80 protein-coding genes, 3 pseudogenes and 1 other annotated feature are annotated in these 102,303 nt (G+C 42.5%); of the genes and pseudogenes, 40 read left to right on the plus strand and 43 right to left on the minus strand.

The features are described 5' to 3' along the window. From V7L12_RS00880 to V7L12_RS00895, 4 genes and pseudogenes are all read left to right on the plus strand, one after another. Positions 1 to 1,046 (plus strand): annotated as a pseudogene (locus V7L12_RS00880) (hypothetical protein); the annotation flags it as partial. Between the two features lie 38 nt (positions 1,047 to 1,084). After that, entirely contained in the window at positions 1,085 to 1,663 is a 579-nt protein-coding gene (locus V7L12_RS00885; protein WP_335081245.1) for a CIS tube protein, read from the plus strand. A 71-nt stretch (positions 1,664 to 1,734) separates the two neighbouring features. Continuing rightward, positions 1,735 to 3,543 (plus strand): VgrG-related protein, encoded by a 1,809-nt coding sequence (locus tag V7L12_RS00890; protein WP_335081247.1) that lies wholly within the window; start codon positions 1,735 to 1,737, stop codon positions 3,541 to 3,543. A gap of 300 nt (positions 3,544 to 3,843) precedes the next feature. Continuing rightward, positions 3,844 to 4,341 (plus strand): PAAR domain-containing protein, encoded by a 498-nt coding sequence (locus tag V7L12_RS00895; RefSeq protein ID WP_335081249.1) that lies wholly within the window; start codon positions 3,844 to 3,846, stop codon positions 4,339 to 4,341. Between the two features lie 518 nt (positions 4,342 to 4,859). Here V7L12_RS00895 and V7L12_RS00900 read toward each other — a convergent pair. Next, positions 4,860 to 5,000 carry a hypothetical protein gene (locus tag V7L12_RS00900; protein WP_335081251.1) on the minus strand — a complete coding sequence of 47 codons (141 nt, stop codon included), beginning with the start codon at positions 4,998 to 5,000 and terminating at the stop codon, positions 4,860 to 4,862. Positions 5,001 to 5,024: 24 nt separating this feature from the next. On the opposite strand from V7L12_RS00900, the gene V7L12_RS00905 reads away from it, so the two are divergent. From V7L12_RS00905 to V7L12_RS00920, 4 genes are all read left to right on the plus strand, one after another. Further along, complete coding sequence (locus tag V7L12_RS00905; protein WP_335081395.1) at positions 5,025 to 5,438, plus strand: GPW/gp25 family protein; 414 nt, start codon at positions 5,025 to 5,027, stop codon at positions 5,436 to 5,438. Further along, entirely contained in the window at positions 5,435 to 7,630 is a 2,196-nt protein-coding gene (locus V7L12_RS00910) for a putative baseplate assembly protein (RefSeq protein WP_335081254.1), read from the plus strand. Before V7L12_RS00905 ends, V7L12_RS00910 begins: the two co-directional genes overlap by 4 nt. Before the next feature lie 182 nt (positions 7,631 to 7,812). Beyond that, positions 7,813 to 8,847, plus strand: a complete 1,035-nt coding sequence (locus V7L12_RS00915) for a phage tail protein (protein WP_335081256.1) — start codon at positions 7,813 to 7,815, stop codon at positions 8,845 to 8,847. 73 nt (positions 8,848 to 8,920) lie between these two features. Then, the gene (locus tag V7L12_RS00920) at positions 8,921 to 10,120 is read left to right on the plus strand and encodes a DUF4159 domain-containing protein (RefSeq protein WP_335081258.1); all 1,200 of its coding nucleotides are present in this window, start codon (positions 8,921 to 8,923) and stop codon (positions 10,118 to 10,120) included. A gap of 145 nt (positions 10,121 to 10,265) precedes the next feature. On the opposite strand, the gene V7L12_RS00925 is transcribed toward V7L12_RS00920, so the two are convergent. Beyond that, positions 10,266 to 10,451, minus strand: a complete 186-nt coding sequence (locus V7L12_RS00925) for a hypothetical protein (RefSeq protein WP_335081260.1) — start codon at positions 10,449 to 10,451, stop codon at positions 10,266 to 10,268. Between the two features lie 322 nt (positions 10,452 to 10,773). Next, positions 10,774 to 10,917 (minus strand): annotated as a pseudogene (locus tag V7L12_RS33060) (IS982 family transposase); the annotation flags it as partial. Positions 10,918 to 11,379: 462 nt separating this feature from the next. On the opposite strand from V7L12_RS33060, the gene V7L12_RS00930 reads away from it, so the two are divergent. After that, positions 11,380 to 14,583, plus strand: a complete 3,204-nt coding sequence (locus tag V7L12_RS00930; protein ID WP_335081262.1) for a GAF domain-containing sensor histidine kinase — start codon at positions 11,380 to 11,382, stop codon at positions 14,581 to 14,583. Between the two features lie 228 nt (positions 14,584 to 14,811). Here V7L12_RS00930 and V7L12_RS00935 read toward each other — a convergent pair whose 3' ends face one another. Further along, entirely contained in the window at positions 14,812 to 15,471 is a 660-nt protein-coding gene (locus tag V7L12_RS00935; protein ID WP_335081264.1) for a DsbA family protein, read from the minus strand. A 164-nt stretch (positions 15,472 to 15,635) separates the two neighbouring features. Here V7L12_RS00935 and ffh point away from each other — a divergent pair, with 164 nt between their 5' ends. From ffh to V7L12_RS00960, 5 genes are all read left to right on the plus strand, one after another. Further along, complete coding sequence (gene ffh, locus V7L12_RS00940) at positions 15,636 to 17,099, plus strand: signal recognition particle protein (protein ID WP_335081266.1); 1,464 nt, start codon at positions 15,636 to 15,638, stop codon at positions 17,097 to 17,099. Between the two features lie 194 nt (positions 17,100 to 17,293). Beyond that, the gene (gene rpsP, locus V7L12_RS00945; protein ID WP_012409382.1) at positions 17,294 to 17,554 is read left to right on the plus strand and encodes a 30S ribosomal protein S16; all 261 of its coding nucleotides are present in this window, start codon (positions 17,294 to 17,296) and stop codon (positions 17,552 to 17,554) included. Continuing rightward, complete coding sequence (locus V7L12_RS00950; protein WP_335081269.1) at positions 17,517 to 17,951, plus strand: KH domain-containing protein; 435 nt, start codon at positions 17,517 to 17,519, stop codon at positions 17,949 to 17,951. Before rpsP ends, V7L12_RS00950 begins: the two co-directional genes overlap by 38 nt. A 408-nt stretch (positions 17,952 to 18,359) precedes the next feature. Then, a complete protein-coding gene (locus tag V7L12_RS00955; protein WP_334824000.1) occupies positions 18,360 to 19,313 on the plus strand; it encodes a PhoH family protein in 954 nt (317 codons plus the stop codon). Between the two features lie 49 nt (positions 19,314 to 19,362). Beyond that, entirely contained in the window at positions 19,363 to 19,767 is a 405-nt protein-coding gene (locus tag V7L12_RS00960) for a ChuX/HutX family heme-like substrate-binding protein (RefSeq protein WP_335081271.1), read from the plus strand. Positions 19,768 to 19,772: 5 nt separating this feature from the next. Here V7L12_RS00960 and V7L12_RS00965 read toward each other — a convergent pair whose 3' ends face one another. Beyond that, on the minus strand, positions 19,773 to 20,111 hold the full coding sequence (locus V7L12_RS00965) for a carbon dioxide-concentrating mechanism protein CcmK (protein ID WP_335081273.1): 339 nt from the start codon (positions 20,109 to 20,111) through the stop codon (positions 19,773 to 19,775). A 116-nt stretch (positions 20,112 to 20,227) separates the two neighbouring features. On the opposite strand from V7L12_RS00965, the gene V7L12_RS00970 reads away from it, so the two are divergent. Beyond that, positions 20,228 to 21,028 carry a DUF6816 family protein gene (locus V7L12_RS00970; RefSeq protein WP_335081275.1) on the plus strand — a complete coding sequence of 267 codons (801 nt, stop codon included), beginning with the start codon at positions 20,228 to 20,230 and terminating at the stop codon, positions 21,026 to 21,028. 87 nt (positions 21,029 to 21,115) lie between these two features. Then, positions 21,116 to 22,936, plus strand: a complete 1,821-nt coding sequence (locus tag V7L12_RS00975; protein WP_335081277.1) for an ABC transporter ATP-binding protein — start codon at positions 21,116 to 21,118, stop codon at positions 22,934 to 22,936. A gap of 308 nt (positions 22,937 to 23,244) precedes the next feature. Here the strand turns inward: V7L12_RS00975 and V7L12_RS00980 are convergent, their stop codons facing one another. Then, the gene (locus tag V7L12_RS00980; protein WP_335081280.1) at positions 23,245 to 24,201 is read right to left on the minus strand and encodes a hypothetical protein; all 957 of its coding nucleotides are present in this window, start codon (positions 24,199 to 24,201) and stop codon (positions 23,245 to 23,247) included. A 503-nt stretch (positions 24,202 to 24,704) separates the two neighbouring features. Between V7L12_RS00980 and V7L12_RS00985 the strand changes: the two genes are divergently transcribed. After that, entirely contained in the window at positions 24,705 to 26,807 is a 2,103-nt protein-coding gene (locus tag V7L12_RS00985; protein ID WP_335081282.1) for a M3 family metallopeptidase, read from the plus strand. 111 nt (positions 26,808 to 26,918) lie between these two features. On the opposite strand, the gene V7L12_RS00990 is transcribed toward V7L12_RS00985, so the two are convergent. The 6 genes from V7L12_RS00990 to V7L12_RS01015 form a co-directional block, all read right to left on the minus strand. Continuing rightward, positions 26,919 to 27,722, minus strand: coding sequence for a DUF928 domain-containing protein (locus tag V7L12_RS00990; protein ID WP_335081285.1), 804 nt, complete (start codon positions 27,720 to 27,722; stop codon positions 26,919 to 26,921). A gap of 49 nt (positions 27,723 to 27,771) precedes the next feature. Then, positions 27,772 to 30,138, minus strand: coding sequence for a CHASE2 domain-containing protein (locus V7L12_RS00995; RefSeq protein ID WP_335081286.1), 2,367 nt, complete (start codon positions 30,136 to 30,138; stop codon positions 27,772 to 27,774). Between the two features lie 187 nt (positions 30,139 to 30,325). After that, complete coding sequence (locus V7L12_RS01000) at positions 30,326 to 31,294, minus strand: DUF1822 family protein (RefSeq protein ID WP_335081288.1); 969 nt, start codon at positions 31,292 to 31,294, stop codon at positions 30,326 to 30,328. A gap of 293 nt (positions 31,295 to 31,587) precedes the next feature. Continuing rightward, entirely contained in the window at positions 31,588 to 34,311 is a 2,724-nt protein-coding gene (locus tag V7L12_RS01005) for a CHAT domain-containing protein (protein ID WP_442947860.1), read from the minus strand. Between the two features lie 343 nt (positions 34,312 to 34,654). Continuing rightward, positions 34,655 to 35,305 (minus strand): sigma-70 family RNA polymerase sigma factor, encoded by a 651-nt coding sequence (locus V7L12_RS01010; protein WP_335081292.1) that lies wholly within the window; start codon positions 35,303 to 35,305, stop codon positions 34,655 to 34,657. Between the two features lie 160 nt (positions 35,306 to 35,465). Next, positions 35,466 to 35,894 (minus strand): DUF4363 domain-containing protein, encoded by a 429-nt coding sequence (locus V7L12_RS01015; protein ID WP_335081294.1) that lies wholly within the window; start codon positions 35,892 to 35,894, stop codon positions 35,466 to 35,468. Between the two features lie 271 nt (positions 35,895 to 36,165). Here V7L12_RS01015 and V7L12_RS01020 point away from each other — a divergent pair, with 271 nt between their 5' ends. Further along, positions 36,166 to 36,450, plus strand: coding sequence for a peptidase (locus tag V7L12_RS01020; protein WP_335081296.1), 285 nt, complete (start codon positions 36,166 to 36,168; stop codon positions 36,448 to 36,450). A 247-nt stretch (positions 36,451 to 36,697) separates the two neighbouring features. Here the strand turns inward: V7L12_RS01020 and V7L12_RS01025 are convergent, their stop codons facing one another. From V7L12_RS01025 to V7L12_RS01035, 3 genes are all read right to left on the minus strand, one after another. Then, positions 36,698 to 38,074: a DUF2330 domain-containing protein gene (locus V7L12_RS01025; protein WP_335081298.1), complete on the minus strand. Its 1,377-nt coding sequence runs from the start codon at positions 38,072 to 38,074 to the stop codon at positions 36,698 to 36,700. Next, positions 37,968 to 38,993, minus strand: coding sequence for an RnfABCDGE type electron transport complex subunit D (locus V7L12_RS01030; protein ID WP_335081300.1), 1,026 nt, complete (start codon positions 38,991 to 38,993; stop codon positions 37,968 to 37,970). The genes V7L12_RS01025 and V7L12_RS01030 overlap by 107 nt, the downstream gene beginning before the upstream one ends. A 231-nt stretch (positions 38,994 to 39,224) precedes the next feature. After that, on the minus strand, positions 39,225 to 40,595 hold the full coding sequence (locus V7L12_RS01035) for a calcium-binding protein (RefSeq protein WP_335081303.1): 1,371 nt from the start codon (positions 40,593 to 40,595) through the stop codon (positions 39,225 to 39,227). A gap of 380 nt (positions 40,596 to 40,975) precedes the next feature. Between V7L12_RS01035 and V7L12_RS01040 the strand changes: the two genes are divergently transcribed. Then, entirely contained in the window at positions 40,976 to 41,656 is a 681-nt protein-coding gene (locus V7L12_RS01040; RefSeq protein ID WP_335081304.1) for a polysaccharide deacetylase family protein, read from the plus strand. 268 nt (positions 41,657 to 41,924) lie between these two features. Here V7L12_RS01040 and V7L12_RS01045 read toward each other — a convergent pair whose 3' ends face one another. The 7 genes from V7L12_RS01045 to V7L12_RS01075 form a co-directional block, all read right to left on the minus strand. Beyond that, the gene (locus tag V7L12_RS01045) at positions 41,925 to 42,389 is read right to left on the minus strand and encodes a hypothetical protein (RefSeq protein ID WP_335081306.1); all 465 of its coding nucleotides are present in this window, start codon (positions 42,387 to 42,389) and stop codon (positions 41,925 to 41,927) included. A 241-nt stretch (positions 42,390 to 42,630) separates the two neighbouring features. Continuing rightward, a complete protein-coding gene (locus V7L12_RS01050) occupies positions 42,631 to 43,248 on the minus strand; it encodes a flavin reductase family protein (RefSeq protein ID WP_335081308.1) in 618 nt (205 codons plus the stop codon). 28 nt (positions 43,249 to 43,276) lie between these two features. Continuing rightward, a complete protein-coding gene (locus tag V7L12_RS01055; protein ID WP_335081310.1) occupies positions 43,277 to 44,071 on the minus strand; it encodes a phosphate ABC transporter ATP-binding protein in 795 nt (264 codons plus the stop codon). Continuing rightward, positions 44,068 to 44,922: a phosphate ABC transporter permease PstA gene (gene pstA, locus V7L12_RS01060; RefSeq protein WP_335081312.1), complete on the minus strand. Its 855-nt coding sequence runs from the start codon at positions 44,920 to 44,922 to the stop codon at positions 44,068 to 44,070. The genes V7L12_RS01055 and pstA overlap by 4 nt, the downstream gene beginning before the upstream one ends. Then, positions 44,915 to 45,793: a phosphate ABC transporter permease subunit PstC gene (pstC, locus tag V7L12_RS01065; protein ID WP_335081314.1), complete on the minus strand. Its 879-nt coding sequence runs from the start codon at positions 45,791 to 45,793 to the stop codon at positions 44,915 to 44,917. Before pstC ends, pstA begins: the two co-directional genes overlap by 8 nt. Beyond that, a complete protein-coding gene (locus tag V7L12_RS01070; RefSeq protein ID WP_335081316.1) occupies positions 45,750 to 46,598 on the minus strand; it encodes a phosphate ABC transporter substrate-binding protein in 849 nt (282 codons plus the stop codon). Before V7L12_RS01070 ends, pstC begins: the two co-directional genes overlap by 44 nt. Before the next feature lie 28 nt (positions 46,599 to 46,626). After that, positions 46,627 to 46,926 carry an ArsR/SmtB family transcription factor gene (locus V7L12_RS01075; RefSeq protein ID WP_335081318.1) on the minus strand — a complete coding sequence of 100 codons (300 nt, stop codon included), beginning with the start codon at positions 46,924 to 46,926 and terminating at the stop codon, positions 46,627 to 46,629. Between the two features lie 1,461 nt (positions 46,927 to 48,387). Between V7L12_RS01075 and V7L12_RS01080 the strand changes: the two genes are divergently transcribed. Further along, a complete protein-coding gene (locus tag V7L12_RS01080; RefSeq protein ID WP_335081320.1) occupies positions 48,388 to 49,545 on the plus strand; it encodes an XdhC family protein in 1,158 nt (385 codons plus the stop codon). A 5-nt stretch (positions 49,546 to 49,550) separates the two neighbouring features. Further along, positions 49,551 to 50,186, plus strand: coding sequence for a nucleotidyltransferase family protein (locus V7L12_RS01085; protein ID WP_335081323.1), 636 nt, complete (start codon positions 49,551 to 49,553; stop codon positions 50,184 to 50,186). A 228-nt stretch (positions 50,187 to 50,414) separates the two neighbouring features. Here V7L12_RS01085 and V7L12_RS01090 read toward each other — a convergent pair whose 3' ends face one another. From V7L12_RS01090 to V7L12_RS01125, 8 genes are all read right to left on the minus strand, one after another. After that, positions 50,415 to 50,825, minus strand: coding sequence for a peptidoglycan-binding domain-containing protein (locus V7L12_RS01090; RefSeq protein ID WP_335081325.1), 411 nt, complete (start codon positions 50,823 to 50,825; stop codon positions 50,415 to 50,417). Positions 50,826 to 51,167: 342 nt separating this feature from the next. After that, positions 51,168 to 52,535, minus strand: a complete 1,368-nt coding sequence (locus V7L12_RS01095; RefSeq protein WP_335081327.1) for an NAD(P)/FAD-dependent oxidoreductase — start codon at positions 52,533 to 52,535, stop codon at positions 51,168 to 51,170. Between the two features lie 138 nt (positions 52,536 to 52,673). After that, positions 52,674 to 52,919, minus strand: a complete 246-nt coding sequence (locus V7L12_RS01100; protein WP_335081329.1) for a hypothetical protein — start codon at positions 52,917 to 52,919, stop codon at positions 52,674 to 52,676. A gap of 38 nt (positions 52,920 to 52,957) precedes the next feature. Beyond that, complete coding sequence (locus V7L12_RS01105) at positions 52,958 to 53,623, minus strand: cytochrome c oxidase subunit 3 (protein WP_335081331.1); 666 nt, start codon at positions 53,621 to 53,623, stop codon at positions 52,958 to 52,960. 119 nt (positions 53,624 to 53,742) lie between these two features. Next, the gene (gene ctaD / locus V7L12_RS01110) at positions 53,743 to 55,407 is read right to left on the minus strand and encodes a cytochrome c oxidase subunit I (RefSeq protein ID WP_335081333.1); all 1,665 of its coding nucleotides are present in this window, start codon (positions 55,405 to 55,407) and stop codon (positions 53,743 to 53,745) included. Then, complete coding sequence (locus V7L12_RS01115) at positions 55,397 to 56,320, minus strand: cytochrome c oxidase subunit II (protein ID WP_335081335.1); 924 nt, start codon at positions 56,318 to 56,320, stop codon at positions 55,397 to 55,399. Before V7L12_RS01115 ends, ctaD begins: the two co-directional genes overlap by 11 nt. Positions 56,321 to 56,352: 32 nt before the next feature. After that, on the minus strand, positions 56,353 to 56,958 hold the full coding sequence (locus tag V7L12_RS01120) for a DUF2231 domain-containing protein (protein WP_334922728.1): 606 nt from the start codon (positions 56,956 to 56,958) through the stop codon (positions 56,353 to 56,355). After that, a complete protein-coding gene (locus V7L12_RS01125; RefSeq protein ID WP_335081338.1) occupies positions 56,955 to 57,449 on the minus strand; it encodes a DUF2231 domain-containing protein in 495 nt (164 codons plus the stop codon). The genes V7L12_RS01120 and V7L12_RS01125 overlap by 4 nt, the downstream gene beginning before the upstream one ends. A 786-nt stretch (positions 57,450 to 58,235) precedes the next feature. Between V7L12_RS01125 and V7L12_RS01130 the strand changes: the two genes are divergently transcribed. The 3 genes from V7L12_RS01130 (at position 58,236) to V7L12_RS01140 (ending at position 62,620) form a co-directional block, all read left to right on the plus strand. Further along, complete coding sequence (locus tag V7L12_RS01130) at positions 58,236 to 59,048, plus strand: SDR family oxidoreductase (RefSeq protein ID WP_334816676.1); 813 nt, start codon at positions 58,236 to 58,238, stop codon at positions 59,046 to 59,048. Between the two features lie 166 nt (positions 59,049 to 59,214). Further along, on the plus strand, positions 59,215 to 60,153 hold the full coding sequence (locus tag V7L12_RS01135; RefSeq protein WP_335081340.1) for a cation diffusion facilitator family transporter: 939 nt from the start codon (positions 59,215 to 59,217) through the stop codon (positions 60,151 to 60,153). A 70-nt stretch (positions 60,154 to 60,223) separates the two neighbouring features. Beyond that, on the plus strand, positions 60,224 to 62,620 hold the full coding sequence (locus tag V7L12_RS01140) for a glycoside hydrolase family 15 protein (RefSeq protein ID WP_335081343.1): 2,397 nt from the start codon (positions 60,224 to 60,226) through the stop codon (positions 62,618 to 62,620). A gap of 1,130 nt (positions 62,621 to 63,750) precedes the next feature. Here V7L12_RS01140 and V7L12_RS01145 read toward each other — a convergent pair. The 4 genes from V7L12_RS01145 to V7L12_RS01160 all read right to left on the minus strand — a co-directional run bounded on the left by V7L12_RS01145 (position 63,751) and on the right by V7L12_RS01160 (position 68,469). Beyond that, a complete protein-coding gene (locus V7L12_RS01145) occupies positions 63,751 to 64,959 on the minus strand; it encodes a 4-hydroxy-3-methylbut-2-enyl diphosphate reductase (RefSeq protein WP_335081345.1) in 1,209 nt (402 codons plus the stop codon). A 95-nt stretch (positions 64,960 to 65,054) separates the two neighbouring features. Further along, positions 65,055 to 65,912, minus strand: a complete 858-nt coding sequence (locus V7L12_RS01150; protein ID WP_335081347.1) for an SGNH/GDSL hydrolase family protein — start codon at positions 65,910 to 65,912, stop codon at positions 65,055 to 65,057. A 146-nt stretch (positions 65,913 to 66,058) separates the two neighbouring features. Further along, entirely contained in the window at positions 66,059 to 67,453 is a 1,395-nt protein-coding gene (locus V7L12_RS01155; protein WP_442947862.1) for an ammonium transporter, read from the minus strand. A gap of 692 nt (positions 67,454 to 68,145) precedes the next feature. Beyond that, on the minus strand, positions 68,146 to 68,469 hold the full coding sequence (locus tag V7L12_RS01160) for a YnfA family protein (protein ID WP_335081351.1): 324 nt from the start codon (positions 68,467 to 68,469) through the stop codon (positions 68,146 to 68,148). A 248-nt stretch (positions 68,470 to 68,717) separates the two neighbouring features. Here V7L12_RS01160 and V7L12_RS01165 point away from each other — a divergent pair, with 248 nt between their 5' ends. From V7L12_RS01165 to V7L12_RS01185, 5 genes are all read left to right on the plus strand, one after another. Next, complete coding sequence (locus V7L12_RS01165) at positions 68,718 to 73,406, plus strand: GAF domain-containing protein (RefSeq protein WP_335081353.1); 4,689 nt, start codon at positions 68,718 to 68,720, stop codon at positions 73,404 to 73,406. Positions 73,407 to 74,114: 708 nt separating this feature from the next. Then, entirely contained in the window at positions 74,115 to 74,315 is a 201-nt protein-coding gene (locus V7L12_RS01170) for a hypothetical protein (protein ID WP_335081355.1), read from the plus strand. 466 nt (positions 74,316 to 74,781) lie between these two features. Further along, positions 74,782 to 74,919, plus strand: a complete 138-nt coding sequence (locus tag V7L12_RS01175; RefSeq protein ID WP_335081357.1) for a hypothetical protein — start codon at positions 74,782 to 74,784, stop codon at positions 74,917 to 74,919. A 229-nt stretch (positions 74,920 to 75,148) separates the two neighbouring features. Continuing rightward, entirely contained in the window at positions 75,149 to 76,582 is a 1,434-nt protein-coding gene (locus V7L12_RS01180) for a vWA domain-containing protein (protein WP_335081359.1), read from the plus strand. A gap of 104 nt (positions 76,583 to 76,686) precedes the next feature. After that, positions 76,687 to 77,805, plus strand: coding sequence for a hypothetical protein (locus V7L12_RS01185; protein ID WP_335081362.1), 1,119 nt, complete (start codon positions 76,687 to 76,689; stop codon positions 77,803 to 77,805). Between the two features lie 445 nt (positions 77,806 to 78,250). Here V7L12_RS01185 and V7L12_RS01190 read toward each other — a convergent pair whose 3' ends face one another. Beyond that, positions 78,251 to 79,327, minus strand: a complete 1,077-nt coding sequence (locus V7L12_RS01190) for an alpha/beta hydrolase family protein (protein WP_335081364.1) — start codon at positions 79,325 to 79,327, stop codon at positions 78,251 to 78,253. A gap of 547 nt (positions 79,328 to 79,874) precedes the next feature. Further along, positions 79,875 to 79,930 (plus strand) — a sequence feature (23S ribosomal RNA rRNA prediction is too short). A gap of 136 nt (positions 79,931 to 80,066) precedes the next feature. On the opposite strand from V7L12_RS01190, the gene V7L12_RS01195 reads away from it, so the two are divergent. Genes V7L12_RS01195 through V7L12_RS01205 form a run of 3 tightly spaced genes read left to right on the plus strand, consistent with a single transcriptional unit; the run spans position 80,067 to position 81,803 of the window. After that, positions 80,067 to 80,900: a hypothetical protein gene (locus V7L12_RS01195; RefSeq protein WP_335081366.1), complete on the plus strand. Its 834-nt coding sequence runs from the start codon at positions 80,067 to 80,069 to the stop codon at positions 80,898 to 80,900. A gap of 5 nt (positions 80,901 to 80,905) precedes the next feature. Beyond that, positions 80,906 to 81,544 (plus strand): HesA/MoeB/ThiF family protein, encoded by a 639-nt coding sequence (locus V7L12_RS01200; protein WP_335081397.1) that lies wholly within the window; start codon positions 80,906 to 80,908, stop codon positions 81,542 to 81,544. Positions 81,545 to 81,599: 55 nt separating this feature from the next. Beyond that, on the plus strand, positions 81,600 to 81,803 hold the full coding sequence (locus tag V7L12_RS01205; RefSeq protein WP_335081368.1) for a hypothetical protein: 204 nt from the start codon (positions 81,600 to 81,602) through the stop codon (positions 81,801 to 81,803). Positions 81,804 to 82,026: 223 nt separating this feature from the next. Here V7L12_RS01205 and V7L12_RS01210 read toward each other — a convergent pair whose 3' ends face one another. Then, positions 82,027 to 83,529, minus strand: coding sequence for an acyl--CoA ligase (locus V7L12_RS01210; RefSeq protein ID WP_335081370.1), 1,503 nt, complete (start codon positions 83,527 to 83,529; stop codon positions 82,027 to 82,029). A 344-nt stretch (positions 83,530 to 83,873) separates the two neighbouring features. Here V7L12_RS01210 and V7L12_RS01215 point away from each other — a divergent pair, with 344 nt between their 5' ends. The 3 genes from V7L12_RS01215 to V7L12_RS01225 all read left to right on the plus strand — a co-directional run bounded on the left by V7L12_RS01215 (position 83,874) and on the right by V7L12_RS01225 (position 87,898). Continuing rightward, complete coding sequence (locus V7L12_RS01215; RefSeq protein WP_335081372.1) at positions 83,874 to 84,941, plus strand: glycosyltransferase family 4 protein; 1,068 nt, start codon at positions 83,874 to 83,876, stop codon at positions 84,939 to 84,941. A gap of 217 nt (positions 84,942 to 85,158) precedes the next feature. After that, positions 85,159 to 85,929 (plus strand): WecB/TagA/CpsF family glycosyltransferase, encoded by a 771-nt coding sequence (locus V7L12_RS01220; protein ID WP_335081374.1) that lies wholly within the window; start codon positions 85,159 to 85,161, stop codon positions 85,927 to 85,929. Between the two features lie 124 nt (positions 85,930 to 86,053). Beyond that, a complete protein-coding gene (locus tag V7L12_RS01225; protein ID WP_335081376.1) occupies positions 86,054 to 87,898 on the plus strand; it encodes a tetratricopeptide repeat protein in 1,845 nt (614 codons plus the stop codon). 458 nt (positions 87,899 to 88,356) lie between these two features. Here the strand turns inward: V7L12_RS01225 and V7L12_RS01230 are convergent, their stop codons facing one another. Then, positions 88,357 to 88,623: a hypothetical protein gene (locus V7L12_RS01230; protein ID WP_335081378.1), complete on the minus strand. Its 267-nt coding sequence runs from the start codon at positions 88,621 to 88,623 to the stop codon at positions 88,357 to 88,359. Between V7L12_RS01230 and V7L12_RS33065 the strand changes: the two genes are divergently transcribed. From V7L12_RS33065 to V7L12_RS01240, 3 genes are all read left to right on the plus strand, one after another. After that, entirely contained in the window at positions 88,521 to 88,910 is a 390-nt protein-coding gene (locus V7L12_RS33065; RefSeq protein WP_442947863.1) for a putative molybdenum carrier protein, read from the plus strand. The two genes, V7L12_RS01230 and V7L12_RS33065, sit on opposite strands and share 103 nt — an antisense overlap. 447 nt (positions 88,911 to 89,357) lie before the next feature. Next, complete coding sequence (locus V7L12_RS01235) at positions 89,358 to 90,137, plus strand: class II aldolase/adducin family protein (protein ID WP_335081380.1); 780 nt, start codon at positions 89,358 to 89,360, stop codon at positions 90,135 to 90,137. 156 nt (positions 90,138 to 90,293) lie between these two features. After that, the gene (locus V7L12_RS01240; protein WP_335081382.1) at positions 90,294 to 91,400 is read left to right on the plus strand and encodes an LLM class flavin-dependent oxidoreductase; all 1,107 of its coding nucleotides are present in this window, start codon (positions 90,294 to 90,296) and stop codon (positions 91,398 to 91,400) included. 12 nt (positions 91,401 to 91,412) lie between these two features. On the opposite strand, the gene V7L12_RS01245 is transcribed toward V7L12_RS01240, so the two are convergent. From V7L12_RS01245 to tftA, 4 genes are all read right to left on the minus strand, one after another. Continuing rightward, positions 91,413 to 92,684, minus strand: a complete 1,272-nt coding sequence (locus tag V7L12_RS01245; protein WP_335081384.1) for an MFS transporter — start codon at positions 92,682 to 92,684, stop codon at positions 91,413 to 91,415. A gap of 135 nt (positions 92,685 to 92,819) precedes the next feature. Beyond that, positions 92,820 to 93,896, minus strand: coding sequence for an aliphatic sulfonate ABC transporter substrate-binding protein (locus V7L12_RS01250; protein ID WP_335081387.1), 1,077 nt, complete (start codon positions 93,894 to 93,896; stop codon positions 92,820 to 92,822). A gap of 212 nt (positions 93,897 to 94,108) precedes the next feature. Beyond that, positions 94,109 to 94,990 (minus strand): TauD/TfdA dioxygenase family protein, encoded by an 882-nt coding sequence (locus tag V7L12_RS01255; RefSeq protein ID WP_335081389.1) that lies wholly within the window; start codon positions 94,988 to 94,990, stop codon positions 94,109 to 94,111. A gap of 603 nt (positions 94,991 to 95,593) precedes the next feature. After that, positions 95,594 to 96,946: a hormogonium tapered terminus morphoprotein TftA gene (gene tftA, locus V7L12_RS01260; RefSeq protein ID WP_335081391.1), complete on the minus strand. Its 1,353-nt coding sequence runs from the start codon at positions 96,944 to 96,946 to the stop codon at positions 95,594 to 95,596. A 237-nt stretch (positions 96,947 to 97,183) separates the two neighbouring features. On the opposite strand from tftA, the gene dnaG reads away from it, so the two are divergent. After that, a complete protein-coding gene (gene dnaG / locus V7L12_RS01265; protein ID WP_335081399.1) occupies positions 97,184 to 99,196 on the plus strand; it encodes a DNA primase in 2,013 nt (670 codons plus the stop codon). Between the two features lie 81 nt (positions 99,197 to 99,277). After that, positions 99,278 to 100,513 carry a DUF4336 domain-containing protein gene (locus tag V7L12_RS01270; protein ID WP_442947861.1) on the plus strand — a complete coding sequence of 412 codons (1,236 nt, stop codon included), beginning with the start codon at positions 99,278 to 99,280 and terminating at the stop codon, positions 100,511 to 100,513. Between the two features lie 148 nt (positions 100,514 to 100,661). Here V7L12_RS01270 and V7L12_RS01275 read toward each other — a convergent pair whose 3' ends face one another. Further along, positions 100,662 to 101,636 carry an MvdD family ATP-grasp ribosomal peptide maturase gene (locus V7L12_RS01275; protein ID WP_335081393.1) on the minus strand — a complete coding sequence of 325 codons (975 nt, stop codon included), beginning with the start codon at positions 101,634 to 101,636 and terminating at the stop codon, positions 100,662 to 100,664. Positions 101,637 to 101,715: 79 nt separating this feature from the next. Further along, positions 101,716 to 102,303, minus strand: a pseudogene (locus V7L12_RS01280) (hypothetical protein); the annotation flags it as partial.

The following is a 102,303-nucleotide window of genomic DNA, read 5'->3' on the forward strand; positions in this document are numbered from 1 at the left end:
CACCACTTCCGACAACATCGCCTGAGATTGGTGAAACTGCGATCGCACCACTTCCGACAACATCGCCTGAGATTGGTGAAACTGCGATCGCACCACTTCCGACAACATCGCCTGAGATTGGTGAAACTGCGATCGCACCAAAAGTTAGCAGCCCATCGCCTGAGATTGGTGAAACTGCGAGTATTTTCAGGAAAACTATTGACAATGAACAAACAGTAGAATCAGAATTTCCCTTTGCGGTAACAAATCCTGAAATATCAACCTTTGTTGATACCCCAGATAATCCAACCTCCCCACAAGACGAGGTAAGCACACCACCTGAAGTTGAGCAAAATAGTTTACAGACACCCAATTTTAAGGAATCAGAAGAAAAAACTTCTCCAGAGACTCCGACTAAAGTCGATTCTTTTCCAGACACTTCATTACAACTAAAAAGCGCTGAGACTCACTCACCTCAGATATCTAATTCTTTAATTCCTTCTTCCTTGGGGTTGGATATTGGAAAACAGAAACTTTCAATCCTCAATTCTCCACAGCTTAATCCTCTTCAAAACGAGACAAGTGATGTAGGTGAACCTTCACCTCAATACTCATCGCCTCCCCTGATTTTCCGAAAAGCAAATCCTAATACTACTACTAATACACCTTCCCAATCGTCAAACACACCTTCTCAATGGTCAAGTGTGGAAGATTTACTAAATGGAAATAATGATGAATTCACTAGCTTTAATTTTAATGGTGTAGAATCTAACAGCCAAAATTATGAATTTTCTCATGTTTCCGAATCGCCACAAATTTTTGCTAAACACCTTCCTGCACCTAGAGGCTTTGCTGACGATAGAAAGGTCACTCCACCCGACATATCTAGAGATATAGAACCAGTAACTCAGAAGATAGAAAACACTTATTCGTCTTCTAAAGGAGATGCTAAAGATGATACGGCTGATCTTGAAGCTCTAGCCCGTGAAATTTATAGCAGATTACGGCAACGGATAGAAATTGAGCGAGAGCGTCATGGCGGTCACTCAGGTCGATTACCTTGGTAAATTCCCATTCAATAATTAATTTTTGGAGAAATACTCAGATGCCAAGTCCAGCAATTATTGTTATTCAAAAGCTTCAACCGCAACTTGAAAAAGCCAAACTTATAGCTTATAACGGTGAAGCGCCAGATATTGAATTGATGTTTAATCCCACAGACATTAGTTTTGCTCGGACTGTTAGGTGGGAAAGTAAACAAGGTAATAGAGGAACTACTCTACTTCCGAAAGTGAATTTTTCTGGCGTTGAGCCTTACAAGTTCACACTGAAACAGTTACTATATGATACTTATGAAACCAAAGAGTCGGTGATGAAAAAGTATATAGATGACATAAAAAAAGGTGTAGAAACTATCAAGGGAAAAGCTGCTCAGCGCCCACCTATTTATATATTGACATGGGGAACAGAGTATTTTTATTGTGTAATCACGAGTCTAACTTACACTTTAAATATGTTTCTTAGTGATGGGACACCAGTAAGGGCACTGGTAGATATAGCCTTACAAGAAGTAGATGAAAAAAACCTTCCGGGAGGACGTAAATCTGCATCTACAGGCCCAGCTCGTCAGCCAAATCAAAAGGTGGGAAAAACTGATCAACCTAAAGCAAGCAAACCAAAGTGATAAATACTAATTTATCACTACTTTGTCATTAAAGGCCGCTCTGAACATTTCATAGTTATACAATAATAGTTATGCCTCCAAAAAGCCCTGCTAAAAAAAGCCTTTATTTAAGTGAACCTAAAATCCAGATAGACGGAAAACCCGCTTCTCCTGAATTGATGAAGGATGTCTTGCAAATGACAATAGAAGAAAGTCTTCATTTGCCAGCGATGTTTACGCTAGTAATACATAATAGCTATAGTCCTACATCTGACCAACCACAAAACAAGCCTTGGCGACATGAGCAGTTGTTTAAGATTGGGAAAAAAGTGAGGTTGGGTTATACTTCGAGTACTACTCTAGATAAGAATTTTGAAGATGTGGAAGACAAATTCCTGATTGAAGGCGAAATTACAGGGATGGAAGTTCACTTCAATGAAAAATCTGAAGCTGATATAATTGTTCGCGGCTATGATATTTCTCATCGTCTTCACAGAGGTCGTTATAATCGTTCTTTTACGAATCAAAGGGATAGCGACATAGTAAAAAAAATAGCTAGAGAAGTAGGGATAAAACTTGGCAATATAGACCCAAGTGGCGAAGTCCATGAGTATGTCTTTCAAGAAAACCAAACTAATATGGAGTTTTTACGGGAAAGGGCTGCCCGCATTGGTTTTGAACTATTTATTACAGATGGGAAAATAAATTTTTGCAAACCAAAAGCTCAGGGAGCTTTACCACTAAAATGGCTAGTTGATATTAATAAATTTAGTATTCGCGTCACTAGTGCTGAACAGGTGAGTTCTGTGGAAGTACGTGCCTGGGACTATACCAAGAAAAAATTGATTACCCAAACAGCTAAGAAAGAGAAACAACTAACTCAAACAGGTAATCAGCTAGGAAGTAGTACCAGTACTGCATTTCCCAATCTTAAGTCCCAGGAAATGATTGTTGTAGATAAACCCGTTGCCAGCGCAAAACAAGCAAAGACTATGGCTCAGGCTCTGTGTGATGAACTGGGAGGAGAATTTGTTTATGCAGATGCCAAGGCAGAGGGTAATCCTGACATTCGACCGGGGCAAGTTATTGATCTTCAGGGTATGGGCGATCGCTATAGTGGTAAGTATTATGTTACAGAAACACGCCATCTCTTCAGTAAGCGGGTTTATACAACTGATTTCAGCGTGCGGGGACTACGTTCTGGTGACTTATTCACAACTCTATCTACACAAAAACGCCTACAGCCATCTGAGACTTTATTAGTGGGAATTGTGACTGATAACCAAGACCCAAAGGGATGGGGTAGAGTGAAAGTCCAGTTTCCCACCCTCACAGAAAAAGATACAAGTGACTGGGCGAGAGTTGTAGCTTTGGGAGCAGGGACAAAGAGAGGTTTCGACTGTTTACCAGAGGTGAACGATGAAGTCTTGGTAGGTTTTGAGCATGGCGATATCCACCGTCCCTATGTAATTGGCGGGGTATGGAACGGCAAGGATGCACCACCGGAAAAGGTGCTTAACAACTCAGTTACAAAACGTGGCGTAAGATTACGCACCTTTAAAACTCGTGTCGGACATACTCTACAGTTTATCGAGGAACCTCAAGGAAAGAGTAAAGCAGGTATTTGCCTACAAACTAAATACGGTCACGAAATCTATCTCAATGATACTCAACAGTTTATAGAGATTAAAACCAAAGGCGGTCATACAATCAAAATGGACGATATGGCTAAGTCTGTTTTAGTGCAATCAACAGGCCGTCATACAATCAAAATGGACGACAAGACTAGGTCTGTTTCAGTAAGTTCAAAAGGTAGTCTGTCATTAAATGCTGTTACAAATATAAACATTACAGCCAGGGGTATGATTACAGTCAGAGGCAGGATGATTCGCCTTAATTAATTACGAATTCGTAATGACGCTCTCTACGAAACGCTCTTGCTAGCTTGCTTCACCGTAGGGGTACGAATACTCGCTAACGTAATTCGTAATTTTCGGTGAAACACCATAGCAAATTATAAATTTGTAGTCTTGAATTAGTTGGAAATAAATTCTAAATTAATTTAATTACGAATTACGTAGCTTGCTTCTCGCCATTCGCCTCCGGTCTCGTAGAGAAGGCGAGTAATACTACGAATTACGAATTATTTTCATTGGGCTTTTTTAAAGTTTGATCATGAAAAATATTATTAGGAGGTTGTCATGGGTAGACCAGCAGCAAGAATTACCGACAATGTAGCGCATCCCTTACCGCCAGTATTGACAGGAGGCCCAGGTAGTCGCAATGTGTTGATTGGGTCTTTACCTGCGTGGCGGGGTGTGCTTGCAGCAGCAGTACCAGGTTTGCTATCTGCCAAAACATCTTCTGATACGACTGTCCTAGCAGCTGAGACTGCTACCAAGGCGGCGGCTGGTACACCAGGAGCACCTGCTGCCCTAGCCGCCGAACAAACTACAAAGACAACAGCAGCAACTACTATGGGTAGCGCAATCAGTGCTGCTGCCGCAGGTGCTGATATTCATAATTGCGCCACACCCTCGCCCGTACCTCCTCATGGCCCCGGTGTTGTAATTGACGGTAGCAAAACTGTACTGATTAACAACCTGCCTGCCTGTCGTATGGGCGATACTATTATAGAAGCATTAGGGCCACCGAATAAAATTACCAGAGGTAATCCCACTGTTTTGATTGGCGGCTGATTGGAGAGGCACGCACTAGCTCGGCCGCAATTCGTGATTATTTAGCTGAAAGAGGTTTGACTAGAGCAGAAAAATGATAAGTGAATTATTTCAGGGGATCATTAAATTACTGATAGCAATAGTAGGGTTACAAATTTTTTTGCTATAAATAGAGCTTATCCAGATATCGTTACAGCCTCCTTGGTTTGGTTTTTTGTTAGGAAGTCCTAACCTGGTAAAGGTTACCACTCTTCTACCCATTGCTAGTGCAGTTGAGATTGCTTTGATATGGCTATTAGTACTTTTTAATGCTATCTCTCTCCGTCGTAGTCTAATTGCTACTTTAATCTTGTTTATCTTGGTTGGAATTACTTTTTTAATAATATATTCCAATACAATTCAGTTACAGATTAGGTAAGGGACCTTGTACTCAAGACTAGAAATTAACTGTAGTACATCTCAATGATTTCTCACTCTTGTCTTAAACCTCGTTTCTAGCCTCTGGCTGAAAATGCTGCTCATTGTGGCTCTGCCGCAAGTCAAGAGGCGGCAGCCCTCCCATAAGCATTCCCAGTCGGAGACTGGGAACGAGACAATTTTGAATTTTGAATTTCCCGGAGGGTTCGACCTTTGGCGAATAGGCTTAAACCTTCTGTGCCGATATCTTTGAAGATATCCATGTAACAGCTGTCTAAGTGCCAGATATGGTTTATGGTCGTCAACGAGCCTATTTGGGAACAGGTTGGGCTTATCCACTGCATTTAAGTGTGCAAGGTGGGATACAACTTAGCCGTGAAGATCAAAAAGTTAAAGAATCTATTTGGATTATCCTCCGCACTGGAGTAGGTGAGCGGGTTTATCGACCTACGTTTGGATCTCGCTTGTCAGAACTGGCGTTTGCACCTTTGAATAGCGATACCCTACTGCGAATCCGTCTTTATGTCTTGGAAGCTTTAGAAGTTTGGGAACCACGCATTATTATCGATGAAGTTCTCACTGATCCTGACCCTGTGCGTGGCAGAGTGGACATCATCATCAATTATCGACTCAAAGACGATCCCGATATTTATAGTTTTGTTTATCCTTATTATTTGGTTTCAGCTGGGGAGGAATCGTGAACTTTGACTTTTTACCGAAATTACCTTCTTCCAACTTAGACGATCGCGCCTTCGATGATTTGGTGGAAGAATGTATTATGCGTATTCCTCGCTACTGTCCAGAATGGACAGACCACAACCTCAGTGACCCAGGAATTACGCTAATTGAGTTATTTGCTTGGTTAACTGACCAGATGTTGCTCAGATTTAACCAGGTACCTCGAAAAAATTATGTAGCTTTCCTAGAATTACTGGGTATTCGTCTCCAGCCTCCCGCCCCAGCCCGCACGGAATTAACTTTTTATTTAAGCGCTGCACTGCCTGAAGTTTACACTATTCCAGCAGGATTAGAAGCTTCAACTATCCAAACTGAAGCCACAGAAGCTATTACTTTTAGTACAGATTCTCCTCTAATTATCGGCACCCCCCGCATACAACACTTCTTAACTGCCCAAACCACCGAAGACATTCCCCAATCTCTGCGAGAAAGAGTCACAAGTTCATGGACTCGTCAATCTAACGGTTTCTGGACAGGCAATGAACTATCGATATTTGAAGAGGAACCCCAGCCTGGCAACTGCTTTTATTTAGCGATCGCTTCTGATGATCCTCTAGATGGTAATGTTTTAGATATTACTTTTCAAGGAGCCGCAGCTACACCTGCTGGGATTAATCCCAATCAACCGCCTCGGAAGTGGGAAGCCTGGGATGGAGAACATTGGCAATCAGTTTTATTCCAAGAGTCAGATGATCAGACTCGTGGCTTCAGTTTTTATGAACTCGCTGAACAGGGTGATAACCCGTCTGAAGGGGCAGATGTCCGTCTGCATTTACCGCAAAATTGGCCTGTTACCAACTTTACCTCTTACCGGGGTCGCTGGCTACGCTGTACCTTTACTTTCACAGAAACAAATCAATCTGGTTACAATCGTCCACCAAGGATTATTGGTTTAGCAGTGCAGTCAATTGGCGGTACAGTTAGGGCTAGTCACAGTACCTTTATTGAAGATGAGCGCTTAGGAATTAGTGATGGTACACCCGGTCAAACTTTTGAATTACAAAGCGCACCGATTTTAGAACGCCGAGAAAATGAGTATATCCTAGTTACTCCCTCTGGTGGATTGCCTCAAAAGTGGACTGAGGTGAGAGATTTTGCTGATTCTGGTCCGCATAATTTTCATTACACCATCGATTCGATCACTGGTACAATTCATTTTGGGCCGCTGATTCGGGAACCTAGCCAACTTAAACAGCAAACTCAGGTGCGATCAAGAACTCAGCAACCACAACTAGATGACACATCTGTACAAGTTCTTGAAAATAATCAGTCGGAACACCAGTATGGGGCGATTCCTCCCCGTGGCTCAGAAATTAAAATGGTTGCTTATCGTACAGGCGGTGGTAGAGAAGGCAATGTTCAAACTGGGGCAATTCAGTTTTTGAAGTCTGCATATCCATATATTGCTAGTGTGGTCAATCGTGTACCTGCAATCAATGGTGCAGATGCCGAGTCACTGGAGCAAGCTGTGATGAAGGCTCCCCGCATCCTCCGCACCCGCGATCGCGCCGTCACAGCCGAAGATTTTGAAGTTTTGGCTCAACAGGCGGGGAATGGTGCGATCGCTCGTGTTCGCTGTTTGCCAGCAAATTCTCAAAGACAAGCTGGTATAGTTAGTTTGCTGATAGTTCCATTCGCAAATACAGATGCGATCGCCCAAGGCAATGGCATGACACCAGAAGAGTTTGCTCTGAGTAATGCCCTGCAAGAGCAAATTTTGAGTTACTTAGATGAAAGACGGTTATTAGGGGTACAAATAGAATTAGAAGAACCGAATTACGTAGGTGTTTCTGTACAGACAGAAGTTGCTTTAGAGCCAGCATACAACAACCCTTTTGCCAGCGAAGAAATTCGCCGCAATTTAAGGCGATCGCTGTATAAATATTTAAATCCCTTAACTGGAGGAATGGACGGCAAAGGATGGCCATTTGGGCGACCTGTTTATACCTCGGATATTGTAGCCTTACTGCAACAAACCCCAGGCGTGCGTCATTTAGGCCCCGTCCTGCTGTTTCCCATCCGCAAGCAAGGAGAAAATTGGCGACGACAACCATCACCAGAACAATTGATTGATCCAGGATCAGAAGGTTTAATCTGTTCTTGGGCTGATACAAATCTGCGTTCTAATCACGATATTCAGATCATTAATCGCTGATAGTAATTTGTAATGACGCTCGTTCCGACGTTCGTTCCTCGCTAACGCTGTGCTATCGCTACCGCAACGCTTTCGCTAACGTAATTCGTAATTGGTATTGTCTAAAATTTATGGAACAGCCTTGTGGTAAAGACTTTTAATCCAAAATCCAAAATCTAAAATCTAAAATTGGTAGATAAGTTATGGTTCAAAGTCGCTCTAGTCCATCTGTACGCATTCAATTAACGCCAATGCAAATTCCTGAAGCTTTACCTGTGGCAGGTTTAGCATTTGCAAATGCGGAAAACATGGATGTAGCTGGACGTAGTTTACTCTTGCATCCTGGGCATCCCAGCGAGATGATTGTGCAAGTGCAAAACTTAGAACAACGTCCTTTGCGGGTGAGCTTAAGCGTTGACGGAAATTTTCCTAGCGAGTGGTGTCAGATTGGCACAGAAGGTAGTGAAATACCGCCTCGCGGACAAATGGATGCTGTCCTTTACTTCTCAATTCCCGACACATTTTTTGAAGACCAAGAAGCGATCGCTCCTGGAAAAAAAGACAAACTAACACTCAATTTTCGCAGTCTAATTACTCTACATATAGACCCAGGCACTGACAACGAACAAATCGAGAGAAGTGAGTATTTTGATTTATATATCCGTCCCTACACAGCCTACATGGAATTCTTGCCAATTTTGTATCGGGAAGTGGACTTTATTGGTCGCTTCATCAAAATATTTGAGCAAGCTTTTCAACCAATAGTTGATAGTTATAACGTCATGTGGGCAAACCTCGATCCCTTGACAGCACCACAAGCACTACTACCCTTTATGGCTCATTGGGTTGCTTGGCAAGTAGATTCAGTTTGGGATCTCCAGCAACAGCGGCGTTTAATTAGCAGGGCTGTAGAACTTTATCGCTGGCGAGGAACTCGTAAAGGATTGCGTCTCTATTTACATCTTTATACTGGTTTACCGCTAGACGAACATTTACCGAATGAAGCTGATAAACATATTAGTATTACAGAACCTTTTGGTCCAAGTTTCATTATCGGAGATGCACAACTTGGAAATGCAGTTTTAGCAGGTGGGCAACCATATCACTTTCTAGTGCGTTTGCGTTCAAATATTTCTAGTGGCATCATCAACGAAGAACTTATTCAAAGAATCATAGAACAAGAAAAACCTGCTTTTTGCACCTATGAATTATCTATCGAAAATCCTTCTAGCCAATAAAATTTTAAACTTCTTCTCTCTGCACCTCTGCCTGAGCTTTTCTTAATTTTGAATTTTGAATTTTGAATTATTTATGTCCCATCCTTTCCCAACCCCACCAATTAAATCCTTTGAACGTCTGCAAGCCGCAGACGGTTTATTAATCAATGCGGAACGCTGGCGCACAGCCCATGATTACCACCGTAATCGGCAAAATGCTCAATATCAAAGTTTAAACCAACCAGGAATTGTCTGCGGTTTAGGCGTGCGAGATGTAACTGCCCCAAGCCAGGTAGAAGCTAGATATCGAGATGGACGTTGGGTGCAAATTCAACCTGGCATTGCAATTGATTTAGCAGGTAATCTAATTGTTGTACCGACTTCTTATGATTTTCCCATTGATCTAGAAGTAGCAAGTTCTGAACCGCTCATGATCTACTTAGTAGTTAGCTACGTAGATCCTGATGAATTGCGGCGCGGACAGCAAAGAGATGTTGTTCAAGAAACTTATCGAATTGACCAAATAAACTCTACACCAGCCAGTTCAGAAATAGAAATATGTCGAATACTCCTACAACCAGGACATACTGACATTACCCAACCTGCGGATGCTTTCTTTCCTGGATATAACAATATTGATTTGCGTTATCGCCGTCAGGCACAAATGCGTCCCCAAGCACTTGTATGTATGGCGCAGGCGAATCATAGCGATCCCGAATGTGCGCGTAATTTTTTCAGCCTTTCGTATTTGTTACAAGCAGTAGAACCTTTATACCCAAGTTTACGAGGGGCTGATGAACCAGGTCAGGTTTCTTTAGCAGAAAATATCCAAGACTATGACATCCTTTATCTCACAGGTGGACAGGCAATTTCTTTAAATAGTCTCGAATTTGAATCCCTCAGAAATTACTTAGATTTAGGTGGTGTACTTTTAGTTGATGCGCCAACAAATGCGAATCCTCTGATTGAGAGTACTCAAGCCTTGGCACAACAGTTAGAGAGTCCTTTAAGACCTTTAGAAGAATTGCAACGGAGTCATCCTTTGAGGACAAAACCTTTCTTATTTGCTGCCTTGCCAATGGTTAATCAACAACAGATTAAACTGTTAATTGGTGGAGGAATTATTTTAGCGATTGGAGATTTAGCAACTGCTTGGGGACTGGATAGAGATTTGAGTTTACCCAGATTGACCATTCGTACAGCTCAGGAATTAGGGATTAATATTCTTCACTATGCTTGGAAGCGGCGACAGTTAATTGGGTTGCAACAAGAGGATAATTCCGGGCAGTGGTGAAAGCCAAGCAGATACATCATAATTCAGCATGGGAACGCGTGTCGCAAACAAACTGAAGACATTTTTCAAAGTCATCGCCTTGCCAGTTGCTAGCAAATTTCAGCAAATCTTTAGCTTTGGAGCGGCGCAGCATTGCTTCCCCATCTTAGATAGAGGCATCTGCTAGTTTAATACCAGAGGCATTTTTTCTAATTTTGAGGTATTCGAGATAGTCAAGAGTTTGCTCTAGAATCGATTCTGGAGCGGTTTCGATCGCAGCAAGGAGCTGTTCGTTAATGGTAATCATGGGGGCACTGGAGGATTGATTGTGGATATCTTGATTCTTCATCATTTCCTACCGTTGTTTCTGAAACCGAAGATAGCGATCGCCCTAAATTAACGATACCATCAAGGTCTTAAAATTATTAACTTTACTTGTTTGAGATCGCAGTATTATTTTTGTCGTGTTCAAGTTCTCTCATTAGAAAATCAAAACCACTAGTGTTGTTTCCGCTTTGGGCAAATAAAGACCGAATTTTATTGATTATCGCACTCATACTGTTGCAGAAAAACCGACCGAGATTATTAACAAAGTTTTTCAGTTTTTCAAATATCCCAACCTCTACAGTGGAGTACTTATTGACAATGGGAGATACAATTTTTCCTTTTTCTGTTTCAGATAAATGCATCCTTGATTGACTCCGACGCTCTCCCTTTGCTGATAGTAACTGTGGTACTTGTTGCCACAAGCTTTCCCATTGATTGTAAAAATCATCTACGTCACAGAAGATTTGTACGATATCGAGGCGAGATACAATGGTAGACTAAGCCCTGACCCTCTTTTTTCTGAGATATTTTTAGTCTCGGCATTTTTTTGTGACTTTTTTGCTCATTCTCAATTAATCTTAGCGTAGGCGTAGCCCGCCGCAGGCATCGCAACACCTACCCAGTTTCTCATGTTTCATATCTAGCAAGCTTTTTGCCGTTTTCTAACCGTTGAACTCACGTTAATTAATAGTTAATTTTGTAATTGCTCAACACCCTTAACAAAAGGCAGAGATAGAAATTAGCCGAAGAAATCAAAAAACTGCCTGACTTAAAACAACTATCGAACGAGGCAAAGGAAGCCTTGATAGTAGAGCTATGGGAGAAAATCCAGAAACTAAAAACCGTACTAGAAGCTACAAGTAATCAAAACTCTCCATTAACCAAGACTAGTTGAGCAATTACAAATAAACAAGGGAACACTGAAAGCAGGTAGTCTATTTTATTTATACTTTATGACAACGAACAGTTATGAAGCGTCGAACCACTTAGACCGGCAAGAGTGTCACAAACAGCTACAGCTAACGGTTCAATATCAAAAAATATTGGCGAGGATTCTGGCTAAGATTCGCGCATCTGTAAACATCGAATCCCTCTGTTCGACTTCTTGTCAAGATATTTGTCGGCAATTGAAGATTGAGCGAGTTGCAATCTACCGCTTCAACACTGACTGGAGCGGTAGTTTTATTAATCGCTTTGGCTTTGCAGAACATCCTTGGGATGCATTGACCGCATTTGGACAGGACTTGGTGTGGCAAGATTCGCATTTGCAAGAAACCCAAGGAGGACGATATCGCAAAAATGAGCCATTTGCTGTGACTGACATTTACGATGCAGGGCACGCTCGCTGTCATATTGAAGTATTAGAACAGTTTCAGATTCGGGCGTATGCGATCGCACCGATTTTTATTGGTGCAAAATTGTGGGGAATGCTTGCAGCCTATCAACACTCCGCTCCTCGGCAATGGTGTCTTCACGAAGTTGAATTCTTCGCTCAAGCTGCCAGCCATCTTGGTCTAGCAATGCAACAGGCAGAAAATTTAGAACAGACTAAACAACGCACAGCAGAACTACAAGATGCGATCGCGCGGCAACGTGCCTTGACGGAAGTGGTCGGAAATATTCGCTCGTCTGTAAATACCAAAATTATTCTAGACACTGCCTGTCAAGAACTCTGCAAACTTCTGAAGTTAGAGCGGGCAGCAATTTACCGCTTCAATGAAGACTGGAGCGGCGAATTTGTCAGCCAATTCGGGATGGTAGAAGCGCAGTGGAATAGAATCCATCCTTTTGGCAAAAATCTCGTTTGGGAAGATACCCACCTCCAAGAAACGAAAGGTGGACGCTACCGCAATAACGAAAGTTTTGTTGTCAACGACATCTACCAAGCCGGACACTCGCGTTGTCACATCGATATTCTGGAGCAATTTAAGATTCGGGCATATACCTTAGCACCCATCTTCATCGGCCCAAAACTGTGGGGACTGATAGCAGCATATCAACACTCCGGGCCGCGCCAATGGGCAAATTACGAAGTTGAATTCCTGGGACAGGTAGGGGCACAATTGGGAGTGGCGATTCAGCAAGCCGAGAATTTGGCTCAGTCGAAACAACAAGCTTCTGCCCTACAAGATGCGATCGCTCGGCAACGAGCATTAACTGAAGTGGTTGGGAAAATTCGCTCCTCTTTAAATATTGATTTAATCCTAAAAACTACTTGCCAAGAAGTATGTAAACTGCTACGAGTTGAGCGGGTTGGTGTTTATCGCTTCAATGAAGACTGGAGTGGCGAATTCGTCAGTAATTTCGGCATGGTTGAGCCACAGTGGGACAGCATTAATCCCTTTGGCAAAAATCTCGTTTGGGAAGATACCCATCTCCAAGAAACCAAAGGCGGACGCTACCGCAACAACGAAAATTTTGCTGTAGAGGATATTTACCAAGCTGGGCACTCGCGCTGTCATCTAGATATTTTGGAGCAGTTCAAAATTCGCGCTTATGCGTTAACCCCAATTTTTGTAGGACGGAATCTCTGGGGATTGCTGGCTGCCTATCAACATTCTGCACCGCGCCAGTGGGATAGTGTGGAAGTGGAATTTTTGGGACAGGTTGCTAGCCAACTGGGAGTAGCACTGCAAAGTTCTCAAATGGTGACTCAAATTCAAACTCGCGCTGATGAACTGCAACAATCGGCTGAACAGCGCCGGATTTTATTTGATTTGGTCGTCAAAATTCGGGAATCGTTGGATTTGGAGACGATCTTTAAGACTACGGTACAGGAAGTGCGGCGATCGCTGAATACGGATCGAGTCGGCATCTTCCGCTTCGATCCAAATGTCGGTTTTTGCAGCGGTGAATTTATTGCTGAAGATGTCTTACCCAAGTTCGATTCTACCCTCGCCGTGAAGGTGCAAGACTATTGCTTCAGCGATCAATATGCACCCCAATATCGTCAAGGGCAAGTGCAAGTTATATCTGATGTCAACAGCGTTGGCTCCAAAGTACCTCATCTGGATGTGATTGAGCGATTCCAAGTCAAAGCACAGATTATTGTGCCATTGATGGAAGGTGATGAACTGTGGGGATTGTTGTGCATTCACCAATGCACCCATACACGTCATTGGGAAGAGGCTGAATTGGAATTTGTTACCCAAGTGGCAGCTCAACTCAGTGTAGCGCTGCGTCAAGCCAACTTGTTTCAACAATCCAGTTTGCTGGGTCAAACTCGTGAAGAAGCAAATCAACTCGCCCAGGCACTGAATGAACTGCGTACTGCCCAAATGCAAATTATCCACGCTGAAAAAATGGCCAGCTTGGGGCAATTGGTGGCGGGAGTTGCCCATGAAATTAATAACCCGATTAATTTCATCCACGGCAACTTGGAACACGCCCACCAATACACGCAAGAATTGCTTCGCTATGTGCAGCTTTATTGGCATCATTATCCTGATGCCGCACCAGAAATCCAAGAGTTCTTCAAAAAAGCCGAAATAGAGTATTTGGTCGATGACTTACCTCAATTATTCCAGTCCATGCAGGTCGGCACTGAACGCATTCGTGAAATTGTCACATCTTTGCGGAACTTCTCGCGCCTAGATGAAGCTGACTTCAAGCCAGCAAATATTCACGAAGGCATCGACAGTACATTAATGATTTTGCAAAACCGCTTGAAGCCCTCAGCCGATAGCCTCACCATTCATGTGAGCAAAGATTATGCTACTTTACCTCTAATAGAATGCTATCCCGGTCAGTTGAATCAGGTATTTATGAATTTGCTGTCCAATGCCATTGATGCTCTAGAAGAACGAACCACGCAGGAATCTTCTGAAGCGCTGGCAAAAAACCCCAGCAAAATCCGAATTTCTACCTCCCTGCTCAATAAAGACTGGATTGTAATTCGCATAGCCGACAACGGACTCGGCATAGATGAAAAAGTCCTCTCTCGACTGTTCGATCCATTTTTTACTACCAAGGTTGTCGGTAAAGGTACAGGGCTGGGACTGTCTATCAGCTATCAGATAGTTACAGAAAAACATAATGGCAAGATATACTGCCAATCTGAACTTGGCAAAGGTACAGAGTTTGTGATTGAGTTGCCGATTCGTCAGGTAACAACTAAAAAATCAGTAGCTAAAGTTAAGGGGTTAGACCAGGAATAAGCAAAGAGGTAAAGTGATGATTTTCCCGTGGAACGGGTAAAAATCATCACTTTTTTACTCAGCATTCATACCATGTCCGCATAATTAGTTATGCTAACCACAGCCATTGCACCCCACCCCTTAGCAAGGGGAGGGGAGACAAAGCGTAGCTTTGGCGGGGTGGGGTTCTTTGGGTTTAATAAGTAATCAAGCGGACATGATATCAGTACTATTTTGGTTACAGCAGTATCACATAATTAATTGTTTTACCTTTTCTGTTACCCAATCAACACGATCCTTTCCCCAAAATCTTTCGCCTTCCACTACCCAAGTTGGCACTCCAGGACAGCCAAATTGCTCGTATTCTGCTAAAGCTGCCACTGCTGCAAGTTTAGCTGCTTCACCGTGGATTAATTCAAGAATGCGATCGCCATTCAGCCCAACATCATTTGCAACTTTCTTAATCACAGACTCATCGTTGACATCAAGTAGGTCAATATACGTCGCTCGAAAGAATGCGGCATCAAGCAGATGCTCCTTCCCTGTTCCACAAGCAGCGTAATATGCTCTCGCGGGAAGTTCTTCGCGGCCAAACTTCATTTTCTCCCAGCGCTTGACCCACCTACCAAATTCTTCAAGTTCCTTGAGCCGAATTTCAATACCGTACTTTTTTGCCCACCGCAGACAATCTTCTTTGTGATACGACGATAACAGGGCGTTTTCACTTCGTCCTTGCAGGTCAACTACCTTTATCCCACGCTCCTTCGGTATATAGATTGGTCGTCGTTCAATATCAACAGGCAATCCGCGCAAAGATTTTTCGGCAAGAGCAATACCGATATATGAATTTGACGAGTGGTATATCGAGTATGAGTATACTTTGATTTGCTGCGACATCTTGGCTACCATAGCTACCTTACTTCTTCCCCAATGCCCAATCCGTATCTGGTTGCTACAGTAGCGGTGAAAAATACTAAGCTGGTAGATAGCACGTTAAAACTTTAGCGGAAATTCCAAATCGCATTCATCGGCGGTTTAGAATTCTCCATTGGCGAACTACCTGTAATTACATTATGTTTGATGCATTATCTGACCGTTTAGAATCCGCCTGGAAAAAACTGCGGGGACAGGACAAAATTTCTCAATCCAACATTCAAGATGCATTGCGCGAAGTGCGCCGCGCCCTGTTGGAAGCAGATGTCAATCTCCAGGTAGTCAAAGATTTTATTAGCGAAGTCGAAGCCAAGGCACAGGGAGCCGAGGTGATTACCGGTGTGCGACCTGACCAACAGTTCATCAAAATTGTTCATGATGAACTGGTGCAGGTGATGGGAGAAGAAAATGTTCCCATCGCAGAAGCCCAGGAACAGCCTACTATTATTCTCATGGCTGGGTTGCAAGGTACTGGTAAAACCACAGCGACCGCTAAGTTAGCCTTACATCTGAGAAAATTAGAGCGTAGCTGCTTGTTGGTGGCGACAGACGTATATCGCCCAGCAGCGATCGATCAGTTGGTAACGTTGGGTAAGCAAATTGACGTACCAGTATTTGAACTAGGAAGCGACGCCGATCCCGTAGAAATCGCCCGACAAGGTGTAGAACGCGCTAGGGCAGAAGGTGTCAACACGGTAATTATTGATACTGCTGGTCGCCTGCAAATTGACGAAGATATGATGGCGGAATTAGCCCGCATCAAAGCAACTGTCCAACCCCATGAAACTCTGTTGGTGGTGGACGCGATGACTGGTCAAGAGGCCGCAAATCTTACCCGCACCTTCCATGAACAGATCGGAATTACTGGAGCGATTCTCACCAAATTAGATGGTGATAGCCGTGGTGGTGCAGCGCTTTCGGTGCGAAAGATTTCGGGAGCGCCGATTAAATTTGTGGGCGTGGGTGAGAAAGTCGAGGCACTGCAACCGTTTTATCCCGATCGCATGGCATCGCGGATTCTGGGTATGGGCGATGTGCTAACTCTGGTAGAAAAAGCCCAAGAAGAGTTTGATTTAGCCGATGCTGAGAAAATGCAGGAGAAAATTTTGTCAGCGAAGTTTGACTTTACTGACTTTCTCAAGCAGTTGCGGATGCTGAAGAACATGGGTTCTCTGGGAGGCTTGATCAAGATGATTCCAGGGATGAACAAGCTTTCAGACGATCAACTCAAGCAAGGAGAAACCCAGTTAAAGCGCTGTGAGGCGATGATTAACTCCATGACTCGCCAAGAACGCCATGACCCCGATTTATTAGCCAGTTCTCCCAGTCGGCGGCGGCGGATTGCTTCTGGCTCCGGCTATAGAGAGTCAGATGTAACTAAACTGGTGGGTGATTTCCAAAAAATGCGATCGCTCATGCAGCAAATGGGTCAAGGTGGCCTCCCTGGAATGCCGGGAATGTTCGGCGGTGGCGGTATGGGCAACGCCTTTGCTGGTGCTGGTAATCGTCCCCCAGCCCCCGGATGGCGAGGTTATGATGGTGCCCCAGCCACAAAAAAGAAAAAACCCAAAGATAAAAAGAAAAAAGGCTTTGGCAATCTTTAGTCATTAACTAAGGACTAATGACTTATGACTAATAGCAGCAAATGCTAGGCAGTGCTAAAATTAGCATTTCGACCTCAGAATTTATCAGCAGAGGAAACTAACCCTCAATTTCTCGGCAGCAGCCAGATTTAAGTTACTTCCTCACCAATTAGTTGCTAACTAATATCTAACAACAGGAGAATGATTCTTCAACCATGATCAAACTGCGCTTGAAACGATTCGGTAAAAAGCGGGAAGCAAGTTACCGCATTGTCGCCATTAACAACCTCGCTCGCCGCGATGGCCGTCCCTTAGAAGAATTGGGATTTTATAACCCCAGAACTGATGAAGTGCGACTAGACGTTCCCGGTATCGTCAAGCGACTACAACAAGGCGCTCAACCCACTGACACCGTTCGTCGCATTCTAGTAAAAGCTAATGTTTTTGAGCAGGTCAGTGCAACAGCCGCATCATAATTTCGGAACAAAACTCCCAACAGCTAGCCCCAACTATGTTGAGCTGGTTCGGTTTTTGGTGCAGCCGTTTTTGGAATCTCCAGAGACATTAAGCGTCGATTGTGAAATTTCTCAGGCCCTTAACCGGGTTTGGGTTCGCATCGCCTTTGAAAGCACAGATAAAGGAAAAGTGTTTGGTCGAGGGGGACGCAATATTCAGGCGATTCGTACAGTAATCGCCGCAGCCGCAACAGCAGCTGGGCAATCAACATACCTGGATATCTACGGCAGCACCACGCCGGGCCGCGAGGGTATGTCTTTTGATGAAGAGACAGAAGAACGATCGCCACCGCCGACTAAGAGAGAACCGCGTGCCAATGATGGGCCTAAACCCATTGTTAAACCACGCCTCCGTTAGGTTGAAACTAGACAGCAAATCTGAGCGGTTGTTGTTACCTCCGCTCAGAATTTTTATAAAGATGGAAAGTAGCGAAAAGATCTAAAAATCTTTTTTTGAACTCTTCACCAGTAGGAGCGTACAGCTTTGCATTGATGTTAACTTCAGATGAAATCTTCTGAGTGCATGAGTTTTGCCCTCACCCCCAGCCCCTCTCCCAACATGGGAGATGGGAGTAAATTCTCCAGTTCCCCTTCTCCCATGTTGGGAGAAGGGGTTAGGGGATGAGGGCAAGCTGTACGCCCCTACAACCGATTAATTTATTACAAAAATTTTTCCAAAATGTAGGTAAATAAAAGCATAATTTCGCCATTAGCGAGAAAAAATTAACCTTTGTCAAATACAGATCCTCACCAATTAAGAAATACTATGGCAGGTGCCTTAACAATTCAGCTGCCGAATATTACCAGTGCGATCGCTTTAGCCGGAGAAGGAGAAGAAAATCTCAAAATCCTATCTCGGCAAACAGGAGCCGCTTTAGTGCTACGCGGACAGGAATTAGTAATTTCTGGTACTGAAGGGCAAATTGATCTGGCTTCTCGATTAGTGCGATCGCTTGAAGACCTCTGGATTAAAGGCAATACTATTTCCAGTGCCGATATTTTAACAGCCCGTCAAGCCATAGATAGCGATCGCCAAGGGGAACTGCAAGACTTACAGCGAGATGTTCTCGCCAAAAGTCGCCGGGGTGAAGAAGTCCGTGCCAAAACCTTCCGCCAGCGTCAATATATCGACGCACTCCGTAAACGCGATCTCACCTTTGGGATTGGCCCTGCTGGTACTGGCAAAACTTATCTCGCTGTTGTTGTCGCCGTGCAAGCACTCCTTGCCAACCAAGTTGAAAAGCTAATTTTAACTCGCCCTGCCGTCGAAGCCGGTGAAAAACTCGGTTTTTTGCCTGGAGATTTACAACAGAAAGTTAATCCCTATCTTCGCCCACTTTACGATGCTATTTATGAATTCATCGACCCAGAAAAAGTACCCAGTTTAATGGAACGCGGTGTGATTGAAGTCGCACCACTCGCCTATATGCGGGGACGCACTCTCAATAACGCCTTTATAATTGTCGATGAAGCTCAAAATACTACACCAGCTCAGATGAAAATGGTTTTGACTCGTTTGGGTTTCCGTTCGCGGATGGTGATTACAGGCGACATGACACAAACTGATTTACCACTTCATCAACAATCAGGTTTAGGAGTGGCTTTACAAATTTTAAAACACGTTGAAGGCATTGCCTTTTGCGAATTTTCCCAAAAAGATGTTGTGCGCCATCCTCTAGTTCAGCGTATTGTTGCTGCTTATGAACAATACGAAAAATAGTCATTAGTCATTAGTCATTAGTCAAAAAACTGACAGAGGATAACAATTTATGAGTACTACTTTGAAAGAATTTTTAGAAGCTTGCAAGACTTTGGGAACTTTGCGTTTAATTGTTACTAGCAGCGCTGCTGTATTAGAAGCACGAGGCAAAGTAGAAAAGTTATTTTATGCAGAATTGCCTAAAGGTAAGTATGCGAATATGCATACTGAAGGCTTTGAGTTTCACTTGAATATGGATAAAATCACTCAGGTGAAATTTGAAACAGGTGAAGCGAAGAGAGGTAACTTTACAACCTATGCCATCCGGTTTTTAGATGATAAACAGGAGCCTGCTTTAAGCCTATTTTTACAATGGGGTAAACCAGGAGAATATGAACCAGGACAAGTGGAAGCTTGGAAAACTCTAAAACAGAAGTATGGGGAAGTTTGGGAACCTTTACCAGCAGAAATTTAATACAGCTAAACTGATAGGGGTGGAGGAAATCGGATATCTGCACTGAATTGCTCGATATTAACGCTGCGATGAATCGGTAAAATATATTCTAAATTTTCGTGGGGGCGAGGAATAATATGAGAAGAAAGTACCTCGCCACCGTCAACTCGCAGTACCGCCTTTAGTCCTGCTGTCACTGCTACATTCACCTCGCCTATAACTCCTCGAATTAACACGGGAATTCGTCCCAAATCAGTGTTTTCATAACCAACGAGGGTTACACGAGCAGCTTTACACATAGCATCTCCCACTTCCACAGCAGTGGGAACGCCATAAACTTCAATCATGCCTAATGCCAATGTCATGCTATCACTATAAATTCGGGATAGGGCTAATCATCTTACTACAAAGTTTTAATTTTTTACAGAAAATTACTTAATTTTTAATCGATAAATAATAAACATTAAAGACACAACTGCTAATGCTTGTAAGAAAGGTAATTTGGAGTTTTTGCTTGCTGCTTTTATTCTTCCTGTGGGGTGGTGAAGCTTTTGCAGGAGAGTTGTCTCAAAGATTAGCAAATTTTCCCCAATCGGAAAAACTAACTTCAGTGCAACCGGCTTCGGGTGATTTAGTTTACCCGGAATGGATGGCTGGTACTTGGAAAGTTACAAGTACCTTAGTAGATTTAGCTGCACCTTTAGCACCAGAGATTGTAACGCCAGGGTTTGAAGGTAATCGCCGACAATTAAATCAGCCTGTGAGTTTTGTAGTAAGATTTATGAAAGAGCAACCACCTATTGCTGGGTTAAAAATATTTCCTCAGATAGGTTATAAATCCCCAATTTTAATAGCGGATAGAGCGTTTAATAGCTTGAATTTGGCAAGAGCTTATTTAGGGGATGAAGCAGTGTTATTAGTCAAAGTAGATCCAGATTCACCTAATCGTCAAATTACGTTTTTGCGTAGCAGTCGCCAACTAGTTTCCATTGTGACTGCACGCGCTACAGAAACTACCCCTAATGGCGAGTTCATCACCACAGAAGTGTTTCAACAACTATTTAAAGGCGGTTCACGCCCTTATTTAAACTCTGTAGAATCTACTACAGCTTATCATAAACTTTCAACATCTAATCCGGCGATTGAAGCAGATCAAGTTACTGCTGTGTATCTTTCACCCCAAGATCCAGATTACTTTAAAGCTGGTTCTCAACCAGTTGCTCTCTACCGCTATCGCCTCGAATTTTTCCCTCAAGAACTACCAACTACTCCCAAAGAGTGATTTTTCATCTAGCTCTTGATTACTTTGTAATACACTTGTAGTATATAAATTCCAAGTTTACGATCGCGCTCTTGGACGGTGTGTATCATGGCAAAATTTCAAGATACTGTCAATTACTTTCGCCCTTACTGGAAGCTGAGTGTTTTCAGTATTACAGCATCTAGCATTTACGAAATTATTGATTTAGTTGTACCTTACGCGATCGGGCAGATTTTAAACGTTTTGTCTAATCAACCTTTGGATAAACCACTTCAAAGTGCGATCGCAAGTTTTTCAGACATAACCAATTACCCAGTTAATAAAACTCTATCTTTGGGTGTATTACTGGGTTTAATTTTCGTTGTCACCGTAGTGAGAGCGCCAACACAACCCTGGTTAACCATTTGGTTTCATTGGGATATAGCTTTCAGATCGCGTCGAGATAACAACGAAACAGCGATCGCCAAAGTTCTTACTCTCCCACTTGAATTTTATGATGAAAATAATCCTGGACGTATTGCCGGAAGAGTAGCTAGAGGTATTTCTAACCACACTTTTAGTTACCCTGAAGTTGCCGGACAGTTGATTCCTAAACTGGCTCGTGTACTGGGAATTTTTGTGTTTATCTTGTTGATTGAGTGGCGGATTGCAATTTTATATCTAATTTCCTTTGTAATTATTCTCAGCTTCAGCTTGAAGAATTTACAGCAGATAATTGGGTACGAAAGTCGTCTGGATAAATATGGAGAGAACACCGAAAGCCGCACTTCTGAATTAATCACCAACATCAAAACGGTAAAAGCATTTGCTACAGAATCGAGGGAACTGAAACGGCAAAAGCAACGTTTGGATCGTGAACTATTGGTGCTTGATTATCGCATCCACAAAGATTATACAATACTGGGTACTTGGCAAAGAACTGTAATTCAGTTTTGTGTGTTTACAATTCTGGGTTTGACTTTAGCAGCAACAGTAAATGGGAGAATTTCTCTCGGTCACTTTGTCATGACCTTAACTCTTTCTAGCATGGCTTATGCCGAATTAGAACCTATTAGTAGCTTGGCAGAAGTTTTTGCGCGTCGTTATTCTCCGATGCTGCGGTTTCACGAATTTCTGCAAGAGCCAACTGCATCTGATTCAGCTAGTCTTTTAAAAGAGAGCAGCCAGACAGAATCACCTTATAAATTTACCGGAAAAGTTGAGTTGTCACACGTCAGTTTTGGATATGATGCCAACCGTCAAGTTTTGCAAGATATCAGCTTGTTGATCGAGCCATATCAAACAGTGGCATTAGTGGGGCGTTCTGGTTCTGGTAAGTCTACTTTAGTGAAGTTACTGTTGCGATATTTTGAACCTCAAGCAGGTCAAATTCTGATTGATGGTCAAGATATTCGCACTTTGAATGTAGGTAAGTATAGACGAAGGCTAGCGATCGTTCACCAAGAAGTAGACGTTTTCAATGGTACTATCTTGGATAATCTGACTTATGGCAGACCAGATGCCAGTTTGGAGCAGGTTCAAGAAGCTTGTAGAATTGCCAGAGTTGATGAAGTAGTGCAGCATTTACCCAAAGGTTATTATACCGTCGTGGGGGAGCGAGGTGTCAGGTTATCTGGAGGACAAAGACAACGATTAGGAATTGCTAGGGCGTTGTTAGTGGAACCAGACGTGCTGATTTTTGACGAAGCCACCTCTAGTTTAGATTATGAGTCTGAGCGTTCAATTCAGCTAGCGATGCGATCGATTCAGGGCACTTGCACCACCATTGTTATTGCCCACCGTTTAAGCACTGTCAGGGAAGCTGATAAAATTGTCGTTCTAGAGCAAGGAAAGATTGTAGAAGTGGGTAGCCACGATGAACTCTTGCGTCACGAGGGTATTTACCGCCGCTTGCACTCCCTGCAAGAAACAGGAGAACTCCTGAGTTAGGGGATATACACCTTTTAGATTGACCACAGAATGAATCCGCTAGATTCAATCGACTTTATTCGCAATAAGGTCGATTTTTTTATAGATATATCCAGAAATTAAATATGTGTTATCCAAAACCCTCTCGCGCCTATTCGATGGTACAACTAATATTATCAAGTGGGGAATTTACTCCTATTCCCCAAGAAAAACGTTAGCCATTTAAATTCGTTTTACGCGCTTGGATGAAGCGTGATAAGTAAAGTAAATAATCCATTGCCTACTGCTGGAATACTAATTACTAATCGAAGTCTTCCAATCAGAAAAAACTAAGATTTGCTCTTATCGGCTTCTTTCTGTGCCGCCTCACTGTATTTTTTATAAAGTTGAGTACGAATCTTAGCTTCTTGATAACGGCTATGGGTTTGTGGCACCGTACTCATTAAATCTGAAGCCCGTTGCCACTTAGCAGCAATCTCTAACCACTGAGTTGAGGTTGTAGCTGTTTTGCCAGATGCAGAAGCTTGGTTGGCAATTCGCACAGATATTTGAAATGGATCGTCAGATGGCTCAGAAAAGCTATTGTTAGGAGAGCGAGATGGTGTTTGGGCTTTCCTATCATTAGTATTTTCTGTAGTTAAAGATTTGGAAGTTTCTGGTTGGATTAGGTTTTTCAGTTTATTACCTAGCTGGGCATAAACAACCCAACTAAGCAACAACAGTGAGCATAAACCAGCTGCTGCTAATATCTTTTTTTTAGGTTTATTTTTGGATTTTTCTTTGTTAATGAGTACTAAAGGACGAGAGACTTGAGTTTTAGGATAATTTGGTTTTCCTAGTTCAGCTTGAGCTTCTGTGAAATCTTTAATTAATTGCTTTACAATATTTGGCTGAATTAATGTAATTTCCTGTGACCAAAGCAATTGATTCTCGCGATCGCTATATATTTCTTTTAACCACAACAATTGTTGTTCTCGAACAATCCGACTGTTGATCTTGACGCGGCGAATGTGACGGGGGGCGATAGACTCAAGAATTTGCTGGATTTGTTCTACCAGGGGAGATTGCTCTAGTTGCTCTACTTTAGCTGCCTCGCACAGAATTTGTAAGACACCATCAGAAAAAATGGCTCTAGTTCTGACACAAGACTGGGCTAGCTTTTCATTCAATAGCTGAATAATCGCCGCAACGCTGCCTTGGTGAGCTTGCCACGCGATATCGTTTATCCGGTCTACCACCCGAAATTTAGTGATAGCTCTTCCACCCTGACTGATTAACGTATTCATTAATTTAGGGACTCTTTTCTACTGACCTTGATCTTGTCTTCGATTTTACGAGTAAAAAGATGAGTTGCCAAATAATATCATAAATATGGAGCCTTCCTTTTTGGTTTGGTAAGGATACTCGCTGACGCTCAGTTAATTTGTATGCTTCCACGCCTTGAAAAGGTGGAATTCTTGGGCTGAAACTGCGCTTTCAAGGTAACGCCCATGCTGACGGACGAGTTAACTGTTTGACATAGTACGCGAGCGCGTCTTTTTGCGTAGGCGTAGCCCGCCATAGGCATCGCCTTTAGTCAGATTCAGGTAAGTGAATGCACTCTGCTCCTGATGCCAAGTGTTCATAAACTAAACAAAATATTCGTATCGGGATACTTTTGTGAGGAATTCTCTTTTTTTTTACCTTTTTGCCACAATGGCAATACTAAATAGCACAGCGATCGTTACATTAGAAGATATATAAATAAAAATCAACAATGATTTTTTTCGTTCGCAGTTCACACAAAACTATGAGTGCAAGTACCATTATTTCTGATAATCCCTTACTCCAAGGCACTGGTTTACCTCCCTTTGCAGAGATTAAACCAGAACGAGTAGTACCAGCCTTCAATCAGTTGCTAGCAGAACTTGACCAGCAACTTGCCACCTTAGAGGCTAGTGTACAGCCCACTTGGAGTAGTTTAGTAGAACCCTTAGAAAAGCTGACAGAACGGCTTACCTGGAGTTGGGGGGCGGTAAATCATTTAATGGGTGTTAAAAATAGCCCGGAACTGCGCGAAGCTCATGAAATCGTACAGCCACTAGTTGTACAATTTATCAACAAACTCGGTCAAAGCCAACCCATCTACAATGCTTTTAAGGCACTCCGTAGCAGTGATAGTTGGGCAACTTTAGAATTAGCCCAACAGCGCATTGTAGAAGCCGCCATTCGAGATGCAGAACTTTCTGGTGTTGGCTTAAAAGGAGAAGCAAGAGAGCGTTTTAACGCCATTCAGATGGAGTTGGCAGAACTTTCTACTAAATTCTCTAACCATGTACTTGATGCCACGAAAGCCTTTAGCTTAACCCCGACTACAAAAGCGGAAATTGACGGTTTACCACCAAGTTTGGTGAGTTTAGCTGCCCAAGCTGCACGTGCCGCTGGAGAAGAGAACGCGACACCAGAAAATGGCCCTTGGCGCATTACTTTAGACTTTCCCAGTTACGGCCCTTTCATGCAACACAGCACCCGTCGAGATTTGCGCCAAAAGCTCTACAAAGCTCATATCACTCGCGCTTCTAGTGGCGATTTAGATAATAATCCGTTAATTGGGCGTATTTTGGAGTTACGGCAAGAACTCGCAGATATACTTGGCTTTAAGAGTTTTGCCGAGTTGAGCCTTGCAAGTAAAATGGCTCCTAATGTTGAGGCAGTCGAAGCACTATTAGAAGAACTACGCCAGGCCAGTTATGATGCTGCTGTCAAAGACTTAAAAGAACTCCAAGCTTTTGCTGCATCTTATGGAGAAGAATATCAAGATTTAAAACATTGGGACATCAGCTTTTGGGCAGAACGCCAACGAGAAGCAAAATTTGCCTTTACCGCTGAAGAATTACGTCCTTACTTTCCCCTTCCCCAAGTGCTAGATGGCTTGTTTGGACTTGTTAAGCGGCTATTTGGTGTTACAGTAACCCCTGCCGATGGTAAAGCCCCAGTATGGCATGAGGATGTCCGTTATTTCAAAATAGCCGATGAAACTGGTTCTTCCATCGCTTACTTCTACTTAGACCCCTATAGCCGTCCAGCAGAAAAACGCGGTGGTGCTTGGATGGATGTATGCATCAATCGTGCCAAAACTGAAAATGGTGCTGCCATCCAGTTGCCTGTGGCTTATTTGATATGTAACCAAACTCCCCCAGTAGATGGCAAACCGAGTTTGATGACTTTCTATGAAGTAGAGACTTTATTCCACGAGTTTGGTCATGGATTGCACCACATGCTCACCAAGGTTGACTATGCTGGAGCCGCAGGCATCAATAATGTGGAATGGGATGCAGTGGAACTACCTAGTCAGTTTATGGAAAACTGGTGTTATGAGCGACCCACTTTGTTTGGCATGGCTAAACATTACGAAACTGGAGAAGCCCTGCCAGAGCATTATTATCAAAAGCTGCTAGCGGCGCGTAATTATATGAGTGGTACTGGTATGTTACGGCAAATTCACCTTAGCAGTGTTGATTTAGAACTACACTACCGCTATCGTTCCGGTAGCAATGAAACTCCAGCAGATGTGCGTCATCGCATAGCCAAGACTACTACTGTTTTACCACCACTTCCAGAAGATTCAATGTTGTGTTCTTTTGGGCACATTTTTGAGGGTGGTTATGCAGCAGGTTACTACAGTTACAAATGGGCTGAGGTACTTAGTGCTGATGCTTTTGCCGCTTTTGAAGAAGCTGGGCTAGAAAATGAAGAAGCGATAAAAGCTACAGGTCGGCGTTACCGGGATACGGTGCTAGCACTCGGTGGTAGCAAGCATCCAATGGAGGTGTTTAAAACTTTCCGGGGTCGTGAACCAAGTACGATCGCTTTGCTCAGGCACAACGGTTTAGTGAGTGCTGCTGCACACTAAACAATACCTCTTTAGAGATGTTGTATTGCAACGTCTCTACATCAAATCTTTGCTTAACTAAATATTATTTTCCTAGTTTAACGTGAGTCTCCAACGGAGGCGCACGTTAGTTTAAGGTGTTCCTGGAAGAATTGGTTCTCCGGCAACATCATCTAAGCGGATGCTGCTTAACAAATTTCGCCACTCTGCTTTCAGTGCTGCATCTTGAAGATTTTTTTGACGTAGTTCAGCCAACATCGTCAGCGCCTCGTACCATATCCCATTTTGGGCATAGAGAGCATAGCGCTTTAGAGGTTCTGCCGTTTCTATTTCTTTGACTGTTGCTTGACTTAGGTTAACTCGTTTTATTACCCCTTCAACAAAAGTTGGGGGAGCATTCTGTTGCTTGTCACAGTTAATGGTGAAAAACCAGCGGTATTGTTGGCCTACTGCTAAACCGGGAGCAGTACTAGGCAAAGAAACGCGGATGACTCCTGGCTTATCCGGTAGAGCGATCGCTTTTTTGTATACCTCGTTAGCGTCTGGATCTTGCAGCACAAATTCAACTGTATATGGCGAATCTTTAGTATATGGCACATAGAAAAACCAAGTTGGATGTTCTACTGTTGTTTGTGCCCAGACATTAATTACAGAGTTAGCTTCCTGAGTAAAGGGTACTAAAGCAGTCAAGTCAATTTTAGGTGAAGGACATCCACTAGGCCCCCCGCGCTTTGCTCCACCACGAACACGACCTCCAGGAGGGGAGCCAGGTGGAATTGGAGGTTGAGTAAAAGTTGTGGCTTGAGCAAGGGTTGTTTTAGCGTCAGAGCGATTAGGAGTTGGTTTTGCCAGTATTGGAGTCAGGCTAACTAATAAACTTGTACAACTAAAAGCTACTACTAAAAACAGTTTTATCGGTTGTGAATTTAAATTCATAGAAACCTGACCTCATACGATTTTAGGATTTTAGATTGGACATTAGACATTAGTTATTCTGCCTCATCTCCTTTAGCTCCCGATTCCCCGCCCGGACTTTTATTTTTGAATGATTATAAATTGACATTAAACTCGCCATAGCTACAAGCGATAAAGCTGACGGTACAAAAGGTACCCAAGCACCTGAAATTAACAGACCAAAGCAAACTACATACAAAACGCTAGAAGTAACACTGATTGCCAATGCCAACCAGGGTAAGGAAAGCCTGCGCCAAACCAGGATTCCCCCGATCAAAGACCAGCCCCAAATCCAGACTACCTCCGCCCACCATGACCAAGCCTGCAGCAACGGCCGCCCATCCTGAACTGCACCAAGGATCTGGCTGACCATGTGAGCTTGTACCAGTACTCCTGGCATTTGCTTGTCAAAAGGAATGCCATAAGGTGTAGGCCAGGTGTCTGGAGAATCCCCCTTTGCAGTCACACCAATCAAAACAATCCGGTCTTTGATGGCGTTAGGGTTAACCGGACTAGATAAAAATTCCGTTAGCTTTACCTGTTCGGCTATTTCTTTTGAAGAACGATAGTTGAGTAAGATTTGACCGCTATTAGCATCAATATTTTGATAGCCACCAGTACGAGACTTCAGATTCGGAAAAATAGTCTTACCCAACTGCAAATTTCCTTCAGGGGTGAACTTTGTTTGAATTCCTAAAGGGCGCAGATAAAGGGATGCTAGTTGTAAACTGAAGGAATATGGAGCAGAACACAATGATGTCGTCTCCTGATTCATGAACAGAAGATGCCGACGAATAACTCCATCGCGATCGTGAATAAAGTCACTGAATCCCAGATTTCCTGGGGGGATTTCTGGCGGTGGCTTAGTACCTTTGATATTTTCTGTTCTATCGCTCCCCTTGCATACGCCAATCAAGTTTTGAGTTTGCTGGAGACGAGTAATTAAATCTGGCTCTTTGGCCTTATAATCACGGTAGATATCTAAGCCGATCGCGCGAGGTTGGTATTGATTCAGTTTTGCTAAGAGTTTATTGAGAGATTTTTCAGAAATAGAAGCTCCAAACAAGGACTCGCCATTTTGTCTTTGAGTCGCCAGATCGTCATCGTCAATTGTGATGATCAACAGTCGGGGATCGAGTCCTTCTGCGGGGCGCGATCGCATCATCAGGTCCAAGGCTTGAATCTCTGGATTTTCTAGCAATCCCAGCAATCTCACGCCAAAAACCAAAGCTGTAACTGCCAAGCTGGATAACACAGTTCTCTTAAATCTGCGTCTGTTAGACAAAGGTAAATTTGCTTTATCTTCATCTTCAGATTTTGTAGACCTTAATTCATCCCAAGTCGGTGGTATCTGCGCCGGATTTTGGCAAATTACTGGTAGCCAAGTTGCACAAGGAAATCTATCCTCAAGTCCTTGCAAGCGTTCCCGCGCTTGGCGTACCGCTTGATATAAAGACTCGCCATCGGCAAAGCCTTGGAGAAAATACTTTAAAAACTCCTTCGCAACCTGATCTGGGACGGGTTCGCGCATGACAATCATTTGAGGAATTTGCAAATCAGCCAATTCTCGCGCCAAACCCAATCCATCACAGGAGTTGAATATAGCTAATTGCAAACCATTTTCAATGGCTTTTTTGAGAGCGTACTTTAACTCACCAATGGTAAGACTATCAGTTCTATTCAGGTAAATTCGTCCACTTTCTCCATTTCCCTGACTGGAACTGTGTCCGGCAAAGAAAAGAATATCCCAGTTTTTTCCCCAGAGATGGTCTGTCAAGTCCTTACGTTGTGGTTCTACCAAAAAGCTCACCTCTGCGTTACTACACTGTTGCAGTAAAGCTTGATCAGCTTGGGTATCAATCCCCTTACTATTGCCCACAATTGCCAAAATATTGACTAATTGATTGAGAGTGCGTGGCTTGGGAATGCGATCATAGGATGGTGAAGAAAGGGCAATTTCCGCTTTGGGATAGCGTTCTAACAAGTCCCACAGATGCCAGGGTAATAGCTGCAATTGGCTATTTTCTGTTTGCAGAATCACCCGTACTTCGTCGCTGGACGATAATCTTTCTAACCATTTTTCCCTCAAAGGGCGAAACTCCTCTGCTCGCAGCCAGGTATTAAAGCGTGCCCGCAAAATATGAGAAGCGTTTTCGCAGTCTTGAACCATTGATACATTCGTCACCTGCATTTGATCAGCATGGAGGCGATAACGATTGCCTATCTGCCGATAACTAGACTGCCAATGACTATAATAGAGCGGCATTTCCGGGAATGAAGGTAGCCTCCCGGTGATTTCGGTTGCAGCACGCTCGTGTTCTTCACCAATTTGGAGGGTGACAGCAAACCCCTGCTCAAAACTACCCTCTCCAAATTTGATCGCCACTAATTTACCCATAACCGTCGCTATCTCCCCATGCAAGATCGTGCCCTGTTCTAATGTTCGATCGCAAGCTTCACAAGCAAGCGTCTACAGATTTTTTTCAAAATCCCCAAAAGCTGGCTTGGATTTTTAATTTTTAATTTTTAATTAATGAGTTATCACTTAATAAATTACCGACAAAGAAGGAAGATAGCTACATATTTCAAATTCGGAAATATTCGGTAATACTGGTATTATCCAAGGCTACCCTAACACTAAATTGCTCTGTAGGTTCACCACGAAACTGCAACTGAATATAGTTGTCTAATTTTCTAGATTGAGCGTCGAGAAATATTGCTCCTGAACTATCTATAACAGTGAGATGAACTCCTGGTGGTAAGTAGATTTGATTTCCAGTGGCGTGCAATTGGAGATGAATACTAGTTTGTTGATCTTTTTCGGGGCTGATTTCCACAATCAACATCACAGGTTGGTTGTGGATTTGGATACCTAAATCAATCACTTTTGCCCGTTTTGTAATTGATTCTGGTTGTTTGAGAGTATCTAATTCCAAAGTTTCAACACTGCGAAAGGCATAAGTTGACCTGAGTTCCGGCACGTTCCACAGCGATTCAATAGTCTCCCAGCCAGTCTCAAATATACCAGCAAACCACTGACTCAAATTCACTAATGAATTAAGTGGGGATTGACGCAGTTGCCAGATGTGGTCAATAAACGCTTCCAATGGTTGCAGTTGCGCTAAAGGCAGTGTTTCAGTTGCCACACTAGGGATAAAACCAAGCAGCCTTGCTTCTTCGAGCGATTCATCAAATTGAACTATTAAATAACCCACCCGTTCTTCCCAAGTTTCCGGAGGAATAGAACATATCTGCTGATGCAAATGCACGGGGCGACACTCCAGACGGCCAATCGAGGGCACTGCTAAATCAGCGACATCCCCACAAAGGCGCATGATCGGGTTCCAACTGTCACTAGCTTGAAGATCGGTAGGAATATCCATCATCTGCAAGTAATCATTCACCACCCATACAGCTAAAGTATTCAGCCGGACTTGCTCTGCTTTTTCAGGATTTGGTTGCTGGTTAGCAAATTGCTGGGCAGTTATGCGAGCTGTTTGGGAAATCGGCAATGTTAAAGCGAAATCATCTAGCTGATAGGTGGAGTTATTCATAAGTCAATTTCTAGGGTTCAATGCTGCTATGTATATATCACCCGCATTCAATAAATTTATGCCACAAAATTGAATACTGGAAAAAGAGAATTGGGGACTGGGGATTAGGTAAAAATATTCCATAAAATTAAAATATTGTATATTCAAATGATCTGGGAGATAGAGCTTTTGAGTATTTATACTTCTATCAAGATAGCTTCAAGCTGCTAAAAGCGGCTTATCAACTAGCAGATAGTTTGCCAAATTTTGAACGTACAATTTGAGCGATCAATTAGGAAGATTGGCTCCTCAAATCACAACCAATTACCAATCAATACATAGGCAGACCAAAAGCTTGGCGCTCTATAGTTGGGATGTTTCAGTAGTTGTAGCTGGGCACGGTGGACTGCTTCGGCTTTGGTGATTTTGCCACTCTTGAGTTCTTGATAGAAGGCACTAACAAACATCGCTGTTGATTGATCATCAATTTGCCACAGGGAAGCTATGGTACTACGTGCCCCAGCTCGGACAGCTGCTCCTGCTAGACCAAGTGCTGCACGGCTGTCTCCTGTTGCTGTCTGGCAAGCACTTAAGACTAATAATTCTACTACGGTTTTACTCTGATTGCGGAAGAGAGTATCAAAATCTTTGACATTGATCTGACCATCGAAATCTAAAATAAAAGTCTCTTCAAGGCGGGAACTAAACTGACCGTGGGTTGCCAAATGCACTATGTTGAATGAAGCAGCACCAATTTCACTTTCCAAATTCTTTTTCTTAAAATCTCCATCCAGTAGGCTGGTTGTCGAAACTCCTGCTTTAGCAATACCGTCAAATTCAGATTTGATCGCTAGCAATGGTGCAAACTTGGGAAATCCTGGCGGCGGCTGAGTTAGTCCTGCGGTTAGCGCTCTGAGCTGCTGTTTTACCAGCGGTTTTGGGTCAAGAAGTTGTAGACCGACGCTCAGGGCGATCGCATATTTCTCTACCAAGTATTGTTTACCATCGTAGAGAGCTGCCATTGGTAAATTGCGTAATGGGCCATCTAGGACGAACACTAACGTATCGACGCCACTTTTTTGCAGTTGTGACTCAAGGGGTTTAAGCAGCCAGCGGTAAACTTCTTGCGATTGGGTTTGGACGATCTTAGTAGCAGTTGGATTGACAAGATTTCTTCGCAGTTCTATTAAGAGTTTCTCTACTTCTGCTTGGGAAATTTTGGTACTGTAGCTTTGCAGAGGTTGTTTAGGAATTTTGACAATTACCTGGAGTTCGTCACGAAGAATAATTGGATAAAGGATGGCGGCCTTGGTATTATCTTTGTCTACTACTCGATCGAGGGCTACTTTCTGACCTTGCAGACAAGCTTCTTGAAAGAAGTCGTCTAATTCTGCTAGTTGGAGTGCTTCAATCCGCTGGCGTGCTTTCTCCAATATTTTTTCATTGGGTTTTCCTGTTTGAGATTGCAGCAGTAACTCTACTGACTGGCGGTAGACGGGTTCTACACTGTCTCGGAAGTCAAATTGCACATCCTGGTTGACTACATCTTTATTGACTACTAAATCTCTGCGGAGAGACTCAAGAGTGTCTACAGCAGCATCATAAGCGGCGATCGCACCATTAATATTTTTTTGTGCCCAAAGCAATCTACCTAACTGCCACTCCAAGCTATAGGTAATTTCTGGTGCATTGCTACTCTGTGCCAAAGCTAATCCTTGCCGGGTCAGGTCTTGCGCTTCTGACCACTGTCTGGTTTCTTCGTACAAGCCGCCTAAACTCTTCAGAGCATAAGCCTCTGCCCGCTTGTCACTTAAACTGCGGGATTGCTGGATGGCACTAGCGAGTAATTTTGCTGAGTCTTTTGTACTTAATCCTGAGTAAAAACTCTGACTTGACGCTTGTAATACACCACTCTTGACTTTTGCCAAACTTTGTGAAAAGTTAACCTGAGCGTAAATACTCGCACGGCTGAGGGGGACTTGGTCGAGGCGGGACTCAATCGACGGCAAAAGAGTTTGAACCTTTGCCCATTCTTTATCTTTAATCAGTAGTCCCAGGTGATTGAGTTGTGCTTGAACTTTTGTTAGAGGTGAGGGAGATACTGCGACTGTTTGTTGATAATAAGCGATCGCCTGTTCCTTTTGGTTTTGTTTACGGGCATTATTCCCCAAGCTGAACAGACTAGCTGCAATATCAGCGCTTGATTGTAGATTTTGAGCAATTATCAGACTTTGTTCTAATGCTTGGCGTGAGTTTTTCAAATCGCCCAATACCAAAAGGGCATCACCGAGCGATCGCAAACTCACTGTCTTTTCTATAGAATCTGGTTGAGATTTTAACGTCTGACTTATTCGATCGAGTGTTTTGATCGCCCGCGGGTAAAATCCTTGGGTGCGCCACGCCTGTGCTTGATTGATTAGCGATCGCACCACGCCACTTTTATTATCTGCTTGTTTGTAAATTTCTTCTGTCTGCTGCCAAGTTGCCAAAGCCGCCTCAGACTGTCCCATTGCCAATTGCAGACGACCTTGAATATCTAGTGATTGGGCAAATATTGGCAGATTTTGGTTTTTATCCAGTCGTTGGAGTAAATTTAAGCTTTCTGTAATTGCTTGCTGCGCCTGACTCCATGCACCGAGTTGCTGGTAAGCTAGGGAAAGATTACCGAGTGTCGCTGCTAGTGTAAGGCTCTCCCCTTGCTGCTTATATATTTGGACAGCCTGTTGTAATACTTCTACAGCTTTGGCAAATTTGCCAGTACTGTATAAAACTTTGCCCTGTTGTAGGAGTGAGGCGGCATCAGTGGGTACAGCCAGCGATGTCAGACTGTTTATTGGCAGTTGGGATGAAGAATTGATTGAGCTAGGAACTTTTGCTAGCACTGGTGAACCGACAATGCATAGCAAAGCGACCAGGAAGTACAAAGGCAAACGTAAAAAGTGAGCTAGGGGGGTGAGCCAGCGCGTCCTTGCAGTTTCCCGACCCCTGTTTTTAAACTTTAGAGAATTCGCGCCAAAAATCCTAGTTGTTTTAGCCATAAGCATGACGAGAGGTAGGTGATAACCAGAAACACATAGGATGAACTATTAGGCTAACAGGGTAATGTTACCATTCCCATCCCTCACCAATCTTTGAACTTCCACAATCTTCTTATTTGTTGCGATCGCAGTGAAACTTGATTAGCAAAGTATAGTTAAAAGGCGATCGCAAACCTTAAACAAAACCCCACCGAAATAGTGCTGAGTAAAAAGTAAAATTAACTAGGCTTAGGTATAAAATTAATTCCTCGGAATTAATACCTCGGCTGAAAGTGAGAAGATTCATCAGTACTACTTCTGACCCAGCACTGGCTCAACCCTAGCTATTCACTAACAGCACCGATCATAATAATCCCTCCAATTCTGCAAACTTACGCAAACGCGGTAAACATTGGCGTTGATAAAAACTGCTTAATGTCGGAATTGACAACTCAAATTCTTCAGATAAATCTTTCCAGCTAACTTCTGGAGGTAAGCGTTTGAGAATTAACACCTGACAATTTACATCTGGACGCCCTTTAATGTAAGTACCGCGCAGTTCCCCATCCGAATCTGTCTTCGTCCATATCTCCAAGTCTTCCAAAATCGGAGGTGCTTGGGGGCTAGCCGGTAGGTTATCTACAGGATCAATAGTTTCACTTGTTCCACCAGATGTAGACTGACGAATTCTCAGAGGGACTGTTGTGGCTTGTTCTCGGTTCTGGTTAAGGTAAAAGTCTTGTAGTCTCCGTTTTAGGTAAGCATTCAGCCAGGTGATCACACTGCCATAATTGGGATCGTAGGTTTGGCCTGTCAAACCTTCACAAACATTGCGACAGAAATACAACCAAGTTTGTTGTAGTGCGTCTTGATAGTAGGGAGTAGTTTCCCTCCAGAGTCTACTTGCTGTCAAGCGAATAATTTGCGTGAGCAGCTTCTGACGCTGAGGGCTTCCAGGTTGGTGTCCACAGGCTTCTGTAACTAAGCGGCGTAGCTGTTCATCGAATTGAACCATGACAATCTTGGCGAAGAAAGCAAGAATATCTTAGTATTGCGTATAACAACACCCGAAAGAATTACCTTTTGTCAATTTACTGCTCTTATCCCTACCCTATGAGTACATTCAGGGTAGGGAGAGCTGCGATGCATTCAAAATGACTTGAATGCGTATTTAGTTAAGATTTTGAAACAGCAGTAATAGTTTTTTCTAATGACTGCAATGTTGTCAATAATTTGTTTTTTTGGGGTTTAGAAGCTTTAAGTTCTCCTGTAACCTGATCCATATTTGTCTCTATAGTTTCATAATTATTACGAGATTTAACTTTGATACCGTCTTCAACTTCTTTCCAAGCATCCTCAAATTTGTCAAATTCTTTTTTAGCTTCAACAAAGTTGCCAGATGTAACTGCGGCTTTAGTTTTGGATACTATAGTTAATAAACTACTATTACCTGTAGTGGATGTTGTCGCTGGGGCTGATGCTGCACTAGCATTAGGAGTCACCTGTGGGGTAGTTTGGGTAGTAGGTTGTTCGGGACTGTTGCAGCTTACCAAAGCTAGCAAGCTGATACCCGCAAGGCTCGACATTAGTTGAAAAGGCTTCATTGTAAAACTCCTCGATTCATTATTAAGCTGTAATTCACGAAAGTGAATAGTCTGCTGTTTGCCAGCATTAATAGCAACATTTATGGAGCTAGTCCTTCTAGATAAATATATCACTTAACCCTATACTTATTTATAGAATAAGTTTACAAAAGTAAAAACATACATTGGAAACTCAAAAACCCAGGAGAAAAACATGATTTTCCCATAATTCAGTAACGCCTAATTTTAATAACCACTAATATCAAAATACTAACTTTTCTGAAAAATGACTATGAAACGATCATTTCGCAAGTATCACCGCACGATTGGCATCATAATTTGTCTACCTTTAATATTAACTGTATTGACTGGAATGTTAACGACTATTGTTAAGGAATGGCCAATTGATACTGGGCTTTCTTCTAGTTTGCTGTTAAGAATTCATACAGGAGAAATCTTACATTTAGAAGCAATTTATCCGATTCTTAATGGATTGGGGCTGATTGGTTTGCTGGTGACAGGAATAAGTATGTCTGGGTTATTAAATCGCAAAAAACGGAGCGATATCAATAATTAAGATTAGCTTAATCGAGATTTTAGAGGTTCTGTGAAGAGTATTTATAACAACACGTTACTTTTTATCAACTGATAAAAAGTAACGAAAGGAAATTACAGCAGATTTCAAGTTAGGGAGGTACACAAGCTAAGTCTTTTACCCAGATATAAAGCGGGTTTTACTCCTGTTAGCGCAGCGGGGCGTAGCCCATTCAGAATTTGGAATTCTGCTGTATCAGATTTGATTTTTATCTTACTCCTCACTCTCCTTAATATAATCCCAGCCAGGATAGGACATTTTCCCACCAAGAATATCGCAGATTACCTACACTCAATTTCATTTTGTTGCGAATATCTTGGATTTTCCAGTTGGTTAGTTTAGCTAGAGTTTGCGCCTCTTGTTCAAAACGTTTGGGTAAAGACTGCTTATATTCTCTACCAGCCTGACATTTGAGTTCCCCTTGGAACGGATGTTGCAAAACATAGCGTCCTTGAAAAGATTCACTGTTGGCAGTTTGTTGAAATATCAAGTCTTCAGGGAATTTGTCGCGGGTATAGCGAACATGCAATCGAGAGATGAAGACGTTACTTCTAGGAGAGGGACGACGAAAACTGGGTGGTACTGGCAGATTACTTGTAGAATTATCATCTAGCCAAAATACGCCTGCTTGCTTGAGTTCTTCTGGAGTCAGAGGTTCAGCAGAACAAGGATCGCAACTACCCATATCCCAAGCGTATTCTAAAAAACCAACTTTCCTATCTTCTTTAGTGTAGACAGTTTGAAACACGGATTTGTAAAATTCACCAAATTCATCTTTGACAAATAAGGGAATATTTGCATCAGAGGGAATTTTCACCGTCCGATAGTTGGTGATTTCTGCTTGTCCTTGGGGCGAGAGGATGTAGACAATCAAATCTTGCTCTGTCGTAGCATTGATCATGCCTAAACGAATTGGCAGCATGAATTTAGGCGATTGATAGGAAATTTGTAGCGGACGGAGAAACTGGTAGCCAGATTGCTCGAATTTATCTAAGTTGACTTTGGCAACAAAGAATTTCATTGAGGAGCGAATATAAGGCTGAAGTAACTGTTTCGCACCTCTGGGGATTTTGTAGCCATTGCGTTTAAGCCAAGTTTCCAGTCCACCAGATTCTTTCGCACTGAGGATCACGATGTCGTATTCGCCAACATTGAAACGTGCTTCAACCGTCACACCCAAGCTAGCATCGCCCCTTGCACTCCCTGCCTCACTTCTCGCTGCTGCTGGCGCTGGTGCTGCTGATAACTCTCTTTCGTAAACTGGAGCACAAGGATCTGGGTCAAAATATTCCACCAATCGCGGCGCACTAAAAGCATCTAGGCGTTCAATAATCTTGGGTTCAGTGACGCGAACTTGTTCTTTTTGCAGCACCGTTGGCACTGGTACTACCATTGCAAAATCTTTGACTTCGCCTTGAAAGTCGTTTGCCATTGTTAGAATAGTGCGATCGCCATCCCGTGCGATCGCCACCTGAGAAGCTTTGTTATACAGTTTTGTATCAGCTTTGGCTACATAAAATCCACAAAATGCCCAAGCTGCTGGTGCAAAGCACAAAACAGCTACAATTGCCAACAATAATGGTGTTAAAAGTCGAAAAAACTTCATTTTTTATACCTCTATTTTTTAGTGCTGAGTTAGGAGTTAGGAGTTCTACCCCTGCTCCCTCATCTTTCTCTTGCCAAGCAAACCTTGGGGCTAACCAGAAAACATCTAGCAGGATGCTCAACGGTGCAAGGGCAAATAGCGCCCAGAAAACTGCTGTGGAAACAAAGAAATAATTTCGCAGGATAAAAGTTAATCCAGCGATACAAACTGCCCAAACTATGCGCCCAATTCGGGAATTGGGGATTGATCGCGGATCTGTAATCATAAATAGGGCGAACAGCAGCAAAGACCCACTCATCAATCGATGCCAGTAAACATCCCAAGTCCAACCCAGCCAGAAATTGCGAATCGCCTCTAGCAAAGAGTAGGAACCCAAAAAAGCTGCTGTGGTGTCCCAGCGACCAATCCGCTGCAAAATCATGCCGCCAGTACCGAGAAATAATAGCCCATACCACCACTCTTCACCCCATTGTCCCGGCGAAACCCAAGCATCGGGGGTGAGAATCAAGGCAGATATGATGCCAAAGTTGGCAGGATTGAAGAAATGCTTATCGCCGACTCGGAAGATAAATTTGCTGGCGATCGCAATTGCTGCGGCTATTGCCATTGTTGTCCAGTGGTCAGCCCGCAACAGTAAACTGAGTCCCAGTGAGGTAATTAAAGCACTGCGAAGATTTGGGCTTTGTCCTTTGTTGTTTGCTAATGACCAATGACCAATACTTCGGCTTACCTCGGCTTCGCTCGGCACAAGTCGCTCAGTACAAGTGACTAATGACAATATCCATTGGGTTACAAGACAAGTGGCGATCGCTACCCCAATCAACTCTGGTCGCAGCGTCCAATCTCGTGTACCGATTCCCAAGACTAGGAACAAGCCCAAAAATAAAATCTGATAATCTCGTATATCTTTTAGCAACATCAACCCTTAATTCAGGGATTCCCCGTAGATTTCTCATCAATTTAGACGAGTGCTAGGTAAAATAGTATTGCTGTTACAGATTTTGTTACAAAATAAAGCATTGACAGATCAAAGCGATCGCTGTGATGTTTGAACTTAAAGATAATCAAAAAAGGTAAGGATGCGATCGCATCTCTACCTTTTTCAAGTTAATTGACCGAAGTATGAAGATATGGAATAAAAGGAAAAGATTTATACCAGCACAACATCTAGATTAACTGAGAAGAAAGAAGGCTTGTTCTCAATGGTGGCGAATTGATCCCCTGCGAAGAATAAGTTACCATTAGTGCTGTTGTAGCTGAACTGGTTGTTAGAGCTAGCACCAAATGCAGACTTGGAAATCTGGATTTTGTCACCCTCTTTCCACTCGAAGTCTTTGATGATATCGATACCTTCAAATTTGCTATTGAAGACAAACTTATCTCCGCCAGCACCACCATATAGTACGTCAGTGCCATAACCACCAACGAGAGTGTCATTACCTGCTCCACCGTTAAGAACATTATTGGCATCATTACCAACAATCGTATCATTGCCAGCTGTACCAATTAAATTCTCAATGCTGACTAAAGTATCTGTAAGAGTAGAATTTCCCGGAAACTTGACTACACCAGTAGAGAGATTGGCATCAATTGGACCAGAGAAGAAAGCATAGGATGTGGTATCAGTTCCAGCACCGCCATCAATGGTGTCAAAGCCAAAGCCACCATCTATGAAGTCATTACCTGCTCCACCGTTAAGAACATTATTGGCATCATTACCAACAATCGTATCATTGCCAGCTGTACCAATTAAATTCTCAATGCTGACTAAAGTATCTGTAAGAGTAGAATTTCCCGGAAACTTGACTACACCAGTAGAGAGATTGGCATCAATTGGACCAGAGAAGAAAGCGTAAGATGTGGTATCAGTTCCAGCACCGCCATCAATGGTGTCAAAGCCAAAGCCACCATCTATGAAGTCATTACCTGCTCCACCGCTGAGAACATTATTGGCATCATTACCAACAATCGTATCGTTGCCAGCTGTACCAATTAAATTCTCAATGCTGACTAAAGTATCCGTGAGAGTAGAATTTCCCGGAAACTTGACTACACCAGTAGAGAGATTGGCATCAATTGGACCAGAGAAGAAAGCGTAAGATGTGGTATCAGTTCCAGCACCGCCATCAATGGTGTCAAAGCCAAAGCCACCATCTATGAAGTCATTACCTGCTCCACCGCTGAGAACATTATTGGCATCATTACCAACAATCGTATCGTTGCCAGCTGTACCAATTAAATTCTCAATGCTGACTAAAGTATCCGTGAGAGTAGAATTTCCCGGAAACTTGACTACACCAGTAGAGAGATTGGCATCAATTGGACCAGAGAAGAAAGCGTAAGATGTGGTATCAGTTCCAGCACCGCCATCAATGGTGTCAAAGCCAAAGCCACCATCTATGAAGTCATTACCTGCTCCACCAAACAGTTTGTCATCACCATCAAAGCCTCTAAGGGTATCGTTGTCACTACTGCCGAAGACAACATCATTGCCATTAGTTCCGTAATAATTAATTGCCACGAGAGTTTATCCTTGATAAAGAGTAATTGTTAATATTAGGACTTACAGGTTGACAAAAAGACAGTTGTGTAGTCAAGCTATAATTTTCTTTTTCACCTATTTCTGTGATTGCGATATTTCCTGTTGATCTGACAACTAAAAAAATAAGTTGAGTTAGCTAGGCAGGAATAGGTCGTAAGTGCAAACTACATTTCCAACTTGAAAATAGGAACAAGGGAAAACTTACTAACATGACAAGGAGTGCTAATTCATACAACTGTCCATTTGTACAGTGCGTAAGTTCTAGATATAAGACTGTTAAGTGTGCAAATCGACCTTAACAGCCTCATATTAAGTAATCAGTGTAGTTACGCAAGATTACGGAAAAAAGAAAAAACTTTATGCAGCTAGCTCCCCTCTTCCCAATTTTCTACCGCATTCTCCAGCCGAGTTTTCCCAACTGCCTTTGGACTGGAAATTCTCATGCTAAAGCGATCGCACTCACATTCGATGATGGGCCCCATCCTCAATACACACCCGAAGTCTTGGCAGTGTTAGACCGTTACAACATTAAAGCTAGTTTTTTTTGGTTAGGTGTTTGCGTCAACCGTTCACCAGCGATCGCCAAAGCTGTGAGCGATCGCGGACACTGGATCGGATTGCATGGCTACGATCATCGCTCTTTTCCCATGCTTTCCCCAAATGACCTGAAGGAAAGTTTAGAAAAAACCCAAGCAGCCATTTACAATGCCTGCAACCTGCAACCGGAACAAGTGCGAGATGTCCGTCCCCCCAATGGTTTATTTACACCTGCTACTTTAAATTTTTTTTCTCAGTGGAATTACCGCCCAGTTATGTGGAGCGTTGTCCCAGAAGACTGGGTGCGCCCAGGTGTCACCACAGTGGTACAGCGAATTATGCAGCAGGTGAAAAATGGTTCAATAATTGTTTTGCATGATGGTGCTTGTGGTGGACAAGATGTTGCTGCCACAATTCAAATTCTCATTCCGCAACTCTTACAACAAGGTTATGAGTTTGTAACTGTTGATACTCTATGGCAGCAAGCTAAGACAACCCATTGATTGCTACACATTTTTAAAATAGGTAAAGTTAATAATTTGCTTTAAATCAGGCTTTTCTATAAATTATGCCAGAGCAGTTTTTGATCGTTGACGTTCCCCTAGATGCCCCAAAGGCTGATGAAGATTTGGGAACCAAAGAAAAGTTCTGGTTTCGCCATCAGTATTTAGGTTGTTGTCTATTCAAGAAAGCTAGACCAAACACAGGAGAAGATTGGGCAGAAAAGATTGCAGCCGAGTTGTGCGAGTTGCTAGGTTTACCCCATGCTGATTATGAACTGGCCATATTCAATGGGGAAAACGGTATTGTTTCACCCTCATTTTTGCCGCCACTGCCAGATAATTCATTATCTTTAGCATCACCAGTAATTGCGTCATTTTGATTTGTACCAATTATATTTACAAAATTCTTCAAATTGACTACTATTGGCGGCGAACCGACAACTCTGATTTCTAGTCTTTCTTTAGATAAGTCAGCTATTATTGATACATTTGTGCTGTCAGAAGTAGCATCAATACTGTTAATCTGTCCTGTAGCACCAATCAAGGTTTCAAAGAAATCTTTAAACGTGTCATTTCCAACTGCACCTTTTTGGATAACCACTGGCTGGACTATTACAGGTTGTCCTAAGTCACTGTAATCAATGGTATCATTACCAGCACTGGCGATAAATCTGTCATCTCCATCAGTTCCAACTAAAATGTCGTCTCCATCAGTGCCTATAATTAGTGCCATAATCTTGCTTTACTTGTTTGTAAGTAACTGCTGTATAGTAACGTGATGGTAACGTGTTATCAACCGCAAGGCACTAAAAAAAGATGAAACTGAGTTAACTCGATCGAGCAGGGGTGTCTCAGTGTTTATATTGATGATGATTTCATTCGTTATCCAAAATAACATCCAATGGATATAAGTCAAGGGTGAATTTTACAAGCTACAAAAAACCTACGTGCAACCCCTGTAAATTAACATCCGATCATACCTTTGGAGTTGTCATCTCAAATAGTTTCCCAATCTTTGTATACTCAACTGGCCCACCTAAGCGCGTAATCGGCTGCATCCTTACAGTATCAACTAACCCCAAATCTTGGCGGTATAGGTCTTCACGCACATGAAATCGTAACACTCGACCCAATACCATCACATTGTTGGTTCCTTCCACTGTCACTATTTGTGTAACTTTACATTCCATTGCCACAGGTGAGCTTTCAATCCGCAACGGTCGGACATCTGTAGCAGGAATAGCTTTTAAGTTTGCTTTTTCAAACTCATTAACTCCATAAGAAAATTCTGTTGCCGTTTGAACCATTGCCTGAGACAGTGTTTCATCCACCACATGACACACAAATTCATCAACTTCATGAATATTGCGTAACGTGTCTTTTTCTTTTGGCTCATGTCTACGATATGCGACTGAGAACATAATAGTTGGTGGAAAACCTGCTACTGCATTGAAAAACGAATACGGGGCAACATTGGGAATTCCAGAGGCACTAATTGTAGATACCCAGGCAATTGGGCGAGGAGCAACGATGCTTGTCAATAGATGGTAAGGAGCAGGGTCTTTCATTTCCTGCGGCACAAATGATAACATAAAATTCTCTATTTCTATATTTTTCAAATCAACCCCTTGCACCCGTAACATAAGCTGCTGTCAACGAATGTTGGGGGTTCTCAAAAATTTGCTGCACTGAACCTGACTCAATCAATTGCCCAACACCTGACTGCACCCAGAACAGAGCAACTTGATCGGCGATGCGCTTGGCTTGCGCTAGGTTATGCGTCACAATCAGCAAGGTATAACGCTGACGCAAACTAGTAATTAAGTCTTCAACTATTCCACTGGCAATTGGGTCGAGGGCGCTACAAGGTTCATCGAATAACAAGATTTCTGGTTGCAAAGCTAAGGCTCTAGCTATGCACAACCTTTGCTGCTGTCCGCCAGAAAGTGCTAAGGCAGAGGTTTGCAGTCGGTCTTTTACTTCATCCCAAAGTCCAACATCTTTAAGGCTTGTCTCGACGATCGCATCAATTTGTCCTTTATGGATACCATGTTCTCGCAGGGGTAATTCCAGATTCTTCCAAATTGATAAAGGAAAAGGATTAGGCTTTTGGAAAATCATCCCAACCTGCCGCCGCAGCGCGTTCGCATTAGTTTTGGGATTTAGCACGTCTAAAGTACCGATGCGAATCCGCCCTTTGACTCGACACTGGGGAATCATATCTGTTAACCGATTTAGGCAACTCAAAAAGCTAGTTTTTCCACAACCAGAAGGCCCCACCAATGCCAAAATTTCCCCCAGATTCACACTCAAATTCACATTAGCAAATGCGGTTTTTTGCCCGTATTGCAAAGTTAAGTTATCCGTTTCAATCAACGGTTCAACAATTCCAGTAGGGATATTTGCCGATTTCATGCAGAAAAAATTCTCCTGTGCAACCAATTATCTGCAATCCATGCTGCCGTACCATTAATCACTAGCAGTGATACCAGCAAGACTAATGCTGAGGCGTAAGCATTGGCATCTCCTCCAGAGACGTTCATTGATAAATCAAAAATATGAATCGAGAGGGCACGCCCGGAATCCAGCAGTGATTCTGGCATTCTATCTACGTAACCACTAGTAAAAATTAAAGCCGCAGTCTCTGCGATCGCTCGACCAATACCCAGCACCAATCCCACAACCAAACCAGGGACAGCAGCAGGTAACAACAGTTGAAATAGCGTTGTTGTACGGGAAAAACCAAGGGCTGCGGCTCCTAATCTATACTCATTGGGAACAGCGCGAAATCCTTCTTCTGTAGAGCGAATCAAGATTGGTAACACCATACACCCCAAGGTCAATCCTCCCGACAAAATAGAAAATCCCAATCCCAAAACTTGGCAAAAGAAGATGTTGCCAAACAACCCAAAGACTATAGAAGGAACTCCTGCCAGTACATCTAAACTACGCCGCACCAACCCACCAAACCAACTATCCACAGGAGTGAATTCTGCCAGTAAAACGGCTGTACCAACACCAATAGGGATAGAAACCGCCATACATACTGCCATAATCAGATAAGTGGAAACAAGAATGCTGGAAATTCCCCCTTCTCTACCAGCATTTTCTGGTTCAGTTGTCAGAAATTCCCACGTCAAGTGTCCTATACCATGCCAAAGGATATCACTGAGTATCCAAAGGAAGATACCAGTAACTAGGGCAGCAGTTGTCCAAACAATGATTGTTGGCAACCAATCTTTAGGACTTACAACAGGTTCACCCATATATTTTTCCTTGACTGATGACTTCCGCAACCGCAACTAATAGCACAATCATTCCCATCAAGACTAAACCGCTAACAAACAACGCAGAACGGTGGTCTCCTGTAGCATAAGCCATTTCCAGAGCAATATTAGCCGTCAACGTGCGGATGGGGTCAAATATACTTTTCGGCATTTGTACCACATTGCCACACACCATCAAAATAGCCATTGTTTCACCAATTGCTCGACCTGTTTCTAAAATTAAGCCTGTGAATAATCCAGATTTGGCAGCAGGAAGCACGACTCTAGAGATAGTTGCCCAACGGGATAATCCTAAAGCTGCTGCTCCCTGAAGGTAAGAAGTTGGGACTTTCGCTAGACTGGCATCGGCTACAAGCGCTATTGTTGGCAAAATCATCACTGTGAGAATGGCAATACCCGCGAGTAAGCTTGGCCCCGGTGGATGTATCCTACCAATCATCGGAACCAGCACCACCAATCCCCAAAAACCATAGACTACAGAAGGAATTCCTGCTAATAGTTCAATTAAGCGACGGTATAACCGAGCCATTACTGCTGGGGCGTAGTATTGACAAAAAACCGCAGATAGAATTCCAATAGGTGTAGCGATCGCTACTGAGCCAACCATTGCCAAAAATGTACCCAATAACATCGGGAAGAGATTGTATAGTCCGGCGGTTGGGTTCCAGGAAGAGTCCGTAAAAAAACGTGTTATTCCGACATGATTGAGGACTGGTAGAGACTCAAGAATCAGAAAGACGATAATTAAAAGTGCGATCGCCCCTGCTATTACCCCTAAAAAACGCAGTATCCAGACTAACCAAAAGTCATTTGGAGACGACGACAAAGTTTTGCTTTTGAACAATGTCATTTACCTGTTGTGATTGCGCGAAATCAAGAAATACTTTTGTCAATCCTTGAGGTTGGGTTTTAGTTACTAAGTTAAGTGGACGAGAAATCGGAAAAGTCCCATTTTGGACGTTGGCTGTTGTTGCAGCTATCCCATTTACAGGTAGCAGCTTGATAGCTACTCCATTGGCCGCACTATTTTCTGCTGACCCGATCGATACATAACCAATTGCATTCGGGTTTCCTGCTACTGTCTTAATTCCCTGCTGATTGTCACCAATTACTACTTGGGCTTTGATATCTGTATTTTTTAGTTTGAAATAATGGGTAAATAATTCTAAAGTGGAACGTCCTTCGGCTTTGTTAACAACTGTAATCGTTCCATCTGTACCTCCCACTTGTTTCCAGTTGGTCACTTTGCCTGTGTAAATATCTACAACTTGCTTGTCGTTGAGCGATTTTACTGGATTGTCTTTGTGGAGAATTACCGTTACTCCATCACGAGCGATAGAAAATGCTTTTAAATCGTTTTCTTCTGGCTTCAAGGCACGAGAAACCATGCCAACATTAGCGACACCTTGACGAGCATCAGAAACCCCACGCGAAGACCCTCCTGATTGCACATCAACTCGCGCACCTGGATGCTGAGATTCAAAACGCTTGCCAATTTCAGCCGCTAACGGTGCAATTGTACTGGAGCCTGTAAGTACTAGTTTTCCTTGAAGCTGATTTGTATTATTTACATCTCGATTTGCTGAAGAACAGCCTTGTAACCAAACGCAGGTAGCCAATCCAATTGCCAGAGGTAAAATTTGAGAATTTTTCATTATTGCTTTTCAACCCGAATTAGGGTTTTTAGTTAAAACTGAGGACACAACAGCCAAGGTTCAAAGCTTTGCCAGTAGTTACTTCCACTTCGGGAGCCAGGCGGTAGAGAACTGCTTTCCCATCACGCGATCGCACAACCAACTGGGAGCGACGCAGAACTTGTAAATGATGCGAGAGCAGGCTTTGTTCCAAGCCCAAAATTGCGTTCATCTCTCCCACGTGTTTGGGACTGTCGATCAGAAGTTCTAATACTGCTAGACGAGTTTCATCTGCCAGTACCTTCAGCTTTTCTACGCAGTTAACCTGCTTCTTGCTGCTATTTTTCATTACCTTTAAAGGAATAGGTTTTTCTTGTTTCTTAAGTTACTTGGCAGCGAACGCTCTCGTGTTCAGCGAAGATTAACAACTGCTGCTATCACAAATGAATAGCAATTTATATGAAATTTGATTCATATTTTAAGGTAAAAAGTGTCACGCTCTATAATTAAAATGAATTTTTTTAACCAAAGCTTAATGTTTACCCCATATCCTGAGATTTACTGAGTATTTATTTATATAAAATAAAACTATTCGTAAACGTTTCACCTTTTCTTGATGACATTCTGCTTAGAGGCACGCAAGAGAGAAAAGCGATCGCTCAGTTGCTGGAAAATTATTGTTTCTCCTAAACACTTATAGCAACCGCCATCGCTCTTAGCGTCTCCCCTTCTCCCAAAGGGAGAGGCTAGCGCCAAGGGAGAAGACTGCGACTCTCTCACCGATGCAGCGTCTACGCTTTGTATTGGTTCAATTCTTGCGTTCGCCCTACAGCCCTTCTCCTAAAGGAGACGCTGTTCGCGAACAGGCATCCTACGGCAGGCGTTGGCAAAGCCATCGCTTTTGTGTTTAATAAAAGCAAGTTTGCTAAGTTCCTATATTAAATTCGGGCAGTCGTTGATTGAATTCGGACAGTCGTTTATTGAATTCGGACAGTCGTTTATTGAATTCGGACAGTCGTTTATTGAATTCGGGCAGTCGTTTATTGAATTCGGGCAGTCGTTTATTGAATTCGGGCAGTCGTTTATTGAATTCGGGCAGTCGTTTATTGAATTCGGGCAGTCGTTGATTGAATTCGGACAGTCGTTTATTGAATTCGGACAGTCGTTTATTGAATTCGGGCAGTCGTTGATTGAATTCGGACAACCTCCAAAAATTTACATAAATTTATTTAATATCTTTGTAATAAATAAATTAATTTCTACTGAATAACGCGGGTGTCAATTAACCCTAATTCTGTCTATCCTAATGCTGTACAGTTCAGGGTAGAAGTCAGTTTTTATCCTGGCGCATTATTAATAACAGGAAAGTGATTTATGTCACATCCAAAACGTGGGTCTAAAGTACTTGATAGAGCACAGCGTCGGATTGCTGCTTTGAAATCGATCAGTCCCACCTTTTATGAAAATAAAGAGTCTCAAATTAAGACTTTTGCAATAAGTTTAAAGTACTCTGCCAAAACTCTAGTTACGGAAAATCAATATTCCGTGCTAACTCTTATAATAGATAAATGACTAAAGTTGGTAACTATCCTGCGGAGCATGATTTCAGTGGTGTTTTCGCTTATCTTAGATAGCAGAACACTACGAGCGCACCTGAATCTAACAGATATACTGTAATAGTTAATGAACGGCAAATCGAAGGAGTGTTTGACACTAGCAGGATGCACAATAGTACAGTCATCACATTGTTTCCATTTAACTACCTGCTAAAGCTGACAAACTGCTAAAAACAGAAAAATTAACCAATAAAATGAACGAATTACAAGCAATTTTAGAAGGTTTCGAGTCAAGTCAAAAAAATGGTGAAATTACTTTCCTTGCTACTGTAGTCAAAACTCAAGGTTCAACCTATCGCCGACCGGGTGCCAAAATGTTAATGACAGATACTGGTCGGATGATTGGAACAATCAGCGCTGGTTGCTTGGAGAATGACGTATTTGAGCATACTCAACAACGAATGTCGGACGGCGAAGCAATTGTTGTGACTTACGATAACACCGCCTCGGAAGATATTCTTTGGGGCTTTGGTCTGGGGTGCAATGGGACAGTGCAAGTTCTGATCGAACGTCTTGAAACAGAAAGTTCACCGAATGCGATCGATTTTACACAGGAGTGCTTTCATAAAAAACATTTGGGTATTATTGCTACAGTCTTTGCTTTTGAAGATGGGGTAGATGTGAAACTTGGGTCGCGCTTACTGCTGTATCCAGATGGTAAAATTATTACTGACATCAAAGATTCAAATTTAATTCAATCTTTGATTGCAGATACTCAAGCAGCTTTTACTAATCAAAAGTCTAGTGTAAAAAACTATCAGTTACCTTTAGGCAGTGCTGAAGTTTTTATTGAAGTCATTCAACCACCCACGCCTTTAGTAATATTTGGTGCTGGTTATGATGCTGTACCCGTAGCACAGTTTGCTCAAGCATTAGGTTGGGACGTTACTGTAGTCGATTGTCGAGCTAATGAGGCAACTAAAGGGCGATTTCCAATAACTTGTGATGTGATTCTTACTCGGCGAGAAATTGTAGATAAACAGGTATTTATAGATGCCAACACAGTTACTGTAGTGATGACACATAATTATCTTGATGACCTGGAAATTTTGAAAACGTTGCTGCCATCTCCTGCACGCTACATAGGGGTTTTAGGCCCAAAGGCGCGTACTGAAAGATTGCTTGAAGATTTACGTTTGCAAGGAATAGTTTATACTACTGAACAATTAACCAGATTACATGGCCCGATTGGGATTGATATCGGAGCAGATACACCTGAAGAAATAGCGATCGCTATTATTGCAGAAATTCAAGCAGTGCTAAAAAACCGCAATGGTAATTTTTTAAGAAATCGCAATCAACCAATTCACCAATACGATGAAAGCAACTCAAACTTGCTACTTACCACATAGTTTTTATGACTACTATAGACAATGAAAAATCAACCATAGCGATTATGATTCTTGCAGCTGGTGCATCTACACGGATGGGTACACCTAAACAACTATTGCTTTACCAAGGAAGTAGTTTGTTGCAATATATTACAGACATGGCGATCGCTTCAGTTTGTCAACCTGTGGTAGTAGTACTTGGAGCCAATGCAGAACAGATTCATCCCCAAATTAAACAACTTCCTGTTAAAGTAGTTGAGAATTTGGATTGGGCTTGTGGAATGAGTACTTCAATCAAGAGTGGTATTGAATTGTTAAATAATCTTCCGCAAAAAATAGAAGCAGTAGTTATTACACTTTGCGACCAGCCATTTGTTTCTCCCCAAATTATTAATCAACTTGTTGATGCATATTATTCGACAAAAAAATCGATTATTGCTTGTGAATATGGGGATACGTTAGGTGTACCTGCTCTATTTAATCAGACATTTTTTTCAGAACTTGCCGCTTTAAAAGAAACTTCAGGAGCAAAAAAAGTTATTAATAATAACATTAATGAAGTTTTTTCTATTCCGTTTCCACTAGGGGATATGGATATTGATACACCAAAGGATTACGAACAATTGCTATTAATTACTAGAGGAATTTTTGAAGTATCTTGAAGAAGATGGGTAAAAGCAAACAAGTCGGGAAACCCCCTTCTCTACGAGACGCTTCCCATTCACATAGCGTCTCGTAGAGAAGAACTTGCTGGCTCCACAATGCAGTGGCTCCCCGACCTACACAGATAGAAAAATAGAAAAAGTCGGGTTAGTATTTTAAGGCTATAATTTATTTTCTAGCCTTTTGTCTTTAAAGCATTTCAGCAATCAGGATATTAGTAAACCATTTTACTTAAAAGCAGCTAAAGTCCGATGTCCAATTATTCCATCTGCTCTTAATCCTTTAGATTTCTGAAATTTAATCACAGCTGCACGAGTCTTGTTATCAAACACACCATTCACACTTGCTGTATAAAATCCTTGCTGTTTTAAAGAATTCTGAGCAGTTCTCACTGTCTCTCCTCTGCTGCCTACTGTCAGTACAGTACCAGTACTACGCTTTGCCAGATGATTAGACTTGTGCTTGGCATTAAGCTTTGGTACAGCATTAGGCTTTTTCATCATGTTGCCTTGCTGAGTACTTTGGGCAATGTGGGTAGCAGTAGCCGGATTTTGGCTTTTATTATTAGTTAAAGAGTAAGCAGGCACAGCAGTAGCTAGAGTCAAAGCAGGGAGCAAAGCAAGTACTTTCCAATTCATCTTCTTGTTCCTTCCAACTGTATGAGATTTTGCAATTTCTATTTAAAGAGTCATCTTCATAAGGGACTGTGCCTTAAGTGATTCTCCTCTGTAGATTCTGGTGTGTGGGTTTAGTCTGAGACTATTTCCAAAGCCAGAGCTATAGCATCACACGTCGTATTGACAAAGCTATTGCGAAATTGTGACAAAAGCATGACTAAATGTATTAAAATTTATGTCGCACAAAATTGCGCTAGTAATGAAGAGTTTGTAGTAAGCACTTTAGTGCTTAGAAAATAAGGACTAAAGTCCTGACTACGAACTTGTTTAACCATCAATTTAAACTTGATAGATTACTAATCCCTAGTCTCTTTTATCCTCCGAACCCAACATTTTCAATAATTTCCTGGCAACTAAAACGCCTACAACTCCTGCACCAACCACTTCCACTGCTTGGACAACTTTTTTGCCCACATCATGAGGGTCAAGGTGGTGGTGAAAAATCTCTTCATCCACCCATTCACTAGCAGCTTTAAAATCATGAATTGGAGTTGGTAATAGCGTTAAATAAGTGCCTTGACGGATTAAATGCCCGGATTCGCCTGTAATTTCCAAAACATTGAAAAGGTTAGCAGCAGCATCATTTAACCCTAATTTTAAGAGAGTTCCGCGTATATTTACCTTTGCTGGTTTGAGGTCTTCGCCTAAAGCTAATGCTTTCAAATTTCGGGCAATATTGGCTCCTTGCTGATAAGCAACTTGAGCTGTTGGCGGTAGTGATTTATCTTTAACTGCCACACAATCCCCGCCTGCAAAGACTTCTGGAAAATCAAGTAGTTGCATTGTGGGAGTAACTAGGAGGCGATCGCTACGATCCCGATGTTCTTGAGAAATTGGTAAATCTTTAATTAGTGGGTGAATAGAAGTACCAGCTGTCCAGATTGTGGTATATGTTGGCAATGTCTCAATTTGCTCATTACGCTTATATTCAATGGCGTTGGCATGAATATTAGTAGCTTCTGCTCCCGTAAGTATTTCAATTGGGATCGTGCGTTTTTGTAATTCTTTCTCAGCAATTGGGCGCAGAGGAGTGTTAATATCACCATTGAGGATTTCTTTACCGTGATTGAGCAGTACTACACGGATTTCACTAGAATTTCCTCCCAAAGCAGTATACCAATGTGGTAGTAAATCAGCTATAGTCGCTGCCATTTCCACACCACTTGCACCACCACCAACTACAACTACTGTTAGCAGTTGACGACGTTGCTCTGGATCTTCAGTTTTGATTGCTTTTTGCAAACAGTCGCCTAAATGTCGCTCAAGAGCGATCGCATCTGCTTCTGTCCAAAAAGGGAAAGCGTATTCTTTAGCACCTTCAAGATGATGATAAGCAGTAACACTACCCAAAGCTAAGACTAAGTTACTGTAGTTGTAGGAGTTTCCCGAAGCTAATTTAACTTGTTGTTGATGCAAGTCTATCGATTCCACTGCATCTTGAACAAAAATTACACCGCTGCCTTTAAGCAATTCTACAAAACGTGGTACTACTTGAAAAGCATCCATCTCGCCACTGAAATATTCGTAGAGTAATGGCTTAAAGCAAAAGCTTTCATTTTGATCAATCAAAATTACAGAGCGAGGATAATGTTCGTGAGCTAGGTGTAAGGCTGTAAATAAGCCGGTGAAGCCACCACCGACAATTACAGTTTGATAAACTGGGCTGTTCATAAAATATCTCCCAAGTATTGTCAAATAAATGAATTTGCCAGGATGTAACGCATTTAAATCAGATTGTTTTGTCTAGTACAGAGATGCAAAGAAAGAGTCAAAACTAAGACTTTTGCGAAAATACAAATGACAAATTCACTATATAAATAAAAATAATGCAATTAAAATAACGCTGAGGAATAAAGCGAAAGCAATAGCGTATTCGACTCTACGACTAAAAAATCCCACAGCAGCAATTAGAGCGATCGCTAGCCCAATAATGCCAATATATTGCTCTTTTTGTAAACCTTGTGCAATGAGTGGATCTTTACCTGGTGTGGGAGTTTCTTGAACTGCTTTTGGGGCGAGTTCTGAGGCTGGTAGTTCTTGGATGAATAAATTCATAAAGTTACTCCTGAAAATACTTGGTGAACTGAAAATTTTTATGCCTGCCAAAGGTAGATAAGCGAGAAAAGGAAGACCCAAACTACATCAACAAAGTGCCAAAATAAAGTGGTTGCACTTGTACCGAAGTGAGTCTTATTATAATTGCCTGGAATGAATGAGCGAATCAGCATGATTATCTGAAGCACTACACCAGCTAGAACGTGTAAACCGTGGAAACCTGTCAGCAAATAGAATGTGGAACCAACTAATCCTGTAGTAATCTTGAAATCAAGATTTTTCCACTCAATTAATAGACCAATTAAAAAGTAGGTTCCCATTGCGATCGTTATCAGCCATAGCCTGCGAAATTTACCCAGTTGATTACGCTTGAGGGCATTTTCTGCTGGTTGAATCACAAAGCTACTAGAAAGTAAAACTACCGTATTAACAATTACGAGCTTAGACAATTCTGGCCCAGAAATACCGGGTGGTAGCCAGTTAGTAGTATTCAGTCGTAGAGCAACATAAGTAAAGATAAAACTCAAAAAAATGATACTTTCCGACAACAGGAACACAGTAAATCCGAACATTCCTTTGCCATGATGATCTTCATGACTTCCGCCACCACTTGGCAGAAAGCGCTGTAACCAATTCGGTAAGCGTCGCCGCCACCGATCAAAACGGATCGGACTTTCATCTATATGAATGTTGCCACGTTGCATGATTTTGGAAATTGGGAATTAAGAATTGGGGATTGGGGATTGGGCACTTGTACTGAGCGAAGTCGAAGTATTGGGGATTGAAGAATTTATAACTATATCTCCTTCCCAGTCCCCAGTCCCTACCGATTTGACTCAGCATTATCAGAATTTTCCACGAATGAATATTTTGGATCGCCATAGTCGTAAGGAGGTCTGTTGACAACAGGAATCTCTTCAAAGTTATCTCGCGGAGGTGGTGAGGAAGTTGTCCATTCCAATCCTGTCGCGTGCCAGGGATTATCAACTGCTCTGGCTCCATATAGCCAGGAACCGACGATGTTAGCAATAAAGGGCAGCGTAGATGCTCCCAGTAAGAACGATCCCAGGCTAGCGATAACGTTCCAACCCTGATACTGAGGATCGTAGGAGGAAATTCGGCGTAGCATCCCTTGCAAACCTAATGGGTGCATGGAGAAAAAGGTGATATTGGCAGGAATAAAGGTCAACCAGAAATGTAGCTTACCCCAACCCTCGGCGTACATCCTGCCAGTTATTTTGGGAAACCAGAAGTAAATTCCGGCAAAAATTGCCATTGTGATGGTATTAAAAACAATGTAATGGAAGTGACCGACTACAAAGTAAGTATTATTGACGTGGATATCAAATGGCGTGGCGGCAAGCATCACACCAGTGACACCGCCAAAAATAAACATCGCTGCACCTCCCATCGCAAATAGCATTGGTGTCTCTAGGTGCAACTTGCTCCTCCAGATTGTGGCAGTCCAAGCGAATGCCTTAACACCGGTAGGTATGGCAACTAACATTGAGGTGGCCATGAAGGTCATCCGCATCCAGCCAGGAGTAGCACTGGTGAACATGTGATGCACCCAAACGAAAATGCTGACTACAGCAATACCTAAAGAAGCAAGAGCAACTGACCGATAGCCAAATAGGGGATTGCGAGAAAAGGCTGGCAGAACTTCCGCAATAATACCGAAGGCTGGTAGCGCCATGATATACACTGCAGGGTGAGAATAGAACCAGAATAAATGTTGGTAAATGATCGGATCGCCACTTCCTTCAGGTTTAAAAAATTGTGTACCGAAGGAGAGGTCAAGCAACAGCAGTATCAATGCAGCCGTCAAGGAAGGCAAATTAATCAGCTGCAACAACTGGGCGCTAAAAACTGACCACACAAAGACGGGCATTCGGAAAAATGTCATCCCTGGCGATCGCATCCAAAAGATAGTAGTAACAAAGTTGACAGCCCCCATAATTGAAGAGATGCCGATTAATACTAGGCTAACTATCCAAATAAATTGACCGTTAATCAACTGACTGGCTGGAACTTGCAGACTAACTGGTGGATAAGACCACCAACCAGCTTGTGCAGTCCCGTTTGGTAGTAAGAAACTAGACAGTAGTAGAAGACCGGCTGGTGGCAAAATCCAAAAAGAGATGGCGTTGAGCAGGGGAAAAGCCATGTCCCGCGCTCCAATCATCAGTGGCACTAGGTAGTTAGAAAGACCTGCATTGAAGGGAATAATCCACAGGAAAATCATGATTGTCCCGTGCATGGTGAACAAACCATTGTAGAGGGGGCGATCGACTAAATTTGATTCCGGGGTGAGCAACTCAGCACGGATAATCATCGCCAACAGCCCGCCAAGCAGAAAGAAAATAAAGGTCATCACCATGTACTGAACACCGATTACCTTATGGTCGGTGCTGAAGCTGAAATATTGCCGCCAGTCATTTTGATGTTCTCTATTCTTGGCTATAGCTTCACTCATATCATGTGTCATTATTTATCTTCCTTTGATTCGCTATAGCAGGTTGAGGAGGTGTGATGGTGTGCCAGCCGCTTTTAAATAATGTCTTTGGTGGTTGGATATTTTCGGCAACTGCCTGATTTTTATCGTTTGCAGTTTCGCTAGACACCGTTTGCATGAGCCATTGATTATACTTATCAAGGGATTCAACGTATACATCTGCCTCCATTAAGGCAAAGTAAGTACCACTAAATTGAGAATCTTTCAGGCGATATTTACCTGGGCGAATGGGTGTTAGCACAATGTCAATCTTGCGCCCTGGCACAATATCCTGCTTTAAGCGAAACTCAGGAACGTAGAAACCGTGGATTACATCCTGTGCTTGCATCTTTAGGCGAGTGCTGCGATTAATCGGCAAGTGTAATTCCTTGCTGGTAACATTATTTGGATAGCGGAAAGACCAATCCCACTGCTTAACGAAAACATCAATTGTTTCAGATGCAGGTTTGGGGACATCACTGACGGTTGCAGCGTAGGCGGGTGCAGATTCTAGGGGTGTGTGCAAATGCACAATTTGGTTTAGACCCAAAATATCTAATTGCTGATAAATATTGAAGCTTTGCAAGGCAATCCATACTACTAGCAGAGTCGGGGTTGCTGTCCACAATATTTCTAGCCTTCCATCACCTCTAGAAGGGTGTCCTTCGCTGTAGTCTTCCGGTCGAGCGCGATGGAAAGCGATCGCATACACAATAACACCAATCAGCCCCAGCAAGATGAATGCTCCAATTGAGACTAAAAAACTAAATAAATCATCTACCCGTTGTGCTTCTGCTGTCGCTTGGGGAGGCATCCAAGAAAACGCCTGTTGTCCAATCCATCGACTGACAATTAGTAGCCCTGCAACATAAAACGCTATTAGTACATATTCAAAAAAACTAAACATAATAATCTCATGTAAGAGTGCTTCTTGCTTGATTATTTGGGTAGTAAATTTGGGTTTTTACCTTCTTGGAGTAACTTCGCAGCAGTAACGTGAATTCCAAACTCTTCTCCCAATTGCGCTCCCAAAGTTCCGTGGACAAACAAGATGCCCAATATTGCAATACCTGCTAACAAGTAACTCCACTGCACTTGCCTAGAAGCATCCTTGCGCCAGCGATAGCGTTGTAAACCTCTCCATACTGTCATGGCTGCGATCGCTCCCAACAGCAAAACGCCACCTAAACCATGCAAAAGCATCGTCCAACCAGCAGTTAACCCCCAAACGCTCTTTTGATCGATTGGTGGATTTGCTAGCAGTAGCTCGAAAAAACCAGCTGCAACGGTGAAAAAAGTGATAAAAGCTGCTCCTATGAGGTTATACCAGCCGACATCAAAAAAACCAGAACGCAGGGTAGGCAGACCCAAAAATTTGAAGATTGGTTTTTCTAAAGCAAAAAGCGCTCCGGCAATATCAAAAACGATCGCAAGAATGAATAAACCCAATGTTAGATGCACCAGTTGCGGATGTATCGGAATCTCATAAGGTAATCCGTTAGCATTCAGCCTCAATCTCAACTGGTCAATCAGTTGCCAGTTCATGGCGAAACTCCCTGCTTCATTCCTTGCACAACTGGCTCAATGTGTAACCCATACACCCAAACTAGCTTGCTCCCTAGATAGACTTGCAAGCACACTAAACAGACTAAAAAGGTTGCTGCACCAAGGTAAGCAGGTGGTACTTTCCGTGGAGTGCGTTTGCGAATCACGAAACGCCAAGCTGTAATGCCAACAACAATAGCCGCCAGCGACCAACCCATCACCGTATGAAAATTCAGTGTTGGTTGGACTGCTGGGTAAATGTTCGCCAGACCTGCTTCAAACTGACCAAGAATCACCGCTAAAAAGATAGCTGCTGAGGCCACAAACATATTCCAGAAACTCACCTCAAACAACCGCACGTTACGGGTGAAATAGCCCAGCACATCGCACACGAAAGAAAAAAGCACCATCGCAATTACAAAGTGGACAACGATCGGGTGTAGAGGGTCAGGGTATGGTAAATTTTGGTTATTCAGAGACAGAGCAGGCATCGCTTTCTCCTTCATGGGTCTAAATATGTAGATGCGTTGCATGGAATTTCCATCCGCCTAACGCACCATTCATAGTTTCAAGAATACTGTGCTAACGCCACAGATCAACCAATTAAAAAATATTGAAAATTTACGATGCAGTGAAATATTTCAAGTAACTTTTGAAATAAAAAAATTTTACATACTTACTTTTTTCAGCAATTATTTTTCACTAATGTCAAAACTCACTAAAATAACTACCTTTTTGATTGGTATTATATGTAAATGCAAATTTACATATAATATAAAAATGGTTATTTCTGATTAGATAGGACATTTAACAATAACCAATTAACTCAGACACTTTAGAGGCAAAAAAGTCTTTAACGTCTTATTTATATGGTTTTATTAATTTAGCTCATTTTAGATTTGATTAACTAAAAATTTGACTTTAATCAAACTTGCTTTGAATATACCATAAATTTTTATTGAGATTGATGTTAGCTTTAAAATTACAAGTTTACAAATCTTAAAAATAAAAACATACTATTGCCACACAAATGACAAATAATTGAAATATCATTTATAAAAAAATATGCTACTTATCTTTCTCTGGATAGATTAGAAAAATACTAAATATTCTTAAAATCATAAAAAGGTTTTGCTTTGTTCATGAATAGCTTACTGATTTGACAATTTAAATCGCCAAGTTACTACTACGTCCAAAAAGCAAAAATAATATCATGAAAGTCTTCCGAATATTCAGACACTCACAACGAATCAAGTTTTAAAAGTATTGAAAGCATTATGAGCTATTCCCCTTACCTGCTCAAAGGTCAAAAAGCACTTGTAACGGGTGCTAGTTCTGGTATTGGTGAAGCGATCGCTCGCTATTTAGCTTTATCAGGTGCAGCAGTAGCTATCAACTATCATTCGGAAGCTGAGTCAGCCCAAAAACTTGTTGATGATATCAAAGCGGCTAATGGTGAAGCTTATGCTATTCAAGCTGATGTCAGCAAAGAAGACGAAATAAAGGCGATGTTCAGCCAGACGCTCGAGCAATTCGGTACTATTGACATTTTAGTAAACAATGCAGGTCTTCAAAAAGATTCACCGTTTGTAGATATGACCCTTGAGCAATGGAATAGAGTTATTGAGGTGAATCTGACAGGACAATTCTTATGTGCGCGGGAAGCTGCAAAGGAATTCTTACGCCGGGGTGTACAGCCCCATATTTCATCTGCCGCAGGTAAGATTATTTGTATAAGTTCAGTGCATCAGGTAATTCCTTGGGCGGGTCATGTTAATTATGCTGCTAGTAAGGGCGGTATAAATATGATGATGCAAAGTATTGCTCAAGAACTTGCACCCCATAAAATTCGTGTTAATAGTATTGCCCCTGGTGCAATCAAAACCCCAATTAATAAATCAGCTTGGGATACTCCAGAGGCAGAAGCAAAGTTATTAAAACTGATTCCAGCAAAACGTGTGGGTAATGTAGAAGATATCGCTAAAGCAGCGGTTTGGTTGGCTTCTGATGACTCTGATTATGTCTATGGTACAACTCTATTTGTAGATGGTGGTATGACCTTGTATCCAGATTTTACAGAGAATGGTTAACTGATAGATAATGCCTACAAAAGTTACTGTTAATCCTGGTTTGATAACAATCAACGATTAAATTTGGCTGTAGGAGACGTTTTGACACAATGTCGAACCAACCCAATGGGAAGTTACCCATCTGGATGGTGAATTAGAAGTTTCTGGATAATTATTATTTACTCTCATGGCATCTGATTCATCTCATAAAACTATATTTGCAGCGATGGGCGCTAACTTAGTGATCGCTATTACTAAATTTATCGCTGCCTCGATTACTGGCAGTTCCGCCATGATATCTGAAGGCATTCATTCAGTAGTAGATACTGGCGATCAACTGGTACTTTTGCTGGGAATTCGGAGAAGCCAAAAGCCAGCAGATGATAGCCATCCCTTTGGTTACGGTCAAGAACTTTATTTCTGGACTTTCATCGTTGCTATCCTCATCTTTGCCCTTGGCGGCGGGATGTCAATTTATGAAGGAATCACTCATTTAATTAAACCTAGCCCTTTAGAAAACCCAATGTGGAATTATCTTGTGTTAGGTATGGCAATATTATTGGAGGGTTTTTCTTGGACTGTAGCTTTAAAAGAGTTTTTGCCGACCAAGGGTAAACAAAATTTCTGGCAAGCAATCAAAAACAGTAAAGATCCCACAGTATTTACAATATTATTTGAGGATACTGCTGCAATTTTAGGTTTATTCGTTGCCTTAATCGGAATCTTTTTAGGACATTTATTTAATAATGTTTATTTTGATGGCATTGCCTCGATTATTATTGGCATTATCTTGGCAATAGTAGCAGTGGTACTAGCAAGAGAAAGTAAAGGATTGTTACTTGGTGAAAGTGCTAATCCTCAAACCATAGCCAATATTCGTTCTTTGTCAAAAACAGAACCAGGAGTGCAAGAAGTTGTACGTGTACTAACAATGCAGCTTGCTCCACAGGAAGTATTGCTTAACTTAGAAATTCAATTTTCTAAAAATCTTACAGGTGAGGAAATAGCCTTAACTGTAGAAAGTTTAGAAGTAAAAATTCGCCAAAAGCATCCTGAAATTAAACAAATTTTTATTGAAGCAAAATCCTTAACTGCTGCTCGCAAATTTTCGCCAACTTCTGAATAAATTTTTAATCACACAAATATCAAACACAGCATTTTCAAAATGCACTCAAAGCTTATCACTACAATAAATTATGGTAAAGATTATTGGTCAAGCAGAAGCTTTTGGCTCACCGGGTATTGAACCTCGATGGACTCATGCTAATAAAGATGGAGTTGGAACAGCTTACTCTACCTCTAGTAACATTTGGTTTACTATCTGGAACGGTATTGTCACTGAAATCTACCATCCCACAGTAGACAGACCCCAAATTCGGGATTTGCAGTATCTAATTTCTGATGGGAAAAGCTTTTTTCACGACGAGAAACGCGATCTCGAATCAAAAGTGCAACCGATGTGGACTCATGGTTTAGGATACCGCATCACTAATTCCGATCCACAAGGACGTTATGCCGTCATCAAAGAAGTGATTGCCGACCCGCATTTCCCCTGTATCTTACAGCACACAAAATTAACAGGAGAGAGCGATTTTATCTCTCAACTTCAGTTATATGCTTTGTGTGCGCCGCATCTGGAAGTTGAAGGTATGGGTAATAATGGTTACGCTGTAGAGGTTGCTGGGCATCGTATTCTGATAGCCCAGAAAAAAGGAACATGGCTAGCACTGGGTGCAACAGTTCCCTTTACCCGCCTTTCCTGTGGTTACGTCGGTGAAAGTGATGGCTGGACAGATTTAGCTGATAATTTCCAGATGGATTGGGAGTTTGATAGTGCTGTAGATGGCAATCTTGCTTTAACTGGAAAACTAAATCTAGATAGCACTAAAGAGTTTACTTTAGGACTGGCGTTTGGTACAAACTTGCATAATGCAATTTCCACGCTATTTCAGTCGCTTAATATTCCTTTTGAACAGCAGAAGCAGCAATACAACGAACAGTGGAACCGATCGCGCCGCAATATCCGACCGCTAGAAAATGTTTCTTATAATGATGGAAAGTTGTATCACAACAGCATTAGTTTGTTGTTAGCACATGAAGACAAAATTTATCCCGGTGCGTTGATTGCATCCCTTGCTATCCCTTGGGGTGAAGCCAAAGACGACCAAGACCAAGGAGGATATCACCTTGTCTGGACAAGGGATATGGTCAGCAGTGTATCAGGTTTAGTGGCTGCTGGTCAAACAGAAACAGCAGTGCGATCGCTAATTTATCTCGCAACTAGTCAACAGGAAGATGGCGGTTTTGCCCAAAATTTCTGGGTTGATGGTGAACCATACTGGAAAGGTATCCAACTAGATGAAGTGGCATTTCCGATTCTTCTAGCATGGCTATTGCACCAACAGAATACTTGTTTAAAATTCGATATTTATCCGATGGTTCTGCGGGCGGCGGGTTATTTAATTCGTAACGGGCCGGCTACCCAACAAGAACGCTGGGAAGAAAACAGTGGTTATTCACCATCAACACTAGCATCCAATATTGCCGCTTTAATCTGTGCTGCTCAATTTGTTCGTCAAGGTGGAGATGAAGCAACAGCAAAGTTTATAGAAGAATACGCAGATTTTTTAGAATCTCACATCGAAGCTTGGACAGTAACTACTGAAGGAACTTTAGTTCCTGGGATCAAACGGCATTATATCCGAATTACTCCCTCAGATGTTAATAATCCTCAAGCGGATGACAATCCTAACCAAGGAACTGTTTTCATCAGCAGTCAACCAGCTGGTGAACCAGCAGAATTTCCGGCCAAGGAAATTGTCGATGGCGGATTTCTGCAATTAGTACGCTATGGAATTCGTAAACCAGATGACCCGATTATTGTTGATTCTGTCAAAGTAATTGATGCAGTATTGAAAGTAGATACACCCGTTGGGCCTTGTTGGCATCGTTACAACCACGACGGCTACGGTCAGCAAGAAGACGGAAGTCCTTATACTGGCTGGGGTAAGGGACGCGCTTGGCCTCTCTTGGCAGGAGAGCGAGGACATTATGAACTAGCTGCTGGCGGCGATGTCAAAACATATATCAAGGCGATGGAAGGATTTGCTTCGGACACTTGTCTGCTACCAGAACAGGTTTGGGATGAGGCAGATATCCCTGATATCTATATGTTTTTAGGAAAACCAACAGGTTCAGCCATGCCTTTAATGTGGGCACACGCAGAGTATATCAAGCTGCTACGGTCAACTCATGACGGACAGGTGTTTGATTTTATTCCAGAGGTGGCAAATCGCTATCTAGGCGAAAGAAAGCAGTGTAAATCATTGGAAATTTGGAAGTTTAACCGACAAATCAGCCAAGTAAAAAAAGGTCAGATATTGCGAATTGACGCTTTAGCATCTTTTCAATTGCACTGGTCCGATAATAATTGGCAAACCACACAAGATACGCTTTCTACTTCCACAAAGTTAGGAGTGAATTTTGTAGATATTTCTGTTTCTGATAACCAGCAACAGCCAATCAGCTTTACCTTTTTCTGGATTGAAAGCAGTAAATGGGAACAACGCAATTATCTAGTTGCGGTTGATTAGTAGCAATTACTTTAAGTTTTGAGTGTTTGTAGTAAGCACTTTAGTGCTTAGAAAATAAGGAATTTAGTCCTTACTCACACAAGAAAAAAGAGCCATTTTTATGCCAAATAACTCATCACATAAATCAACAACTGTGCTATGTGTAAGATGGGTTGGCAACTGGCATGAGAACCCAAAACCACAGTGGATCATCCCACTGTCGGGACGCTGGTTTGTGGAGACTATGGACGGACAGCGAGTCGAGATGGTCCCTGGCAAAATTTCATTTGGGGAAGACTAGAATACAAAAGCAGACGCGCAAGGTCATAAGGTGACTTATCTGGAACAGTAGGCGATGTACCGCCTATTCTGATATGCAACTCGAAGAGACTCCAACTATACAGCAATCCTGTCGCTTGAGGTAGTGATGAGGGCAGTTAACTGACAGCTCAGAGCCGCTACCTTTATCTAATTAAATAGTAACGAAAGATTAAGCATACCAAATGACTGTGCGCCATCACTCAAAGTAATCTTTCTTAAGACAAATAGATAAAAGTGAAGCTAGGGAGTAAAATATTTGAACAAATTAAAACTGATTTAATTCAGAACAAATAATATGTTGAGTATACTTTGGGGTATTGTTGTTATACTGGTTGCTTTTTGGGCATTAGGACTGGCACTTCATATTGCCGGAATCTAATTCATGCAGTGTTGCTTTTAGCCATTGGACTTGCTATCTATAATTTTTTCAAAGCGCGTGATGTGTGAATAAATATAGCATTTCCTCATCATAGTAAGGTACATTATAGTCCCTTCCTCACTTGCGGAGAGAGGTTAAGGATGCGTTCTTGTACCTCACTTATTATCTTGGCAATTGCAAACAAATAATCTCCGTAATTATTTTGATACTTTTTGATAATCTCAGTAATGCTTCCTGTGCAGGAAATAATACAAAATGACCACCTGTCAAGACACAGTAAATTTATTTAAAAGCAGGGATTATTGCAGCAAAATGATGTATTGCCAACCTGCATAATACACCACAAATACTCTTGTAAGGCGGGCAAGACTTCGGCTACACTCAGTCGAACGCTGCCCACCCCACAATAAGTAATTGGATATTTTTTATTTGGAAGTCCCTCTGAGAACTGTTAAACCAGCGCTGCTGTTGCTTTTAATGTAAAAATCTTCTCAATTACATCTTCTACCACCTTATCTGGCGTAGAAGCACCAGAAGTAATTCCCACAACAATTTCTCCATCAGGCAACCAGTTTTCTGTAATTATTAACTGCCCATTTAATTGCCGATGTTCAATAGAATATGCTGATTTAAGGCGTTCAACAGTATCAATATGATAAGAAGGAATTCCTCGCTCAAAGGCGATTTGTTGCAACTGAGTAGTATTCGAGGAATTAAACCCACCAATTACTACCATCAAAGCTAAATTATGTTCCACTAACTCCAACATGGCATCTTGGCGTTCTTGAGTGGCATCACAAATAGTATTGAAGCTTTGGAAATGTTGATTTAACTCAGTGGGGCCATACTTCTGTAACATAGTCCGCTCAAAAAGCTTGCCGATTTGCTCAGTTTCGCCTTTAAGCATTGTAGTTTGGTTAGCAATGCCAACTCTTTCTAAATCGCGATCGGGGTCAAATCCTGCTGAACAAGCTTTCGCAAATTTTGTCAGAAATTCTTCACGATTGCCACCATTGATAATATAGTCAGCAACATAAGCTGCTTCTTGCAAATTCAACACAATTAAATACTTGCCAGCGAAGGAACTAGTCGCAACTGTTTCTTCGTGCTTATATTTACCATGAATTATTGATGTATAATCGACTTTTTTGTGCTTTTCTACTGTATTCCAAACTTTAGAGACCCAAGGACAAGTTGTATCAACAATTTTGCAGCCTTTATCGTGAAGTATCTGCATTTCTTGAACGCTAGCCCCAAAAGCAGGTAATATGACTACATCACCAGTGCCAACAACAGAAAAGTCTTTTTTAGTTCCTTCAATGGGGATAAATTCTACTTCCATCTCCTGCATCCGCTGATTTACAGAAGGGTTGTGGATAATCTCATTAGTAATCCAGATGTGTTCTGTGGGGAAGTGCTGACGGGTTTCATAGGCCATTGCTACAGCCCGTTCTACACCCCAGCAAAAGCCAAAGGCTTGTGCTAGTCGGATTGTCACATCACCCCGTTGTAGGGTGTAATTGCGATCGCGAATTTCCTGAATCAAGTTACTCTGATACTCAGATTGCAACTGGGTGGCAACTTCTGCTTGATGACCAAAGCCCTTGCGATTGTAATTTTCTGAATGTTGGAGGCTACGCTTAAAAGCTTTTGTATCCATTAGATTTGTCTACTTAAATCACTATTTCTTATTTTCTCGCGCCTAGACGCGATTGATACAGAGTTGTCTTCAAAGATATTACTTCTTTTTGGGCTTTAGCCTTTTTCTCCCACAGGATGTTGACGCTGGGGTTTTAATTCAATCTCGCTATAAATCTGCAATGCAGAACGCCAAACCATATAGCCTTCAGGACTTAAGTGTAAACCATCGGTAGTAAATTCGCGGCGGAGATTACCTTGCTTGTTGGTAAACAGGGGATGTAAATCGAGATATTTGACACCTTTTTTGGTAGATATGCTTTGCAGTTGCCGATTCAACTCGCGAATGCGACTGTTAGCAACAGCCAGAAGTTTATCTCGTCCTTTCCAAGTTGCTTCTTCTACGCCATGTGGCAAAATCGATTGGACAACAATTTGCGCTGTGGGATGCGTCTTTCGTAGGTAATTGATAATTTGCCGCTGATTATCTAAAATTTCTCCATTGCTCATCCCCCGAATTAGGTCATTAATGCCAATCATCACAAAAATCACCTCTGGCTGGGTGCGGTCAAATATTTTTAATCTTTTCAAGAGTCCATTGCTAGTTTCGCCAGAAATTCCTTGATTGAGCCAACTTTTACCTTCGGGTAATAACTCAGGGGGAAACCACAAACTCAGAGAATCTCCCGCCAGGATGTTTAAATGCGGAGGACGTTGGTCAGCGGCGACCTTGGCTTCTTGGTTGAGAATGTCTACCCACTCTTGATAAGTGAGTTGGTGACGGCGACCTAAATCAGGTGTAGCAATTTGCGGTGAGTCGTTTAGGTTAATTGACTCTGGGGATGTCGTTATCCCAAAAAAAGCGGCCAATCTCTGCTGTTGCCAAATTAGCAGGATGACCGCCAACATTAGGATGCCGTTGGTTAACAGCGAGAAAAATGCCCAGATAGGAAAGGTTTTTGCAGATGTAGACACGACTAGCGAAATTTACCAATTATTTGAATCAAATTTTAACGCTAGCGATCGCAAATTACACAATCTTAAATTGGGCATTAGAGAAGCAAACAGAAAGTTCTTTCCTCCAAACTCCAAACTCCAAACTCCAAACTCAGCACTCATTACTAAGTAGGACGATCGCCAAACTCGGAATTGTAACCTTCTTCGCCGTGTTCGTTGATATCTAAACCTTGCAATTCTGCTTCCTCTTTGACTCGCAGCCCGACTGTAGCATCAATAACTTTGAGAATAATCCACGTACCAACACCTGCGATCGCATAAGCAACGGCAATTGCTACTAGTTCAACTCCCAATTCACCCAAATTACCACGCAGTACTCCGTCTTTACCTCCTCCGTTGACTTGAGTCGTAGCAAAGATGGCCGTTAAAATTGCCCCTACTGTCCCGCCAACGCCATGCACGGGATAAGTATCTAAAGCATCGTCAATTTCTAGCTTGTGCTTGAAACTCACAGCATAGAAGCAAACAAAGGCGGTGATGAAACCAATTAAAATCGCTGATAGCGGTGTGACAAATCCGGCGGCGGGGGTGATACCCACCAAACCAGCAACGGCTCCTGTAGCCGCTCCCACAGCGGTTGGTTTACCTCGTAAAACGCTTTCCAAAATTAGCCACATTAAAGCAGCTGCCGCTGCTGCCGTATTGGTGGCAACAAAGGCTGTTGTTGCTAAATTTGTTATTAAATTACCAGAAGTTCCACTGGCAGCAGATAAGGCACTTCCAGCGTTGAAACCGAACCAGCCAAACCACAGCAAGGCAGCACCCAGTAAAATGAAAGGAACATTGTGCGGAGGGCTAAGACGATCAGGATGGGTTTTTCGAGGGCCAAGGACGATCGCTGCTACCAGAGCAGAAACGCCAGAACTAATATGAACTACTGTGCCACCTGCAAAGTCGAGGGCACCTAATCCACCGTACAAACCCAAAAATCCACCTTTTGCCCAGACCATGTGGGCCAGGGGGGCGTAAACAAAGGTTGACCACAGGAGGACAAATAGCGAATAGGCGCGGAAACTCATCCGCTCTACGATCGCCCCAGAAATTAAGGCTGGGGTGATAATAGCAAACATCGCTTGGTAAATCATGAATGCCTGATGGGGTATTGTTCCGGCATAAGAGACGACTTCCGGCGGGTTTGACCCTTTGAGATAATCGGTTATCTCTAACCCGACACCATTCAACCCAAGCCATTGCAATCCACCGATAAACGGTAAACCTGGTGCAAAGGCAAGACTATAGCCCCACAGAATCCAGGTAACTCCAACGATCGCCATTAACACAAAGCTCATCATCAATGTGTTTAGGATGTTGCGCGATCGCACAAATCCACCATAGAAAAACGCCAATCCCGGAGTCATTAGCAGCACAAGTGCTGCTGAAATCAGCATAAATGCTGTGTCTCCAGTATCAGCAGTAGGCGGGGCAGCAGTTGGGGTTTGGGCAAAAGCATTGCCCATCAACGGCCCTGCTAAAAATAGTAGGGTGATAGCTCCAATCATCACAACTTTCTTCAACACTTTTTTTTCTTCCTAAGCACCAATGATTTGTATCCTTAACTACATTTGATTACTTTTATGGACACATTTTTGTCTTGAAAGTTACTTAACCTGAATTTTCTTGAGATGTTAACAAAAATATAAACCGGATTGTAGTTGCCAAGATTTAAATTAGCGTATAAACACGCAATCATTACATTGCATCTTTTTTTTTAAGAGAAAAATAGTATTTTATTCAGGCCTGACAAAATTCCAAATTTTTAGTTACCTACTGTTACAAACCAAAATAATTGTGGTAGTTGACACATATTGTCAACTAGTGTCAGTATTTTCCGAGAATTTGCACAAATATGCAGCAGATTTCAACTTCTTTACGAGCGCGAACAGCCTGTCAAAGACAGAGGCTACGTCAATATGAGATACAGAAATACCCTACTCGTGCGATCGCGATCGTCTCCTAGAGAAGGGAGAAGCAAGTAGCGTAAGGGTTGGGGAGAAGTATACCTCATGTAGTTGCAAAATGCTGCCTCATGAGTTCTCTTTATATCTCCCGCATAAACACCTAGATATCCAGATACCTGCTTCTGACAGGTTAGTTGCGAAAAAACTTTTGCAATTTTGCGTGAGATTATTATCTGTTTCAAAGGGAACAATATAAAAGTTATTGGTCAAAAAAAATAATATAGAAATTTTACTTAAGTTCTGGGAGCAAACATGATAATTAAAACACTCACTAAAGCTAAACATACTCCGATTAAGTCATAACGGTCTGGAGTTACCCCGTCTACCTTCCAACCCCAAAGCATTGCAATTGCGATAAATACACCGCCGTAAGCCGCATATACTCTGCCAAAATTTGCCGATTGGAAAGTTGCAATAACCCCATAGAAAGCTAAAGCAATTCCCCCCAATATGCCCAACCAGAACGGCTTACCTTCGCGCAACCACAACCAGATCAAGTAGCCGCCCCCAATTTCCAATAAACCAGCCCACAAAAAATACAGCAGAGACTTAATCATTTGACGGATTATTTAATAACATATAACTCAGTAAAATTACGCTAACGCTTTTAAGTAAACTATTGTCATTAATTAAGGTAAGTTTATTGACCAAATTGGGCATGGGGCACAAGAGGCAGAGGTGCAAAGGGGCAGAGGGGCAGGGGGGGAAAACTTACTCAACTTCTCCTGTCTTTCTCTGCCCCTCTGCTCCCCTGCTCCCTTATCCCTCCACTCCCGACTCTCCAGAATGTAGATAAGGCTCAAGGATGAAAGCACCATTACCTGATAACGAAGCACAGAGAATCGAAACACTTTTGCAGTATAAGATTCTTGATACGCCATCGGAAGCCGCCTTTGACGATCTGACTCGTTTAGCCTCGTATATTTGTCAGACTCCTATTGCCTTAATTAGTCTGATTGATACAAATCGCCAATGGTTTAAGTCAAGAGTCGGTTTGGATGCCCTAGAAACACACCGAGATTTTGCATTCTGTGCCCATGCCATCCTTCAGCCTGATATTTTGGTCGTACCTGATACCAAAGATGACAAACGGTTCGTTACAAATCCACTGGTAACATCTGACCCAAATATTCGGTTTTATGCTGGCGTACCTCTGATTAACCCTGAAGGATATACGCTCGGAACCTTGTGTGTAATTGACTACGTACCACGAGAACTAAATCCAGAACAAATAGAGGCATTACGAACTTTAGGTCGTCAAGTCATTAAGCAACTGGAATTGCGCCGAAATTTAGCAAGTTTGGTACTTGTTACCAAGAAAGGCAAACAGGCACAGAGGGTACGCAAGCAATTTTTCAAAAAGATTGCCGCAAGTTTTGGTTTGTCGTCAGTAATTTTAGTTCTGATTGGGGTGGTTTCTTATCAAAATACAACACTATTTACTAATAATCGCAGTATAGTAAAAAACACTTATAAAAAACTTAATAGCCTAGAAGAAATACTGTCCCAGATAAAAGATGCTGAGACTGGACAAAGTAGCTACATCTTTACTGGAGAAAAACTTTATCTAAAATCGTATCAAACAGCACTTGGTAACGTCGATCGAGAAATTGTCAAGCTGAAGAGTTTAACAGCAGATCGACCGAATCAACAAAAGCAGATTGCAAGGCTTGAATTTCTGATAACGGCTAAACTTACTGAACTAAAAGAGACTATCAACTTGCGCCAGAACAAGGGATTAGAAGCGGCGTTGCAAGTACTACTGAGAAACGATCGACAAAATCTCATGGATGATATCCGCAAGGCGATCGATGAGATGGAAAACGAGTCCAGGGGACAACTCCAAGAGCAGTCACAAGCCGCAAAGAATCTGGATCGCAACACAATTGTGACACTTGCGATCGCTATTTGCCTAAGTTTTATCGTTCTTGCTATAGTCTACTACTTGATCTATCGTGAGGTTATTGAGCGAAAAAAGACAGAAGAAACCTTAAATCAAGAACGCAACTTTATCTCAGCAGTCCTTGATACAGTCGGTGCGTTAGTAATAGTTCTCAATTCTCAAGGGCAAATCGTTCGTTTCAATCAAGCTTGTGAGCAAATAACTGGTTACTCCTTTGATGAAGTCAGAGATAGGTATTACTGGAACTTGTTCCTGATTTCTGAAGAGGTGGAGCCGATTAAAGCAGTTTTCGAGCAATTGCTAACTGGTCAACTCCCCCATGAGTACGAAAATTATTGGGTAATGAAGAATGGTAGTCGGCGGCTGATTTCCTGGTCAAATACCATTTTAAAAGACTATGAAGGCCGTGTTGAGTACATTGTTGGCACTGGCATTGACATTACCGATGGCAAACGAACACAGCAGCATCTGACTGCACAATATGCTGCAACCCGCGTCCTAGCAGAGTCCGCCACAATCAACGAAGCTACCCGCAAAATTTTGCAAGGGATCTGTGAGAGTTTGAGATGGGATTTGGGTGAAATTTGGATGGTCGATCGACAGGCAAATGTGTTGCGTTTTCTCGATATCTGGCATAAACCATCCCTTGAGATGCAAGAATTTGAAACACTGAAGCGGCAAACCACCTTTACACCCGGAATTGGACTACCTGGTAGAGTTTGGGCTAGTTCTGAACCTGTTTGGATTACTGATATCGCTAAAGATATTAATTTCCCTAACTTCAAAATAGCTGCTCAAGTAGGACTACACGCAGCTTTTGGTTTTCCAATCCGCAGCGGTAACAAAATCCTCGGTGTCATTACCTGCTTCAACCGGGAAATCCAGCCGCTTGACGAAAATTTAGTCAAAGCGATGAATTCTATCGGCGAGCAAGTGGGACAATTTATCCAGCGTAAACAGGCTGAAGAAGAAATACAACGCCAAAATTTGCGATCGCAACTATTTACCGAAATCACCCTGAAGATTCGCCAGTCTTTGCATATCGAAGAAATTCTCCAAATCACTGTCGAAGAAGTACAACAGATTCTCCAGACTGACCGAGTTTTAATCTATCAGCTTTTGCCAGATCAGTCTGCAAATACCGTTATTGAAGCAGTAGTTTCTGGCTTACCAGCAATCAAAGAGCAAAACAACACCGCCCCCTACTTTGAAGCAGAATATCTCCAACAGTACTATCTACAGCAGTACCGTCAAGGAAAGATTTTCGGACTGGCTAACTTGGATCTCTTGGAAGTTGAACAAAGTCATCTGGAATTAATGCAACAGTTTGGGGTGAAAGTCAATTTGGTTGTACCCATTCTTGTTAAAGAAGAACTTCGCGGTTTGCTCATAGTTCATCAGTGTGACGATTCCCACCACTGGTCTAGCTTTGAAACTCATCTTTTGCGGCAAATAGCCGACCAAGTAGGTATTGCTTTAACCCAAGCCCAACTATTAGCAGCAGAAACTCGTCAGCGACAAGAACTGGAAATTGCCCGTCGCCAAGCCGAATTAGCTTCTCAGACAAAAAGTGCCTTTTTGGCAAATATCAGTCATGAGATTCGCACGCCGATGAACGCTGTATTGGGAATGACCAGTTTGGTGTTAGATACTCCCTTAGACCCAGAACAGCGAGATTTTATTGAAATAATTCGGAGTAGTGGAGACGCCCTTTTAAGTTTAATCAACGAGATTTTGGATATTTCCAAACTTGAGGCTGGAGAGATGGCTCTCGAAACTCTTGATTTTGACCTATCCACTTGTGTAGAAGAAGTGGTGGAATTATTGGCTCCCTCAGCCCATAACAAGGGATTAGAAATTGCCGCACTGATTGATCGCAACGTTCCCACCCAACTCAAAGGAGATACTGGTAGGCTGCGGCAAATTTTGATGAACTTAATCAGCAACGCGATCAAATTTACCAGCGCTGGCGAAGTATTAGTGCAAGCCGAATTGCGATCGCTTTCCTCGACTACAGCCACCATCCATTTTGCCATTACAGATACAGGTCTTGGCATTAGCCTTGAAGACCAACGCAAACTCTTTACGCCATTTACCCAAGTGGATGCTTCGACCACTCGCAAGTATGGTGGTACCGGTTTGGGATTAGCCATCTGTAAACAACTTGTAACTTTGATGGGAGGAGTGATTGGGGTAGAAAGTCAGATGGACAAAGGATCTAAGTTTTGGTTTGAGGTGCTTTTTACCAAACAAGTTGAGCCTGTTGAGCCAAAATGCGAACGCGGGCTTTTGCAAAATCGCCGCTTATTGGTGGTGGATAACAACACTACTAATTATAAAATCATCTCTCATCAAGCTACTCATTGGGGAATGGAGGTAGATCGAGCTGACAGTATTGCTGCCGCCCTTAAAGTTATTCAGCAAGCTAGTGAGCAGGGGAAATCATATCATGTTGCCTTGGTTGATATGCAAATACCCCAAACAAATAGCATGACAATAAAAGAACAAATTCCAGCCAATTCTGCAATTGCTAAGATCCCTTTGATTATGCTCGCCTCTACTAATCAACGGGATGAAGTGCAACAGGCGCTCAAAATCGGATTTGCTGCTTATTTAGTCAAACCCATTAAGCCATCACGACTCCTTGATGCCATCATAAATATTTTAGAAACTCAGCCGGAATCAGAACAAGGGTTTAGAGGCAGGAGGCTAGAGGCTACAGAAGAAATTCCGAGTAGAGAAACTTCAGGTATTCTGACTTCTTCCCCTAACTCCTCTACTAAATCCAAGTTAAGAATTCTCTTAGCCGAAGATAATTTGGTGAATCAGAAAGTAGCACTAAAGCAACTCCAGAGTTTGGGCTATAAAGCCGATGTCGTTGCGAATGGAAAGGAAGTTTTGCAGCTATTAGAAAAAATTCCTTACGATTTGATTTTAATGGATTGCCAAATGCCAATTCTCGACGGTTTGGAAACCACAAAAGAAATTCATCGTTGGCAAGAGGACGCTTTTGCATTGGGTCATCGTCCTGTGGTGATTGCAATGACAGCTAATGTGATGAAAGAAGACGAACAAACGTGTCTAAATGCCGGAATGGACGACTATTTGAGTAAGCCAGTATTTAAAGAAAAATTGGCTGAGACTTTAGAGCATTGGACAGGTGTGATCGTTTCCCAACAAGAAGCAGCTGTGTATGAACAGACAGTTTCCACTGACTTAGCAATTGATTGGGAACACTTGCATCAAATATCAGGAAATGATCAAGAATTTGAATTAAATCTATTGCAAATATGCGTTGAAGATACTAAACCCCGTTTAGAGATAATTAAAGCAGCGTTCGCATCTGATGACTTTGGGCAAATAGCGCGACAAACTCATCACCTTAAAGGAGCTAGTGCCAACATTGGAGCCACAGCTATGTACTTAGCAGCTGACAAATTAGAACAACTAGCTAACGATCAAGACTTTAAAGGTACTACTAATTTAATTTTAGAATTAGAAGAGTTTGTCAACTGTATTCAATACTTTTTAAGTAAAAATAAAGTCGTGAAGGAGGCAGGAGGCAGGAGGCAGGAGGCAGGTGGTCACTGAGCGACTTGCCTTGACTTGTACTAAGCGAACGCGAGTGCGTCTCGTAGAGAAGGTACTGGTTTTGCCGCGCTCGTGCCAAATGCTGAAAAATGGTCACATGAGGCGATAGTTGCAAGGTAAAATGCGCGACAAGAGTGGATGGAGAAGCTGAAGATGGCGGAGATTTTTGGGGGAAAAACCTGCAAAAGAGTTTCTTTACGAGTGTTGGAATGATCATCCTGCTTTACAGATTGTGATTAAAAAACTATTGGCGAAGTTTGGGCAATGGGAATCGCTTGCGTGGATAGGGTGTTTGGGTAGTGCGATTGCCCAACATGGCAATGCTGTCGGGCGATGGCTTCTATGACACTGCATCAAGAACAATTGCCCGATCCATCCCGACACTTGACATTATGTAAATAATATACTACATTTGTAGTACAAAGAATAGCCTCCTCAAAAGCATTGCAATAATGCTTTCTTGGGTCTGTAGCTCTAACGGTAGAGTTCCCAGATGTCACTTGTGCCCTGACAGAAAAAGCTTACATACTTGCTCAATGGTAGAGCGATCGTCTCTAAAACGATAAGTGCAGGTTCAATTCCTGCGGTGTTACCACAGCTTTTTCAACTTGCATGAGGTGTGAGTGTAACTCTCACAGGGAGGGTATCGGTTCAATCCCGATCAGATCCACTAATATCAATTCGTAATTAAAACAAGAGGTGATTGTAATGGTTCATATTCGATTTGAAGGACGTTCTGTTGATGTGCCAAAAATACAATTGGGAATTGCAGCAGGGATGAATGATGTGGCAGTGAAGGAGTGCGTTGCTCGGCATTTAGATGTGAATAGCGATCGCCTCTCTGCTTACGTAATCGATCGCCGTCCTAGTGGCAATCTGATCGTCCGCCCTGAAGCTGTCTATGGTTAAATTTCCTAGTCATCCGTGCCCTAAAAGAAGAAGCATACATACACATTCATAACGGCCCTAAGGTAGTAAAGTTCAAGCGATCGAATCAGCGAAGCATGATTTCTAATCTCGCAGATTTAGCGTGCGTGCCCACTGCCAATATTTGGTAAGAGCGACCGTAGCTGTAAAAAGCTTCTTGAACTTGCACAGAATGATTTAAGACTTAATTCCGCGCCCTAACTTGTGAAGCCTACACACTCCGGCAACGGAATGCAGGTTCAAATCCTGTCGCTCCCTTTGATGGGAGCGTAGCCAAATTGGTATAGGCAATTGTGAAAACTGCTTTGCTAACTTGTGCGGAATTTCAATTATTTAAATCGGATTTATCTATAACCTTTACTCAATACAGAGGTGAGTTCAATGATGTTGGCTAACTCATGTTTAATAACAACTCAATTAGTACAAGTGCATTTAAACAACGTGAGATATGAGCGAACATCGTTTGAGCGAGATTGTGATTGAGCGTCCTCGCGGTGGGAGGAGAATTAGCCTCAAAAAGATGACTGGCTATGACTTTTGTCCTTGTGATTCTGGTCGCTGCTTTCAAACAGTGCTGTCGCAATAGCGGCAGATATGATGGCAGCTTACGCAGCTACTACTTTTAGGGAATAGTACCAACGATTTCGATACTTTACATCAAATTTCTAATTGGCAGTTGTTGCCGCGCCCTGATCGCAGAAGCTTACATAACTCTGCACAAGTTATACACAATGCTTCTACAACTTGCGCGGTGATTTAATCGCCCCGCGTGCAACATCTGTCTCCTCATTCATCACAACTAGAGGAGGTTCATAATGAACATCGCAGAACGTGACCTGCGTTTGGAAATGCTCAACAGTTTGCTAACAACTCCTCACCGCAAGCTTGAGCAAGTCGCAGAAATTCATCAGTTAATTGTTGAACTCGATCCCATATTCTACGGACACCTGGCAGTTTGGTATCAACGTCATGGTGATGTCCGCGACCACAAAGAGGTGTTTGTTGCTCATTTGTTAACCAGCAATTTGACTGAACATCGAGATGCTGGATTTATGATGTTGCAAGAATTTCCTCCCTATCAAGTGGCTCGTGTGGTGGACTTCATGAAGCAGCAGCAGAATAAACTGCCTCGTTCTGCTCGGACTGCGGTACGGCGTTATTTAAAGGTGCGAGAGAGCAATCCGGCTCTGTTTGATCGCGCTGCTCTGCGAGGTCGTAAAGCAATGAAGCACTTATACGCTTCACTGCACATCAAGCCAAATGAGCGGGCAAATGCGATTCTATTCCGCGATACTCCTCCAGAGGGTTCTTTAGCAAATGTGCTGAAGCAGCTTGCTAAGGCAGAAAATGCCGCAGAACAGGCACGGCTGATTGTAGAGTTCAAAATTCCATATACGATCGCAATTGGTGCTATCAAGCAACTTACACCAGTTGTATTGGTGGCGTTAATCAACAGCATGACTCCTCAAGAAGCAATCAACAACCTCAAGTCTCTCCAGACTAGAGGTGCAATAGATCACCCAGAAGTCAAGAAGCTGATTGATTCCAAACTGGAAGCAGCGTCTAAGAGTACGCGTGTCTCAGCATTCAAAGCCCAGATTGCCACAGACGCAGGAGATTTTGACGCAGACACCGTTGCTCAACTGGAAAAGGTGACAAACGAACAGGTAAAGCGGCGTGGTGCGATCGCTCGTCCAACCGCTTTATTGGTGGACAAGTCTGGTTCAATGGAAAATGCGATCGCGATCGGTAAGCAACTTGCTGCCCTAATCTCTGGTATCACTCAGGCAGAACTGTTTGTCTACGCCTTTGACACCATTCCTTACGCTGTTACGGCAAAGGGCAAGGAGTTGACCGACTGGGAGCGTGCTTTCCAGCACATCAAGGCAGGCGGTAGCACTAGCATCGGCTGTGCATTGGAAGCAATGCGGAAGAAGAAGCAGGTGGTTGACCAGATTATCCTGGTGACGGATGAGGGCGAAAATGCGGCTCCTTATTTCGGTGAAGTCTACAAGAACTACTGCCGGGAGTTGGCGATAATGCCCAATGTGGTGATTGTCCGTGTGGGTACTCATTACGACTGGGTGGAGAGCCAACTGAAGCAGCAGCAAGCACCTGTAGATACGTTCACCTTCGAGGGTGATTACTACAGCTTGCCGAATCTCGTCCCACTTCTAACGCGCCCCTCTCGTCTGGATTTGCTGATGGAGATTTTGGATATGCCGTTGCCTGTGCGAGATGATAAGTAGATATAAAATTGGGCATTATTCATACTACTTAGCGAACAAGCCCAATTTTAGAGAGCAATTTTTATGGAAAGCTTTTATACTTGTGAAAAAACCTTGTTATAAATATGGACTTGAATGAGCAAATAAAGCTAAACATAATTTTTCCACAAACAGCTTGGTTAAATTCGCAAATGGGATTCTCAGGAATAGAAACCCTAAGAAGGGAGCTTTTAAAGATGAAGCAGAGTCAAGAAATAGACTTTGTTTACTTACGTGACTATCAAGCTATTCTCTTTAAGATAGAAGCTTTAAATCAAGATTTAATTCAAAATATTCTTAATTTAACCCAAGAAATACTGCCGCCAGCTTATCAAATTCCTATAATTTTGGATAAAATCTATTTAATAGTATCAAAAACAGAAATCATTATATGTAATTATGATGACGAAAAATTCCAAAAATTACTTCAAGATGCACATTTGCAATTGTCATATCAGGAAATACCGGAGAATCTATCTAAACTAGACTTATTGGAAGTGAATCAATTATGTGATGACTTTGGAAAAGGTGATAATTTTTGTTGTGTACTTAAAGAATTTGACATTTTAAAGCTTTATGAATCAATCCTAATAGATGAAATTTTCAGCTTTAAACTAGTCGGAGTTCTTATAGATATAAAAACTAATTACTTTGCTCTAGAATATGAGTTATTGCGTCCTTATAGTCCTGGTGATTACAAATTTATAGAAACTCAAATAACAAAAGGACTATTAGAAGGGAGTAGTCACCGAATTAGCGGACTAGACTTTGACAAGTTTTTTTGGATGCATAGTAATCTCAGAAAAAATTATTTTAGATTTAGACGATACATACACTACAGTAATGCAGTGGTTAGAATTAGAGCGATATGGGAGAAGCTGATCGGACTTGCTGTACTTTTAGAAAGACCTGTTGATTTTAATAAAGTTCAAAGTGCCAAAAGTGTTAAGTCAGAGTTTATAAAAAAATTTGAAAATTCTCACAATGTTGTTACTCAATTAATTTGGGATTATTTACATTCTATGGTAATTTTTGATGAGCAGTTTCGTACTCCTGAACTCCATAAAACTGGAAGAATAATTCATTGGTCTACCCAGGAGCGGTATGAAGTGGAATCAAATAGACTTTTGGCTTATCGTAATGACTTAAATAGAGTGTTGATAAGAATTGCTGATTTGCTTTTAAAAAATAGTAATGAATGCTGAATACCCAAACGAATTCATGATAAGCAAAAAGTCTAAAAATTAAAGAGAAAGGATTTACCGCTCAAATCCAAACTTATCTATTTATATTTTTGAAGTTATAATTTGTAGTATGTAAATTCCATCATTTACTCAAGCCAAGTAGGTGATATCGATGAGCGAGATGAAGAAGGCATATTAAAGTAGCAGCGATCGCTCTACTCCAAAATCTCTCTTTTCATCTCTTGAAACTGTTGTATTATACTATATTATGATAATATCCTGCGTGCCTCAACTCGTGGAGCCTACATACTAATACGAGAGGAAAGGTAACACTGCTTGCAGTGGGCGTGTATGAACGGGGAGTGCGAAAAACCTGGAAAGTGGGCTTAGAAATAGCCATCTTTGAAAGAGTGTGTAACAACTCACTAGCGGAGTTCCTTTGGATATTGCAGTAAGGAGGACTGTTTTAGGCATTGCTTTTAAAATGACGTTTTGATTCATTTATTCTTTTTTGTAGTTGAGTAATCGTAAAATAAGCAAACAATATCCCTAAAGGTGCAACAGTCGATGCCGATTCAGGAACACGTTTACTCTCTACTGTCACATTGGGATCAGCAGCATCGCCTGTGGAATAAATGTAATTAAAAGCGTCTTTATCGTTAAGAATACTTGCACGTAAAAACAAACCACTCCACCGGGCAATTGTTTCAATAGCTACATCTTGATTAAGTGTAGAATTTATCGGGTCAGGAATTGCACCAGCAGGATTATTTGTATTTGTGATACTAAAATGATTGGCACCTTTGATATTAATCAGTGCAGCGGGTGGATTTTTAATTTTGTCATAAGTTAAACTAGCCCGGAAAGGCAGCGCTCTACCATCACGATCCCCTTGCAGGAGTGCAACTGGTATTCCATCATTGTTAATAGGAAGATAAACATCATTCTCATCGCGAAGATTACCACCAAAGAATGCTCCTGCTACAATTTGTTTGGGTCGTGAGAAAGAACCCGGACAAAGTGTTGGTGTCACGCATAAATTTCCAATTGTAGATAATCCTACAGCGCTGCCTAATGAATGACCCAATAATCCTACTTTCTCTGTATCCAGCAAGCCGACAATAGGTGAACTAGTATTCTTATTTTCAACTACAATTTGTTGTAAAGCTGTATCAATTTGGGTAGTTTGGGGTAATAATGCTTCGCCAAATATTGGAGCTATACGCTTGCTGTTTGGCACCACTACTACAAATCCATAGCGTGCAACTTGTTGAGCGTAATTAGAGTAATTTGATTTGTCAACTAGTGCGCCTTGTAGCAATAGTGCTACTGGAAAGGAATAATTGCTTGTTTTTAAGTCTGTTGGATTAGGGTAGTAAATATCAGCTAGATTATTATCTCCAGTAATAGTAGTACTGTAGCTAGCAACGTTGTCAAACACAGGTGTAGGATTAAAGGAAGAAGCAGACGCTATTTCATTAACACCCAATACGAGTAACGATGTGCTTGTACAAACTACTGACAAAGCTTTGATATTCAACAAAATAGCTACTCCCTTTCTAAGCAACAAGACGTATTTATTCTAATACTTCTGTTTAAACTACCATAGTATTTGTACCCTTAATTTTTTTCCTGTAGGTAGATGCTAGGGTGTAACCCAAGAGGTTTTAGAAACTCAAACCCTGTCCTTTCCCAATCATTAAAATAACGTTGATCCCATTAGCGCACTGCGATCGCTGTATATTTTTAGTAAGGCAACCTGTACTATTTTGTGGCGATTAGTTACAGTGACAATAGTTATATTTAGTTATGCATACCGAGTGCGATCGCCTATATTAAGGATGCTTCCGTACCATTGCCCTTACGCATGGCAGGTACAAATGAGCGATCGCTGACGCAGTAGATAATTCAAATCATCTTCATCTAGCTTGACCTCTTGTCTTGTAATCGGGAAGGTAGCATTTTTTGTAGTATATTGTATTATAGTAATATCCTGCGTGCCCCAACTCTTGGAGCCTACATACTAGTACGAGAGGAAAAGTAACACTGTCAAATACAGTGGGCGTGTGTGAACGGGGAGTGCGAAAAACCTGGGAGGTAGGCTTAAAAGTAGCCATCCTTGAAAGAGTGTGTAACAACTCACCAGCGGAGTCCCTCTAGTAACTGAGAACACGCAATGCTCCACCAACTTGCACGCACATTAATTCGTAATTCGTAATTTAGATTTCATTTCCGTTTCTGGAATTGCATCTATAGCATTCTGTTGAAAATGAGTATTAGTTATGACTAATATATTTAAGCTAATTAACCAAATTGCGATCGCAGAAGCACAGTTATATACCACCCAATTCCTTGCCCCGTGCGTCAAAGGTGGACGAGTTCGCACACGGGTAGCCGGGATGATCTACACCTTCAGTCCAAAGCCTAGTAAATTTGAAGGTTGGGGCATCTTTCAGGCTGTGGATGAAAAAATAGCAACGGTTGTAGAAGAAGCAGACTTGCCCCAGATTGCGGAATACCTGCAACACTTTCCCCAAATACGACTGCGGTTAGCACACCAAATGCGGGGACAAACTTGGTTAGCATATCCCGTGAATGAAGTAGATATGCGTCAACGGTTGAAGGTAGTTAAGCCGATCGCAGTGCATCTAGTAACTGAGGGTATCGCCTTTGAGCAAATCATTGTCCGATGGAATGGGCAGTCATGCTGGTTCGAGGAAGTAGATCGCCGTACCGATCCGGTAATTGTTGAAACTCTGCAATCTGCTGTTAAGCAACTCATTCCTGCTGAGGAATTACAGTTTAAGGGCATTACTCCAGAAATCCGCACAGTGTATGAATTAGCAACTCGGCGCATTGAGGTATTTAGTCAACCTCAACAGGATGAAAAGCGATTGAGAAAGGCATTGCAAATGGGCGGCGGTACCTTAACTCAATTCTATGATCGCAGCGATTACTGGACAGTCGATTGGACAACTGCTGATGGTGTTCGCCATAGTAGTGCGATCGCTAAAACTGATTTGACTGTTGTTAGTTCTGGCATTTGTCTGAGTGGACGCGATCGCGATTTTGACTTGCAATCCTTAGTAGGTGTCATGGAACAACAAGAATGGTGAGAATGATGAACATCTTTTTTCACGAACAGCTTTACCGCAGCAATGCTGTGATGACAAAACTGAAAAACTATCCTGTAACAATTTGTGGGGCTGGAGCATTAGGAGCTAACATTGCGGAAAACTTAGCTCGGTCTGGTTTTGATAGACTTACAGTGATTGATCGCGATCGCATTGAGGAGCGCAATCTTTCGACTCAGCCTTACTACCGTTCCGATGTGGGAGCGTTCAAGGCGAAGATTTTGGCGAACAATTTATATCGAGCAATTGGTACTAAAGTTGATGCCAAAACAAAGGAGTTGACACCAGCAAATACAACTCAATTACTCAAAGACAGCCAGTTAATTGTCGATGTCTTTGACAATAGCGTGGCACGTCAAGCAGTGAAAGATTATGCTGAACAATTAAACATTCCTTGTCTTCATGCTGGACTATCAGCAGATTATGCAGAAGTGATTTGGAATGACGTTTATCGCGTTCCTTCTGAGGTGAATGATGATGTCTGTGATTATCCGTTGGCAAGAAACCTGGTGATATTAACCGTTGCTGTGGCGTGTGAAGCGATCGTTTCATTCATTGCCACAGCACAACAGCGTAACTTTACCATCACCCAGAAGGATCTGACTGTTCAATCTCTGTTTTTGTAGATTGCGTAGACGTTTGTGATTTTGACGATAAATTGACCACCAGTCTATCGAGAGCATGTCAGAGATTGAAGTTGAGTTACCTGCGGTAACAGACTGCACAACGCTGGCGCTCGTGGCTCAAAATGAAAAATTTTTAAGTTCAGCGATCGCTCATCAAACACCAGAACTTGTAGAACAAAGTAATTCCGCAACTCTTGGAGACACTGCGCGAAGGTTGATGGTTGAAAATTCAGTTTCAGGTGCAGAGGGGTGCTGGTGAAGTGGAATTGACAAAAGACGAGTTTGCCGTCCTCGCATCAAATACAAATTCCATCGTCCAGTTACAAGCCTAAGTCCAAACTCTGTTACCTCCATCATCTGATTTTATCCCGCCAAGATGGAATGCACAGATGTTACCTATGCCCGGTTGAAATTAACTACGACTGGGAGTAACTTTGGCTGTTCAAATCTTCCAGAGTAAACTTCCGTTATTTCCCCACTCCCTACTCCCCTATGTTCAGCAATTTCGCCATCGCCAACCGTTGGAGTTTACCGGTAGCACCACGAGGTAGTTGATCTAAAATGTGAACTTGCTTGGGAACTTTGAAGTCTGCCAGCATAGTTGCACAGTGAGCTAAAAGTTCTTTTTCGCCAGCTTCTGCTTTCAGAACCACAGCTGCGTGGATATCTTCGCCTAAAGATTTGTGGGGGACGGCAAAGGCTAAGACTTCGGCGACGGCAGGATGGCGTAGCAAGACATCATCCACTTCTAAAGGAGAAATTTTTTCCCCACCCCGGTTAATCAATTCTTTAATCCGTCCAGTCAAGCGGAGGTAGCCGTCTGCATCCACAGTACCCTGATCCCCTGTGCGGAACCAACCATTTACAAAAGCAGTGGCGTTAGCTTCTGGGTTGTTTTCGTAGCCATCTATAACATTGGGTGCTTTTACCACCACCTCGCCCAAGCTTCCTTGAGATAATAGGTTGCCTTCAGAATCCATAATGCCCACTTCTACACCGAAGCCATAACCGACAGTACCTGCTTTCCTGACTTTTGGCGGTAAAGGATTGGTGGTCATTAAGTGAGATGCTTCAGTCATGCTGTAAGATTCCACTACAGGAGCATTCAGAGTTGCCTCTAGCTGTTCAATGATAATCGGCGGCAAAGAAGCGCTACTAGAGCGAATGAAACGAAAGCGGTTAGCTTTGATAATTTCTGTGTTGCGGCTAGCGCGGGCCAAAATTGTCTGGTGCATGGTTGGTGCTGCGGAGTACCAAGTGGGTTTATAGGTATCTACCAACTTCCAAAACTCCAAGGCATTAAAGCCATTGGGACAAATTAATGTACCACCCGATGCCAGAGTTGCCAGCAAACAGCCCACCAATCCGTGAACATGGAACAGAGGCATTAGGCAAAGTGTAGTGTCAGCTGCTGTGAGTGAATAAGCACTAATCAGGTTGCTGGCTGAAGCGATTAAGTTGCGATGACGAATCGGCACACGCTTGGGACGACTGGTAGTGCCGCTAGTGTGGAGAATCATCGCTAGATCATCAGCGTTGGGGGCTACGGGATTCGCGGATTCTGCTGGTTGTGAGCCTGTTTTGACTAATTCAAAGCTTAATGTGCCGTCAGTGTCTACCTTGGCATTAATCAGCATCATGTCGGGTGTGACACTAGCAATGGCTGCTTCTGGCCCCTCAGACAACGTAATCAGTGCTTTTGCTTGGGTATCTTGGTAGTAAAAGGCAAATTCTTCTTGTTTGTATTTGGGATTTAAGGGTGCAGCAGTGCCACATAAAGCAGCAGCCAAAAAGGTAATCGCCATTGGTGAACCGTTAGTCATGGCAATGGCAATGCGTTCTCCCCGTTTCAATCCAAAGCTGTTGAGTTGAGATCCCAGTCCAATAACATTCTCGCGCAATTGCTTATAGGTTAGCGATCGCCCATCAGGCGTAACTAGGGCTGGATGATCGTCTTCCCCTACTAAAAGCTCAAATAAATTCATTGGTTTTTCCGGGCTGTCAATACATGATTTAGCTTAAACAAAAAATTGTTACTTAGCTTTGAGTTGTTAGAGGATGCTAAAATACTGTTATTACTAACAATGTTTGAAACATCCTCATAACAATTCCTATGGCAGAATTTTGTTATGGAGATCATCCTGTAAAATCATAAAAGTGTACATTAAATAAATTTGTGGATCTGCGATCGGGCAGATAGAGTTAGTAGCATTAACTCTCAAAATACTCTTGGAGTATGCCTTTGGATATAAACTAGAAGAAATTCGTTCTTATAATAGTTTATATAAATAGCCGTGTACTCAATTTCCCAAACAGATTAATAGCAATTATGAGTCCCATAAAAATTACTATGTTGGGCGAAAGCTTGGAGCGCCAAGGTGGAATAGTTTCTGTAGAAAAGCTCATTCTTGAAGAAACTACCTCTGATATTCAAATTAAACACATTACAACTTTACCGAATGGTTCTGCTGTCCATAAAGTGTTAGTGTTTTTGCAAGCAATAGGTGAGTTATTTTGGAACTTATTAAACCAAAAAACTGACCTAATTCACATCCATGTTTCAGATAGAGGTAGCGCTTTTCGTCATTCAATCACTACTCTTATTGGTTGGCTATTTCAAAAACCAGTAATTATTCATACTCATAGTGCTGATTTTCATTTGTTTTACTCTAAACTACCTCAATGGCTTAAGCAGTGGCTAAGTTGGTCGTTTTGTAAATGTACGCGTTTCATTGTTTTATCAGATAGCTGGAAAAAATTCTACATTGAGAATCTTGGCTTGAAGTCAGAGCAAGTTATTGTTCTGCCTAACCCAGTAAAAATTCCCGCACAAATTCCACAGCGGATAGATTCCAAACAGATATTTTTCTTATTTTTAGGGCGCATTGGTGAGCGCAAAGGTGCTTTTGATTTAATTAAAGCATTTGCTTCTATGCCTGTTGCTCAACAAAGCCAAGCCAAGTTAGTTATAGCGGGCGATGGAGATGTAGAACAAGCTCGTAGTTTGATCCCAACTCTAAATCTTATTGACTACATCACTATTCTTGATTGGGTAGATAAAGAAAAACGCGACGATCTTTTAACTAAAGCTGATGTCTTTGTGTTACCTTCCTACAATGAAGGTCTGCCTATGGCACTACTAGAAGCAATGAGTTGGGGTTTGCCAGTTATCACTACCGCAGTGGGAGGAATACCCGAAATAGTTACTCAAAATCAGAATGGTTTATTAGTTAATCCGGGGAATATTCAACAATTGTCAGAGGCAATGCAATCCTTAATTGCAGACGAAAATCTGAGAAAATCTTTGGGAAATAATGCACGAGTCAGAGTTAAACACTTGGACATAAACAATTATCTTACATCTTTAAAATGCATTTATACAGCAGTTATCAATTGAAAGCCATCTTGATGTAAATAGGTTTAATTGACTTACACTATGTATTAAATACCGAACTTACAAACGACGTAATTCATTCTGTATAAGGATAATAGGCGTTGAAAAGGTATGAATTTAATATTAGGAAAAGTTAAGGAAGCGATAAAGGTATTATTCTTTTGTTGTTCGGATTATTCTAAACTTGGTATACTGACTAATAAATAAGGGAGGTGCAGAAATGAAAACTTTTCCTGAAGTGAAGTTGTTTGATACAAGATTCCATAAACTTAAAGTACAAGAATTAGTTGATTATTTAATAGAAGCAGCAAAAAACCAAAAAAAGACAGTTGTAGGACATGTGAATATCAGAGCAATGAATTTCGCTTATGAAAAGTCTTGGTATCGAGATTTCTTGAATAAGGCTGATTTAGTATTTTGTGACGGGTTTGGTGTAATGGTAGGGGCTAGATTCAATGGTTATTCAATGCAATCTGCACATCGAATGACAGCACCAGATTACATAGAAGATTTAGCATTAAAGTGTGAGCAAGAAAATATTTCTTTATTTTTGTTAGCTGGAAAACCTGGCGTAGTGGATAAGGCAATTACTAAGTTAAAATCAATTGCGCCTAATTTACGCGTACAGGGACATCATGGTTATTTTGAAAAATCAGGAAAAGAGAATGATTTGGTAATAGAAAAAATTAATAAATTCCAACCAGATATTTTATATATTGGTTTTGGCATGCCGTTACAGGAACGCTGGATTTTAGATAACTTCAATAAAATTGAAACTACTGTATTTTTACCTTTGGGTGCTTGTCTAGATTTTTATACTGACTCTATATATCGCGGTCCACGTTGGCTGACTGATAATGGTCTGGAGTGGTTAACACGCTTAATTACTGAACCTACTCGTCTAACAGACCGTTATATTGTAGGCATTCCATTATTTTTTTATCGTGTAGTTAAACAGCGAATCACTCAAGGAATGATCACAAATCGCTAAATAAATTTTTTCTAAATTTTGCATTTGTTATGACCATGACTCCTGAAAAGTGGCCAATTGTTTCCCCTACCTCTGCTGCCAAGACTAGAATTAGAATTGATGTGACATTCTCCTAATAGCCAAAGTGCCAGACTCTCTGCCATTAAGCGATCGCTATCTTGCCTTAATCGATGAAATTGTCGAAACCACCCTCAAGGGCAAAATTAGCTCTGTAGAACAGGTGTATCAAATGCTGCTTAAAGGAATTACTTCCGGTACAGGGGAAGTCTTTGAGCTAGCTTTGAGCGATCGCCTGAATTCCCTCCAAAACCAAGTAGATAGCGAAAAAGACGAACTCAAGAAGGCCAAGGCGACTCGCAGTTTGAGAGCTGTTAAGACTATTCAAAGCCAATGGCAACGCTGGCAAGAGCAAAACAAAGCCACAGAAGCGATCGCCTCCGCAGTTACAGAAATCACCACAGCCACCGCTGCCGAGCGTCTAGCGACATTTATCCGGGTTACTGACCCCAATCAGAAGTATCCGCTAAATTTGCAACAGCTACAGCAATTATCAAAAGCATTGCAGCAATTTGCTCAGGCAGATGCTGATTTACAACAATTTTCCGAAGGGATTACCCGTGGTTTAGCTTCTTGGCAGCGATTGCAAGACAACTTGCTCAGTTGGATGTACGAGCAAAAAGAATCTCTGGGGTTTGGCGGTGTACCGGGAGAACGTGGCCCTTGGGCAAGTTGGGCGAAACAACTTAATAGTGAGTTACCCCAAGCATTGCTTCGTACCTTGGCTAGGGAAGAATCCGCAATAGAGTTTGCCGAGCGACAACGGGGGATTACCCTTAGAGATTGGGTGGAAATGGCATTGATTTTACAGTTCTTGCAACGGGGACTAATTAACTGGTTTGACCAACAAGCTTACGATGTGAAAGCGGGGCCAAAGTTGTCCATTTCCACTTTTTTGACCTTTGCAGTGATTTGGAGTCAGTTAGCAAGTGGTTTTAGGATCATTGGCACAATATACAGCGATGCCTGTTCTCAAATTATGCTCCAGATTTTGCGAACCTTTGCCCAGCGTCCGTATTTTCCCTTTTACGGTGGGATTTTTGCCTCTTTTACTGGCACCTATTTGCGAGATGCCCTAGATTATTTGGATGAACCGCTGCGACGAGGAGAGGGAACCCAAGAAAAAGCAAGAATTTTGACCCTTTTAGGTTATTCTCAGCGTGCTTTGGGACAATACCAGCGCTCTATTGATTTTCATCAGCAGGCGCTAGAGATCGCCAGAAATGCAGGCGATCGCGCCTGTGAAATTGCCAATCTCAATCACCTCAGCCGTACCTACGTGCAACAGCAAAATTATGCTGAGGCAATTAACTACAGTCAACGAGCATTAATACTAAGTCGGCAAGCAGGCGATCGCACAGGAGAAGCAAACGCGCTGGTGAATTTAGGTTACAGCGAAGTCATGCAAGCTCAGGAATTGGAAAACTTAGAACCAGAAACTTATGAAGCCGCAATTAATTATTTGGAACAAGGTTTAAAATTATCAGAAAAATTAGGCGATATTCAAAGTAAAGCGTTATGTGTCAGCAGCTTAGGAATTGCCTATCTAGTAATTGGACAACACCAAACTGCAATTAAATATCTTGAAGATGGTTTTAAAACAGCGCAAGTTTCCGGTGATTTGTATCTCCAAGGGCGGAACTTAGCTTATTTAGCAGAAGCTTATTATCATCTGCAAAATTCCGAAAAAACTGTTTACACGGGCTGCTTGGGAATGTATCTTTTAGAGCAAATTGCTTCTAATGAGTGGCGTCAAGCAGCAGGGTTACTGACAATTTTGCAAGGGCAAATCGGGGTAGAAGCTTTCCAAAAGTTCTTACAGCAACATCGCCCGAAAATTATTGCGGTTATTGGTGTGGATGGGTACGATCACATTCCGCAATTGTTAGAAGAATATAAGCAAGATATGTAAGAAAGGTAAGCATTTAGGTTTAACTGCTCCCAAGTTTGAAAAGAGAAGCAAGAAATGCGTAGGCGTAGCCCGTCGTAGACATCGCTCAACTTTCAACTGAGGGACAATTTCTGATCGTGTGCGTGAAATTATTCTATTGTTTTAAATAGCCTAAATTAGCGCTATGAATGTTACACAGACACCTGAATTCGGCTGTATATTCAACCTGAGTTTGACATGAGAAAAAGTCTGAAAACCAGACAAAGTAAAACTGACATCGCTCTTCGGTAAGAAGATAACTGGAAAAGTCAGCTTACCAATTGATCCATAACCTTCTTTTTTAGCTGTAATACTGCCATAATCAAGAATTTGTCATTAAAGATCCTGACCAAACGTAAAAGGAAAATTATTACTCATGGAAGTTAACAACGTCATTATGAGCGGAGGCGTTGTACTTGCATTGCTCATCGTTGGAGGACTTATGCAGGGTAAAGCGATGCCTGCGGCGGGCTACGCCTACGCACTTTTGATCGCCACACCATCCGATAAAGGAGAGTCAATATCGTCTCATCAACGGCTTTGGGTTGTAACCGGAGGTCAGACAGGAGTTGATAGAGCTGCGCTCGATACAGCTTTGTCACTTTTGTTACCAGTTCGTGGATGGTGTCCAAAGGGGCGGCTTGCAGAGGATGGAAAGATACCACCTGTATACCCGCTTCAAGAGACAACGAGTACAGACTACGCATTACGTACCGAGTGGAACGTTCGAGATTCAGACGGGACACTCGTCCTAGCGTATGGATCACTTGAAGGAGGAACAAAGCTTACGGCTGACCTGGCGCATAAGTACGATCGCCCTGTCCTCATCATTAACGCGCTGTCATTCAGTGGAAATGACGCTGCTCGTTTCTGGAGTTGGATTCAGAAGCACAACATTCGCATTTTGAATGTTGCTGGTCCACGAGAAAGCTCACGACCAGGTGTTATTTATAACCGTGCCCGATATGTTCTTAAGCAGCTCTTGGAGTCGTAAAAAGAAAGAGATAAAACTTTCCCCCAGTATATTTTTTCAGCAGAACTCCATATTGAGCTTGCTTATTTAAATGAACTGTGGTAGCTTCATTGTAATCTAAATCCTTTAAGCCGATTGACTTACCGTAGTTTACTTGACAGCATCATTACTCTAGTTAAGAAATTTGTTTTCACTAGGTAGTTGAAAAACCGTAAATAGTAAGGTATTCATGGCTATCAGCCAAAAGTTATTTGTAGCATTGTCCACTGGACATGATTGAACAATACGTATTTGCAGCGATAAAAACTGCGTAGTTTACCGCCGTAGGCATCGCCCACCGAGCCATAATCCTTTATTGTTATCGCTAATTTAATCGTGAAGCAGTGTTTATCGATAAACCTTGAGGCTTTCAGCAGCAGTGAGGCAGCACTCTAGGTCCACCTAATCCATACGTAGGAGTTGAAAATTATGGTGCAAACTTCTCTCGTCCGCCCCAGCAATCCCTTTCAGCCACCGACCTTCGTTTCCATTGAATCAGAGCGTCGCCATCGTCAAGAACGCTTGGCAGCAGCCTTTCGGGTATTTGCGCGTTTGGGTTTTGCTCAAGGATTGGCAGGACACATCACTGCCCGCGATCCCGAACTTACCGATCATTTTTGGGTAAATCCCTTTGGGATACACTTCAGTCGCATTCGGGTATCAGACCTGATACTAGTGAATAGTGAAGGTCAGGTAGTCCAAGGTGAAGGCAAAGTTAGTCAAGCAGCGTTTGCCATTCACTCTCAAATCCACGAAGCCCGCCCCGATGTCATTGCAGCGGCTCATGCCCATTCCTTCTATGGTAAAACTTGGTCATCTTTGGGTCGGTTGCTCGATCCGATTACCCAAGATTCCTGTGCTTTTTACCAAGATCATGCTCTATTTGATGATTTTACAGGCATTGTCTTAGAGACAAGCGAAGGAAAACGCATTGCTCAGGCACTAGGCAAGAGCAAAGCTGCGATTTTACGCAACCACGGAATATTGACCGTGGGACACAGTGTGGATGAAGCCGCTTGGTGGTACATCAGGTTAGAGGATACTGCTAAAGCCCAATTGCTAGCAGAAGCCGTAGGAAAACCCGTCCTAATTGACCATGACATCGCCTTAAAGATCCAACAACGCGGTGGTACTCACCAAGCAGGCTGGGGTGGATTCCAATATTTGTGGGATGAAATTACCCACGACCAACCAGACTTATTTGATTAGGTATTGGGAACTGGGCATTGGGCATTGGGCATTGGACATGGAAAAGAGACAAGGGAGAGATTTGTTCAATAATTCCTTCTTGTCCCCTTGTCTCCCCTGCTCCCTGCTCCCCTGCTCCCTTCTCCCTGCTCCCCAACATTTTTAGGAGAATTTATTATGCCAATTGAATTTATTGGATTGATTCGGACAAAACCGACTTCGGAATTAAATAGTGCATCAGGCGGTCTGGGCGATGACATCATTGATACAGCTTATATTCGTGAATTTGCCAAAGTTCATGAAGAAGGAGGCTTTGATAAAGTATTGATTGGCTATAGTTCTAGTAGCCCTGATGGTTTGACTGTTGCTAGTTTCGCTGCTTCAGCAACCGAGCGATTGGGCTTTTTAATTGCTCATCGTCCGGGTTTTGTCGCACCAACTTTGGCAGCTCGCAAGGCAGCTACCCTTGACCATTTTACCAACGGTCGGATCGCAATACATATCATTACCGGTGGCAGTGATACTGACCAACAAAGAGATGGCGACTGGCTGGATCATGACAGCCGCTACCGTCGCACCGATGAATATTTAGAAATTGTTCGTCGTGTCTGGACAAACGACATTCCCTTTGATTACGAAGGTGAATTTTACCGCATCAAGGGTGCTTTCTCTGCGATCAAGCCGCTGCAAAAGCCCCACATCCCGCTTTACTTTGGTGGTGCATCTGGGCCAGCCGTACAGGTAGGAGCTAAACACAGTAATGTCTACGCCTTGTGGGGTGAGCCAATTGCCGCAGTTAAAGAACGAATCGCAGAGGTACGTGCTGCCTTACCACTCGGTCGTTCCATTCGCTTCAGCGTCTCCCTGCGACCGATTCTTGGTGCTACAGAACAAGAGGCTTGGGAGAAAGCACATAGCATTTTAGCGCGAATTCAAGAGTTGCGAGGAGGAGCAAAATTAGCTCCCCCAGCTAGACCACAGGCGGTAGGATCGCAACGTCTACTGGATTTTGCCGCCAAAAATGAGATTTACGATAAGCGTCTATGGACACCGATCGCAGCAGCTACTGGTGCGGCAGGTAACACCACAGCCCTAGTGGGTACACCAGAACAAGTAGCAGAGGCTTTGGTTGATTATTACGATGCAGGTGTGACTACCTTGTTGATCCGGGGCTTTGATCCTTTAGAGGATGCGATCGCTTATGGACGTGATGTCATTCCTTTGGTACGTGCAGAAGTCGCACGGCGAGAACGGCAAACAGTTGGAGTCGGGTCTGTTTTTTGAGCTTTATCGACTTTAGCGATTAATCCAACGACTCACTGCTGGCAGTTGTGCAGAGAACCATAGTGCACCTAAGATACTCAGACTGCCACAGACAATCAAGGCATTAGTCGCACCAAAATTATGTGCCAAAGTTCCAGCTAACAGATTCCCAAAGGGGAGCATACCCACCATTGCTAGGGCATAAAAACTCATCACCCGTCCGCGCTTATCTTCGGCAACTAGGGTTTGGATAATCATATTACTACTGGTAATCAGGAGGATGGAAAAGCAGCCTGTAAACACCAGTATGATTATGGATAATCCAACTTGACGCGATAGTGAGAAGGAGATCAGACTTATTCCGATCAAGACTTGAGCGACTATAATCACACGCTCTAAGCCCGCAATCCCTCGTCTAACACTCAGATACAAACAAGCAAACAACGAGCCAATGGGCGCTGAGGTGCTGAGGTGAGCCATTGTAGTTGCATCCCCATTTAAAATCTTAGCCGCGAAGACGGGCATGAGCGCGACATGAGACATCCCGACTAAACCTTGTAACGCCAGTATTAATAAAATTGCTTTAATCGGCTGCAACTTGGAGACATATTCAAAGCCCTCCCGCAATTTCTGCAAAGTATCGCTAAGGCTCGTAAGGGTTTGCATCGGTCTGACTTTCAGCCGCATTGCTAGCAGGGTAAAGATGGCAGGAATATAGCTGAGAGTATCGTAGAGAAAACAATATTTCACCCCTAGCGTCGCAATCAAAATCCCGCCCATAGCCGGTCCCAATACCAGCGAGGAACTTAACATCACTGAATTCAAGGCGATCGCATTACTCCAATCGGCGCGATCGTCTACGGTTTCGGTGACGATTGTATGACGCACGGGCATATCTAATCCCTTGAGAAAACCATTGAGAACACTCAGTACCAATAGGATGGGAAACGTCATCCAATTCCTAAAGGTAAGAATTGTTAAAGCGAGGGAAACGCTAATTCCCAATATCTGCACTAGCATTAACAAATCACGACGACTCCAGCGATCGGACAATACGCCCGAAAATGGAATCACTAATAACGTCGGTAAAAATTGTACAAAGCCTGCAACTCCCAACAACCAAGCCGATTTAGTTAAATCGTATACCAGCCAAGGAATAGTTAACTGCTGGGTCATAAATGTCCCAGACATTGATAGTAACTGTCCTCCAAAAAACAGGCGAAAATTACGCCAGCGAAAGGCGGGTAAATACTGGTAAATGATATTACTTACGCGATCGCCTAGTTGTCTGTTCCAAATTTTCATCAGGTGAATTCTACTATGTTCTACTAAAGATTAGGTGAACTAATAATTAGGTTAACTAATAATTATAGGATAATCGCGTAGTTTACCGCCGCAGGCATCGCGTCTGGTTTTGTAGCAAGCTTGCTGATTCAAAGGTTAAGCCTTATTCCTAACCGCATCCGGTGTAATCGCTGCATACTGCTGGGTAGTTAAGGTTGCTCCTTTAACATCAACTTGTTTTGGCACAACTTTCAGTTCATATAGAAGATCCGCAACCTTTTGTTGAGCGCTAATTACTTCCTCAGTAATTGGTCTCATGTCATATTTTCTTCTCGTCAGCGTCAACTCCATAGTATCGACATCAGTCTTGACCTTCGGTGCAAGGATTTCGGCAGCAGCCCGCCTGTTTTTGTTTGCCCACTGCCCAACTTGGTAGTACTCTGACAAAATTGCTTTCAAGAGTTCAGTATTATTAATTGCAAAATCTCGTGAAGCTAGGTAATAACTTCCTGGCGTCTTAATTCCTTGCGCGTCTCGTAAGACCCGAATAGTGCCTTCCCGTTGCAGCTTGATCAGACTAGGATCGCCTTCTACAAAGGCATCAACCGTCTTGTTCAAAAATGCTGCTCTTCCATCTGCAATGGGTAGATTCACTGATTCAATATCACTGATTTTTAGCCCTACCTCTTCAAACGCTTTCACCACAAAAAAGGTCTGAGCCGTCCCTCTAGAATAAGCAACTTTTTTACCTTTAAGACCTGCCAATGTTTGGATTGGAGAATCCTTTAGCACAACAATTGCTGAACCTTCTCCAGTACCTGGCGGCATATTAACTACATAAATCAGATTGGTACCAGCTGCCTGAGCAAAAATGGGTGGCGTTTCGCCAGCAGGCCCAAGGTCAATGCTACCCACATTCAAGGCTTCCAATAGCGGAGGCCCAGACACAAATTGAGACCAAGTAACACCTATTCCTTGAGGAGCCAAGCGTTTTTCGATCGCGCCTTTTTCATGAGTTAGATCCCCTGAAACTTGATAGCCAAGCCGAACAACCTTAGTACTGCCTTTATTGTTACTAGTGGTATTAGTACTCAAGGTTGCGCTGCTGTTATTGCCTGTGCTGCCGTTGTTTGTTCCACAACTGACTAAGGCAGTAAAAGACATTAATCCATAAAAAGTGTAAAGTAAATCACGCCTGGATATTGAGTGCTTTCCAATTTGCAGTCTGACCATAGCTTTCTATCTCATCTTGACGCTGATACCGTGGGAGCAAAATCTCTGCAAGCTGACCAAATCGATTAGAGGTTCTATCCTTGCTAAGAAGGCTAGAGAAAATCGCATCCTGTGGTGTCAAAACTAGGTTTTCCCGCTCTACTCTCTGGAGAAGGAAAGGGGGAGTAAAGTTTTGTATCTGAAAGAATTCACAACTTTTAGCTAGCTGAACTTTAAAAAGGACGGCTTCCTCGAATGCTAACCCGCTTCAAAATCCGGGTTGCGTTGGAATTAAATTCGGGGCGATAGTGAGCCGTTGCCTGGTTGTCCCAATAAAGCAAGTCGCCCTTACTCCAATGGTGTTGATAAACAAAGTGGGGTTGCTTAATGTGTTCCCGCAACCGCTCAATTAGCTTTGCCCCTTCCACTGGGTCGTAATCAACAATATCTACCTCGTTAGCGGCATTTAAGAAGAGAACTTTCTTGCCAGTATCCGGGTGAGTGCGAACCAAAGGATGGGTAGCAACTTGTTCACCGGGTTCAACGGAACGCCCGGCTGCGTAGCCAGGCTCAGGATACTCATCCCGGTACTTGCCATAGAAATTAAAATGGCGCACCTGCAAGCCAGCAATCTGCTTTTTAGTAGCATCATCTAGTTCTTCGTAAGCCTGAATCAAATTCACCCAATAGGTATCAGGGCCATTCTCAGGCAGTTCTACCCCATATAAAAATGAACCACTAGATGGTGTAGGCAACCAGTCATGATCGATATGGGGTAAAAGTTTACGATAGTTGGGTGCAAGATTGACGGAACTTTCTTCAGAAGCAGCATTTGCAAGAGTAAGAACAAGGGGTGGCAGGTACGGCTCGGTTTCTCCTTTACGGATATAGGCAGGCTGTTGGAGAATGTCGCCAAAGTAATTCGCAAACGCTAATAATTGGTCGTCAGTCAATTGTTGATTTTTGAAGATGAGGATGTGGCGATCGCGCCACGCCTGTTTGAGTTGCAAAATTACTTCTGGTTCTGCTGCAATACTGGCGTCAACACCAGTAACAACTGCGCCTAAAGCTGCTCCACTAGGCGTAATCTCAATTCGTGTTGCAGTAAATGTCATAAAAATTTTTCCTTGTACTTTGTAGTTGGTAAGGAAGCAATGGTAGTTTTCAATATAATACATTAAACCGATAGATTTACAGTAGTATGCAACGACTATATTTTTAGACTGCTGGAATCAAAGCAGAAATATTCAGTAAAATACATAGCAAGCTTGTTCAGTTACAGCTATTTTCAGGTAAATAGACCACGCGGTAGGGGCGCAAGGCCTTGCGCCCCTACAACAGGTGTGGTTCAAATACATGAAAACTGCTGTAAATTACGGACTAAGGTGATACCCCTGACAATCTTGAAAAGACATATGAACTACGCCAATGGTTAATGCTTGACCATTTTGACCGCCAAAAAGTAAACCAATACAGCAATATGCGGCTGGAGTATTTCTGTACCTGACGACGTTGAAATCTGCTATATATCCTCAACTATGAAGAACGTTGGCGAAATGGTGAAGCTATTGCAACTGAGTTTGTGGAATCAACGGTTAATCAAGTAATTAGCAAGCGGTTTGTCAAAAAACAGCTGAAGCAGATCGTGTTTGCGATGGCGTTCCGTTCACCATAGGCGATCGCACTGTGCAGAACCTGAGTAATTTTCCTTTCCTTACTCAAAGAAGTCCTGCTGATTCATATAATCGTTTGAGCATTGCTGAAATCTTCGTACCATAATCCAAATCTGCTGACCACCGCCCTGATAGCTGATCGATTAATGGCGCAATCCCGCGTGTGACAAAGCGAAACCTTGGATCTACTACTTCCTGTACCAAAGGTTCTAAACTGGCGTAAGCTTTCAAATGTTGGACGTGTGCCCTGACTCCAATTCTGGCACTTGGAAAAGACGCAGCCTCCGAACCGCCACCGATCGCACCTAAGCCTGCAAAGTTATTTTGCTCAGGCCTAATATCACCACCAAACCGTAAAAATCCCGTTTCTACACACATTTGGCAAAAGGCAATATCATAGTTCACTCCCTCTATACCTGCTTCTTCGCGATAAAGTTTTGGGATATCAGGAAACTTTGTTAAAGCATTTTCATTATTGTTTCTCAGAAATAATTGTAACTGGACTTCGGAAGTATTACCGTTCGACATCACCCGCGAAAATTGACCAGGGCAAACCACTAAATTCGAGCGCAAGCTAACAGTACGCGTTGCCGCATCCCAACTGACTGCAATATTAAAATCTCGCAGTTCGATGGCTTTGACATAAACTATTTTGTGATAGGTAATCCGATTGACATTAGCTGCTTTTGAAAGGTCAATTCGTAGAAGGTCTACTAAATCAATGGGGATGTAAGCATTACCATTAACTAAAACTCCTTGTTCTATGTAACTTTGTCCATTAATATTAATATTAATTGGCGGATAATTTGCTTCTGGTGGAGTTCCAGGAGTGGGGTCAATTACACGACTCCAAGTTACCAATCCATCGACAATTCCCAAAGCAAAATCGCGGCGACGAGTTTGCAGCAAAGCCCGATCCTCTGGATTGCTGAGAAACCCCACTTGCATCACCAAAGCTGGCAGCGTTGTCTGACGACAGAATGCTAAACTACCCAATCCACTATCTGTATCTGGCTTGACTCCGCGATTCGGTAATTGGGGTACGCGGCGCAACAATCCCACTAGTAACTGTTCAGCATTGCTCTTGCGATCGCTATTATTAGTAATGTAAAAAACGCTAGCCCCACGCACAGAAGGGCTGTTAGCCGCATTAGCTGCAATTTCTAGAGCGACATCACCCCGGCGACCACGAGAATTGATCCAGGTGATAGTTTGGGCGGCGCTCAAGTCATCAGGAACCGCCAAAATTTCCAAACTCCGCGCTCTCAGTTCCGTGACAATCAAATCCCGCAGCAGAATCATTTCTTTTGCTTCACTTGTACCACCTGCGATCGCACCTTGATCTATTCCTCCGGCTTCTTTGCCTCCATGAGCCGCTGATATAAAAATACGCCCCATTTTCAGTATTTCCTCTGATAAAATTAAGTCTAAGCAATTCTATACATCATTCTTGGTCTAGCAACAAGAATATAATAGCGATCAGAAGTCTAAAGTCATTTGTCCTTTGGTATTTCTCCAAAGTTCATGACCAATACTTCGACTACGCTCAGTACAAGTGACCAATGACCAATACTTCGGCTCCCTTCGACTGCGCTCAGGGCGAGTCGCTCAGTACAAGTGACTAATGACAAAGCCATGCAAATCCCCCGCTTGCACCCAGACACAATTGAGGAAGTTAAACTACGGGCTGATATTGTAGATGTCGTCTCGGAACACGTAGTTTTACGCAAACGAGGAAAGGATTTTGTCGGTTTGTGCCCCTTCCATGATGAGAAATCTCCCAGTTTCACCGTCAGCCAGACCAAGCAAATGTACTATTGCTTCGGCTGTCAAGCCGGGGGAAATGCGATTAAGTTTGTCATGGAGTTGGGAAAGCGTTCTTTTGCTGACGTGGTGTTGGATTTAGCACGGCGTTACCAAGTACCTGTGCAAACTCTCGAACCCGAACAACGCCAAGAATTACAGCGTCAGCTATCTTTGCGTGAGCAGTTATATGAAGTTCTCGCAACGTCCGCCCAGTTTTATCAACACGCCCTCAGACAATCTCAAGGGCAAAAAGCACTTCAATATTTGCAATCTAACCGCCAATTCAAAGAAGAAAGTATACAGCAATTTGGTTTAGGTTATGCCCCCGCAGGTTGGGAAACTCTCTATCGTTATTTAGTGGAAGATAAACATTACCCAGTGCAAATACTGGAAAAAGCGGGATTAATTAAACCACGCCGGGAAGGGGGTGGATATTATGATGCATTTCGCGATCGCTTGATGATTCCCATTCGTGATGTCCAAGGGCGCGTCATTGCCTTTGGTGGGAGAACTCTGACTGATGTAGACGCCCAGAGGGCGGCTTCCCCGGAAGGGGTACAGCCTAAATATCTGAATTCACCCGAAACCGAACTTTTTAGTAAAGGTAAAACATTATTCGCCCTCGATCGAGCCAAAGATGGGATTTCTCAACTCGATCAAGCGGTGGTGGTGGAGGGATATTTTGATGCGATCGCTCTCCACGCTGCTGGTATTAATAACGCCGTCGCCTCACTTGGTACAGCCTTAAGTTTAGAACAAGTCCGGTTAATATTACGCTACACCGAATCGAAACAATTAATACTCAACTTTGATGCTGATAAAGCCGGAACTAATGCCGCCGAAAGAGCGATCGGTGAAATTGCCGAACTGGCATACAAGGGCGAAGTTCAGCTAAAAATTCTCAATTTACCCGATGGTAAAGATGCTGATGAATATTTGCATAGCCACACTCCAGAAGATTATGGAGAACTGCTAAAAAATGCGCCACTTTGGCTAGATTGGCAGATTCAGAAAATTATTCAAGACCGAGACTTAAAACAGGCTACTGATTTTCAGCAAGTAACTCAGCAAATAGTCAAATTACTTAAAAATATAGCTAACAGCGATACACGCAACTATTACGTTTCTTATTGTGCTGAAATACTCAGTTTAGGAGATACCAGACTCATACCTCTACGAGTCGAAAATCTGCTAACTCAAATTGCTCCGGCTGCGGCTATATACTCTAAGCCTGTGTCAGCCAAGAAAGCATGGGGAGGTGGTAAAGTTTCCCCACTCCGTACAGACGCGATTAATCGCGTCTCTCCCCACTTCCCACTCCCTACAGAACGCAGCTTTTTAGAACATGCTGAGGCATTATTACTGCGAATTTACTTGCATTGTCCCGAACAGCGTCAAGGGATTATTGACGAACTAGAGGAGCGAGATTTGCAATTTAGCCTTTCCCACCACCGATTTTTATGGCAACAGATTTTAGAAATTTCATCAGATGATGGAGAGACGAAAAACTTTGCGTCTTTACCAAATTTAATTTCCCGCCTGCAAGATCGGTTCTTAGAATTTGACAGCGAGAGCGGGTTAATTTCCCATTTATTTCATGTGGATGAAAAAAACCAAAAAGAAATACTTCGGACTCCGCAAGTAGTTCAAGCTGCGATCGCTTGTATGGATTTAGTGATGCTTGAAAAACGCTATCGTCACTTTTTGGAACTATGGCAACAAACCGATCCAGAAGCTGAACCAGAGCGGTATCAATATTATTATCAGGCTTTCTACGCTGAAAAAATCAAGCTTCAACAAATAGACCGACAACGTTTATTTTCCATCACAGAGCTAAGTTGACACAATAGCAATACTTTCAGTCTTCACTCTTTGCTAACTGTCCCGATTGAACCTTAACACTCACAGGACAATGGAACGACGATGAACTCACAAGGATCTAAGTCGAGGGTTGAACTACAAGATCGAGGGATGTCTCCTTTGAACAACCCAAAGGATTGGTCATGGCCATTCTGGGCTGCTGTCCCACTGTACCCCTACGGCAAGCGGCGGACACTTTGCAAGGAAATAGTTAAGGACACTATCTGGACATTCGATCAGCTTCACGGCATTCTGTACACCATCGTGCCGATTCGGATGACTGTGGTCAAGCTCGCTGCCGGAGGTCTTCTGGTTTATACTCCTGTTGCTCCCACAACTGAGTGTGTCCGCTTGGTTAATGAGTTGGTAGCAGAGCACGGTGCAGTTAAGTACATCATACTGCCAACGAGTTCTGGTTTGGAGCATAAAGTCTTCGTTGGCCCCTTTTCTCGTCGCTTTCCTCAAGCACAAGTCTTTGTTGCCCCCCATCAGTGGAGTTTCCCGTTCAACCTGCCACTTAGTTGGCTAGGCTTTCCCCAAAAACGAACTCAAGAACTCCCACACGACTCAAGCCTTGCTCCCTTCGCTCTGGAGTTTGACTATGCAATATTGGACATCAATTTGGGACGAGGATCTTTTGCAGAAGTTGCAGTATTTCATAAGCGATCGCGCACTCTACTTGTAACTGATTCTATACTTTCTGTTCCAGTTGACCCACCAGAAATCCTCCAATTAGATCCTTATCCCTTACTGTTTCATGCCAGGGACAATGCCTGGGAGATGATCGAGGACAATGAAGACAACCGCTGCAAGGGATGGCAACGTATTTCATTATTTGCGCTTTACTTCCGTCCAAGTGCCTTGGAAGTTACTCCCATCGGACAGATGTTTCGTGATGCTCTCAAAGCACCACAACGAACCCTAAAAACGTACTTTGGTTTATTTCCTTTTCGCTGGCAAGAAACTTGGAAGCAGGCATTCGACGCTCTACGAGGTCAGGGGCGACCATTTGTCGCACCGATTTTGCAAATCCTCATTTTTCCTCAAGCACCAAGACAAGTCCTCAACTGGGCTGATACAGTTGCAAGTTGGGATTTTCAGCAGATTATTCCCTGTCACTTTGACTCGCAAATTTTAGCAAATCCGCGTCAATTCCGGCAAGCATTTGCTTTTCTTGAAAAAAATTTTTCTTCTAGCGAAAGCCAACCTCTATTTGAGGAAAACTTAAAATTCATTAAGGAACTTGAAGGGGGTCTAGTTAAGCGCAGTATCGCAACGCCAGCTAAAGAAAAGTTGTAATCAATAATACGTCTACCAGGGCGATCGCATCTCCTTTTTTCACTGACTGATTTACCTGCACGGCAATGCTTTTATTCCTTCTGTTGCTGCAACTGTGATTATTTTTACATATAGTAGTTACCGCATGGTTAAGGTAGAGAAAATCGAGTCAATTAGCTGAATTATTTAAAACCTCAGCGATCGCCTGGGAAATCGGTAAGCCAGGACAGCGTTCCAGCCAGAAGAACTCGCCAACTGGGTTAACTTCAAGGAATACATGACGACCATCAGGAGTCAAAATAATATCAAGTGCCCCATAGTTTAAACGGAATTCTGCCATAAGTTTGAGCAATTTCTCTTCGACATCTTCGGGCAAAGTGTATGACTCCCAAGCGTCGAGTAAAGCGATTCCCTGTTTGCGCCAGTCGTAACGTGCCTTATCCAAAGCTTGAGAATCAACCGCAGCTGTTAGCACACGCTTACCTACAATAATTGTCCGCAATTCCAATGCCTTGGGAATCTTCTCCTGAAATGTCATTGGGCAGAAACGTAAGCCATCAAGGTTGTCTAGATCCTCTGATGAAATTGGATTTGTAAACACAACTTTTTCTCGCCCTTGTTCATCATAAATAGCAAAGGAAGACAGCATTTTTGTAATCATTCCCTGCTGACACTCTTGGGCAAATTGCTTTACTGTTACTGGATTATTTGTAGTCAGAGTGCGTGGCGTATCTAGACCGATATCTCCTGCTATTTGTAATTGCAGTTGCTTATTTTCCGCTCGGCGAATATTTGGCACAGGGTCAAGATGAAACCCCCTGATACTAGCAATCATTCCCTCAATACTGACGCGAGATTCTTTCAGTGAGGCTTGTCTAAGTTGCCTGTCCATCGAGTTGGGAATTTTTGACCCAATTGCAATGCGCCGATACCAAACTGCTGACACTTCATTTAAATCTAATGTCTGGTCATCGACACTCAAAATCACTCGCTTAGTACCACCATAGTAAACATCTAACTGTATTTCTGTGGGAAATCGGTCTGTGTCAAAACGAAATGCTTTCTTTCCTTGGGCTTCAATTGCTTGAATAACTAGAGGAATACTTTCGTTGTCTTGGCTGTGAGTAATTATTAAAACAGTCATTTACAAATATAGAAAATGAAGTACGCTACAGATATAGATAGGGGTTATCAGTTGGTTTGGAATTTTAAGTAAGAGCATCTTACTTCGGGCTTGTTGAAAGTAGTGCAGATGCAATAGCTAGAGCAATTGGATAGTCCAAATCTCTCTCCAGCATCCCCCACTCTCCTGTAGGATTAATTTCTAAAAAAACATATTCTCCTGATGGTGTTTTAATAAAATCAAATGCTCCAAAAACCAGTCCAAACTTGGCCATAAAGGCATCCAAACAACGGATTAGTTTATCAGGTAATCGCTCTGGTTGCCAGGTAAGAATCTTTTTTGTCTCACGTCGCCAATCCTGAGTAGATGCTGCATACTCAGACGCATCTAGCGCCCCGACAAAGAGATTGCCATTCACATACACTACCCGTAGTTCTTGCTGTTTAGGGATTTGCTCTTGAAACATCACTGGACAATAGCGCAGTGTTTCAGCATCAAGTAAGTCTTCTTCTTTAACGGCGCTGGTATACATGAAAAAAGAAGAGGCTTGCATCCCAAAAGAAAGAGGTCTGAGCAGCTTGACAATCATTTTTCCGTAAGGATTCAGGTGGCAGAGTATTGACAAGGGGGACACTTGAGGGGGAGTATCACAAATATGAACCAAAACCTGCCTCAAGATATAGACCGA

The organism is Nostoc sp., from assembly GCF_036918245.1.
Taxonomy (GTDB): Bacteria; Cyanobacteriota; Cyanobacteriia; order Cyanobacteriales; family Nostocaceae; genus Nostoc.

Excerpts from the sequence above, each read along its gene's own strand:
- V7L12_RS00995 (WP_335081286.1), bottom strand. The coding sequence starts at position 30,138 with ATGGGTAAATTAGTGGCGATCAAATTTGGAGAGGGTAGTTTTGAGCAG.
- V7L12_RS00900 (WP_335081251.1), bottom strand. The coding sequence starts at position 5,000 with ATGGATATCTTCAAAGATATCGGCACAGAAGGTTTAAGCCTATTCGCC.
- V7L12_RS00985 (WP_335081282.1), top strand. The coding sequence starts at position 24,705 with ATGAGTGCAAGTACCATTATTTCTGATAATCCCTTACTCCAAGGCACT.
- pstA (WP_335081312.1), bottom strand. The coding sequence starts at position 44,922 with ATGGGTGAACCTGTTGTAAGTCCTAAAGATTGGTTGCCAACAATCATT.
- ctaD (WP_335081333.1), bottom strand. The coding sequence starts at position 55,407 with ATGACACATGATATGAGTGAAGCTATAGCCAAGAATAGAGAACATCAA.
- V7L12_RS01055 (WP_335081310.1), bottom strand. The coding sequence starts at position 44,071 with ATGAAATCGGCAAATATCCCTACTGGAATTGTTGAACCGTTGATTGAA.
- rpsP (WP_012409382.1), top strand. The coding sequence starts at position 17,294 with ATGATCAAACTGCGCTTGAAACGATTCGGTAAAAAGCGGGAAGCAAGT.
- V7L12_RS01010 (WP_335081292.1), bottom strand. The coding sequence starts at position 35,305 with ATGGTTCAATTCGATGAACAGCTACGCCGCTTAGTTACAGAAGCCTGT.
- V7L12_RS01090 (WP_335081325.1), bottom strand. The coding sequence starts at position 50,825 with ATGAATTGGAAAGTACTTGCTTTGCTCCCTGCTTTGACTCTAGCTACT.
- ffh (WP_335081266.1), top strand. The coding sequence starts at position 15,636 with ATGTTTGATGCATTATCTGACCGTTTAGAATCCGCCTGGAAAAAACTG.
- V7L12_RS01170 (WP_335081355.1), top strand. The coding sequence starts at position 74,115 with ATGGTTCATATTCGATTTGAAGGACGTTCTGTTGATGTGCCAAAAATA.
- V7L12_RS00885 (WP_335081245.1), top strand. The coding sequence starts at position 1,085 with ATGCCAAGTCCAGCAATTATTGTTATTCAAAAGCTTCAACCGCAACTT.
- V7L12_RS01025 (WP_335081298.1), bottom strand. The coding sequence starts at position 38,074 with ATGAAGTTTTTTCGACTTTTAACACCATTATTGTTGGCAATTGTAGCT.
- V7L12_RS01175 (WP_335081357.1), top strand. The coding sequence starts at position 74,782 with ATGAGCGAACATCGTTTGAGCGAGATTGTGATTGAGCGTCCTCGCGGT.
- V7L12_RS01210 (WP_335081370.1), bottom strand. The coding sequence starts at position 83,529 with ATGAATTTATTTGAGCTTTTAGTAGGGGAAGACGATCATCCAGCCCTA.
- V7L12_RS01250 (WP_335081387.1), bottom strand. The coding sequence starts at position 93,896 with ATGGTCAGACTGCAAATTGGAAAGCACTCAATATCCAGGCGTGATTTA.
- V7L12_RS00950 (WP_335081269.1), top strand. The coding sequence starts at position 17,517 with ATGTTTTTGAGCAGGTCAGTGCAACAGCCGCATCATAATTTCGGAACA.
- V7L12_RS01085 (WP_335081323.1), top strand. The coding sequence starts at position 49,551 with ATGACTACTATAGACAATGAAAAATCAACCATAGCGATTATGATTCTT.
- V7L12_RS01040 (WP_335081304.1), top strand. The coding sequence starts at position 40,976 with ATGCAGCTAGCTCCCCTCTTCCCAATTTTCTACCGCATTCTCCAGCCG.
- V7L12_RS01050 (WP_335081308.1), bottom strand. The coding sequence starts at position 43,248 with ATGTTATCATTTGTGCCGCAGGAAATGAAAGACCCTGCTCCTTACCAT.
- V7L12_RS01095 (WP_335081327.1), bottom strand. The coding sequence starts at position 52,535 with ATGAACAGCCCAGTTTATCAAACTGTAATTGTCGGTGGTGGCTTCACC.
- V7L12_RS01130 (WP_334816676.1), top strand. The coding sequence starts at position 58,236 with ATGAGCTATTCCCCTTACCTGCTCAAAGGTCAAAAAGCACTTGTAACG.
- V7L12_RS01155 (WP_442947862.1), bottom strand. The coding sequence starts at position 67,453 with ATGATTGGAGCTATCACCCTACTATTTTTAGCAGGGCCGTTGATGGGC.
- V7L12_RS01185 (WP_335081362.1), top strand. The coding sequence starts at position 76,687 with ATGGACTTGAATGAGCAAATAAAGCTAAACATAATTTTTCCACAAACA.
- tftA (WP_335081391.1), bottom strand. The coding sequence starts at position 96,946 with ATGGGGCGTATTTTTATATCAGCGGCTCATGGAGGCAAAGAAGCCGGA.
- V7L12_RS00955 (WP_334824000.1), top strand. The coding sequence starts at position 18,360 with ATGGCAGGTGCCTTAACAATTCAGCTGCCGAATATTACCAGTGCGATC.
- V7L12_RS00980 (WP_335081280.1), bottom strand. The coding sequence starts at position 24,201 with ATGAATACGTTAATCAGTCAGGGTGGAAGAGCTATCACTAAATTTCGG.
- V7L12_RS01255 (WP_335081389.1), bottom strand. The coding sequence starts at position 94,990 with ATGACATTTACTGCAACACGAATTGAGATTACGCCTAGTGGAGCAGCT.
- V7L12_RS00915 (WP_335081256.1), top strand. The coding sequence starts at position 7,813 with ATGGTTCAAAGTCGCTCTAGTCCATCTGTACGCATTCAATTAACGCCA.
- V7L12_RS01030 (WP_335081300.1), bottom strand. The coding sequence starts at position 38,993 with ATGTTGCTAAAAGATATACGAGATTATCAGATTTTATTTTTGGGCTTG.
- V7L12_RS01070 (WP_335081316.1), bottom strand. The coding sequence starts at position 46,598 with ATGAAAAATTCTCAAATTTTACCTCTGGCAATTGGATTGGCTACCTGC.
- V7L12_RS01105 (WP_335081331.1), bottom strand. The coding sequence starts at position 53,623 with ATGCAACGTGGCAACATTCATATAGATGAAAGTCCGATCCGTTTTGAT.
- V7L12_RS01115 (WP_335081335.1), bottom strand. The coding sequence starts at position 56,320 with ATGTTTAGTTTTTTTGAATATGTACTAATAGCGTTTTATGTTGCAGGG.
- V7L12_RS00905 (WP_335081395.1), top strand. The coding sequence starts at position 5,025 with ATGGTTTATGGTCGTCAACGAGCCTATTTGGGAACAGGTTGGGCTTAT.
- V7L12_RS01160 (WP_335081351.1), bottom strand. The coding sequence starts at position 68,469 with ATGATTAAGTCTCTGCTGTATTTTTTGTGGGCTGGTTTATTGGAAATT.
- V7L12_RS01080 (WP_335081320.1), top strand. The coding sequence starts at position 48,388 with ATGAACGAATTACAAGCAATTTTAGAAGGTTTCGAGTCAAGTCAAAAA.
- V7L12_RS01020 (WP_335081296.1), top strand. The coding sequence starts at position 36,166 with ATGAAACGATCATTTCGCAAGTATCACCGCACGATTGGCATCATAATT.
- V7L12_RS01240 (WP_335081382.1), top strand. The coding sequence starts at position 90,294 with ATGCCAATTGAATTTATTGGATTGATTCGGACAAAACCGACTTCGGAA.
- V7L12_RS01000 (WP_335081288.1), bottom strand. The coding sequence starts at position 31,294 with ATGAATAACTCCACCTATCAGCTAGATGATTTCGCTTTAACATTGCCG.
- V7L12_RS01235 (WP_335081380.1), top strand. The coding sequence starts at position 89,358 with ATGGTGCAAACTTCTCTCGTCCGCCCCAGCAATCCCTTTCAGCCACCG.
- V7L12_RS01140 (WP_335081343.1), top strand. The coding sequence starts at position 60,224 with ATGGTAAAGATTATTGGTCAAGCAGAAGCTTTTGGCTCACCGGGTATT.
- V7L12_RS01165 (WP_335081353.1), top strand. The coding sequence starts at position 68,718 with ATGAAAGCACCATTACCTGATAACGAAGCACAGAGAATCGAAACACTT.
- V7L12_RS00970 (WP_335081275.1), top strand. The coding sequence starts at position 20,228 with ATGCTTGTAAGAAAGGTAATTTGGAGTTTTTGCTTGCTGCTTTTATTC.
- V7L12_RS00890 (WP_335081247.1), top strand. The coding sequence starts at position 1,735 with ATGCCTCCAAAAAGCCCTGCTAAAAAAAGCCTTTATTTAAGTGAACCT.
- V7L12_RS00935 (WP_335081264.1), bottom strand. The coding sequence starts at position 15,471 with ATGGTAGCCAAGATGTCGCAGCAAATCAAAGTATACTCATACTCGATA.
- V7L12_RS01145 (WP_335081345.1), bottom strand. The coding sequence starts at position 64,959 with ATGGATACAAAAGCTTTTAAGCGTAGCCTCCAACATTCAGAAAATTAC.
- V7L12_RS00965 (WP_335081273.1), bottom strand. The coding sequence starts at position 20,111 with ATGACATTGGCATTAGGCATGATTGAAGTTTATGGCGTTCCCACTGCT.
- V7L12_RS00975 (WP_335081277.1), top strand. The coding sequence starts at position 21,116 with ATGGCAAAATTTCAAGATACTGTCAATTACTTTCGCCCTTACTGGAAG.
- V7L12_RS00930 (WP_335081262.1), top strand. The coding sequence starts at position 11,380 with ATGACAACGAACAGTTATGAAGCGTCGAACCACTTAGACCGGCAAGAG.
- V7L12_RS00920 (WP_335081258.1), top strand. The coding sequence starts at position 8,921 with ATGTCCCATCCTTTCCCAACCCCACCAATTAAATCCTTTGAACGTCTG.
- V7L12_RS01270 (WP_442947861.1), top strand. The coding sequence starts at position 99,278 with ATGAACTCACAAGGATCTAAGTCGAGGGTTGAACTACAAGATCGAGGG.
- V7L12_RS01125 (WP_335081338.1), bottom strand. The coding sequence starts at position 57,449 with ATGCCTGCTCTGTCTCTGAATAACCAAAATTTACCATACCCTGACCCT.
- V7L12_RS01195 (WP_335081366.1), top strand. The coding sequence starts at position 80,067 with ATGACTAATATATTTAAGCTAATTAACCAAATTGCGATCGCAGAAGCA.
- V7L12_RS01215 (WP_335081372.1), top strand. The coding sequence starts at position 83,874 with ATGAGTCCCATAAAAATTACTATGTTGGGCGAAAGCTTGGAGCGCCAA.
- V7L12_RS01045 (WP_335081306.1), bottom strand. The coding sequence starts at position 42,389 with ATGGCACTAATTATAGGCACTGATGGAGACGACATTTTAGTTGGAACT.
- V7L12_RS01120 (WP_334922728.1), bottom strand. The coding sequence starts at position 56,958 with ATGAACTGGCAACTGATTGACCAGTTGAGATTGAGGCTGAATGCTAAC.
- V7L12_RS01230 (WP_335081378.1), bottom strand. The coding sequence starts at position 88,623 with ATGCGTAGTCTGTACTCGTTGTCTCTTGAAGCGGGTATACAGGTGGTA.
- V7L12_RS01100 (WP_335081329.1), bottom strand. The coding sequence starts at position 52,919 with ATGAATTTATTCATCCAAGAACTACCAGCCTCAGAACTCGCCCCAAAA.
- V7L12_RS01205 (WP_335081368.1), top strand. The coding sequence starts at position 81,600 with ATGTCAGAGATTGAAGTTGAGTTACCTGCGGTAACAGACTGCACAACG.
- V7L12_RS00895 (WP_335081249.1), top strand. The coding sequence starts at position 3,844 with ATGGGTAGACCAGCAGCAAGAATTACCGACAATGTAGCGCATCCCTTA.
- V7L12_RS01200 (WP_335081397.1), top strand. The coding sequence starts at position 80,906 with ATGAACATCTTTTTTCACGAACAGCTTTACCGCAGCAATGCTGTGATG.
- V7L12_RS01135 (WP_335081340.1), top strand. The coding sequence starts at position 59,215 with ATGGCATCTGATTCATCTCATAAAACTATATTTGCAGCGATGGGCGCT.
- V7L12_RS01015 (WP_335081294.1), bottom strand. The coding sequence starts at position 35,894 with ATGAAGCCTTTTCAACTAATGTCGAGCCTTGCGGGTATCAGCTTGCTA.
- dnaG (WP_335081399.1), top strand. The coding sequence starts at position 97,184 with ATGCAAATCCCCCGCTTGCACCCAGACACAATTGAGGAAGTTAAACTA.
- V7L12_RS00925 (WP_335081260.1), bottom strand. The coding sequence starts at position 10,451 with ATGATGAAGAATCAAGATATCCACAATCAATCCTCCAGTGCCCCCATG.
- V7L12_RS00960 (WP_335081271.1), top strand. The coding sequence starts at position 19,363 with ATGAGTACTACTTTGAAAGAATTTTTAGAAGCTTGCAAGACTTTGGGA.
- V7L12_RS01005 (WP_442947860.1), bottom strand. The coding sequence starts at position 34,311 with ATGGCTAAAACAACTAGGATTTTTGGCGCGAATTCTCTAAAGTTTAAA.
- V7L12_RS01220 (WP_335081374.1), top strand. The coding sequence starts at position 85,159 with ATGAAAACTTTTCCTGAAGTGAAGTTGTTTGATACAAGATTCCATAAA.
- V7L12_RS00990 (WP_335081285.1), bottom strand. The coding sequence starts at position 27,722 with ATGAATTTAAATTCACAACCGATAAAACTGTTTTTAGTAGTAGCTTTT.
- V7L12_RS01275 (WP_335081393.1), bottom strand. The coding sequence starts at position 101,636 with ATGACTGTTTTAATAATTACTCACAGCCAAGACAACGAAAGTATTCCT.
- pstC (WP_335081314.1), bottom strand. The coding sequence starts at position 45,793 with ATGACATTGTTCAAAAGCAAAACTTTGTCGTCGTCTCCAAATGACTTT.
- V7L12_RS01180 (WP_335081359.1), top strand. The coding sequence starts at position 75,149 with ATGAACATCGCAGAACGTGACCTGCGTTTGGAAATGCTCAACAGTTTG.
- V7L12_RS01245 (WP_335081384.1), bottom strand. The coding sequence starts at position 92,684 with ATGAAAATTTGGAACAGACAACTAGGCGATCGCGTAAGTAATATCATT.
- V7L12_RS01075 (WP_335081318.1), bottom strand. The coding sequence starts at position 46,926 with ATGAAAAATAGCAGCAAGAAGCAGGTTAACTGCGTAGAAAAGCTGAAG.